Genomic DNA, 112,638 nt, shown 5'->3' with positions numbered 1-112,638 from the left:
AATTTTGTTTATTTGATGGTTAAAAGCATAAATAGCTCTAATATTATTAAAAGTTTCATCAATATCCGATGCTAAAAGTGACTTAGATTCTAGAGCTTTTTTAGATAAAACCTTAACATGCTTGCCGAATTTAATTAAAGGAATTAATAAGATAGGAATGGTAATAATTACTATAGAAGCGAGTTTAAAGCTTTCAAAAAACATTAATGTAATGCCGCCAATTAGCATCACCGAATTGCGAATAAAAAAAGATAAGAAATTAACGATGAGAGTAGATATTTGATCTATATCATTTGTTAGGCGTGAAATTATATCGCCGATTTTGAGTTCTTCAAACTCTTCAATTTCATAATTAATTAAATTACTATAAGCTTCTTTTCTTATTTGAGTAACTGCCTTTTCAGCGACATTATTGATAAAATATGAACGAAAAAAACTAGCAATACTTAAGATGATAATTAATAAACAAATATATAATATAGATTTATCAACCGATAAAATATGGTCTTTGCTCAAGCCTTTATCAACTAAATTTCTAAAAACACTACCGATTAGTAATAATGAAGCTGATACGCTAAGTAAAGAGATCATCACAATGATCAAATCTTTTTTATAGAACCTTAGATATTTAGCTAGTCTATATAAAAGTTTGATATCCATAAGAAAAAAATGTCATTGCGAGGAGCGAAGCGACGTGGTAATCCAGAAAAATAATAAAAAAGTACTAATTTTAGCATTTTTTTACTGGCTTGCTTCGTCAATTACTTTGTAATTTTCTTTGCAATGATGATTTGGTAACCACACAACAATTCCAAAATATGGGGCGAGTGACGGGATTCGAACCCGCGACCCTCAGAACCACAACCTGATGCTCTAACCAACTGAGCTACACCCGCCATAAATTAACAACGTAAATTTAGATTATCAGAGGGAGTTAGTCAAGAATATTTATTCCATTAACATATATTATTTGACTTAATATATTATAACTATATATAGTTATAACATGAATCAGTATATATAAATAAAGCTAAACAAAATCCTCAAGGATTAAGTTTCGCTGATTCATACTTTAATGACTAAGTGCGGTTGGGTTAAAGATAGGCAAAAAGGTAGCCATAAGATTTGGTACTAGCCCAAAGGAAATAGGTTATCTATTCACACTTTTGGAAATATGGCAGAAGAATATCAAGTTCGACAATTTTTAAACTTTGCAAAAGGAAATGAAGATGAAAACAAATGATACATTTTACGGGTTTACTTATAGAACTTTTTAAAGATACGGATGGAGATTGGCTAGCAAGATTTGAAGAGCTACCGAATGTATCAGCTTTTGGCAATTCGCCTGAAAAAGCACTGCAAGAATTACAACAAGCTTGGACTTTAATGAAAGAAAGTTATATAAGTCATAATCAATCTATTCCCTTAGCTCCGTCTAGGAAAGAGTATAGTGGACAGTTTAATGTTAGAGTAGATAAACGTGTGCATCGAGCTTTAGTACTTGAAGCACTTAGAGCAAAAATTAGTTTAAATGCTTTAGTATCTCAAAAATTAACTTTAGCGGTAAAACAATGAAAAAAAAAGCAGTTATTTTGTTAAGCGGTGGACCTGATTCTACTACGGTTCTTGAGATAGTTAGCAAAATGGATTATGAAATTTATGCTCTAAGTTTTAATTATCATAGACGCAATAGTCCGGAAGTCCAAAAAATCCAAGGATTAATTAAAGATTATAATGTAAAACAACATAGGGTTATTAATATTGATTTGCAGTCATTTATCGGTTCTGCATTGACTGATGATAATATAGATGTACCAAAATTTAAACACACAGATCAATTACCAAGTGACATACCGGTTACTTATGTACCAGCACGTAATACAATATTTTTAAGCTACGCACTAGGAGTTGCTGAGGTTATAGGAGCTAGAGATATTTTTATTGGGGTACACACTAATGATTATACTAACTATCCTGATTGTCGTCCTGAATATATAAAATCTTTTGAAGCAATGGCAAATTTAGCAACTAGGGTAGGAGTAAATGGAGAAAAAATTACTATCCATGCTCCTTTAATAAATATGACCAAAGAGCAAATAATTAAAAAAGGGCTTGAGCTTGGAGTAGATTATAGTAAAACAATATCATGTTATGATCCAACAGAAGCCGGTTTATCTTGTGGTCAATGTCTATCATGCATTGCACGACTTGATGCTTTTAAAAAGAATAATGTACAAGATCCGATTAAGTATGTATAATTATAGAGATATATACTCATAAGTAAAATTAATAATAAAATAATATGCAGTAAATTTGTATACAAGGTGGAAACTGTTTTTCACCTTGTATACTCATTATTTAAAAATCTTCTGTATAATATGAATATGCAATATTTATATTATACAGAAAAATAGTTAGTATATATGATAAATAGAGGACATTTATATGCCCCTTTTCCTGTGCTTGATTTAAACGATATAGTTTTACGAGAGTTAGCCGCGGAGGATACACAAGATTATTTTAATTATATGAGTAAGCCGGAAATGGCTATTTATATAACTGATAGCAATAGGCCTAAAGACGTAGAAGAAGCCGGAGAGGAAATACGTTATTGGTCTAGTTTATATAAAAATCATAGAAGTTTTTATTGGGGAATTGCCATTAAAGACGATAATAAATTAATAGGTACTGCCGGTTTTAATATAATAAATCTAGAGCATCATAGAGCAGAAATAAGTTATGATCTAGATCCTAATTTTTGGGGTCAAGGTATGATGTTAAAATCTATAAAGAATATTTTAAAATTTGCTGATTATATTGGTATTATAAGAGTACAAGCAACAGTAATTACTGATAATTTTCGTTCGATTAATCTTCTTGAGAGATGCGGTTTTGCTAGGGAAGGAATTCTTAAAAAATACGAAATAGTTGCAAATGAGCATAAAGATTATTATATGTACGCAAGAGTATTATAGTAAGAATTGTTAAAATGAACATAAAAAAGAAAGTTAATGGTAGTAGAAACTGATAAAAAAGAATTGATTTGTTCGTTTTGTAGTAAAAAACAACATGAAGTCAAAAAACTGATAGCAGGTCCTGCAGTATTTATTTGTGATGAATGTATAGATTTATGTACAGATATTATGAAAGAAGAAAGTAAAGTGGCTTTAAAGCAAATTACTTCTTCAATTCCAACGCCGCAAAAAATATGTGGAATTCTAAATGATTATGTAGTTGGGCAAGATCAAGCGAAAAAGATTTTAGCAGTCGCGGTTTATAACCATTATAAGAGGCTTGAATATGTACAATCTGGCAATAATGACGTTGAGCTTAATAAGTCGAATATCTTACTGATCGGTCCTACCGGTTCAGGAAAAACTTTACTTGCTCAAACGCTTGCTAAAATTTTAGACGTACCTTTTACTATGGCGGATGCTACTTCTTTAACGGAAGCCGGGTATGTCGGTGAAGATGTTGAGAATATATTACTACGTTTATTGATAGCAGCTGAGTTTAATATAGCAAAAGCACAAAAAGGTATAATTTATATTGACGAGGTTGATAAAATTGCCCGTAAATCAGAGAATCCTTCTATTACACGGGATGTATCGGGTGAAGGAGTACAGCAGGCATTACTTAAAATTATGGAAGGAACAGTTGCTTCCGTGCCTCCTCAAGGCGGTAGGAAACACCCACAACAAGATTTCGTACAGTTAGATACTTCAAATATCTTGTTTATTTGCGGTGGTGCTTTTATGGGGATTGATAGCATTATAACCTCAAGAACTAATCATAGTTCTATAGGCTTTGCAGCTAACGTAAATATAGATAAAGAGAAAAATAATAGTGAGATTCTTAAATCCCTAGAGATTGAGGATTTAACTAAATTCGGTTTAATTCCTGAATTTATTGGTAGATTACCCATCGTTACTACTTTAGATGAGTTAGACAACGAAGCTTTAATTACAATTTTAACTAAGCCTAAGAACGCCATAGTAAAGCAATATCAGAAACAATTTGAGCTTGATGATGCTGAGCTTGTAATTGACGATTCAGCCTTAGAAGCTATTGCCGAAAAAGCTCTAGCTAAAAAGACGGGAGCAAGAGGACTGCGTTCAATACTTGAGCATCTTTTGCTTGATAGTATGTATAAAGTTGCCGAGCTAAAAAAACAGCGTGTTATTATTACACAAGAGGTAGTTAACGGCTTAGTCGAACCGATAATGACCTCTCTCATTTCTACAAAATCAAACAAAAAACAACCGATTATTGAAGATATACCGGCGTAAATATTATTTCTTCTCTATGTCATTCCCGCGTAGGCGGGAATGACATAAACGAGCCTGCAACAAGACCTACGACTGCTCGCAATGATGGGTTGGTATCCACACAACAATGCCGGCTTGACCACGGGACAATACTAATTTAGTATAAAATTTATCCTAAACTAGTATTATAGCGGTTTAAATACCATTAAGAAAAAAATAATACTCAAACTGATAAATACCGGCCAGTTCTAGGTAGCACCATAATTTAAATAATTTATAATATTTTCCGGTAGGGGAATTCACTGTTTTAATGCTTCAAGTGCCATATTTCGTAGTTGAATTTGAATCCATACCACCAGAAGCCAACCACTACTGGTGATTATGTATCCGATATAAGTTAAGGTAAGCCATAAATCAGAATAATTATAGCCAAGCATATTTACTAATATTATGCCGCTAACCGGTTGAATTATCACAGTTGGAGTATCAGCTATAACTGTAGTGCGAGCTGTATATGCCGTTGCATTCAAATCACCGGTTTTATTTGCCCACCACATAAAAAAAGCAGTACCAATGCCAGTACCAAATAAAATAGTAGAGCTAATAATATGAATAGTTTTTATAAAAAGATAATCCATTATTTATCTTGTTCTATCGCCATGAATACTAAAGTAAGTAATATTATTGGAATATTTTTAAATATCGGACCAAGCGGATCTAGCTACAATATTGGCTTAAGATATGTTAATAGTAGAGTATAAGCTAGTATTAATAAAATTTGTAAACTACATATCCTATTTATTTTATTTTTGATAATTAGTAGAATTCCAAGAATAATATCTGTAAAGCAGCTTCCATATAAATAGTCCTAAGACAATTTTTATTATAGGTTTTAAAAAATAAAGCCTAGCGTGCCATATGGATTGTACGGTTAAAGGTTCGGTTGCAAAACCTTGTTGCAAGTTTCTAGGGATTATAGAAGTAAAATCGATAAAATCTTTTTTATCAGCAATATTAGGTTGAAGTAACATATTATACGCAGTAGAATTAATGGGTCCTATTTTTAGAAAATCCCCTAATTTAGCTGCTATTTTAATGAATATTAAAAGAATTTTTATTAGTCTTCCAGGATTGACGCCAAGCCATCTTCTAAAGCCAAGCAAGATATTCTTCATGGTCACTATGTCTGGTCCAACTATTTTTAATAATGTGTGGATTTTTCCTTCCCTTTCTATACGGTGAATAATTACTTTCGTTAAATCATCAATATGAATAGGTTGAAATTGTTGTAAACCATCACCTATTAAAGGAATAAAATACGGTAATGTTGCAAGAGCCCTAAATAGCGAGGTACCACCATAACAACCGCTTGCGTAAACAAGAGACGGTTGTAAAATTACCCAGTCTATATTTTCTAATTTTTGTAAATATTCTTCAGCTGCTTTTTTAGTTAAAGCATAAGCAGTGTTTTTTTCATCATCTATTCCAAGAGCTGAAATATGAATAATGCTTTGTACGTTAGTAAGGGTGCAAGCCTTAAATAGAGCCTTTGGACCATTGACATGAACATTGTCAATATTATTAGCATGACTAGACGTTAACACACCTGATACATTATTAATAACTAGTATCTATGTTATTTAATCTATTTATCCAGCTTTGTGGTGTTAGGTCTATATTAAAATCACAGTATATCACTTCTGCAGTAGGGAATTTTTCCTGGTCGATTCAACATCTCTAACACAGTATATTACTTTATAATTATTCTTTAATAATTCAGCTGTAATATATGATCCAATACATTTTTTATATCATTAATCAGATCCTGTTGCAAATAGAAGATGAAAAAGGATATGTTATGTCCACAACTATTGTTTTTTTGGTTAAAAACTTTTATAACCCAATACTCTTCTCTCTTATTATAAACTGGGGTTGCTCGTGTATAGTGACTTTAATGTTATCTCATAATAAAATAATTAAAGATTATAAAAGATTAAATATTAAGAAATGTTTATATTTTTAATATTTATTTAATTGAAATTATGAGTAATAAACTAGAAGTAATAATAAAATATTATAATGATATATCAAATTTAGGCGTAAGTTTATGGAAACTACAGCACTTGCTAGTTTTAATTTAGGTGAGGTATGGAAAATATGGTTCTGTGATAAAAATTTTAAAGATCTACCGACACTAGATCAAAGTTTGATTTATACTCAATATTTAGAAACAATGTTAAGTAAAGTAGCTGCTACCGGAAAGTATCAAGATAATAATATTGATCATTCTCAATGGAGCAATTGTTTTGAAGAGCTAAATAATCGAGATCATTTTTTATGTATAAAGCTACAGAAGTTAATAGGAGTAGAAAACAAGAATATCATTGATGCTATGCTAGATGATATAGGGGATATAAATTCATTAGAGTTTAGTACCCTAGTTACTAAAGTCCAAGTGTTTTTAAAAAATAATTTAGATCAATCTGAACACTTGATTAAAGCAGCCAAAGAAATCGATGCTATGGCATATCCTCTGACGAGAGAGTATTTTTTATATCGTTATATAGCTAAAGCAATATTACTTACAAACACTTTAAATGTGCCTTCCTCTTATGAAAACGAGTTTAATATAGTAAAAAAAGCTCATTTAAATTTTGTAAATTATCTTAATTCATTAGAGCAAAGTCTTACTAGAATAGAAAAAGCTACTGATAAGTATAATGAAGATCATAAAATTGCTTCTTGGTTAACCGAAAAATCAGCTTTAGTTAGTAATCATTCAGGTAAAATAGCAATTACTTATGTTTCTCTTATAGTGGGTGTAATTGCTTTACGTTCATATGTAATTGACGAAAAGGATCCTTGGTATGAATTATGTGTTTTACCGACCACTAGCCTTGCGATGCTACAAATTTTATGCAAAATAAATTAATTAAATTTTTGCATGATAAAATTGTACCGGCTTTAATTGAGAATAAGCAATTTACAACTGAATTATTAAACCATATTTTCAGTTACTATATAAACATTCCAAACAAGATAAGAATACGCAAATAAAACTTCAGGCAATATATAATAAACTGACCAATCAAGATATAGATTTTAACAATATTGAATCAGACATTATTAGTACCTATCATGGATGGAAGAGTACTGCTATATGTTCGGCAATAGCCACACTGATTTTGGATTATATCTGTTTTTATTTTCGTAATCCAGCATTAGAATTTTATGAAGATCCAATGTTTTATGCATCAACTTCTGTTAAATTCATGCGTCTTGCTTCTTTATTAGTATCAACATATTGCGGCAATAAAGTTATAGAAAATATCACCAGCGCAAAATTAACTAATGATGTGTTTTTTCAAAAGTTTTACTATAATGATGCGGCAAGATTGACCGTAGCGATAGTACCTTTAGTCTATTAAAGATTTAAACTTCTTAAGTCTTGCAACTTTAATAGATGTTTTAACAACTGCTATATCGGATTTAAATGTCGGCAAGGCAATTAGTAGTGCAAAGAATATTGCCGAGAAAACCACTACTACCATTACTTGGCTTAATAAGGTTGCCTCAGGCACAAACGATTATACAGTTATTGATATATTGATCCTACAGAAGAGAAGTACCATGCTTAGGTTTTGTGGACACTGACTGCTCTAATTGATTTGCTATTTTGCAGCAAAAAATAGCCAAAATTAAATCTTTTTAGAAATGTCCACAAAACCTAGATTAAGGTTGTAAAATTTACGTTATTTAATGTGCTCTTCCCATTTCAAATATAATTGAATCTTCAGAATTAAGTGTTGCATGTATTAAAAAAGGCGAGGTGACACATAGGACTGCACTTCGCTATGCATAAAAGCTTGGTACATTACATTATCAATCTCTAAAGTAAAGTTTTTGCTATATTCAAGAAGTTTTTGAGCAGCTTTTAAGTGTATAATAATCTGTAGTTGTATTAAAGTAACCACCATGACCTATCTTCTTTAAATACGGATTATTGTAAATATTATAAAATATTTTGTTTTTAGAATGTGACAAATAAATTAAATCCCAGTCGGTAGGTAAATGCTTAAGCATTGTTAAAAATTTATTACGGAAATCGTCATTTAGTATAGCATATAGCATCATCTTCTATTATTAGGGCATAAAGTATATTGTCTTTAACCATTTTAAGCCAAATTTCTCTATGGCTACAATAACAACCGAGTTCACCTGCCGTTAAATATTTTGCTATCGGAATAATAATTTATATTTTCCGAAGGACAAAGTACAGTATAACCGTTATCAAGGGATAAAAGAGCAGGGTTATTTTTACATCTAAGCCGGTAAATCTTTTTCCCCCTGCATCTGTTATAGATAAATTATAACCGTCTACTGCACTAAACCTTTCATAGAATAAATTATTATTGTCGAATTGTTTACTAATATTGTTATATCTATCAGTGCTGCGATCTAGGTTTACTATAAAAATTTTAATATCTTTTTCTTCAAGTGGAGCAGAACCTATTTGATAAGTTTTTAAAAATATAAAAAGCAATGATAAACAAATAATTATAATTGATATTATAAAAATAGTTTTTAATTTGTCGCATTATAGGTTATTTAATAAAGGTAATTTTTTTCTTAATTTTTCTTTTACTGCGATGTAATTATTTTCTGAAGTCGGTACAATCTTATTATTATATATCTTATAATATTTTTCATCATCTTTATCAACAGAAATAATATAATTATATAAATCTTCTTCTGAATAATCTTTAGCAAATATTACTGCATTAGGGTTTACATCTTTTATATAATTTTTATCTGCATAATATATAATAGGTACTGCTCCTGCTAAATAAGCTTGAAAAGGTTTTTCAGTAACATATCCCTCATATGTTTTATTTTCAAAAGCAATAACAAATTTACATTTAGATAACCATGCACGAGTTTTGTCTTTTGGTATAATTGTAGATTCAGTATTTAAATATTTACCGCTGCTTACTACTTTTTTTATACAGCGACAATTTATGAAAAAATCGATTTCTTGCTATGCAGCCGTCGTTTTCAGGATCTTCTATACCGTTAGAGACTAAGAAACAAGCAAAATACGTTTTGTTCGGATTATATTTTGAGCGTTTATATTCAGTACTGACGTCATTAGTACAATACATATAATATAAAGGTATTCTTATATAATTTGGATGCTCTATATAATCAAAACCTATAGATATATCATAATTTTCTAGCTTTGGTCTAACGGATTCACCGGTAAAAAATATCTTTATTACTAATAGTTCTTTGACCAAAAACACTATCAATAATAAGGTCATAATTGTTATGATCTATAACAATTGTTCGTCCGTTTTCTTCAATGATTTCTTTTATCATCGGTAGTTCGTCTATTGTAAAGCCCGGCCACATATTAATAAAGCTCACTCTTATAGCATGTTTGTTTTCTTTTTTGGGAGCTTTAATTTTATATGCTTACACAACATAGTAACAATATGGCTATACAAATTATGGAAAGTTTTTTTAACATTTAAATTACCTATTACGAGAAAAATTTATTTATAATTTTTCTGCTATTTGTGGTGGATTTTCTGCTTCCACTTCAATAATCTCAGATTTAGAGGAAACGATTTGATAACGCTCTAAGGTAGCCGGCATGGCTTTATTCCCTGAATCAATACCGAGTTTTTGAATATTCTTTACTCTTGACATAAAATTACGATTAAACGAGGCAGCAAATTTATCGTAATTAGTAACCATATTATGCAGGTTATTACCGATCTTTTGAGAATAATCTGCCAAAGTACCGATGGAGCTTAATAGCTTTCTCACTTCTTCAATGATTACCTTATAATTTTCCGAGCGGCGATGATCGGTAATTTGAAATTTTGCAAATGATAGCATATTCATAAGTCCGCTAGGTCCTACCGGAAAGATATTACAGCCCCAAGCTTTTTGTAAAAAATCAGGGTCGGCTGCAATAACTTTCTCAACCGCTTGTTCAGTTGGCAAAAACATTAAAGTAATAACATTGTTAAAGCTCTGATCCTTTTTGTTTAGATTAGTTAAAATATTTGCGGCATAGTCTTTATTCGCCAAAGATTTTAAATGGTAATTCATAGTTTTATTAAGACTCATGTTATTATCTTGCTCGTCTACAAGAAACTTTGAAGCTTTAGAATCAATAACCATTAAATTACCGGAAGGAAGAAAAATGAGCGCATCAGGTCTTAGCTTGCCGCTATCTGATATAGTTAGACCGTATTGCATAATGAAATCTAAATTAGGACGTAAGCCCGAAGATTTTAAGATATTCTCAAGGGTAATCTCAGCAAGTAGCCCTGCCCCGATCGGAGAAAGCAGAGACTGTTTTATCAAATCAACCGTACCTTTTGATTGCTCTATATCTTTATTTAATGCTCCCACCATCGTAATTAACCGCTCAAACTCACTATTAAATTTTCCTGAAGCAGTAGCGATATTTTTCTCGGCTAGCTCTCTTGCCGCCGTGTTTTCCATTTTGTGTATCGCTATTAATTGCTTAGACAAATCTTGACCTAAATCAAATAACGCAGCTTTAGCCGATGAAAATGACTCTTCTCTTATTTTTTCTGAATCCTTAATAGTCTGTTCTTGATATTCTATTTTACACTTCAATTGCTCAATTTTCTGTAAATATCCTATCTTTTCTTGATTTAATAATTGGTTGTTATTGCTAATTTCTAGATTCTGCTCTGATAAAAATTGTAGCTGTGTCCTTAAGGTTTTAGTTTTTACATAAAACCAAATTATTAGCGCTAATAAAATAAGTAGCGTAGTTATAATAGTTGGTAATAAATAATGCATAGAATGAAGCAAAGTTTAATGTTAAATAATACTAAAGTACCGGCATAATTTGCACTAATTATTTTGGCATTGCCTAGAAAAGGTTGATATAGTCATTGCGAGTTACTGCAGGTGTTGTTGCATGGCGCGTTTTATGTCATGCCTGCGCAGGTCGTGTTGTGTGGACTGCAAAACCCGTTCGGTGTTATGCCGTGGCTTGACCACGATATAAAAACAACTTAAAATACTAAAATTTTAATGTTTTAAACTGGATCCCGCGATCAAGTCACGGGATGACAATTAGGAAACGGGTCCACGCAACAAAGCATTCCCGCTTTCGTGGGAATGACATCGGAAGGCTAAACTATAAAACAACTTTTTCTAGGCAATGCTTAATTTCAATACGACAAGTAAGACTATTTCGATATTAGCCTATTATTTTTTTATAAACTTATAGAAATATTATAATGGATAGGTTATATAAAAAGCAAGTTGAAGAATATCTAACAAATTACGGTAAGCTTGTATTTATAAGCGGAGCAAGGCAAGTAGGAAAAACTACAATATTAAAACAAGTAATTAAGCCTAATCCTAATTCAATTTACCTAAATTGGGATTATCTAGAAGATAGAAATAAAATCTTACACAAACACACCGAACTTTTTAAAAATCTACGTTCTACTATATCCGATAAGAAACCGTGCTTAATATTAGATGAAATTCATAAATATAAAGATTGGAAAAATCTTGTAAAAGGATTTTATGATAAATTCGGAGAAAATATTGAATTTATTATAACAGGTAGTGCCAAATTAAATATATATAAAAAAGGCAGCGATAGCCTAATGGGACGTTATATAAGTTTAACCGTGCATCCGTTATCGGTATCTTGAAATAGCTAAAAATTTTGATAATGACATTGATTATATAAAAAGCCCACAAAATATCACTATAGATGAATTTGAAGCTTTAATAAATTTTGGAGGATTTGCGGAAAGTTATTTAAAAGCAACTGCTCAATTTCATAGAATATGGAGTAATCAAAGATTCGAGCAATTATTTAGAGAAGATGTAAGAAATACTGAAGATATCAACAATATTTATGCGTTAGAATTACTTGCTAGCATTATAAATGAGCAAGCAGGCTCATTAATAAGCTATACAAACCTTGCTAACAAAGTTAGAGTTTCAGACCAAACAATAAGAAGATGGCTCTCTTTGCTAGAAAAGCATTATTATTGTTTTGCTATCAAACCTTGGTCTAAAAATGTTGTAAAAAGTTTGATAAAAGAGCCCAAAATTTACCTTTGGGATTGGTCGCAAATAAAAGATATAGGAGCGAGATTTGAAAATCTTATAGCTTCTCACCTTTTAAAAGCCGTATATTTTTAGAATGAAACAGGGCTTGGTGATTTTTGGTTTATACTATCTTCGTGATAAACAAAAACGTGAAGTCGATTTAGTAATAACAAAAGATAACCAACCGTGGATTTTAGTGGAAGCAAAAGTAAGTGACTCAACCGTTTCTTCAAGCTTAAAATATTTTCATGAATTACTTAAACCTGAGTTTAGTTTTCAAGTAATTCAAAATAAACAAGCTATTTCGGGCTCTTGCTTTGATAAACCGGGTTTATGGATAGTACCGGCTATTACTTTCTTATCTCAACTTGTTTGATATGAATTTTTGCAAAAAAGGTAATCTAGGCAAATGTAAATCATATGACTATTTCGTTGCTTATATCGAAAGAGTCATTACCAATTCGACATTTAATTATAAGCTGTATCCTTGCACATACCACTAAATGTAGCTGAATTGACTATATTCACTTTATCTTCTAGCGGGCCGAGTGGCTGAGCCGGTTTTAACAATTCCGGCGTTAATATAAATTTAGTTTTTTTCTCAATATTCGATAAAAAAGGTAAATGTACGCTATGAGGGCTGTATATTATTGCATATTTATCCCATTCTAGATATTGTCTATTCAAATTCTCTTTATATTCAGATGGACCATATACTTCTATACTACCAAATTTATATTTTTTTAAAGGATATAGCTCATAATCATAAAAAAAATCATTTGGATATTTATTACGCATACTTTGATTAAAATGAACAAATTTATCATTTTCTTTATGAAATACGAAAATATCTAAGCATCTTTCCCCGCAAATTACATAAATTTTATTATGTTTAACACGATATCCTAATTGTTCAAATTGCGGTAATATTTGTTGCAAACGTATTTCGTCTTCATGCATAATGCCGATATCTAAATCATCGTCAAAAGGAATTATGCCTTGATGTCTAACGGCTCCAAGCAGAGTGCCGCCGTCTATCCAATAATTAATATTATTCTTACCAAGTAGCTCATGAGTGTCTTTCATTAACTGATAAAGGGCAATAGCTTTTTGCTTGCTAATCCTGTATTTTTTTACTTGTTCATCACTTAAGGTGACATATCGCCAATTATGTTCTAGTAGATAAGCATAACACAATATACCGACGCAAATAGTAAGCATTAAGCGTACAATATTTTTAAAGGATAATATCGCCTTTAATTTTATCACCTTGAACCTTAAATTACATTTTGGATATAATATTTTTTTTAATCTATATAAAACAACCGGTTATGACTTTTTTATCTCAATTTGTTTAAAAGCTTATTCTATCCTCTAAAGGACTAAAAGGCTGAGCCGGTTTTAACAATTCCGACGTTAATATAAATTTAGTTTTTTTCTCGATATTCGATAAAAAAGGTAAATGTAAGCTATGGGACTGCTCTATCACTGCATACTTATCCCATTCTGGATATTGCCTATTTAGATTTCCTATAGGATCAGCGGGACCGTAAACCTCTATACTACCGAATTTATATTTTTTTAAAGGATATAATTCATTATCATAAAATGAACTCTTCGGATACTTATTTCGAACCGCTAAATTAGTATATATAAATTTGTTTTGTTCTTTATGAAAAATGAAAATATCTAAACAAGCTTTTTTGCATATATTATAAGCTCTCTCATAGGAAACAGTATAACCGAGTTGCTCAAATTGCGGTAATGTTTGTTGCAAACGTATTTCGTCTTCATGCATAATACCGATATCTAAATCATCGTCAAAAGGAATTATGCCTTGATGTCTAACGGCTCCAAGCAGAGTGCCGCCGTCTATCCAATAATTAATATTATTCTTACCAAGTAGCTCATGAGTGTCTTTCATTAACTGATAAAGGGCAATAGCTTTTTGCTCGCTAATCCTGTATTTTTTTACTTGTTCATCACTTAAGGTGACATATCGCCAGTCATGTTCTAATATATACGCATAAAAAAATATCCCGGCAAATATAATTAATATTAAACCTATAATATTTTTAAAGCATAATATTGACTTTAATTTTATCATCTTTCATCTCAAATTGTATTTCTTCCGCCGATGTGACGTTTTTTAAATCTTCTGCTAATTCTGCAGATAATACTATGCCGCTAACTTCAAGCAATTTTATTGGAGCTTTTATAGATAGATTCTTCTCAGCTTTGAATTTTCTGACGATATCTAGTATTTCAAGCAGCCCTTCTGCTCCTTTTGCATCGATTGCATAATTTAAGTCACTGTAATTAACCCAGCTACCTTTAACATGAATAGAATTTTTACTATATAATATTTGGTATAATTCTTCGGTAATATGTGGCATGAAAGGTGCAAATAGTTTCAGTAACGTTTGCATAACATGATATAAAGTTAATATGCTACTATATTGTCCTTGTGGATTTTTGTTTTCCTCATCATAGCTTCTGGTTTTGCTTATTTCTAAATAATTATCACAAAATACCACCCAAAAGAATTTTTCCGTCAGATGCATAGCATTTGCATATTCGTAGTTTTGTAACTCATTTGTAGCTAGCTTAACTAATTCCACTAGCTTATTAACCATCCATTTATCAAACTCGTTAGTGATTTTTTCTTTAATATCGAGCAAACTTGCTTTTTTATCTTCACCTTTCAGTTTATCAAAATGTATAGAAACAAATTTAGCGGCATTCCATAGCTTGTTAACAAGCCTTTTGCCGTTTTTCATAATGTCTTCAGAATAGGCGGTATCAGCACCTAGTTTTGAATTTGCCGACCAATAACGTATCACGTCGGAACCATATTGTTCTAGCAGCTTTTCAGGCACTAAAACATTGCCCTTAGATTTTGACATTTTACTTCGATCTTCAGCTAAACACCAACCGCTTACCATGATGTTTTTCCACGGCAAAGTATTTTGGTGTAAATGAGCTTTTAAAATAGTATAGAACGCCCAAGTTCTGATAATTTCATGTGCTTGAGGTCTTAAATGCATCGGAAATAATTTATCGTGCCTATCTTTATTAATAGCGAAATCGTCAGAAATCCCATGAGTAGAAAGTTGAGGCGAAACGGAACTTGTTGCCCAAGTATCCATTACTTCATAATCAGGTTCTACTTCCTCTTTACTATAACCCATAGGTAAATCTTTTAACGGATCGATAGGCAACTGCGTAACATCGGCATATAAGATTTTTCCTTCCTCACCTACTCTTTTAGAGTACCAAACAGGGAAAGGTACACCAAAATAACGCTGCCTACTTATACACCAATCCCAACTAATGGCATTAATCCAATTCTCTAAACGAATCTTCATATTTTTAGGATGCCAATTTAACTCATTTGCTCTTTTAAGCAATTCTTCTTTATGTGATATAGTTTTAACGAACCATTGCGGTACAGTTAGTATCTCAAGAGGAGCACCTGACCTCTCAGCACATTTAACGGTATGAGTGATGTCTTCTTGTTTAATAAGCAACTCTTGTTTTTTTAAAATATCTATTATTTTTGTTCGAGCTTCTTTAATTTTCAATCCATCTATAGAAGTTTCATGTTGGAAGTCTATTGTACCTTTTTTAGTGATAATAGTTTTTAAAGGTAGATTATGCGTCTTCCACCAAGTAATATCCGTTTGATCACCAAACGTACAGCACATTACCAGCCCTGTACCTTTATCTTGTTGTACTAAAGGGTCAGCAAGCAGTGGAACTTTCTCATTAAAAAGTGGGGTTATAGCTGATTTACCTGCTAGATGCTTATAACGTCCATCGTTAGGGTGATAAAATACGGCTACGCAAGCCGGTAATAACTCAGGTCTGGTAGTGGCTATAGTAAGTGGGTCTCCTTGCTCGGTTTTAAACGTAATATAATTCATGAAAGAGGTTTTTTGCTTATCCTCAATATCGGCTTGGGCAAGAGCTGTACCATCTACCGGATCCCATAAAATCGGTTGATTAGCACGATAAATTTCCTTTTTTTGTACTAAATCAAGAAAAGACATTTGTGATATTTTGCGTGATAACGGACTAATAGTTTGGTACTCTAAACTCCAATCAACCGATACAGCTATTTGGTTAAATAGACTTCTAAACTTTTCTTCTTCACTTTCTACTACCTCTGCGCAAATTTTTATAAATTCAGATCGCTCCATATTATAAGCTTTGATCTGTTTCTGCTTTTCAACAAGTCTCTCGGTCGGTAGCCCGTTATCGTCAAAACCCATAGGATAAAAGATGTTTTTACCCATCATACGCTGAAAACGTACAATAAAGTCGGTTTGCGTATAGCTATAAACATGACCGATATGTAACTGCCCTGAAACTGTCGGAGGCGGAGTATCGATTACATAGGTTTCTTCTTTTGCAACGTTTGGATTATAAGCATAAATTTGTTTCTCTTGCCAAATTTGCTGCCACTTTTTTTCATTTGCGGTAAAATTATAATTTTTTGGAAATTCTTTCATAGATTTTGTAGTTGATTCAAGAATATTATTATAAAGGTTATCTGTGATTATGACAATAGATGCTTTTCTTTGGGAGGATATGGATATTTAGGATTTGTGTAAGTGGTGCTTGCATGATTAATTACTTATTTACAATTGAGCGAACAAAAGTTTCTTGAAGACCTGTAATTTTGGCAATAACAGGAATTTTAAAGCCCTGACTGAACATTTTCTTCGTTATAATTACTGCCTTATTATGTTCGCCCTCAGCTTTGCCTATCTCACAATACCCTGCACCTTTCCTTCATCTCTCTCTATATGTATCAGCGATAGTTTTCATAATAGTATCCTTATCTTGCGGTAATAGATGTGTATCCAATACTTCTACTAATTCCGGTTGTTTTTGTTTTGATAATTTTGCGTCAGTATACCATAAGAACGATCTTAGGTAAATATAACCTTTATCCAATATTATAATATGCTTAAACTCTGTAAAAACTTCTCCCATAGTTTTATCATATCCTGCATATAGATATGCTGCATCATATATTCTAGCATACCTAAATGTTTTTTCTTGACGATTTCATCATCTGTCATAGTTTGCAAATCTACTAATTGATAATCTTCCGCCATGAATTTCTTTGCCATCACACTATCAGTAAATAAACTCCACAGATTTCTTGGAGCATTATAAATTTCTTTACCGTTGTAAATAACTAAATTATAAACTAGCGGCAATTTATCCTTTCCTTGCTTATATCTTTCACATAATATATAGTATATATTTCCGTAACCGTAAAGCCGTCCAATAATCAATTGTTGATTGAGCCTCTACTAATACATAAACAAATGCTTCTTCTTTATTATTGGTGCTAATTTTATATGTTATATTACTATATTTCTTATTTAAAGATTCCTCAATGTAGCTTTCTTGTTCTACCGTTATTTTTGATAAATCTACTAAACTCTTAAAATCATCGGGTAAATAATATTCCAAAAATTCTTGTGTTGTTACCGGGTCGTTCATTATTATTTGTACTAATGAATCATGTTTTAATTTTTTAGCCATAAAAATCTAGTAGCTTTATTTCGTGGCGTATTTTATCTTAAATTATCTATAATATCCATATTTATTTAAATTTAACGTTTAATATGCTAATTCTAAACAAACTTTTACTTACTTTAAAATTAATGCGTGCAGATAAGTTGGTAGCTTATTTGCTGGTTTTTTTTCCTGCTTTATTTGGGTTACTGCTTGCAAACCCTTCAAGAATGGAGTTAATACATTTATTACCATTATTTATTTTAGGTAGTATAACAGCTAGAAGTAGCGGGTGTATTATTAACGATATATTTGATAGAAAATTTGATAAGCATGTCGCAAGGACTAAAGAGCGACCTTTAGCTAGCAAGGCTTTATCTGTTTCTTATGCTATTTTGATACTCTTTATTCTTAGCGTTATCTCACTTTGTATTTTGCTACTTTTAAACAAAACAGCCATATATACAGGTTTTTTTGCGGTAATAATGATTAGCCTATACCCGTTAATGAAACGTATTACTTATTTCCCGCAAATCTTTTTGGGATTTACCTTTAAGCTAGGGGCCTTAATAGCTTATGCGGCAGTTCAGGATACACTTGATATAGCAGCGATTATTATGTATTTAGCATGTTGTTTTTGGGCCATCGGTTATGATACGATTTACGGATATATGGATATAAAAGATGATAAGAAAATAGGAGTGAAATCGTTAAGTATATATTTAGAGAACAAGCATTCTAAGCTTTGGCTTTATATATGTTATATAGGTTTTATATTGTTATTTATTCTAGCAACAAAAATGGCTAACCATAATATCGACTATTTACCTATTTTAGCTGCTTTAATTTTACTGATATTGCAAGTAGCAACTCTTGATATTGAAAATCCTGCCAATTGTATGACAAGATTCAGAGCTAATAATTATATCGGATTAGTTTTGAGTATGGTGTTTTATTAAATTCTTTTCCTAATAACAGTCTTGTTAGGGATTAGATAATGTTCTTGATGTCATTCCTGCGAAAGCAGGAATCCATAAAAATAACATTAATATTGCTGTAAGTATTACATTTCTAGTAAAAAACATATAAGAATTTAATTTTTATATGTTTTACTGGATTTATGCTTTCGCAGGAATGACATTGACCCGTGCAACAACTCCTCTAACAGCCCATAAAGTTACCATCGATATTGCGGTTATATAAACCGCAATTGATAAAGAGTTGCCGGTTACATACCATAGCATTAGGCAGATTGACGGAGTAAGACGTCCGATTAATGAAGCACCTATACTACTGCCGATACCGACTAACATATATTTATCGGCAGTTTTAAATAAATCATTTAGCCAGCAGTTCAAAGGTGCCAAGAACCCGACACCGAGTATTATAATCCAAATACGTACAAAATTAACATACCATATAGATGAATTATTCAAGCAGAGCCATAAAGGAATTATGCTTAAACTCATTAAAATAAGAGTACCGTTTAGTATTTTAAGGTAATGTAGCTTTTTTGTTAGATGCCCTATTATCGGAATCATAATCATATCAAAAATCAGAAACTCAGTATTAAATTTCATCATTATTTCAAGTGATATATCAGTGATAAGCGGAATAAAACTATTCATAAAGACGAAAGGCACTATATAAGTCATATATGAGAAACCTATGGCAAAACTAATGCGTAAGATACTTAGTTTACAGTTCCAAATTGTAGTTAAGTCTTGTAATAGTGATGATACTACGTCATTGTGAGGAGAGGCCCCAGGTGTCATACCGTGGCTTGACCACAGTATCCAAAAATTACGTAAAGTAATTTTATCTTTTTTATTGGATCCCGCGGTCAAGCCGCGGGATGACAATGAGGGCTTTACCTTTACTACAATATCCTTGCTCTTTCTTAAAAAATAACCTATCAGTGCTGTAAGCCCGCCAAATATGAAACATAAACGCCAATATGTATTATACTCTACATTTAAAACTATAGTACTGATAAATGAAGCAAGAATAATACCGACCATAGTAGATGTTTGATAAAGGTAAGAAGCTTTAAACGCTTTTGTTTCTTCTTTATTCTCTAAAATAAATAATTTAGCAATGGCACATTCACCCTCGGAATATACTCCTTGCAACGTTCTAAGCAACACTAATAATAGCGGTGCAAGCCAGCCTATTTGAGCATGTGAAGGTATTAAACCGATTAGGCTAGTTGTTAAAGCAACGCCGATTAAAGAGTAAGATAAAGCAAAAACACCGCCGTATTTTTTAGCAATTACGCCAAAAAAATAAGAGCCTATGGGACGTGTCAATAAAGACGTAACAAGAACACTATAGGTAAGTATTAAAGCAACGACTTTATCATGATTCGGAAAAAAAATACCAGCAAGTAGCGGAGCAAGAAACCCATAAAGTGCAGTATCGAAATGATCCATCGCATTACCGATTAGGATCGAAAAATCCCTTTTACTTAATGAATTATTCATATATTAATAATTTAAAATTTATAATGGATTATACTCGATGAACTTGGAACATTGGTGACAATGTCTTTGTAAGTCCTCGGATGCTGAACGTTTAATATACGCTCCGCTCCTCGGCTTACAGACCGATTACTCTTTCCCAAGTTGATCTTCGTATAACAGCTCTTCATTTTGTAGGAGTATATAAGTATGTAATCTTCCTTGTAAATATTTTTTTAAGAGATATGATTATAAAGTCATAGCTTAAAGTAATTGTAATGAATGAATAATTTGAAACAAGGAAAGTTTATTACATTTGAGGGAGGGGAAGGGATAGGCAAATCTACTCAATCTCAAATGCTCTATGAATATTTACAATCTCAAAATACTCCCGTTATTTTAACTCGTGAAGTCGGTGGTACTATTGTAGCCGAAAAAATGCGTGAAATTCTAGTACATGAAGAATTACTACCCATGTCCGAGCTATTACAAGCTATAGCAGCACGTTATGATCATATGGCACGGAAAATTATACCAGCTCTACAAGAGGGACATATTGTAATATGTGATAGGTTTATTGACTCAACTGCATGTTATCAAGGATTAGAGCTAGAAAACGGCATAGATTTAGTTTATAATCTGCACAAAACTTTAATGCCTTCTCTTATGCCGGATATTACGTTTTTTATTGACGTAGAGCCGGATACTGCTATTAAGAGAGTCAATTCACGAAATATGAGCAATAAATTTGATATAAGAGGTATAGATTTTTATAAAAAAATCTATGATTGCTTTAAAGAATTAAGTAATAGATTTCCTGAGAGAATAAAAACAATTAAAGCTTCAGATTTAAGTCCACTTGAAGTACATGAGTTAATAAAAAAGCATTTATGAACAATACTTACTACATTACTACCCCTATATATTACGTTAACGATGTGCCCCATATCGGTCATGCTTATACTAGCGTTGCAAGTGACGTAATCGCTCGTTTCATGCGACTTCGAGGTTTCGATGTAATGTTTTTAACAGGTACTGACGAACATGGGCAGAAAGTAGAAAAAGCAGCTATTAATAAAAATATTGACCCACAACAATTTACCGATCAAACATCCGAGATTTTTCGTCATCTGATGACTGCTATGCATATTTCCAATGATGATTTTATCAGAACAACGGAACACAGGCATAAAGAAGCTGTAGCTGTTTTTTGGCAGAAATTACTAGAAAACGGCACTATTTATGAAGGTTTTTATGAAGGGTGGTATGCAGTGCGAGATGAGGCTTTTTTTGATGAGTCGGAACTTACGAGTGACGGTTTAGCACCGACGGGTGCTCCAGTTGAATGGGTTAAAGAGCCTAGCTATTTCTTTAATCTTTCAAAATGGCAGGATAAATTGCTTGAGTTTTATGAAGCAAACCCTGATTTTATCAGACCTATATCAAGGCGTAACGAAGTAATTAGCTTTGTTAAATCGGGTTTAAAAGATTTATCGGTATCGCGTACTACTTTTAACTGGGGAATAAAAGTGTCAAATAATGAAAAACATGTAATTTATGTTTGGCTTGATGCATTGGCTAATTATATTTCAGCACTCGGTTATCCTGACAAACAAAGTAATTACGGTAAGTTTTGGCCGGCTGATTTACATGTAGTCGGTAAAGATATCTTGCGTTTTCATGCCGTCTATTGGCCTGCTTTCTTAATGGCTGCAGAAGTTCCGTTGCCGAAAACAATTATGGTTCATGGCTGGTGGACGAATGAGGGGCAGAAAATCTCTAAATCTCTTGGTAATACCATTGATCCGATTAAGTTAATTGATGAATTCGGTGTTGATCAAGTTAGGTATTTTCTGATGCGTGAAGTAACTTTTGGTGCGGACGGCAATTTTGCTCGTAGTAATTTAATTACCCGTATTAATAGCGAGTTGTCAAACAAAATAGGTAATTTATTACAGCGTACTACATCTTTTGTTTATAAGAATAATGACGCCAAAGTGCCTTTGCTTACGCAAGGTGTTATAGATAAAATATATGAGCTACCGATTTTAAAAACTGCAAGTAAATTTGTCGAGCAGAATATTTTATTGATGGACAAAACAGAGATTAATAAAATTCTTGAAAATATTATTAATTTGGCCGAAGAGGCAAATATCTATATTGATAGCGAAGCACCCTGGAATTTGAAAAAAACCGATCCAGATAAAACGTTAGAAGTGTTATACGCTTTACTAGAAGTTTTACGCTATATTGCGATAATGCTTCTGCCTTTTATACCGAGTTCAGCAAATAAAATGCTTGATCAGTTAGGGGTAAATAAAGAAGAACGTCTATTTAAGCATTTAATACGTGATTATACTTTAACAGCGGGTAGCAATATTTTAGAACCTACCATAATATTTCCAAAATTTGAATAGTGTGTCATACCGTGGCGAGACCGCAGTATGACACACCTACTAAGAGTATAATATGTTAATAGATTCACATTGTCATCTTAATTTACGTAGTAACTTGTCATCCCGCGACGCGATCGCGGGATCTAGTGAGGGTATTAAAACAACTAATATTAGTTGTTTTCTAGATACCGTAGTCAAGCCATGGTATGACGCAGTGCTTTTAGATTCTGTCATTCAAAGAGCATTAGAAAATAATGTGCAGTATATGCAAACTATCTGCACTAAAATTGAAGATTTACCTATTATTTTAGAGATAGCTGAAAAATATGAAAATGTTTTTGCGAGTGTTGGGGTGCATCCGTGTGAAGTGAATTCTTTTATTAGTCATTGCGAAGCACTGCAAGTGCTGTGGCAATCTCAGGAAGCTTGGACAAGATTGCTACGTCAAGACTACGTCTTTCCGAACTCAGATGCTGAGGCAATTATTATGCTAACCCAGCATCCGAAAATTATCGGAATCGGTGAAACGGGGCTTGATTATTATCATCAGCCTTACGATCACAAATTACAAAAAGATTCGTTTGTAGCACATATACATGCGGCGTCTAGTACACGTCTGCCTGTTATTGTTCATACAAGAGAAGCAGACGAAGATACTATTGATATTTTAACCTCAGAAATGCATAACAGCAAATTTCCAGGTTTAATACATTGCTTTACCTCTTCAAAAAATCTAGCGGCAAAAATGCTAGATATCGGTTTATATATTTCAATTTCAGGGATTATAACTTTCAAGAATGCTACTGATTTACAAGAAATAGTCAAATATATACCGCTTGATAGGTTATTAATAGAAACCGACACTCCTTACTTAGCTCCTACGCCTATGCGCGGCAAACAAAACGAACCGGCATTTGTTAGGTATGTCGCTGAAAAAGTTGCTGAACTCAAAAATATAACATCACAAGAAGTAGCAAATGTGACTACTCATAACTTCAAAACATTATTTTCTAAATTTGAAAAATATATAAATAATACTTTATAAAAACATCAAGTTTGATAGTTTAAAGTTGCAATTTTTAAAATAATATGTATATTTCATAGTATTTCAGTTATTAGTATATTTGATATGGAATTTAATCGCAAAAATACCATCATTGGTTTTTTAAAAGCACATGAAGATCAGAAATTTACCTCTTGTGGCATAGCTGAATGGCTTGTAGAAAATCACATTGACGAAGCAAGACTCAAAGCAAATGCAAGTACAAATAAGAGATTGTTAGAAGCAAAGACTCAAGAAGAAAAAGATAAGGAAATTATAGGAATTGATGTAGGTGAAATTAGCAGTAGTAAGCTTTCTGCTGAACGAAGACAAGAACCTAATAGAATAGAGCTAAAACCTAAGCTAAAGTTTTATTATTCGCAAAACCCTGATTACTATGTCAATAATGAACAAGCCACAGAACCTAAAATAAATGCAAATAAAGAAGATAAAATAATCGCAGTGCAAATATGTGATGCACTTGCATTATATCTTCAAAACAAATTGAAGATTCATAATATACCTATTAAGCATAATTGTTCTTCAAATAAACAAGGAACTAAAAAAGGTAATAATAAATGGTTACACCCAGATTGGGTAGGTATGGGGCAGTTCTTAATGACAAGTGGAGTTCACTAATTAAAGATTGTGCTAAATATTATGCAGGAAAACAAGCAAGGCTTTGGTCTTTTGAAGCAAAAAAAATTATCAATCGTAATTTACGAGAATCTTTTTTTCAGGCTTTATCACATTCCTCATGGGCACATTATGGTTATTTAGTTGCTGCTGATTTAATTGAAAGTAGATAAAATGATACTAGGCATGGTATAGGATTTATTTTAGTAGATATAGAAAATCCTGAAGATAGTAAAATATCAAGTCCTGCTAGAGAAAGACCGGAAATAGATTGGAATATGGCTAATAGGTTAGCAGAAGAGAATAAAGATTTTGAAAATTATATAAATAATATTGATACATTCTATAAAAAACAGAAAGTAAATGATAGTACTTGGTTTAATATTAATGACCACGTAAATAAAATTCCTAAGCAAAATAAGAAGAAAAAATAAACATATTTATATATAGACCATTATTATCACGCATTTATAAAAATTTAAACCGTGAATCCTAAAATTAATGTACTGAGTTTTAGTGTTAAACTAAATTTATATTAATTATTTTTAAATTTGTGGATAAGTTATGATTAACTGTGATTTAAGTACTAATTATACATATTATATGTTAGAGGGGCTGAGAGCACAAATTGCTCCAATGCATTTAGGTATAAACATTCTAAAAGAAGCATATGAACATGAGTCATTAGAAGATAACGGTTTTGCAAGAATTATGCATGCTTATTTAACGCTTTGTGAATGTATGACTAGAAAATATGAAAAACCCGAATTTAATATCCTTGAAACAATTATTGATGATAAAACCTATAACATTAATGAAAAAGTTATACTAAAAAAGTCTTTTTGTGAACTAAGGCATTTTCAGAAAATAGGTTTTAAACAAGAATTACCTCAATTATTAATAGTAGCACCCATGGCGGGACATCACGCTACTTTACTTAGAACAACAGTACAAGAATTATTACCGTATACCGATATTTATATTACAGATTGGACGGAAGCCAGTTATGTGCCGCTTGAAGCAGGGCATTTTGATATGGATGATTATATTGATTACGTAATGGAGTTTATCAATTTTATAGGACCGAATGTGCACACTATGGCAGTTTGCCAACCTACTGTTCCACTGCTTGCCGCCATTAGCTTAATGTTGGAGAGTAATAGTCCAAATGTGCCGAGTTCGATGATTTTGATGGGCGGCCCTATAGATGCTAGAAAAAATCCCACGGCAGTTAATGAATTCGCTCAAAGTAAAAGTTTAGAATGGTTCTGCCAAATGGTTACAATGCAGGTGCCGCTAAACTATCCCGGACATGGTAGAAAAGTATATCCCAGCTTCCTCCAACTTGCTGGCTTTATGAGTTTAAACTTATTTCGTCATATAGATTCACATTTAGAATTATGGCAAAGTTTATTAAATTCTGATTATAAAAAAGCCGATCATACTATTAAATTTTATGATGAGTATTTAGCAGGTATGGATATGCCGGCAGCGTTTTACTTACAAACTATAGATGAAGTATTCCAACAATTTTCGTTAGTAAGAGGTAAATTAGTTTCTGAGAAGTGTCCGATCGATTTAAAACATATTACTAAATGTGCTTTACTCGGTATTGAAGGGGAATTAGATGATATTGCAGCGGTAGGGCAAACAAAAGCTGCTTTAAAACTTTGTTCAAATATACCTGACTCAATGAAAAGATACCATTTACAAAAAGGGGCAGGGTATTACGGGGTATTTAGCGGAAGTAAATTTAAACAGTTTATAGTGCCTATTATCAAAGATTTTATCTATGATTTTGTGATAAAACTAATTTCAAGCAATCTAAACTTAAGGCAGTATAAAAATAGTCATTACGAGCGGGCATTGCCTGCGTGGATTGTCACGCTCCTTTCAGTCGCTCGCAATGACGGGGTGGTATCTATGCAACAATGCCTTGTTGGAATGATATCGCAGCCATACAACAAGATCATAATTAAAGGAGAAGTGTGGTAATCTAATATTCAACTCTTATTAGTTTTTTGAATTTCTTGTTGTTGCTGTTGTTTGTATTCTGCCGCTTTTTCTTCTATGTAATTAAAAAAGAAATAAGTAAAAGTTAAAAAACCGGTCAAAATAATACTAAATGTTATGAGTATTGCTTTAAGTTGCTTGCGTGAGTCTTCTGCTTTTAACCTTTTCTCTTCTTCATCTATGTCTTCATTATTTTTGACTTCAGATGTTATTGTTTGTTCTTCTGTAGTATTTTCCATGTTGTAACTCAACTAAAATGAACCGCTTTATTACTAAGTTGTTCCTATAACTTACAGATTTTTGAAGTTTATAAGATTAGCTATATTTGAATGATGAGGTTTTAAACTCATCAAAATAGGATATATAAGCAATAACGCTATGTCAATAGTCTTGAATATTAGCTGTGTTTCAACCAAGGTTATACATATTATTATAATTTGAGTCTCCTAACATTGAAGTATTTAAAGTATCGGAGTAAGAAGCTGATAATATAGCATCATCAAAAGTGATATTAAGCTGTCCTATATAGTCTTGAATAAAATTGTTAACAGTAGATTCAAAGCTTGTATATTTTTAGGATATGAATAAACAAGCTGTGTACATTCTGTATTTCCTAATTTACTTCCAATCCATGTTAATATAACATAGAGAGTTATATTCATCTTGGGAGTTACGATTAATTATTTCGTAAGTTTTAGCAAGAATATAACAAGCTTCGTTATTTCCCTTCATAGTTTCTAATTTTATTTCTTCAGAAGATAAAATTTTATTTAGAAAAGCTTTTTCATATATTTCATAATTCGGTGATGAATCAGATTTTCCGTTAAAAAGAGCAGTAAATAGGATTTTAGCTTTCTCTAGATCATTCATTTTAATTTTGCTCTATTTTCATTACTAATTCTTTGATTTCATTCATTTTTGATTATCCAGCTGATGGTTCAAACCTCCACCTTCAGGTGGAGAAACTTTAGTTTGAATAAGTCATAGTCGTCTTATATAAAATAAGTAAGTAGGACTTATTTTATAGGATGACTATGACAGAATATGAAAAAGGGAAACATACGGTATATTATCACAGGTATCACATAGTATGGATAACAAAATACCGTTATAAAGTATTAACCCAAGTTATCAAAGAAAGGATTAGGGAAATCATAGCTCAAGTTTCAGAGGAAATGAATATTAGGATAGTAAATGGGGTGATATCATCTGATCATTTACATATTTTAGTATCGATACCTCCTAATATAGCAGTAAGTGAATTTGTACAAAGAGCAAAAGGTAGAACTGCACGTAGAATACAACAAGAATTCCCAGAATTAAAAAAGAGATATTGGGGGAAGCATTTTTGGGGAAGAGGTTATTTTAGTACAACAAGTGGTCATATCACAGATGAAGTAATTAATGAGTATATAAATAACCATACAGAAGCTCATAAACCAACTTCTATTTCTAACATTAGATTGGAATAAGCTTTAGCTTAAACTCTACGGCACTTCTAGTGCCTATCATCAACCTACCGGCTCTCAGCCGGTAGTGGTTGAGTTATTGGCAACCAAAAGACCGTTCATAGTATCGATAATTATGACATTGTCAAGACCTACTACGGTAGTTAATTTATTATTAGAACTAATGAAAGAGTTTGTAGTATTGCTTGTTACTACGTTTCCCTCGCAATAATTATCGTTTATATTCCGGTGTTTTACCTGTAATAAGGAATGCCAAGTACCAAGATCGTTCCAAGCAAAATCGGCTTTTATCATGACCATTCCCGAAATATATGTCATTATGGCATTGTCTATAGAAATTGCTGCGATTTCATTATAAGCCTCATTGTCTATTGCCAAACTATTCTCATTTTTTACGGCAGTATTAAATGCTTTTTCTGCAATACAGAATAAATCAGGTTGAAGGTTCATTGCTAAGTTTAAGAAGAAGTTAACATCGTATACACAAGTTCCTGAATTTCAAAAATATTCATTACTTTGAAAATGTTTGCTTGCTCTAATATAGGGTTTTCAATGAAATGATCAACTAGATAAACATTTTCTGCAATTGATAAGCCTGTGTTTATATAGTCATACTCGGCACTTATAACATGAATACCTATAGTGCACAAATGCCGAATTCATTAACATAATGTAAAGCTTTATTTATATAGTATTAAGATAATTTATATCATCCGCTATATGATGGTCTGAAGGTAGTAACACTACAATATCAAATCCTTGTGCTTTAGCCTATAATGCCGTAATAATGGCACAAACGGCAGTATTTTTTTTGTAAAGGCTCGGTAATTAATGCTATTTCTACATCTATTTCTGCTGCTTGTTCTTTAGTGATTGATTCATATTTTTTGGAAGTAATAATAGTAGGTTGTCCTAAAAATTTATTTCGGTTTATCCTTAGATGACAAAGGCCATAGTCTTTTACCGTTACCTCCTGCCATAATCACCGGCTTTATTAGACTCCTTGCCATAACCTCCTTCTAAAGGTAATTTGTATACCTTTGATACTTCAAGATTTGGTAAGTTAAGTTTTGGGATTTGCCTGTGCTCACGTATTTTTATACGCTGTGCAGGTTCACCACTTATTTGACTTCCAACTTTTGAAGTATCTGCGATATACGTCGATCCAATACTCGCATCCTCACGTACCTTTTTGTACGCTGCGGTGCTGCGTTTCGTGTCTCCTTCAAACTCCTCTTTATAAGATAGGTTATGCAAGGAGTCTACTTCATATATTTTACAACTACTAATTAAATAATAAAGAGCTTTATCTTTATAAATAGTTTTAAAAAATGTGTCAAGTAAATTAAATTGTAAAACTTGCCAATCTATATTGGCAAGTTTTACAATAAAAAGTACTTCTGCCTGAATGTTTTGTCTTGATAATAGTGCTAGAGCAGCTTAAACAACTTTGTCCCTCTTTACCGTAAACCGTAAGTTGCTGAGTAAAATAACCAGGTTTGTTATCGCCGTTTACAAAATCTTTAAGAGTAGTACCGCCGGCAGTTATAGCTTTAGTTAACACATCTCTAATTGATTTAATTAAATTTTCTATTTCATCATCCCTTAAATCGCTACCTGATTTATCCGGATGAATTCTAGCTAAATGAAGACTTTCGGAAGCATAGATATTACCGACTCCGACTATAACTCTATTATCCATAATCAAGTTTTTTATCGGTCTTTTTCTAGTTTGTAGCTTATCTTTTAGATATTCTAACGTCAATAAATCAGAAAAAGGCTCTATGCCTAAATCATTAAAAAATTCTTGTTCTAAGAGATCAGTCTTAAAACTATAAATCATACCGAAGCGTCTAGTATCGTTGAAAATTAACTTTTCGCCGTTACTTAAATCAAAAATCACATGATCGTGTTTTTGAGTTTTATAATTAGCAGATTGCAGAGTAAATCTACCGCTCATGCCTAGATGAACTATTAAAGAATAATCATTATTAAAATCTATAATTAAATATTTTGCACGACGCCTAACATCCAGTATATTAGTATTTAAGATTTCTGTAGCTAAAAGCGGGGATAGCTTATAACGTAAATTATCTCTTTTTAACTCTACATTTTCTACAATAAGCCCGATTAGCTTATCTTTTAGAGAGTTTTTAAGAGTTTCTACTTCAGGAAGTTCCGGCATTTGATACTAATATTTATAATAAAAAACTATGAACCAAACAAATTTTGGCCTTAAAAAAGTAGACTACACTAAAAAACAAGGTTTAGTAAATAACGTTTTTTCTAATGTCGCTGATAAGTATGATTTAATGAATGACTTAATGAGTTTGGGATTACATCGCTTATGGAAAGATGAATTTATTAGGCAAATTCCAAATCTTAACTCTCATATATTAGATGTTGCTAGTGGTAGCGGTGATATTGCTTTAAAACTTGCTAAAAAAGCAAGAGATAGAGTTAATAATATCTCTTTAACTTTAAGTGATATTAATGAAGAAATGTTAAAGCAAGCTAAGAAAAAAGCAATAGATCTGAATTTATTTCAAAATCTTAAATTTACTGTAGCAAGTGCTGAAGAACTACCGTTTCCGGATGATAGTTTTGATTATTATACTATAGCATTCGGTATTAGAAACGTACCTGATATAAATAAGGCTTTAAAGGAAGCATGTAGGGTTTTAAAGCCAATGGGCAAGTTTATATGTCTTGAGTTTTCAAAAGTAAAGGAAGGGTACATAAAAGATTTCTATAAATTCTACTCATTTAATATTATACCGAGTATTGGTCAAATGATAGTGGGTAATAAAGAGGCATATGAATATTTGGTCGAAAGTATAGAGTTATTCCCCTCACAAGACGAGTTTAGAATAATGATTAAAGACGCCGGTTTTGAGGAAGTCGGTTATAAAAATCTAAGTGGCGGAATAGTTGCTATCCACAGTGCGTATACTCGATGAACTTCAAAAATGGGCTACGTCGTTCTACAAGATCTGCGGTACTCACGTATTAAGTATACGCTCCGCTCCTCGACTTGTGAACTCCTTGCTCTTTTTGAAGTTGATCTTCGTATACTACTCTTTATTTTACTTCGGAGTATATAATAGATGATAAGTAATTTTTTTAATTTAATACGTATTTTTCGTATTATCAGTAAAAAGCAAATCTTAATTGATTCAAGAAGCCCTAAATATTTCAGGTTTATCGGTTATATATTAGCCTTATTTTTTGCTCCGGTCTCGTTAATAAAAAAATCACGGGAAGATTACGGCAAACGCTTAATAGATTGTTTAAGTGATCTTGGACCTATTTATATAAAATTTGGACAAACTCTTTCGACAAGGGCCGATTTAGTAGGAGCAGAGATAGCAGGTTATTTAAGGTTACTGCAAGATAAGCTACCTCCGTTTGATGGTGGGGTGGCTAGAAGGTTGATAACGTCATTGCGAGGAGACATTTATGTCGACGAAGCAATCTCAGCAAGCAAACAAAAGATTGCCACGCAGTCTACGACTGTGAGCCATGACGCCCTCCCTTTCTTACACCTCGATGATACCCCCATCGCTGCCGCATCAATTTCGCAGGTACATAAAGCACAACTTATAACCGGTGAATATGTTGCGGTAAAAATTTTGCGTCCGGGTATTCATAAAAAATATAACAGAGATATTAAGCTGCTATATTTTCTTGCAAAAATTATCTCAAAATTTTCTAAAGCAAAAAGGCTCAAACTGATTAAAGTAGTCGATAAATTTCATGAAACTATGAAATTTGAGCTTGATTTACGTTTAGAGGCGGCAGCAGCTTCTGAGCTTACGGATAATATGCGAAATGATATTAACGTGATAATCCCTAAAATATATTGGGATTTAACATCAGAAAATATACTAACCACCGAGTGGTTAGACGGCACTTCTATATATGATACTTTGCTACTAAAGGAAATGGGGTTAGAGCCTGCAAAAATATCTCAGGATTTTGCGGTAATGTTTTTCAATCAAGCCTATAGAGACGGATTTTTTCATGCTGATTTACATGCAGGGAATATTTTAGTGAATAAGCAAGGTAAGATAATTTTACTTGATTTCGGTATTATGGGCAGACTTAAAGAAAAAGATCGTTTAGCCGTTGCCGAAAGTCTATTTGGCTTTTTAAGGCGTGATTATAAATTAGTTGCTAAAGTACATTTAAGAGCCGGCTACATCCCATCAAATACTGATTTAGATTTATTCGCTCAAAGTTGTAGAGCAGTTACCGAGCCTATAGTAGGGACGCCCATAAAAAATATTTCCATAGGTAAGCTGCTTGCACATTTATTTAAAATCACGGAAGATTTCGGCATGGAAGTACAACCGGAGTTGTTGCTATTGCAAAAGACTTTAATAATGGTGGAAGGGATAGGCAGACAGTTAGACGGTAATGTTAATATGTGGCAGCTCGCCGAACCTTGGATTAAAAAATGGGCCGTGAAAAATCTAAGTCCTGAAGCGAAGTTGTTACGATTGGTAAAGCATGACCTAGATAGTCTAGAGGATATTATTTGACATATAAAAAATTATTAATATTATAGCCTTATATATTAAGAAATTTATTATTATGAAACTAAAAGATTTATTTATTAAATATCCTATTACTACTCCTTTTTTGGTTGATTGTAAAAATGATAAATTAGTATTTCCTTCAGATAAAGAACAAAAATATAAAAGAGACCTAAAAGAAACAATAGGAGAGGAAGAGTTTGAAAAATTAACGGCTTTAGATAAAATTGTTCAATGCCCCGAAAACTTAGAAAATATAGCTTTAGTAAGTATAGCAAAACATCTCGATAAACCACTGATAGTAGCGAAATTGTTTAATGATGTACAACGTGAATATTATAAATCCATATAGATCCCGATAATAATAATATTAAATCGATTTTGCATTTCTCAGAAATATATTTTATCGGTGATGTAGGGTGAATATGCCGGCTGAAGTTTTAAAACGCGAGTATAATGTCGGTACTATACAGCAAAAATCTTTACCGAAAATCATGGCATTATGGCCTGACCCTTACTATTACAACTGGATTCAGAAAAATAAAGAGTATAACAACCCGGATATAGATCCTCAGGTAATGGAGAATATCGTTTTATTGTGTGGAGAGGTTAGTATGGATTTACCGGTAAATGAAAAATTATAGTAAAAAACCATTGCAAGATAACCATGACTTTTAAAATTAACAAAAATTAAAAAGTAAAATTTTATAAACCTTTAAATTATATAAAGGTATTTAAATGTCTAAAAGCCAAGAACAAGAGCAGGAATCCATTGATAATATAAGGCAACAGCTTGATGAAGAATATAAAAACCTTTCGTGGGTTCAAGTTGGATATTTAGCTCTTGGAGCTGAAACAGGTAACAAAAAATATGATGAGTTAAATAAACGATATCTAGATCTTAATAAAGATAATTTAGGTATAATACAAAGTGTTATCCAAGCAGTCGGGAATGTTCCTAGTACATTGCAGTTTACCTGGGAGGCTTCTCAAGTTTTACCTGATCTTGCACTGGAGTTTAATAACCTCAGAAAAGCGAAGAAGTGCTACCACTAGTGTAGGTTCTATTGAAGCTGGTTGCAAGATGATAGCAGATGCAGAATCGCTTATAAAAAAATGTGCTTCTGTTTTACATTCCGAAACTATATCCAATAGTTCAAAAGAAACTCTTTTACAGTCTAAAGTTATTCCATATCTTCTCGCGCCTATTTTAAATAAGAGGCTTAGCAAAATAACAAAAAACTTTCAAACTTCCGAAACAGAAAAAATAAATGTATTAGACAAAATAAGTCCTAAATTTATCAGAGAATTATCTACACTAGGAGTAGATTTAATATCTAAAGTACTAGAAAGCGATTTAAACCCAAAAGTACAAGAAATAAATATTAAACAAAAAAACGCGTCATCTCAAGGTGCTATATTAAAAATATACATGACATTATTACTTCAGACAAAGTAAAACCCCTTCTTAATCACGATTTAGTACAATTTTAAAAAATCCTGATAATCAAAAGGGGTTAGTTCAAATTACGGAAAATATAATAAATAATAAAGCACAAAAAATCGCTAAACCTGAATTAATTGCAAATACAGTAGCACTACCTGTAAATTCTAGCGAAAAAATAATTGAAAGTACTCCTTCAGTTATAAAAGCTTATAGTCAGCTTAAAGAAAATGAAAAGCGCTACTTTTTTGACCTTGAGGATCCGGCGCTCATTTAGATCAATTTAAGAATCTTAAAACAACTCTTGAGCCTTTAAACGGCTTAATAGTAATTGATGAAATTCAAAGACAACCTGAAATTTTTCCTTATTTAAGAGTTCTTGCTGACTATTCAAACAAAAAATTTTTAATATTAGGTAGTGCTTCTGGAGAATTATTGCGACAATCTTCAGAATCATTAGCCGGCCGTATTGAATATACGGAACTTACTCCGTTCAATTTAATAGAGATAAATGATTTTAGGAGTTATGGTTAAGAGGTGGTTTTCCTAAATCATATTTAGCAAAAAATTATGTCCAAAGTCTTAGATGGCGTAAATAGCTACATCACTAGTGTTATCGAGCGTGATTTGCCTAGTTTAGGAATATCTCTTAATGCACATGTAATGAGGCAGTTATGGATGATGCTTGCTCATAATCATGGGCAATTATTAAATTATAGCGAGCTTGGAAGGTCGCTCGGTTTAACGGATATGACTATCAAACGTTATACTGAAATATTAGAGCAAACTTTTATGATTCGGTTATTAAAGCCTTGGTATGAAAATATCTCAAAACGTCAAGTGAAAGTACCGAAAGTCTATATACGAGATAGCGGAATACTACATGCCTTATTAGGGATTCACGAACATGATTGGTATGTTCATCCAAAACGCGGTCTTTCATTTGAAGGGTTTGTAATAGAGGAGTTAATACGTAAATTTACGGATGCAGAGTATTTTTTTTGGCGCACGCAAACAGGAGCAGAATTAGATTGATTAATTATTAAGAATGGTAAGAAATACGGCTTTGAAGTAAAAAATGCTGATGCTCCTAGTATTACTAAATCAATGCATACCGTTCTTGCCGATTTGCAGTGAGAACATTTATATATTGTTACTGCCGGGAATAATACATATAAAAAAACAGAAAAAATAAGTGTAGTTGGAATAGCGAACTTATCTAATTTACAGCTTGGTTAAAGTATATAAGTTACCATATTTCATTACCTTTAGTCTTATCATTACTTAATAATTCATGATGACAATTAGAATCAGTAATATTATCTAGTAATATATCTAATTCAGATTTTTCGGTGCTAGTAACTAAATTGTTATTAATTAATTTTAAACTACACATACGGGTTTTTAGTTTTTACGTAAATGAATCTAATAGGAACGCCCGGCATGTCAAAAGCCTCACGCATATTGTTTACTAAATACCTAGTATAGCTATCGGTAATTTTTGCCGGATTATTGGAAAATAGCTTGAAAGTAGGGGGACGGGTTTTTGTTTGAGTCATATATTTTACACGCACTCTTCTGCCGCCTTTTTGTAAAGGCAGCGGATGTGCTTCCGTAGTAAAATTAAGCCATTCATTTAATTTGCTAGTAGTTATTTTCTTATTCCAAATTTTATAAATTTTAAGACAAGCATCTAGCACTTGTGCAATATTTTGTTTATTTATTGCTGAAATGAATAGAACGGGGATACCTTTAACCTGAGGCAGATGAGTATTGATCTGATAATAAAATTCTTCCTGAAATGCTTCTTTTTCGGATTCTTTAACTAAATCCCATTTATTCACTACTATAACTATACTTCTTCCTTCATTTACCACATGGCTTGCAATATTTAAATCTTGCTGTTTTAAAGGAGCTAAAGCATCAATCATTAAGATTACGGTATTAGCAAATTTAATACTGTTAATAGTATCCGATGCCGATAATTTTTCTAAAGACTCTGTAATAGTAGATTTCTTGCGGAGTCCTGCCGTATCAATCAATTTAATATGATTATTTTTATATTGCCAATCAATTTCAATTGATTCACGAGTAATGCCGGCTTCAGGACCGGTTAATAATCTTTCATCATTAATAAGAGCGTTTATAAAAGTAGATTTTCCGGCGTTAGGTCTGCCACTAACTACTATCTGCAAACAATCTCCTTTAATTGGATCGGCTATATTTGTCTCGATTGCTTCTTCTTCAGGTAACTTGGCAATAATTTCGTCATATAAATCAATTAAGCCTGTGCCATGCTCGGCAGAGATAGCAATCATACTATCAAACCCTAATTTGTAGTACTCTTTATCAAAATCAAAAGCTTTCTCGCATTTATTAACTACCAATATAGCAGGCTTATTATATTTTCTAACAAAACTACTAAGTAACTTATCATCAGGTAATATTCCGCTTCTACCGTCAACCATAAAGCAAATTAAATCTGCCTCTAAAATTGCTTTAGTAGTCTGCTCCATTAACCTCTCTCCCATACTATTAGGATTCTCGTCAAGTCCTGGGGTATCAATTAACAAAAATTCAAAAGAGCCGATTTTGCCGTCTGTATATTTTCTATCTCTGGTGACGCCTGGCAAGTCGTGAACGATAGCTTTTTTACGTATGCTTAATCTATTGAAAAGCGTTGATTTGCCTACATTCGGACGACCAACTAAAGTAATGATTTTCTTAGTCATTATTAATATATTATTATGGTTAAGAGAACTAATAATGCCCCGATAAAACCTACTATATTTGCTATTATAATAGGTGTATTTTTTATTAATATGCCGTATATAAGCCAACTACAAAGAGCAATAGCACTTATAGTAAAGGCGGGCATAGAAACAGAAGCTGAAGATTGGCAGGTGAAAATCTTATGAGCCTGTACATAAAACATAAAATTGCCGATTGTACCGACAATCGTCATATATTTTTCGTAAAATGTCATGAATTTTGGCGACATATATTTATTTTTAAAAAGTGGTCTATGTCATTCCCGCGTAGGCGGGAAGCCATTAAAATCATATAAAAACTTGTTTTTATATGGTTATTTTATCAAATTATGTAACTTCTATATCAATATTAAAGCTATTTTTTTGGACTCCCGCCTACGCGGGAATGACATACGGCATCCTAAGATAGCAACATTCCACATTGACTATCCCTTAAAACTCGCAATTACCGGTATATGATCTGAAGGTTTTTCTTGAGTCCTTAAATTATAATCCATATAGCAATTTTCTAAATAGTCAATAGTATTATTACAACCAAGAATCATATCAATCCTCATACCTTTATTTTGTTCAAAACATCCGGCTCTATAATCCCACCATGAAAATTCTTGTTTATTCGGATGCATTAATCTGTATAAATCCTCAAATCCGGAATTTAGAATAGTGCGTAATTTTTTTTGTTCAACCTCAGTAAAACAAGTAGTTTCCGCCAGTAGCTTAGGTGAATATACATCTATATCGAACGGTGCAATATTGAAATCACCGCCTATGATAGTTTTTTCGTCAAAAGATTTTTTAGTTGATAAATAATTGATAAAATTATCATAAAATGCTAGTTTTGCTACAAATTTATCGCTACCGACAAATGAACCGTTAGGAGCATAGAGCGAGATTATATTACAAAACCCTATAGGTAATGATAATTTTATTTCTAAGAATCTTGCTTGATCACTGCAGTAATTATTCGGAAAATCCTTAATTATTTCATCGGCAGGAAATTTTGAAATTATAGCAACGCCGTTATATGATTTTTGTCCGTGAACATAAGAATTATAAGGTAGGTCGGATAATGCATCAAAAGGAAATTTTGCGGTTTCGCATTTTATTTCTTGCAATAATAAAATATCTGGAGTTTCTTTAGATAAAAAATTACGCAATAAATTAAGTCTTGTTTTTATGGAATTAATATTCCAAGTAGCTATCTTCATGTTTGTTTTTCTATATCTTCTAATTTTTTATTACGGAATCGCCACTCAAGAAAACCAAAATGATAAACTAAGAGACTAGTAATAAATGCTCCAGAAATTACTATACTCATTGAATATTTTATTGTATGATAATTTGGATTACTACTGTACATATCTAATAATACGCTAAAAGCTATACCCCATAATACAGTGATTTCAATACTAACTCCTCTTGGTATCCTCTTAATTGCATTTTCTTTCATAATAAAATCTCGTAATATTGCACTGCAATTAGCCGTAATGAAAGCAAAAAACGGTCCCCAAAAACTATAGAGGCTCAATTTTGTGAATAATAATCATTGCAACTCCTATAATTATACAAGTTGCTTGTCCGAATGAATCGCAAATTGCTACTAATTGTTCTCAATAATTATCTTCAGCAATCTGTTTATTATAATAGCTGAATAATTTAATAATTGTAAAACCGAGTAAAACTACTACAAATATGTAATAGAAATAAAAAGGAGTAAAATAGAAGTTTAAATGTCTGGTATCAATCATGGTTTACTATTAAATCTAGCATTATACAGCTACTTAACAGACGGTAATACCGCAAATAAAAATGTACCAAATAAAGTACTATTTTTTCTGCTACTCAAAATAATTCCCGAAAAAGCAAAAGCAAGGCAACCAAGTAAACCTATATAACATGGCACCAACGAGAATCTATAGATTTAGGTAATAGAATATGATATATGTATGTCTTAATAATTTTTTTATACTCGTTACTTGCAAGAAAATCATCTATAGCAAAATTAAATTGTTCAACTTTTGGCAAGTGGTTCAATAATAAATAATGATAATTCTTCAACACGATAAGGCTTTAAAAAATAAGCGTAGTTACTGTTCTCAGTAGTATATAAGTAGCTCCTGCTGTCATGTCGGCATTGCCGCTTTGAATATCTAATTGATCTTGATACCAGCTATCTTGATTGTACTCAATATTGATACCTATTTTTGCAGCAATAGCGTTAATTAATTCTATATCCATACCGGAAACGGTAGTATGACCGTTTGAATCAGCAATTAAGTATTGATAAGGCTCATTTACATACCATGCATTTATCAAAGTTTTTTTATCAGCTGTCCCTTCGCATTCTAAAATTGCTTGTTGTTCGTTCGTGTCTATGCTTAAAGCATACAAATTTTTAGAAATGAGAAGTATAAAAATAAAAAGCTTTAAAATTTTCATGGTCTGTATTTTTTTAGAATTAAAATGTCATCCCGTAGCAATATTTTATCGTCATTGCGAGAAGAATTACGCAGTAATGCGACGAAGCAATCTCAGGAGCTTATCATTATTTCATGAGATTGCCACGCAGCCTACGGCTGCTCGCAATGACGATAAAAACCAAAGCCTCTAATCACGCACTACTTTAATTTCACCGTCAGAAAATTTAATATTAAAAATTTTTTCATTCGCAGCAGTAATTTTAGAAGATAAAAAATTACCCGTTTCTCCTTTAACTATAGCAAAACCTCGTTTTAATACGTTGTGATAATCAAGGCTTGCAAGTAACGTACTATTTAATTCTAATTTATACTCAAAGTTTTTCAAAGTATTATTTGCCGATTTTGATAGATAAGCTGTTTGATGTGTTAATTCTAATGTTTTGTAATTGATTATTTTAGCAGGGTTTACTCTTTCTTTAGAAAAAGATTTAATCTTTGTGTCTTGTAGTTCAATAAAGTACGGTAAAGCATCTAGTAAATTAAAACCGGTTTCGTCCAGTAATTGCTGCCTATTATTTATATAGTGAGAGAGATATCTGTGTATTTTATCGTAATTTACTATATTTTGTTCGTGATATTTAATTAACCGGCTAGTATTATTCAATAATATTTTTTCATAAGATTGTAGCGTATTATTTAAAATAGATCGTACCGGTACGGCAAATTCTGCGGCAGCAGTCGGTGTTGGAGCTCTTTTATCGGCTGCTAAATCTATTAAAGTATAATCCACTTCATGACCTACTGCGGAAATAATAGGAATTTTTGAGTTATAAGCAGCACGTACTAATATCTCATCGTTAAATGACCAAAGATCTTCTATAGAACCGCCACCTCTAGCAACGATTATAACACGTGGTTTATTTACCTCTTCTAAATTGTGAAATCCTTCAATTGCTTCAGCAATTTCATTGCCGGAATTTTCGCCTTGTACGCTAACCGGCCATATTATTATTCGAGTCGGAAAACGTTCGCGAATACGATGAATAATATCTTTAATAACAGCACCGGTTATTGAAGTGATAACGCCTATTTTATCAGGTAAAAAGGGTATAGGAATACGTATTTTATTAAATAAGCCTTCTTTCTCGAGCCTGGCTTTACGCTCATTTAGAATTTGCAGCATAGCTCCAAGTCCTGTGGGTTGCAAATTATCTACCGATAATTGATAACGTGAATTACCTGCATAACTTGAGAGTTTACCGCTAATTACTACTTCCATGCCGTCATTTAAAGGAAATTTGATTTTAGCAAGAATAGGACGCCAGCAAGTACAGGCTAAAATGGCGGTATTTTCTTTTAAGTTAAAATAAGCATGACCTGAGCTTGCTATTTTTAAGCCTGAAATTTCGCCTTTTACCTTAATATAGCCAAAATTATTTTCTAATAGCTCTTTGATTTTATTAGAAATTTCACTAACTGAAAACTCTTTGGTTGCTTGATGCGCAATGAAATTGTCTAGCATTTTATTAGTACTTGGTGTTTTGCGCTGAGGGTAGCACATTATTCGTCATTACGAGGAGAAACTATAAGTTTTGACGAAGCAATCTTAGGAGTTTATCCTACTTCATGAGATTGCCACGTCGATGCTATGCATCTCCTTGCGATGACCGGTTATCATCTCCATAGAATAACCTTGCACTACAAAAGAGCAAGCAAAATTTTTTATTATTTGATATATTGCTAATAGCTTGCTATTATTTTTTACTATTAAAATATATTTATTAATATAAATGCTACTGCGAATAATATGTTTGCTTATTATCATAATATTTTCTTTGGTAAGTTTTGCCGCTCTTTCTAAGAATGGTCAAAATATTAAAATAAGCAATATTATAGCTGACTTCGTAGAGTATAATGAAAATCAGGATTTGATATATGCTAAAGGTAATATAAGAATTATCACGGATGAGTATTTATTAATGGCAGATAATTTACTTTATGATATAGAAAACGATATTTTATGGGCAGAAGGTAATATCCGAATTAAGGATAAACAAAATCGGATAATAGAGGGAGGCAAAGTGGTTTTAAAAGATGAATTTAAGAAAGGTATCATATCGGAATTCATTTTGCTTTCCGGTGATAATAATCTTTTAATTGCTAAACTTGCTGAAAGAATAGATGAAAATAATCTTACGCTGCACCATGCTGAGTTTACCCCTTGTGATGTTACTTGTAATAGAAACCCTATTTGGCAAATTGCTGCTAAGGATACTTATATTCATTCCGCAGAGCATAGAGTAGTTTATAAAAACGTGTTTTTTGCAGTATACGGTGTACCGATTTTTTACTTACCGTATTTTTTCCATCCGACTCCTACGGCCCCTGCAACTTCCGGATTATTGGTACCTGACGTCAAAAATAAAGGGTTTGGCATCCCCCTATATCTACGTGCAAAACCTAATATGGATTTTACTCTCACTCCAAGAATTTTTAGTAAATATCAAACTTATGAGCTAGAAGCACGTTATCGCCTGAATGATACCGATAATATGAATTTTCAAGTTAGTTACGGTAAATTACCGTATTTTCTAGAAAAAGACGGAAGTGTAGTGCAAAATAAAAAAGTTTCTTCTTATCATTATATAGCAAGCGGTAATTTTATTAGTACCGATAAAGTTTATGATTACGGTTTCAGGGTGGAGCGTACATCGGATAAAGCTTATTTAAAAAATTATTATAATAACTACGCTTCATATTTAACTTCTAAAATATTCTTAAATAAAATTCATGAGGCTGATTATTTTTCGGCGGAAGGATTAAGTTTTCAAGGCTTAGGTAGTAATGATCGTAGATATACCGATCCTCTAGTATTACCAAAAATCAATACAAAAAACGTGATAAATTTGAATGATAATGACAACAGCCATATCGTTGTTGAAAATAATACGTTAATGTACAAAGAAAGAATAGGAAAACAAGTTGCTAGAACCTCTTTGCAACTATCCTTTATGTATAATGTGCTGACTGCTTCAGGACAAATTTTTGATTTTGCGGCTAAAGATAGAGGCGATTTTTATCTTGCTAGACAGGCTTATGTAGATAAGCCGAGAGAAAGTAAATCATTTCAAAGGAATATACCGGAATTGCAAACTTTATGGCGTTATCCGTTAGTAGGCAATATAACAAAAACGATAAATTTACTTATTGAGCCGGTAGTTTCTTTTACTATGGGACGTAAACTATCTAAGAAAGATAAAAAATTTGTTATAATTGATCCTGCTAAATATGAATTATCCGAAAAAAATATCTTTTTATCCAACCGTTATAGCGGTATTGATTGCCATGATTTTGGTAATAGATTAAGTTACGGCTTAAATACTAGTATTGCTAAAGAAGAAAATTATTTAAAATTATTTTTAGGACAATCCCGTAATACAAGATATAGTATAGATTTGCTGGCTGATGATACAGAAAATGTAGGGCAGATACTAGGTAATCTTTCTAATAATTTAGAAGTGTTTTATAGCTTTCGGAAAGATAGATATTTCAGACCTATTAGAGATGAAGTGGGAGGAAATTTTAACTATGATAAGATTAACTTTCTAGGTAGTTTTATTCAGCTTACCAATCTTAACAAATATTATTCCGTAGAAAGTATAAAGGTTTCAAATAATAGAGTACGACAATTTTATGGAGACATAAATTATCAGCTAGCGGAAAATTGGACTATAGGCTTTGGTGTACGCATTGATCTCTCGAGACGATCTCCAAATTTACTTACTCGAACTATTAGGATGACATATGCTAAAGATTGTGTTAGAATTACTGCAAAGATTTATTCCGATTATCTAGCCGATGGAAGTAGAGGAATCAAAAAGACTACCTCTTCGCCGACTATTTCTATCGGTTTAAAAGTTTTAAACATGTGAGTATGCTCGTTTTATTTGAAAAATTGGCTACGTCGTCTTATAAGTTCTGCGGTGCTCACGTACTAAATGTACGCTCCGCTCCTTGACTTATAGACTCCTTGCTCTTTTCCAAATAAAACTTCGTCTACTTACTGGTCACTTATTCAGAGTATCACATGAGAAAATTATTATTAATCATTACCGTTTTTTTTACTTTTAATGTAGCACAAGCATCATTACCGAATATAGTAGCATCCGTAAATGATGAACCTATTACTCTTAATGAGTTCCGTGCTAGAAAAAAAATGATTATGGCACTAAATAATGTTGAAAGTCTAACGCCTGCTCAAGATAAGCAGCTAAGTGACTTAGCACTCAAGAGCTTAATTGACGAATCTTTGCTTTTTCAATATGCAGGAGATAGAGAAATTCCGCAAGAAGAGATAGATAACGCTATTAAGTCTATTGAAGATCGTAATAAAATGCCTCACGGTTCTCTTCTGCAGTATCTAAAAAGCAGATCGGTTAATCCTGATAGTTTTATTTCCCAAATTAAATCCGAGTTGATTAAAATGAATATTTTATCAATTCTATCAAGATCGGTACAAGTAAGTAATAAAGAAATAGATGTCGCAATTTTATCTAGCGATCAAAAAGACGTAGAAATTTCAATGCAAGTATTTACATCTAAAGATGGTAGCAATAAAGCGTTTACGCAGATGAATAATTTAAAAAATCGACTAAAAAAATGTGCGGATGTTAAAAAATCGTTTTATGATAATTTTGCTACTATGCAAATTATTACCGATAAGCTTAGCAAGATAGAAGGCGTAAAACAAACTATTGTAAAGGACTTAACTCCTGATAAAGCAAGTAATGTTTTTGAAGTAAATAACAAATTTGAAATAACATTAGTGTGCAGCAAAAAAATCTTAAATGTTAATGAAGATGAAAATAATTATGTAGTAAATTTCCTAACCAATAAAAAGATTTCGCAAAAAGCACAAAAAATGTTTGAAAATATGCGTAAGAAAGCAGCTATAAAAATAATGCTGCCGTCTTAGTGTGTGTTATTCTATGTCATTCCCGCGTAGTCGGGAATCCAGAAAAATAACCTTGATTATTAATACAGAATTATATTTGATAAAAACAAACATATAAAAACAAGTTTTTATATGTTTTACTGGATTCCCGCTTTCACGGGAATGACATACCCTACTATGCTCCCTTCAATTGCAAAACATGCAGCTTTACATCAAGTTAATCCTCTTAAAAAGCACGGACAAAATTTTATTTTTGACAGTAGTCTATGTGATAAAATCGTACGTGCAAGTAACCTGGCAGAAAATAGCCGAGTATTAGAAATAGGGCCCGGCACAGGAGGGTTAACTAGGTCAATATTGCAGAAAAATCCTGAATCCTTAACTGTTATAGAAACAGATGAGAGATGCCTCCCGCTCCTTAATGAGATTAAAGAATGTTATCCTAATCTAAATATTATTAAACAAGATGCTCTTAAAATAAATTTAACCGATTTAAGCTATGATATAGTCAACTCAGTTGGATTTGCATACAAGAAGTTAGAGGTGAAGCCTATAACTAATAGGAGAGCGACGAGTAACGATATAGGCGAGTCCAAATCAATTGACTATAAAGTAACTATAATCTCTAATTTACCGTATCATATAGGTACTGAGTTAGTGATTAGATGGCTGAAAGAAGCACGACTAATTACTAGTATGACGCTAATGTTACAAAAGGAAGTAGTAGAACGTATTTGTGCTATGCCCTCAACTAAAGCATATGGCAGATTATCGGTAATATGTCAGCTAATAGCTAAAGTGGAAAAGTGCTTTGACGTAGAGCCAACTGCTTTCTATCCACCTCCTAAAGTATATTCTGCGATAGTTAAACTAATACCTTTAGAAAATCCGCCGTCTATTGCTCTGATAAATAAAGTTGAGCAAATAACAAAGCTTGCTTTTGCAGGACGACGGAAAATGATCAAATCATCACTGAAAAATCTTGTACCTAATATACATGAAGTATTAACGCAGTTGAAAATCAATGATAATTATCGCGCTGAAAATCTTGCCCCTCAAGATTATTTGAGAATTGCTGAAATATTATAGCCTGCATCATTCATCTTTATCTAACTTTTTTGCTTCTGCTTCTTGCTGTAGTTTATATTCTGCTGCTTTTTCTTCTATATAGTTAAAAAAGAAATCACAGAAAGTTAAAAAACTATTCCAAGAGTTATTAGTATTAACTTAAGCTCTTTCCTTGCATTTTGAGCTTTTAATTTCTTTGATTCCTCTTCATCAATATAAGAACTCAGAGGTTAAAATTTCTTCTTTTTTATATTTTAACTCTTTAAAATTAGCTTATATATTAATGATAGAGTTTAATTATCATGTGAGAGAAGTAATTTATAGGGGGGGGTAATAAGTCAATAATTATATATTTAATAAATCTATCTTACTCAAAAATACGGCTTTTTCTATTTACTAGGTAAATACAATTTAGTTCTTGAGTCTTATAATAAAGCAATTGAGCTTGATCCTACAAATTCTGAAGCACACTATAATAAACAACATTTATTAAAGCGTATGTATTATTAAGTAAAAAACGCTGAAAAGCTTTTACTTATTGCCTTTTCAATCTATTCTGTTTGCTAGATTTCTTTAGTCTAAAATAAGCGAGGCAGTGATGCTATTCGTCTATTGTAATTTGCTTGATTTCGACAATTGTCTTATGCAAATGTTCAGCTAAAGCAAACATATTAAATAGCATTGGCTTGGTGGTTAGTTTTTTGCGGCAATCTCTAAATCAGTTTCGCTCATAATATCTAGTTGCGATGCGAATTAATACATTAGGGGCACAGCTACGCATTAATTTCGGTTATCGCTACAGGTTTCCTTGATATCAACAGCCTCAAGTGTCTATAAGATATTTAAAAGTTCCAGCGTGAGCGCAAAAAGACGTTTAGTAAATTTAATATTTGGGAACTTAATATTGAAACCTGAAAAGCTTGATTTTATGCTGCGTTCGCCGTTTGATACATTGGTGAACTTGCCTAAAAATGGCGAATGGTACCCGCGGCCGGACTTGAACCGGCAAGAGCTTACGCTCCACGGATTTTAAGTCCGTTATGTCTACCATTCCATCACGCGGGCAGCTGTGGATATTAAGGTTGCATTTGCTAAGTGGACAGATTAATAAAAAAAATACAAAAAAGCAAGTACTTTTATCGTTAATATATTAGTCTGATATGAAAAAGTTATTAAACACCTTTAAAATAGTTAGTTTACTCATTAATTTATTAGATAATGAACTTAAATAGTGACAAAATAGTAATAATATGATAGATTAGTTTCAGAAAGTAATACTTTCTCTTGCATGTTATTGACATGTTTATTGACAAATGCCGCAAGGTAAGGTAGTTTTGCATAATGAGTTTTTATCGGCTCTTATATTTAAGTAAGGCTTAAAGTAAAATTTAAGTTTTAGTTATTATAAGCGTGTGTTAAGTTCAAATAAGTAATTTCTATCTAATAAAGGTTTTTATGGCTACAAATATAGTAGGTAAAGTTAAGTGGTATAATTCTACGAAGAATTTTGGATTTATTGAACAGGAAAATGGCGGCAAAGATGTGTTTGTACACAAATCAGCCGTAGACGCAGCAGGTTTACATAGCCTTGAAGAAGGACAAGATGTAATTTTTGATCTTGAAGAAAAGCAAGGAAAAGCCTATGCTGTTAACCTCAGAATGAAATAAATATATTTATAATACCAAAAGCAGCTATCCAAAATTGTTTATAATTTAGGGTAGCCTAGTCATCTTTATCAAAATAGTAAATATTTTGTTTTTGTCTTATAATAACCTATATAATTTTAAGTATAATAAATTATTTTTACTAAAGGGCATGAAAATGCCCTAAATCTAATAATATTATTCTGGCTTGAATAAGATTCTAAAATAGTTTCATTATTCATTATCGTTTTATATATTTAGTTGGTGTTTTGTAATCTAGCTTAAGCATATTTTTTGATTCAGGATAATTATATAAGTCGTTATTTTAATTTACTATAACTTATTTTTTATACAATAGACCTCTTGCATAACTTATCTTATAAAGGGAATAAGAACTGCTACTCTACGCAGTGTACATAGTTAAGTATGTAAGGATGAGAGAGCAGCGTCGATGTCTCATATATCTTTAAGAAATGAGTTATGTTAAGAGGTCTAATCAATAATGTGCATATTTTGATTTAAAACTATATTGGATTATATAATGAAAAATTTTAATTTATCTGAAGAATTAATTATTGCTCTCGAGACAATGAATATAACTGAGCCGACTGAAATACAAAAGCAATCGATTCCGGTTGCAATGGCGGGATCGGACATACTCGCTTCTAGCCAAACAGGTTCAGGCAAAACTCTTGCTTATTTATTGCCGTTAATTGATTCATTTATTAAAAATAAAACTACTGCTTTAATTCTTGTTCCGACTAGGGAATTAGCAACGCAAATACACAGTACTTTAAATAAAGTAACTATATCCTATAAAATTAATAGTGCAGTTTTGATAGGCGGTGAACCGATGCCTAAACAATTTATGCAATTAAAAAAGAATCCAAAAGTGATTATCGGTACGCCGGGGCGTATTATCGATCACTTAAATAGGGGAAGTCTAAAAATTGATCGTATAGGCATAACCGTACTTGACGAAATGGATAGAATGCTTGATATGGGGATGAAAGAACAATTAGAAGAAATCAATAAATTTTTACCGGAAAAAAGACAAGTTTTAATGTTTTCCGCTACTATGCCAAAACATATTATTGCTGTTTCTCAAAAATATCTAAACAATCCGGTACGTATTACGGTAGGTGCTACTAATAAAGCAGCTGCAGAAATAAAACAGGAATCAATGCATGTTTCTGATAAAGAAAAATTTAGTGAATTAACTAAACAACTTGGTAATAGGGAAGGATCGGTCATTATTTTTGTGAAAACTAAACGCTCTGCCGATCAATTAGCTAAAATGTTGAAATATGAAAATCATACAGCAGAAGCTATACACGGTGATTTAAGTCAGCGTCAACGTGAAAGAGTAATTTTATCATTTCGTAAGTCAAACCATAGAATAATGGTAGCAACTGATGTAGCGGCTCGTGGGCTTGATATTCCTCATACACAGCATGTTATTAATTATGATTTACCTATGTGTCCTGAAGATTATTTACATAGGATAGGTAGAACGGGTAGAGCAGGGGCTACCGGATATGCGTTGTCTTTTATTTCTCCTGATGATGTTATTAGATGGCATGCAATCGATCGTCTAGTAAATAAAGGAGAATCTACGCTACGTAGTGAGTTTAGAAGTGATAAAAATAATCGTAAAAGATCATTCGGTAAAAGAGCCGGCGGTGACGGTAAAAAGTTTAATTCTTTTGATAGTAGCCGTAAAAGAACCTTTGACGGTAACAGCTACGGTAATAAAAGAAAAAAAGTATCGTAGTTTAGATTTACGACATCATTTATATCATTGCGAGGAAATTACGTAAGTAATTGACGAAGCAATCTCAAGAGTTTATTATTATCTCATGAGATTGCCACGCAGTCTTATGGCTGCTCGCAATGACGATTAGATATCCATGCGGGCAATGCCTTCGCAGGAATGACATCCGTATATTTTAAAGGAGGATAAATTCATAAGTTTAAATTTTTCACGATTTCAATATATGTCTAATATTTTCTTTATATTAATAATTTCTTTTCCCGGAGGTTTAATTTATTTACTTACCGGTTCAACTCTTTCTTTTTGGCTTCGAGAATCCGGTTTTGATAAAATCACTATCGGGCTTTTTAGTTTAGTGAATTTTATTCATATATTTAAATTTTTATGGGGTCCTTTGCTTGAAAAAGTAAGTTTTGCTCCTTTAAGTAAGCGGGGATATAAATATTGTTTAATTATTGCTTTGGTTAGTTGTATTTTTTGTGTATATGTTCTAACAAATTTTAACCCTAACACTCATTTTATACCATTTGCTTTATGCTTAGTAGCTGTGGCATTTTTTTTTTCCATTTATGATATGTTACTTCAATCATCACAGATGTTACTGATTACAAATAAAAATTGGGGCATAAGTGAGGCAGCTTGTACTACAGGTTTTAGAATAGGTATACTTATAGCAGGTTCAGGAGCGTTATATTTATCTACTATCATATCCTGGCAAGATGTTTATCGTGCTATGGCAATTTTATGTATACCGTCATTACTATTAATTATAATCTATCCGCTTAAATTTAAAGATAAGATAATTATTAATGATTTTGATAGATTTTGGCATGCTTTTTATGATTTTGTCAAAAAACCTAAATGGCTAATAATTGTTAGTTTTATGCTTCTGTATCGTCTTCAAGATAATTTTCTGTCAATTATGCCGAATATGTTTTATCTCGATATTGGGTATACGAAGAAAGATTTAGCTCTTGGATATAAAGCTTTCGGTATGTGCGCTACAATCCTTGGCGGTTTTATAGGTGGGTTTTTATGCCGAAAATGTGAATATTCTTATTTGCTTAAAAGAGCATTAATATATCATGCTTTATCTAGCCTATCTTTTTTATTTCTCTATTTTTATAATCGAGATATTACAAGTTTGTATATAGCGGTCTTTTTTCAAGAATTTACCAAGGGCTTAACTATGTCGCCGTTTTTTTCTTACCAATTAAGATGCTGTAGTTCTAAATATTGTATAACCCAAATTGCTTTAATGACTTCTATTGCTTATATTAGTACCATATTGTTTGGTAGTATTTCAGGCTATGCAGCTACTTATTTAGGCTGGACTTATTTCTTTATTGTAGCGGGATTTTGTTTTATACCGGCTTATATATTAATTAGATATTTACCGCCTTATGTTATTCCTAGCTAAAAGCGGGAATCTAGCAAAATATTTATAATTGTCATTGCGAGGAGGCGTTGTTGTTGTGTGGATCAATTTCACCTCTGTCATCCCGTGGCTTGACCACGGGGTCCATAAAAACAATAAAAAATACTAATAATTTTAGTATTTTTAACTGGCTCCCGTGGTCAAGCCACGGGATGAGACACCGAGTGCTTTACCGGTCCCTGCAACAATGCCTTGCGAGGAGCGCAGCGACGTGGCAATCTCTCTTAAATTTCATGAGATTGCTTCGTCGGCATAAATGCCTTCTCGCAATGACGTGGATAGGGTAGTATTGGATTCCTGCTGCCGCAGGAATGACATATACGGTTTTTGAGAGCCATGCCAAAATGCCTAAATACAAATATATTGTAAAAGTAGTACTATCAATTTATAATAATCAATAAATTTATTAGTGTGCTTTAATTATGTTTATTCAAACTGCAGATACTCCAAATCCGGATGCAATAACATTTTTCCCGGGGCAGGAAATAAGTAGTGATCAGCCGGTATTTTTTAGTGAGCTTGCTGAAGTACAAGGAAGAAGCAAACTTGCAGAATCATTATTTCATATTAATAATGTAAAATCAGTGTTTTTCGGTAGTGATTTTATAACAGTAACTAAACAAGCTGAAGGTAATTGGCAAGTTATAAAGCCTGAAATTTTAATGGTTATTATGGATCATTTTGTTTCAGGCTTTCCTGTATTTGAAGAAAACACCAAAGCAGATAATGTAAATCATAACCTTGATGGGCTTTCGGAAATAGAGAAACAAATCGTAGAGATTATTGAAACTAGGGTGCGTCCATCTGTTGCACAAGACGGCGGCGACATAATATATAAAGGCTTTGAAAACGGTGTAGTTAAATTAGCACTTCGTGGTGCATGTCTTGGATGTCCTAGTTCCACCATCACCTTAAAAAACGGCATTGAGTCCATGCTTAAACATTTTGTACCGGAAGTGCAAGAAGTTGAAGCTGTAGAGGAAGATTTTGAGTAATTTAGTATGCTAACTGCGAGCGACTACGGACCTTGTTGTTGTATAGGTTTAGTCTTCGTCATTGCGAGCAGAAACTGCAAGTTTCGACGAAGCAATCTAGTAAAAAATTCTGATTTACAGAATTTTTGATTATTTTTTCTGGGTTGCCACGCAGTCTACGACTGCTCGCGATGACGTTAAATGTCATATAGTATATTAAATTTTTTTGAAGAATAGTATGGTTCTATTCTTCCTTTGCAGCATTGATTGTATCATTTTGATGCCAAATAACGTAATGTAGTTCAACATCTTTTGGAGCATATATACTACGATAGGTAGTTTGCTATTATATTTTAAAAATGTTTCATCGCCTAAAAATACACTAACCGGGTTGTATGGTTGCTTTTACGTTTGGGCATGCCATCATTGTACTAGCAGGGTGATCGCTAACTTGATCGATTATATAATAATTATATCCCCATCCTTCTAAAGTTTTTGTTTCCAGCTTACCACCAAACCAAACACGATTACACAATCTTGCATTGCATTTTTTGTTGCTTGCAATTCTACTTTTAGCTTTTCTTCATTGGACTCTGTAGGTAAATGAATTACATAACGCTTTTGATTTTCAAGTGGCGTAGAGATAGGGTGTAATATCTTTTAACCGCTTATCGGTATCGGCTAATAAATCAGTATTTAAAAAACATGATATAAGAAATAGTATAATTTTATTTGGCATATGATTATTTTTTAAATTAGAATTCATTATCTCGTCTAGAGGAGTTATATAAAAAGAATTTATTTTCTTTTAATATATGCTGATTATTTAAACTAAAAACTTTCATGGCAAGCCTTTCATTATTAGGTAATCTAAAATATATTTCTGATCCGTTATTGGATTCAAAAAAATTACATTTATTATAAGCACCTAATAATAATAAATGATTTAATATATCTCTATGGTAACTTGTTCTTCAAGGTTTATAATCTTAGGAAATAATATGTGATTATTGTGATTATTTTGTATATTTGAAATAAGAATATTTTGAGAGTTATATTGCTGTTTTTCCAAATATATTTTTGCAAAATTATTTTGTTTTAATTCTGTAAAGGTTAGTTTAGCCTTATATTTTTGTTTGTCACTAGAAAAGTTAGGTAGCGTTTCTATTAAATGAAAATCAAGGGAGGTTTCGCTAAATCTTGTATTTAGCATCTTATTTTGATTTAATTCGGTAAAATCTAATGCGGCATAGTGTGTTGCTCCGTCAATGTCTAAACTATATATACAGGCTTATCTTCTAATATCTCTTCAAATAAATCAGCCCATAGCTCGTGTAACTCTTGTAAAAAATTTTGAGCATGTTCTTTAGTTTTACAAACATCAATTTGATTTGCAAAGCTTTTTGCTATAAAAAACTTTAAATCTTTTTGATCCGATAAAGATAAAGCATGAATGTGACATTTAAATGTTTTATCTACATAATTTATTAGTGATGCAGTATCTGCAGGAAAATTTTTAGTTATTTCTATAATTCTTTTTTATGCTGTTCTGAAATTATATTCATTTTCTAATCTAATCCCGTTTCTTTCTTAAAAAAGCCGGTATGTCATGAATATCAGACTCTTTATTATCTTGATCTAGAGTACTAACAACAACGTTTTTGCGTTCTAAAGTTTGATGATTTGAAGCACGCAGAGAACCCCATATTTTTCCTAAAAATGATGGTTTGGGTGAGTCATCTTCAGATTTGTTGAAAGTATTTGCATGTAACCCTAGCTCTTTTTCATTTCTGATAAAATTTTGATTTATTGGAGAGTCGGTAATTTCAATATTTTCAGTACTGTAGCTGTTAAAATCAGGAATTTCTTCTATTTGTGTAGGTTGTGCTATAGCTTTATTATAAGTTTCCTCAGAAACTATATTGGTAGTTTCAGCTATTGCGGTTTTATATGTAGGTACTTTATCGGCATCAATACCGGTAGCAACAACTGATACTCTGATAATTCCTTTTAATTCCGGATTAAATGTTGAACCGAAAATAATATTAGCATCAAGGTTATCTACTTCTTCTCTAATTCTATTAGCAGCGTTGTCAACTTCAAATAAGGTCATGTCGGAACCGCCGGTAATATTGATTAATACACCTCTTGCACCGCACATTGAGCTATGATCTAGCAGTGGATTTGAAATTGCAGATTCTGCCGCTTTAATAGCTCTATCTTCGCCACTAGCTTCACCTGTACCCATCATTGCTTTACCCATTTCGCTCATTATTGCTTTAATATCGGCAAAATCAAGATTAATAAGTCCCGGCATAATCATTAAATCCGTTACTCCTCTAACGCCTGCATGTAATACGTCATCTGCCATTTTGAAAGCATCGGCAAACGTCGTTTGTTCATTAGCAATACGGAATAGATTTTGGTTCGGTATTACAATTAAAGTATCAACGAATTGCTGTAATTCAATAAGTCCTTTATCGGCAGTTTTCATACGATGACCGCCTTCAAAATGGAAAGGTTTAGTTACTACCCCAACCGTAAGGATGCCTAGTTCTTTAGCAATGCGTGCAATAACCGGTGCAGAACCGGTACCTGTACCACCGCCCATACCTGCCGTAATAAATACCATATTGCTATTTTCTAGGTAACTACGAATTTCGCTTTCTGATTCTTGAGCAGCAAGTGCTCCAACCTCAGGAGAAGCTCCTGCCCCAAGACCTCTAGTCGTAGAAACACCGAGTTGTATTTTGTTAGTGCATAAAGAATGTTCAAGCGATTGTGCATCAGTATTAGCTACTACAAAATTAGCACCTTGCAGATTAGCACTAATCATATTATTGACTGCATTACTACCTGCACCCCCAACGCCAAAAACTGTAATGGTCGGCTTTAATACTATATTTTCAGGAGCTTTGATATTTAAAACCATGATACTCTTTTATTTTATATAATTAATGTTTAAGTATAATAAAAGATTTAGAAATTTCCATAAACTTTTTATGAAAAATGTGGATTATTTTCTTTTATAGTGAATTAGCTTGAATTATGGATGATTTATAAGAAATATTTTATTTTTTTAAGGGCATAGCGAATACCGTTAATGCTAATCCATTTACGGTATGAGATATGTTCTTAAAAAATTAAAAGATGATATAGAAATTGTCCATAATTCAAGCTAATTCACTATGTAATAGTGGAATGCCGTTATTATGACATGCTTTGATTAATGCTTTATCGTTAGTGGTCGTAGGAAGTCCTTCATGCATGGCAGTTAATAAATAAGTTGTATCATATGCAGTAAGATTGTTGGCTCTTGCAGTTTGTATAATTTCATGTATGGAAAAATTAAAATTTGATATATTAAGGGGGAGAGAGTTTAAAAAATCTATAATTTTAATAACTTCTACTGATTTTATTCTAGCACGTTTTTCTGCTACTAATATTACATTAGTTACTTCAAGTCTCCAAAGAGGCGGTACTATCACTCTAAACTTATAACAATAATCTAATGTAAAATCTGAATATTTATCACGTTCATAATAAAAGAACCATGAGACAGTTATGGAGCAATCGGCTATAAACGGTTTAGAATTCACCATTTTCTACCTTCATCTCTAAGCTCTTTAATAGTATCAGGAGCTAATGTTTTGCCTTTGCTGAATTCTCTTATTTGCTCTACTATATTATCCATTTTAGGTTTTTGAGTTATAATTTTTGCAACCGACGTATTATGCTTACAAATGGTAATTTGCTCTCCGTCTTGTACACGCTGTGTTAGATCGGAAAAAGGAGTTTTTGCTTCGAGTAGGTTAATTTGATTAGATAAATTTTGTTTCACATAGGTAATATATATAATAAATAGACTAATTATAATATTATCCTATTTATAAGATTTTGTACAGAGTAATATTAATAGCTTAAATTAATATCTTTATATAAAATCTAAGATTGATCAACCATTTTTTCAGGTACTACTATTTTATCAAATTCTGCTTCCGATAGAAGATTGAGTTTTTTAGCTGCTTCTTTTAAAGTAATCCCGTGCTTATGTGCTTCTTTAGCAATTTTTGCAGCATTATCATAGCCTATATGCGGATTAAGAGCTGTAACAAGCATTAGAGATTTATCACGTAAATCATTAATGCGTGCTATATTGGGTTCTAATCCTTTAACACAGTGAGTAACAAAGCTATTTACGCTATCGGATAACAGCTCTATAGATTGTAGGATATTGTATATTATTACGGGTTTAAATACGTTAAGTTCAAGATGTCCGTTTGAGCCGGCAATAGTAACCGTAACATGATTTCCCATCACCTGACTGCACACCATTGTTAAAGCTTCGACTTGTGTAGGGTTTACTTTACCGGGCATAATAGAAGAACCAGGTTCATTTTCAGGTAAATGTAGCTCATCAAGACCGCATCTTGGACCGGAGCCGAGCAGTCTTATATCATTTGCTATTTTCATTAAGCTCACTGCTATAGTATTAAGAGTTCCTGAAAATTCTACTAGTGCGTCGTGAGCAGCTAGACTTTCAAATTTATTAGGAGCCGTCTTAAAGGGTTGTTTAGTAAACTCTGCCACTTTCTCGGCAAATTTTATATCAAAGCCTATTTTTGAGTTAATACCTGTACCGACTGCCGTTCCTCCTTGGGCAAGTAGATAAACTTTTTGTAGTGCATTTTCTATGCGTTCTAAAGCATACTCTATTTGTGTAATATATCCGGAGAATTCCTGTTTAAGAGTTAAAGGAGTGGCATCCTGCAAGTGAGTACGTCCTATTTTTATGATTTTGTCCCAATCTTTTGACTTATCCTGCAAAGAGGTAAGTATATTATTCAAAGCTGGTATCAGTTGCTGTTTAGTTGCAAGTACGGTTGCTATATGCATAGCGGTTGGAAAAGAGTCGTTGGATGATTGTCCTTTATTAACATGATCGTTAGGATGTACCGGAGATTTGCCGCCTTTTTTGCCTGTTAATTCTTCGTTGGCAATAGAGGCAATAACCTCGTTCATATTCATGTTTGTTTGTGTTCCTGAACCTGTTTGCCAAACTACTAAAGGAAAATTATCCTCAAATTCGCCTTCTAAGATTCTATCCGTGGCTTTATCTATACTTATAGCGATTTTAGCTTCTAAATCACCAAACTCATGATTAACCTGTGCTGCACATTTTTTTAAAATAGCAAGAGCACGAATTAAATTTTCAGGCATTTTTTGCTTGCCTATTTTAAAATTTTCTAAAGATCTTTGAGTTTGGGCCCCCCAATAAAATTGTTCTTCTATTTGAATTTCTCCAAAAGAATCACTTTCGGTTCTGTAATTTTTCATAAATTGTTAAATGTTATATAATTATCTATTTTTTTCATAAAATGGTCACTTACTGCATTCAAGTCTAATTGCTGGGCTAATTTAGCAAAGCTATAATATAATTTGTCTGTTAAAGAAGCGTTTTTTAGATTCTTAGCAATAAATATTAATGTGCTTTCTATCATAAGATTACGATTAAAACTATAAAATTTTTGCCAATGTTCGTTATATTTAGGTTCGGAAGATTCTATATAATCGGAATATATAGGTTTAGTAATTACTGCTTTACCTTGATATATATCAAATATAGTATCATTAATTAATCTTGCATTCTTGAGGTTATTGATCACTTTATCAAAAAAATTGTTTAATATAACTGTTGTTATCTCTTTTTCTGTCAGTGCATTTATCAATATGTCTAATTGTTTTTCAAAACTCTCGATAATTTGTTCATTTGGTCCCCTTTTCATGACTTTTCTCTCAAATTAATTGATATAATAAAAGTTTATGACTTTAATTTTAGTAGACTAAATATTTATATCGAAGTAAATAAAAAACAATATTTGATTTATTAAAAATTATGTAATGAATGAAAAATTATAGAAGCGGCATTTGATACATTAAGACTTTCTACTCTCTGAGAAATAGGGATTTTGGCTAAATAATCACATGTTTCTGCGACTAATCTTCGTATGCCTTTATCTTCTGAGCCAAATACCAATACTATTTTGTCGGAAATTAATTTATCGGTAAAGTAGTCATTTGCAGAACCTGTTAGACCTATAATCCAAAAGCCGTGTTTTTTAAGATAATTCATACATGAGCGTAAGTTAGTAACTTTAATTATAGGTATTAATTCTAAAGTACCGCAAGCCGCTTTAGCAATGCCGCCGCTTTCATTCGGAGAATTATCTTGAGGTAATATTATAGCATTTATATCAAAAGCAGCGGCACTACGAATAATGGCTCCAATATTTTGTGTGTCTGTTATTTGATCAAGAATCGCAATTTTACATTTTGGATTTGTTATATCTATGTCCTCTAAATTGTAAGAAAAAATTGGTCTAATTTTTGCAGCTATTCCTTGATGTGTGTGGTTTTCCAGTAATTTAGATAAAATATCGTTATTAACAATTTCATAAGATCTAGTACCTATTAATTTTTTGTTTGTATCAAAAATTTCCCTAGTGCATAAAATATTGTCAATTTGACGTTTTGGATTATTTAGAGCAGAAAATACCGGATGTTTCCCATACATATAATAACAATGTTTAGAATCAAGTTTTTTATTTTGCATCTTATTGAAAACCGTCAGTAATTTGTGCTTGACAGAAACTACTATTTATTATAGAAAGTTACAACTAAATAAATGTGCAAGCTGCTATTTGTTTATTTGATGATTCGGCAAGAAGTTTTATTAAGTCCTAATACTAAGTGTATATTGTATTTTACAGTGAATTAGTCTATTTAATACAGTAAAGTTCTTTAGGAGGGGTGGCCGAGTGGTCAATGGCAGCAGACTGTAAATCTGCCCGCGTAAGCGTTCGAAGGTTCGAATCCTTCTCCCTCCACCACTTAAATGGTTCAGGGAAGCATATCATTTTATTTTAAAAGATTTCATGTGTATATGTTTAATTTTATTTAAAAATAAAACATCATTGTGTATATTTATAAATCTGAATAAAATTGATATAGCACTGTTAACAAAATAACTTTGAAATTATTTTATTAATAGTGCCACAATGCGGGTGTAGCTCAATGGTAGAGTTCCAGCCTTCCAAGCTGGCTGTGTGGGTTCGATTCCCATCACCCGCTCCAGAGATAGTGGTAACAAATAAATTTAGCAAAAAAATGCACTTATAAAAAATTAACTTGTATTAAACCTAAAAAATTGTAGAGAGTAATAATATGGCAAAAGCAAAATTTGAACGAACTAAACCGCACGTTAATATAGGTACGATCGGTCACGTAGATCACGGTAAAACTTCCTTAACGGCAGCAATAACTATAGTACTTGCTAAGACAGGTGGAGCACAAGCTACAGCGTATGATCAAATTGATGCTGCTCCTGAAGAAAAAGAAAGAGGTATAACTATTTCTACTGCACACGTAGAATATGAGACTAAAAATAGACACTATGCACACGTAGATTGTCCGGGACACGCTGACTATGTAAAGAACATGATAACCGGTGCCGCTCAGATGGACGGTGCAATATTAGTAGTTTCTGCTGCTGATGGTCCTATGCCGCAAACTAGAGAGCATATATTACTAGCAAAACAGGTAGGTGTGCCTGCTATGGTAGTATTCTTAAATAAAGTAGATATGGTGGATGATCCTGATCTATTAGAACTAGTAGAGATGGAAGTAAGGGAATTATTATCAAAATATGGTTTTCCGGGTGATGAAATACCTATCATTAAAGGTTCTGCACTTCAAGCTTTAGAAGGAAAGCCTGAAGGTGAAGAAGCTATTAATGAGCTAATGGATGCAGTAGATAGCTATATACCGCAGCCTGTAAGAGCTACGGATAAACCTTTCTTAATGCCGATAGAAGATGTATTCTCTATTTCAGGAAGAGGTACTGTTGTAACTGGGAGAGTAGAGTCAGGAATAATTAAGGTAGGTGATGAAATTGAAATAGTCGGTCTAAAAGATACGCAAAAAACTACCTGTACCGGTGTAGAAATGTTCAGAAAATTACTTGATGAAGGACAAGCCGGAGATAATGTTGGTATATTACTACGCGGTACAAAAAGAGAAGAAGTTGAAAGAGGACAAGTTCTCGCAAAACCTGGTAGCATAAAACCGCATGATAAGTTTGAAGCTGAAGTATATGTGCTTAGTAAAGAAGAAGGTGGACGTCATACCCCATTTACTAATGACTATCGTCCGCAGTTCTATTTTAGAACAACAGACGTTACCGGTACAATAAAATTGCCTGCTGATAAGCAGATGGTTATGCCTGGAGATAATGCTACTTTTACAGTGGAATTAATTAAACCGATTGCGATGCAGGAAGGGTTGAAATTCTCTATACGTGAAGGTGGTAGAACAGTGGGTGCCGGCGTAGTAACTAAAATAAATAATTAATTGATTTTATAAATACCTATTATTAAAAAATAATAGGTATTTATGTTTTAAGATGTAATAAACATTTTTCCAAAACGGCTTCTTATAGAGAAGAATTTGAAGGAGGTACGGAACGCAGAACCGCAGCGTATAATATAACGTACGTGAGGATTCGAGTACCGGATCGACGTACAAATTACCTCTAGAAGTAAAGTTTGGAAAGGTGTCTAAAAAAACATCTTGCTGTTTAAATATTAGGTTTACTGAATGAAAAATAAAATCAAAATTCGTTTAAAATCATTTGATCACCGTAGTCTTGATCAAGCTACAAAAGAGATAGTTAGTGCTGTTAAAAGAACGTTTGCTAACATTAATGGTCCTATTCCTTTACCTAGAAAAATTGGAAGATTTACCGTAAATAGGTCTCCTCATGTACATAAGAAGTCAAGAGAGCAATTTGAAATTAGAAAGCATAAAAGATTATTAGTTATAGGTGATCCGAATCCGGCGGTTGTCGATGCTTTAAGTAAAGTTGATTTAGCAGCAGGTGTTGATGTAGTGATTGAATTAGAGAGTGGGGAATAAATGAGAACCGGTATAATTGCTCAAAAAGTTGGGATGACTAGTGTTTTTAATGATAAAGGCGAAAGAATTTCTTTAACATTAGTAAAAGTTGATGATTGTCAAGTAGTAGGACATAAAACTCTAGAAAAACATGGATATAATGCTTTGGTTATAGGTGTAAAAGATAAAAAAATATCTAGAGTAACCAAACCTATGAAACAAGTTTTTGCTAATGCTAAAATATCTCCTAAAACTAAATTAAAAGAATTTAGAATTTCTGAAGAGCATTTTATTGATATAGCAACAAGTCTAGAAGTAGACCATTTTACAGCAGGACAATTTGTGGATATAACGGCAACTACTATAGGTAAAGGATTTGCCGGTAGTATGAAAAGACATAATTTTAGAGGTCTTGAAGCTTCTCACGGTGTTTCGATATCCCATCGTTCGCATGGTTCTACAGGACAAAGACAAGATCCAGGAAAGGTTTTCAGAGGCAAAAAAATGGCCGGTCATATGGGATGTAACCAAGTGACTATTCAAAATTTGAAAATATTTGCCGTTGATAAAGAGCGTAAGCTTATTATGATTCAGGGCAGTATACCCGGTCACAAAAATTCGTATCTTTCAGTAAAAGATGCAATAAAAAAGATTTCAATAATTGTATAATAGATATTTAGACATGTTTGTTGAGGTTAAAGATTATCAAATTAACAAAACGCCATGCAATATTATTTATATAAAAGTTTTTTTATATAAGACTGTATAAGGTTAAATAAAGATGAAAACTAAAGTATTAAGTCTTGCTAATAAAGAAGTTGGTGAGATTAGCTTAAATGAAAATATATTTGCTGTTGAATTTATCAGAGATGATATAATAAAGCAGGTTATTGATTGGCAGAGAGCTAAGGCAATGTCCGGTAACCACAAAACTAAAACAGTATCAGAAGTATTAGGAACCACAAAAAAACCTTTTAAGCAAAAAGGTACAGGTAATGCAAGACAAGGTTCCCTGAGATCGGTACAGATGCGTGGTGGTGGTGTAGCTCATGGACCTAGAGTACGTAGTCATGCAACAAAATTACCTAAAAAAGTACGAAAACTTGGTTTAATTCATGCTTTATCCGAGAAATGCGCTGAAGGAAAATTATTAGTAATAGATTCTTTAAAGCTAGATAAGCCTAAAACTTCTGCTCTTGTAAATATATTAAACAAATTTCAAGGGAAAAGTTTCTGTGTAATAGACGGAAATGAAGTAGATATTAATTTTTCTTTAGCTGCAAAAAATATTTATAATACTGTGATTGTTCCACAAATAGGAGCAAATGTTTATGATATAATACGACATGAATATGTCCTATTATCACAAGAAGCAGTGAGCGTTTTAGAAGAGAGGTTAAGATGAGTTCTTATAAATACTACGATTTAATTAGAAAACCTATTATTACAGAAAAAACTACAACCCTTTCGGAACAAAATAAATACGCTTTTTATGTAGATAAATTTGCTGAAAAACTTACCGTTAAAAAGGCTATAGAAGAAATATTTACAGTAAAAGTAAAAAAAGTGAATATTTTAAACGTTAAAGGTAAGAAGAAAAGATTTAAAGGAGTTATAGGGACTCAAATCAATAGAAAGAAAGCTATTGTTACATTAGAAAAAGACCATAATATCGATTTTGCCGGAGGAATTAAATAAATGGCTTTAAAAAACTTTAATCCAATTACTCCTTCTCTTAGAGAGTTAGTTCAAGTTGATAAAACTAGTTTATGGAAAGGCAGACCTTTAAAATCTTTGACCAAAGGTATATCTAAAACCGGTGGACGAAATAATCAAGGTAGAATTACTTCTTGGCACAGAGGTGGAGGACACAAAAAATTATATCGTATTATTGATTTTAAAAGAAATAAAATCGATATTTCGGCTATTGTTGAAAGAATAGAGTATGACCCTAATAGAACTGCTTTTATTGCTTTAATAAAATATGAAGATGGGGAATATTCTTATATTCTAGCACCGCAAAAATTATCTGTAGGTAATAGAGTAATATCAAGTCAAGATGCTGATATAAAAATAGGAAATTGTTTACCTTTAAAATGCATTCCTATCGGTACTACTCTACATAATGTTGAAATGCAGGTCGGTAAGGGTGGTCAAATTGCAAGGTCTGCAGGTACTTCAGTAGATCTAGTGGGTAAAGATTCAGGATATGCTCAGATTAAATTAAGATCAGGTGAATTTAGGTTAGTACCTTTAGATTGTAAAGCTACTATAGGTAGTATATCTAACCCGGATCAAAAAAATATTAATTTAGGCAAAGCCGGTAGAAATAGATGGCTAGGTTGGAGACCGCATGTTAGAGGTGTAGCAATGAATCCTGTAGATCACCCTCATGGCGGTGGTGAAGGTAAAACTTCAGGAGGTCGCCATCCTGTTACTCCTTGGGGATTTCCAACAAAGGGTAAGAAGACACGTAAAAATAAACGTACTTCAAAATTTATCGTAAAGAAAAGAAAATAGATTTTAAATTAATTAGGTATTAGTATGGCACGTTCAATCTGGAAAGGGCCTTTTGTAGATGGTTATTTAATAAAGAAAGTTCAAAAATTAATGGAATCAGGTAAATCTGAAATGATTAAAACTTGGTCTAGAAGATCAACGATTTTACCTATTTTTGTAGGGTTTACCTTTTCTGTTCATAATGGAAATAAATTTATTCCGGTTTCTGTAAATGAAGAAATGGTTGGAAGAAAATTAGGTGAGTTTGCTCCTACTAGAACATTTCACGGTCATGGAGCAGATAAAAAAGTCAAAAGAAAGTAAAGATTTATATGGTACAGGAAAATAAAAATTTTGCTACGGCACAAGCTAAATCTATTAGAGTAAGTTCAAGGAAGCTCAATTTAGTTGCAGCCTTTATTAGAAATATGAAAGTATCTGAAGCCTTGGTACAATTAACTTTTTCTCCTAAAAGAATTGCAAAAGTTGTAAAAGATTGTTTACAATCTGCTGTTGCAAATGCTGAAAATAATTTAGGTCTAGATATAGATAGATTGGTTATTACTAAAGCGACTGTAGGTAAGGCTTTAGTAATGAAAAGAGTTATGCCAAGAGCAAAAGGAAGAGCAACTAGAATAAATAAGTTTTTTAGTAATCTTTATATAACTGTTACAGAAAAAGAGGATAATTAAAATGGGGCAGAAAGTTTGTGCACATGGTTTTAGAGTTGGACCGACTTTAATTAAAGGTTGGGATTCCGTATTATATGCAGAAAAACATTATAAAACTCTTTTTATACAAGATTTAAAAATTAGGGATGTAATAAATAAGGGTTTTAATCAAGCTCAAATTAGCAGAGTTTTAATTGAACGCCCTTCTAATAAAAGTATTATAATTAATATTAATGCCAAAAAACCAAATATCATTATCGGTAGAAACGGTAGTGAAATTGATAAGCTAAAAAAAGCTATCGAGAAAATGACTTCTTTAAAAGAAGTTTATATAAATATTCACGAAGTTAGAAAATTTAATATAGATGCTGCTATAGTAGCTCAAACTATAGCACTACAGCTTGAAAAAAGAGTTTCTTTTAGAAAAGCCATGAAAACAGCAATTCAGGCTTCATTTAAACAAGGTGGACAAGGTATCAGGGTTAGTTGTTCAGGACGACTTGGAGGTGCTGAAATTGCTAGGACCGAATGGTATATAGAAGGAAGAATGCCGTTACATACTTTAAGAGCTGATATTGATTATTCAACAGCTGAGGCTATAACTACTTATGGAGTTATAGGGGTTAAAGTGTGGATTTATAAAGGTGAATATACAGAAAATAAAAGATATAATTAATTTTAAGTATTAAAATGTTAGCTCCGAAAAAACAAAAATTTAGAAAAGCTCATAAGGGTAGAGTTGCTTCAAAAGCAAAAGCAGGTACGACGCTTGCTTTTGGATCATTTGGTCTAAAATCTATAGACGGTTGGCGTGTTACTGCAAGACAAATAGAAGCAGGAAGAAAAGCTGCTACTAGATGTATGAAAAGGCAAGGAAGATTATGGATTCGCATTTTTCCGGATGTTCCCGTTTCTCAAAAGCCTGCCGAAGTAAGAATGGGTAAAGGTAAAGGTTCTCCTGAATTTTTTGCAGTTAGAGTTTCGCCTGGAAGAATTATGTTTGAAATTGAAGGGGTAGAAGAAAATGTTGCACTTAGAGCTTTGGAGCTTGCAAGTGCAAAATTACCTGTTAGAACAAGGATAGTGAGACGTTATGAATGATTTAAAATTATTAAGAAGTAAGTTATCTACTGAAACAATAGAAGAGCTTTATAAAAATCTTAATCTTTTAAAAAAAGAATTGTTTAATTTAAGATTTCAACAAGCTTTAGGTGAGTTAAAAAATACTAGTAGGTTTTTGTTAGTCAAAAAGTCTATAGCACGTATTAAAACTGAATTAACAAAAAGATCTAATAGTGAGGAATATTAAAATGCCGCAAAGAGTGTTACAAGGCGTGGTTATAAGTTCAAAAGCTGATAAGACGGTTACAGTAAAAGTAGAAAGAAAGTTTAAGCATCCTATTTATAAAAAATTCGTGAAAGTATCTAAAAAATATGCTGCTCATGATTCAGAAAATAAATATCAAGAAGGAGATAAAGTTAGTATAATTGAAAGTCGTCCTATCTCAAAAACCAAAACATGGGTAGTGGTAAATGGGGAATAAAGTTTTTTAATCTTTGACTTTATAAGGTAGATTGTTTATTTTATTTCTCGTGTATAAAAAATTGGAAGTAGTTTATGATTCAAATGCAGAGCATGTTGGAAGTTGCAGATAATTCCGGTGCTAAAAAAGTGATGTGTATTAAAGTTTTAGGTGGCTCTCACCATATGGTGGCAAAGCTGGGTGATGTTATAGTTGTATCTGTTAAAGACGCTATACCCGGCGGTAAGGTTAAAAAGGGTGATGTTTATAAAGGCGTGATTGTTCGTACAAAGACTGGAGTAGTAAGACCTGACGGTAGTACAATAAAATTTGATAAAAACGCATTAGTGCTTTTGAATAAACAAGATGAACCTATCGGTACTAGAGTTTTTGGTCCTGTTACAAGAGAACTTAGAGCGAAAAAATATGTTAGAATAATGTCGCTTGCAGAGGAAGTGTTATAAATGATTAAATTAAAAGTAAAAAAAGGTGATGAAGTTGTTGTTATTACCGGAAAGCACAAAGGAAAAAAAGGTAAAATATTAAAAGTTTTCCCGGAGGACAGTAAAGTAATTGTTTTTGGAGTAAATTTAGTAAAAAAGCATACTAAATCTAATCAAATGAGTGAAGGCGGGATAATAACTAAAGAATTACCTATACATATCTCAAATATTGCACACATCGATCCAAAAACCGGTAACCCGACCAAGGTAGCTTTTAAATTCTTAGAAGACGGTTCTAAGGTTAGAGTAGCAAAGAAATCAGGGGAAATTATCGGTAAGGAAGGTAAATAATGTTAAGATTTAAAGAATTATATCAGCAACAAATTATTGAAAACTTACGAAAAAAATTTTCTTATAAAAATAAACACGAAATACCGCAAATTAAGAAAATTGTTATAAATATGGGAGTAGGGGAAGCAACAGCCGATTCCAAAGTAATTAATAATGCAGTAAATGATCTTACTTTGATTTCTGGTCAGAAGCCGGTTGTAACGTTAGCAAGAAAATCTATTGCAACTTTTAAGTTACGCGAAAATATGAAAATAGGCTGCAAGGTTACATTACGTAAAGATAGAATGTATGATTTTTTAGAGAGGTTAGTAATTGTTGCATTACCCCGTGTTAAGGAATTTCGCGGTTTTTCTTATAAAAGTTTTGATGGTAAAGGGAATTTTACTTTTGGATTAAAAGAGCAGATAGTTTTTCCTGAAATTAATTACGATAAAATCGATACAATAAGGGGTATGGATATTACAATCGTTACATCTGCTAAAACAGATCAAGAAAGTAAATTTTTGTTATCAGGGTTTAATTTACCTTTTTATAATTAATTTTTAGGATATATATAATGGCAAAAGTAAGTTCTATAAAAAAGAACGAAAGTAGGAAAAAAAAATCACAAAGTTTACATAATAAACGTTTAGCACTAAAAAGTAAAATTTATGATAAAAATATTTCATTAGAAGAGCGTTTTTCTTTGGTGATGTCACTTGCACAATTACCTAGAAATTCATCATCTACTAGAATAAGAAATAGATGTGAACTTACAGGTAGACCAAGAGGTGTTACAAGAAAGTTTGGTATATCGAGGAATAAGCTTAGAGAATTAATAGGCAGAGGTTTAGTTCCCGGTGTAGTTAAGTCAAGTTGGTAAAAGTCGATAGGTAAATCATATGTCAATGACGGATAATGTAGCAGATATGTTAACTAGAATTAGAAATGCTTATAAAAGCAAATTGATAAATGTTTCTTTTCCTAGTTCTAAAATTAAAATTTCAATTTTAGATGTTTTGCAAAAAGAAGGTTATATAAAGGATTATATAACTACTCAAAAAAATAATATTAGTTATACTGAGGTAGCTTTAAAATACTCTGTTAATGGCGATGCTTCTATATGCGAAATTCATAGAGTATCAAAGCCTGGAAAAAGAGTATATTCTCCTATTAAAGATTTGAAAGGATATTATAATAATATGGGTATATATATTCTTTCTACTCCTTACGGTGTTATGTCTGATAGAGAAGCTCATATTAAAAATGTTGGCGGCGAAGTAATTTGTAAAGTATTTTAAGGTACAAAAATGTCACGTGTTGGAAAATTGCCGATTACTATACCTGAAGGTGTAAAAATTGGTTTAAATGATTTAGAAGTAAAAATATCCGGACCTAAAGGCGAATTATCAAAAACTTTTAAAGGTAATATAGCAATTTCATTGGTAGAAAATAAGCTTTTAGTAAAACCTTTAGCCGCAAATAAAAATGCACGTGCTATGTGGGGTACTGCAAGAAGCATAATATCAAATATGGTTACCGGCGTTAAAGAAGGTTTTAAGCTTAAACTTGAAATTAACGGAGTCGGTTACAGGGCAATGGTAAAAGGTAAATACTTAAATTTAATGCTTGCTAAAAGCCATAATACAAAAATTGAAATACCTTCAGATATTAAAATAGAGATGCCTAAGCAAAATATTATTATTCTTGAGGGCACAGATAAAGAAAAATTAGGACAATTTGCTTCAATTATTATAAAACAGAGACCACCTGAGCCTTATAAAGGAAAAGGAATTAAATTTGAAAATCAATTTATACCGCGTAAAGAAGGTAAGAAAAATTAAATTTAAGAGTTAAATATGCGTAGTAGTGCTAAGCTAAAATTTGAAAAAAGAAGAAGTAGAATAAGACATAAAATATCTAAAACATCTAATAGAGTTAGATTATCAATATTTAAGTCAGGTAGACATATATATGCACAAATTATTGATGATTCTAAGTCTATAACGATTGCTTCTGCTTCAACTTTAGATGAGAAAATAAAAAAATTAAAAAAATCTCATTGTAATATTGAAAATGCGATCAAAGTAGGTGAAGAAATAGCAAAAAAAGCTGATTCTGCAGGGATAAAAGACGTAGTGTTTGATAGAGGCGGATATAAGTATCACGGTATTGTAAAAGCTCTAGCTGATGCAGCTAGAGAGAAAATAAAATTTTAGGTTATAAGGTTGTAGTAATGTCTAAAGTTAAAAAAAATGACGAGACTTTAAGTGAAGTTTTAGTTGATGTAAATAGAGTTACAAAAGTAGTAAAAGGCGGTAGAAGATTTGCTTTTTCTGCTTATGTAGTTGTCGGTGATAAAGCCGGCAGAGTCGGAGCGGGACACGGAAAAGCTAAAGAAGTAAATGAAGCTCGAGGAAAGGCAAAACAAGCCGCTAAAAAGAGAATGATGAAAGTGCCGTTATATCAAAATAGGACTATTCACCATGACGTTGTCGGTAAAAGTGGAGCTGCTAAAGTGATTTTAAGAAGAGCTAAAGCAGGTACAGGCATTATAGCCGGAGGATCTATGAGAGCAATTTTTGACTCTTTAGGCGTTCATGATATTGTTGCTAAATCAATAGGTTCAACGAATGTTTACGCAATGATTTCTGCAACATTTGATGCATTAAATAAACTTGCATCACCCAAATCTATTGCTATGAGAAGAGATAAAAAAGTAAATGAAATATTTGTAAAATCTTCTGACATTCAAGTTAATGAATAATGTTGCGTAAGTAAGGTGCAGTTATGAATAATAAGATCAATAATATAAAAATTACTCAAGTTCAAAGTGCTATAGGTCGTAAGTATGATCAAAGATTGATATTAGTTGGGCTTGGTTTAAACAAAATTAATAAGAGCGTTATTCTTGCAAATACTAATTCAATCAAAGGGATGGTTGAAAAAGTAAAGCATTTGTTAAAAATAGAAAATATGTAATTAGAGTTTTTAAATGAAATTAAATGAATTATATAATAATATAGGTGCTAAAAAAAATAAGAAAAGAATAGCACGCGGTATTGGTAGTGGTAAAGGAAAAACCGGCGGTAGAGGAATTAAAGGTCAAAAATCTAGGTCCGGCGTTGCAATAAAAGGTTTTGAAGGTGGTCAAACACCTATGATCAAAAGACTACCTAAAAGAGGGTTTAATTGTATTTCAACTAAAAAATACAATATAATAAATATTTATAATATTGAAGAAGCATTAGCCGATGGGCGTTTAAGTGCTGATGATACTATTACGAAAGAAAAATTGGTAGAAGCCGGAGTAGTTAATAATAAAAATAATAAGAAATTAGTGAAATTATTATCTATTTGTAGTGATGATTTCACTTCGCCTCTATCATTAAAATTAGATGCTTATTCTGCTAAAGCTAAGGATTTAATCGAGAAAGCAGGTGGAAAATTATTATAGTATATGGGGCAGAATTTTTCTAAAAAATCCGGTAATGATTTAGTTAGTCGCATTGTTTTTACTATTCTCATTCTTATAGTATGTAGATTTGGGTCTTTTATACCTATACCTGGTATAGATTCAATTGCTTTAAGTAGTGTGGCTGCAAAGAATCAATCCGGAATACTCGGAATGTTTAATATGCTATCCGGAGGATCGCTAGGTAGAATGTCCATTTTTGCTTTAGCAATTATGCCGTATATTACCGCCTCAATTATTATCCAATTAATGTCAGTTGCATATAAACCTTTGGAAAATTTAAAAAAAGAAGGGGAAGTCGGCAAAAGAAAAGTAAATCAGCTATCGAGATATTTAACGGTTCTGCTTGCTTCTTTTCAGGCTTATGGAGTTGCTCTAAGTTTAGAGTCGATTGTAACAAATACCGGTCCTGTAGTAATTTTAGCGGGTTTTTTCTTTAGAGTTACAACCGTAATTACTTTGGTTGTAGGCACGATGCTATTAATGTGGTTAGGAGAACAAATTACACAACGCGGAATAGGTAATGGTACGTCTTTAATTATATTTATAGGTATAATTTCGGGGGTACCTGGTGCTATTATTAGTATGTTTGAATTATCAAGAAAAGGAGCATTATCGCCTTTAATAGCGATAGCTGTTTGTATTGGAGTAGTTGTATTAATAGCTATAATTATATTTTTTGAAAAAGCCCAAAGAAAATTATTGGTGCAGTATCCTAAAAGACAAGTAGGAAATAAAATTTATGGAGGCGAAGCAACCCATATGCCTCTCAAGTTAAATACTTCTGGTGTAATACCTCCAATATTTGCTAGTTCAATTTTACTATTTCCTGCTACGCTTGCTAATTTTTCTAATAGTAATTCAGAAACTATGGGAATGCTTACTTATTACTTAGGGCATGGAAAACCCGTATATATTTTATTATATGTAGCATTAATTATGTTTTTTAGTTTTTTTTATACTGCAATAGTATTTAATTCTGAAGAAACTGCTAATAATTTAAGAAAATACGGTGCTTATATTCCAGGTAAAAGACCAGGAAAAAATACGTCTGATTATTTTGATTATATACTTACAAGGCTTACGGTTATAGGTGGGATATATTTAAGTGTAATATGTGTAATTCCGGAGCTATTAATGAATAAATATGTAATCTCTCTTTCTTTAGGAGGTACGAGTTTTTTAATTGTAGTGAACGTGGTACTTGATACTATGACTCAGATTCAAACTTACTTATTTAGTAGTAAGTATGAAGGTTTAATGAAGAAAGTAAAATTAAAAAATTAAAAATGAGCTTAAATAGTGATAGTAATTTTTTTAGGTCCTCCAGGAGCGGGCAAGGGAACACAAGGAAAAAAGATAGCTAAAAAAATTGATTTACCACATATAGCAATCGGTGATATATTTAGAACAATTATTAAAACATCAACTAGTGAAGCAGAGTTAATTAATAATTATGTTAAGCAAGGGAAGCTTATCCCTAATGAAATAGTTAATCAAGTAATCAAAAATTTTTTATTATCCTCTGAATATAAAAACGGCTACATATTAGATGGATATCCGCGTAATTTAGAGCAAACGAAATTTTTTGAAGCATTTATTAAAGAAAAAATTAAAATAATATATTTGGATGTTTCAGATGAATTATTAATTAAAAGAATTTTAGGAAGATATAGTTGTAAAAATTGCGGTAAAATATATAATAGTTACTTCTTGCAGCCTAAAACTGATAATGTATGTGATGTTTGCGGTTCAAGTACATTTGATTATAGAAAAGACGATAATGAAGAAGTAATAAAAAAAAGAATTGAAGTATATAAAACAGAAACATATCCGTTAATAGATTATTATAAAAATAGTGGTAATTTTTATATAGTTAATGGAAGTAAAAATGAACAAGAAATAGAAATTGATATACAGAAAATACTAAAAATAAATTGACTTTATCAAAGATTTTTTTATATTATTTTCTAGTTACCAGTAAAATTTTGGAGATTATTTGTGGCAAGAATTGCAAGTGTTAATATTCCTGATAGTAAACGTTTAGTTGTGAGTTTAACTTACATTTACGGTCTTGGGCCTACTATGGCAGCAGAGATCTGTAATAAAGCAAAAATATCGAAAGATAAAAAAGTGAAAGAACTGACAGATCAAGAGTTAATAAGCTTACGTAATATTATTGAAAGTGAGTATAAAGTTGAGGGGGATTTAAGACGAGAAGTTACGCTTAATATTAAGAAAAAGAAAGATATAAGATGTTATCAAGGACTTAGACATATACGTAAGTTGCCGGTGAGAGGACAGAACACGCATTCTAATGCTCGAACTAGAAAAGGTAAAGCTATTGCGATAGCCGGAAAGAAAAAAACTGTAAAATAATAGTTTAAGTATAGAGTATAAATAATGAATCAAACGGTTAAAGTTAAGAAAAAGAAAAAAACTATCACTCTTGGTGTTGTGCATATCCGAGCATCATTTAATAATACTATAGTAACATTTACTGATATCCAAGGTAATACTATTTCTTCTGCATCGGCAGGAGGTAATGGGTTTAAAGGGGCAAGAAAAGCAACACCTTATGCAGCTCAAGTAACAATTGATAGAGCATCGGAAAAAGCAAAAGAATATGGTCTAAAAACTATTTCTATTAGGATTGGAGGACCGGGGGCTCAGCGTGAATCAGCAATGAGAGCTTTATTCGGACAAAATTTTGTGGTTACATCAATTGTAGATGTATCGTCAATTGCTCATAATGGAGTAAGACCGCCAAAAAGAAGAAGAGTATAAGAGAATCATAGGTATTAAATGTTATCGTTAAGTAAAAATTGGAATGCTTTAATAAAGCCGAATAAAGTCGCTTATGAAAATTTTCCAGAAACCAATAATAAAGCTAAAATTGTAGTTGAACCTTTAGAAAGAGGTTTTGGTTTAACACTCGGTAATGCTATGAGAAGAGTATTACTTTCTTCTTTACAAGGAGCAGCTATCACCTCTATAAAGATCCCTGCTATAGAACATGAATTTTCTTCTATACCCGGTGTAAAAGAAGATGTATCGGAAGTGATTTTAAACATTAAAGGTATTGAAGTAAAAATGCATGTTGCAGAAAAACGTATCATGAAATTAAAGGTAACAGGACCTTGTGTTGTAACGGCCGGTATGATTGACACAGGTCATGATGTAGAAATACTGAATCCGGATCATGTAATTTGTGATCTAGCTAAGGACAAGCAGCTTGAAATGGCATTAACTTGCAAGGTTGGTAAAGGATATGTACTTAGCACAAATAGTTATGAGGATAATTTACCTATTGGTGAAATAGCTATAGATGCTTTATTTAATCCGGTAAAGAGTGTTACTTATAAGGTAGAAAATACTAGGGTAGGTCAGGTTACCGATTATGATAAATTAATTATGTTTGTAGAAACTAACGGTGATTTATTACCTGAAATGGCTGTAGGTTTAGCTGCACGTATTTTACAGGAGCAATTACAATTATTTATTTCTTTTGAAGAACAGGAAGAAGATAAGCAAGTTAAAACTGATGCTTTACCATTTTCACCTTATTTACTTAAGAGAGTCGATGAATTGGAATTATCGGTTAGATCGGCAAATTGTTTGAAAAATGATAATATAATATATATAGGGGATCTAGTAAAAAGAACGGAATCCGATATGCTGAGAACTCCAAATTTCGGTAGAAAATCTTTAAATGAGATTAAAGAAATATTGGCAAAATTTAATTTAAGATTCGGTATGGATGTACCGGATTGGCCACCGGAAAATATTCAGGAATTATCTAAACGTTATGAAGATTCTTATAATTAAGGACTAAAAAATGCGACATAAAATTAAAGGCAGAAAGTTAAATGTAACAAGTAGTCATAGGCAAGCAATGCTCGCTAATATGGTTGTAGCACTTGTAACCCATGAACAAATTAAAACTACTTTACCAAAAGCTAAGGAATTAAGACCTTACATTGAAACTCTAATTACTAAAGCTAAAAAAGCTGATTTAACGGTAAGAAGAAGCGTTTTATCAAAAATAAAAGATAAAAAAGCAGTAGAAAAGCTTATAAATATTTTAGGTACCAGATATAAAGATAGACCTGGCGGTTATACTAGAATAATAAAAGCCGGATTCCGTTATGGTGATTTAGCACCGATAGCATATATTGAATTTGTAGATAGAGATATTAATGCTAAAGGAAATATACAGCAAGATGCTAATGAAGAAATTAAAAATTAAGATATAAGGGACTCGGTGATGGCTAATCATTCTTCAGCAAAAAAAGCTGCTAGACAAACAGTAAAAAGAACTCTAATCAATAAAAAACGATCTAGTGCAATAAAAACTTTTATAAAGAAAGTTGTACATGAAATCAGTCTTGGTAATAAAGAAAATGCTAACTTAGCTTTATCTGTTGCTCAGTCTAAGATAATGCAAGGTGTGAAAAAAAATATAATTAAATTAAATACCGCCTCAAGAAAAATCAGCAGATTATCAAGGCAAATAAAAAGTTTGAACGAAAGTAAATAACACTTTATAGTAATTTAAAAGCAAAAACTAATAAAATTTTGCTAAATTATTTATTTTACTAATTAATAAAAAATATGGGCGATTAGCTCAGCTGGTAGAGTATCTCGTTTACACCGAGAGTGTCGGCGGTTCGAGTCCGTCATCGCCCACCAATCAAAAGTTTTTAGTATTTCAACGAAAATATCAAACAATGAATGAAGCTTAAACTCAAGCTTTTCAGTTTTAAATGTTACAATAGTTAAATCTATCAAGAAAAACAGTATCTTTGTGAAATGGCATTTCTAACTAAGTATATATTAGTTAATAATTTAATGCCATTGCAAGAAAATTACAAAGTAATTGACGAAATAATCCAGTACAAAAATACTAAATTTTAGTACTTTTTCTAAATTCCCAGGTTCTTTATAGTTATAGTTTTTTATTGTGTAAATCAGGAAACACGTTCAGTGTCATACAATAGACCTCTTCGGAAACTCTACTTCTAGAGGTAATTTGTACGTCGATCCTTACCGCTCATCCTCACATACTAGTAGTATGTACGCTCTCCGGTTCAAAGTGAAGTGTCTCTTTCAAATTCCTCTCTCAATCCTTATTTCTGAAGAAGTCTAATAAAGTTTACAATTCGTTGACAAGAAGCAAACGAGAAGAGATTGTCTATTTAGAGATTGATATAGCTAGGGTTAAATAAAAATGGTATGCTATTAATTTGTCATCCCGTGGCTTGACCACGGGATCCAAAACTTTTTAAGGTTTTCTGGATACCGGGAACAAGTCCCGGTATGACAGTTTATATCTTTTTTATCTCGCTTTAGCCATAGTTATGTATTTCATTATAATATTACATTACTTGGCTATTGTTTTTGGAACCTGCGGTCAAGCGAACTAGGATGATATGGGCGGAATCGTATATCGTGGTCAACAAGCCATGGTATGACACTGAATAATTTTTCTGATCCATACGAGTTTTTAGAATCTTGCATATACAGCATAATTCATAAAGCTTGATACAAGCGAATTTTGTACTATCGCCTTTGCTCACATATTAATATACGCCTAGCTCGCTCGCCTTTAAATTTATCTTGTCGGAGAACCTTTCTGAATTCTACTGTAATTCTTTTCCGCATTATTTATTACTGTTGCTGTTATTTTGACTAGATTTTCAAAAAAAATAGCAAAGTATAAATTGCACGAGGAAGTGGCAGTTAAAGCAGCTAATAAAGTAAAATGATAGTTGTTAAAATACAAAATAACCAAAGGTTGCTAATAATATATTTAAAGTTAAAATATTATTATAATTTTTTAATTTTTGCTTTAATTGTAATCAACTATTATTAACAAAAAATAAAAAATAACTTTTATGGAAAATATAGGCTCTGGGAAAAAAAGTTTGAAGTATACGTTGACGCTAAAAAATTACTTGATACACTAGAAAATTTAAACACTAAAGTAAAAAATCCTATTGATATAGAGGAGGTTAAAAAAGGCATTTACTACGCTCGTAAATATCACGGTTCTCAAATGCGTCAATCAGGTGATCCTTATTACTCCCATCCGATTGAGGTGACGATTATACTTGCAGAATTTATAGCTGAAGAAGTTCCTAAGCTTTTTACTTCTAATATGATAAAGGCTGCTCTACTTCACTATACTATTGAGGATACAGAATTTAACTGAAGAAATGATTAACGGCCTTTTTGGAGCAGAGGTAGCAAAACATGTAGAAGGCATAACTAGAATTAAACTTTACGGGAAAATCACTGCTGAAGAAAGCTTAAATCTATTAATTAAACAGAAAAGATATATAATACGGCATTTATAAAACTTTTTGATAGAGTCCATAATATACAGAGACTTTAGGAGCTAAATCACCTGAGAAAGCTAAAAAAATTATTGAAGAGACTTTAATAAATTTTGTAAATTCATTACCTATAGCTGCATACTTTAAAATTCCAGTAATAAAAGAAAGGCTCTTATTTTTATGCTATCAGTATCTATATCCTAAAGATTATCAGCTGGAACGGTCACTAACGAAGTTTGAAGATAACTTTCAACTACTTTATCCAGCTTTTCACAATATAATATTCCCCATGTAAACCTATACTTACTGTAATGAATATAAACAATACTCCCCAATTATCAAAATATTTAACTAAAAAAACTAGTCCAAAAGAGGTGATAATATACATTAAGGCTTGTGATAAAGCAAATAACCAACTTGGATAGGTAGGTAAAACGTTTAAAAATTGGAAAATGTTTTATATATATAATAGGTACAGCAGGAAAAGCATCAGGTCTAAAGATAATAAAAAATGATTGTATAAAAAGAACTGCAAAAGGACTGGCTACAGTTGATAATAAATAAGGATATATAAAAGCAAATAACCAAAATATTAATAACCTAAATTTTATAAGAATTAATGGATATATTTTATAGCATAGATAAGTGCATATTATATATGAACCTAAATTTACTACCTTGAGACAATAAAATTATTATGTATGATCTGTTTACTGGTGTAACCAAAGGTATTTTTTAATATATTACTACAATGTGAGTAGGTAAAATAAAATGATACAGGCCATGCGCACATTCAATTAAAAAATAAGCCAAACAGGTTTTTTTATTGACCTTTTCTTGTAGCAGAAAATGGTTTTTTAATATTTACATCTCCTTTTTCAATAGCATCAGCTAAGCTTTCTTGAAGTTGGTGTTTTGCATCTGCAAATACAGGAGTTTCCCGTAAAGTAGTTCGTGCAGTTAGTCCAATCACGGCAATAACTGCTCCCATCCAAAAGGCTATACGCCAACTAAACTATAGCTGGTAACTATAGATGCTATACCGAGTGCTTCAACGCCTCCTATAGTAGATGCTGTGACAATCATAGCCACGCTTGAATATTGAGTAGGAGGTTTTGTGATTTCGGTTAAGTAAATTTGAGCCCCTATAATCTCGCCCATTGATGAGATCCCTTGAGCAACTCTACATAATGTTATAACTATAGTCGTAGCTATACCTATTTCTGAGTAAGGAGAAAGAGTCGCTGTAATAATGCAGGTAATTGCCATAATAGCTGTGGTGATAATAACAGTTGCTTTTCTGCCTATATTGTCACCAATCCAACCAAATATATAGCCCCTACCGGTCTAAAAATGAAAGTAGAACAAAACGCAAAAGCATTAAGAAGTGAATTAACAAAAGGATCATACTGAGGAAAAAATAAATCATTTAAAAGTACTGCCATATGAACATATAGTATAAGATCAAAATATTCTAAAAAAGTACCTATAGATAGTAAGCCTATAGCCCGTTTTTGTTCTCTGTTAAACTTTTTTGTTTTTTTTCGTATCCCACAACACAATTTTTTCTAAAAAGTTAATTTATAGAAAGGTTATATTGAGAAGATTTCAAGTCAAGGAAAAAGTTACAATGTTTTATGATTATACTTATTTAAAACTTCTTTGACTAATGAAGTTGTTATTTTTCTTTTGGAAATTAAAGCAAAATAGTTAATATTGTCTAATATTTCTATAATTTTAGAATATTCCCTAGGCAAATTTACTAAAAGAAAATCTATTATTTGTCCGGATATTGTTACCGAAGAAATAGCAAAATGCTTAAATATTAGAATTTTGATTAATTCATCGTCAGGTGAGTTTAATAGCATACTAAGTACTGATTTAATCCGTGAAGATAAATCGGGTAAAGTAAAATTTCTGCTTTTATCAGATGCGGTAAGTAAAAGATATTTTTGTTTTTCGTTAATAATATTAAATATATGAAGTAATGTCGGCTCTTGCCAGTTTTCAATATCTTCAATGATGAAAGCATTATATTTTTCTAAAATTTCTTCATTAAAAAAAATATCTTTAATAATATAGGCATTGCTTAAATTTTGCCATATTTTGGTTAAATAAGTTTTGCCTGACGAAGAAGGTCCTTTAATTAATAAAGTAAATTTATAAGGGTTAACGCCAAAGCCGCACTGCCAATTTTTTATAATATTATAAGCTTGATCGTTAGAACTAGAAACAATAAATTCATCAGGATGATATTTATTAGAAGTAGTAAAACGAAATATATATTGCTGCACCACTGTTATAAGAATTTTTTAGCCGTCTATTCGATAGAATTTGCTAGATTTATAAAATTTAATTAGATTCAAAAGTAAAATTTTTGTAATCCCTGCAATCGGTATAGCAAAAAATATTCCAATAATGCCAAATAAACTGCCGCAGGCAAAAATTGAGAATATAATCCAAAGAGGATGCAACCCTATTTTATCACCGATAATTTTAGGGGTGAAAATATAAGACTCGCAAATATTTCCAACTAGATAAATTATCATTATATATAGTAATTTGGTAGTTACCCCAAAAGTTAAATAGCCGATAATTAGAGTTAAAAGAAACGATATAAAAGTACCAAGGAAAGGAATAATAACTAAAAATCCTGTTAAAATGCCAAGTAAAAGAGCGAGATCAATACCTATTACGGTAAATGCAATACTATAATAAGTAGATAATAATAAGCAAATATTTAGCTGTCCTCTTATGTAAGCAGATAACAGATTATTAATTGCCGATAATATTTTAAGGATTTTCGGTCGGGTTTTTATAGGTAATAATGATTGCATGTTTGCAATAATTTTAGCCCAATCACGTAGGAAATAGAATAATATTATAGGTATAAGTAAAAATAAAACAAATATGTTAATAGTTATAATAGTATAACGCCAAAAATTATTAGCAATACTGCCAAGTATAGTAAATATACTATTTATAAAATTGCTTAAAGAATTCTTGATTTTATCGGCAATATCAGGTTCTATCGAATAAATTTTTGCCATTATAGGCGGTAATATTTCTGCCTGTAAATAATTGTTATATTTTGGAATATTATTTATAAAAGTAAAAATTTGTCCATAAATTATCGGCACTAAAATAGTTAAGCTTAAAAAAAATATGCTCAAAAATATCAGATAAATTATGCTTGATGCAAATTTATTTGATATTTTAAATTTTGATGCGATAAAACCTATAGCAGGTTGTAGTAAGTAAGATAGTATAAATGCGATAAAAAATGGTTTTACTGCGTCTGACATTAGCATAAAACCGCTTATAAAAAACCCTAAAAAAACTAGCCAAAATATAACGGTTCTATTCATATTATTTTTCCCATTTTCTACACGAAGATCAACTTCAAAAAGAGCAAGGAGTTTACAAGTCGAGGAGCGGAGCGTGTACTTAATACGTGAGAACCGAAGCTCTTGTAAAACGACGACGCCAATTTTTGAAGTTCATCGAGTATTAAGGTTTTTTAACTACTTGTACGGTAGCAGGACGAAGTAGTCTATCTCTAATTTTATATCCTGATTGCATTAAAGTAATAATACTATTCGGTGCATGATCAGGATGTTCTACCTGCGCAATTGCATTATGTAAATTATAGTTGAACATTGATCCTATTTCCGGCTTTATTTCTTCAATATGATGTTTATGAAAGATTTTGTCTAGCTCGTCTTTAGTCATCTGAACGCCTGCAATAATATTTGTGACTTCTACATCAGAATTTGCCGGTTTATGTGCTAATGCTCTTGAAAGATTATCACTAACATTTAGTAGTTCTTTAGCAAATGTAGCAATTGCATAATCTTTTGCTTCGTCACGTGCTTTTTCTAAACGCTTTCTTGTATTGTCTATTTCGGCAGTAGTTCTTATTAGCTTATCTTTTAGCTCTTCAATCTCGGCTTTTAACGCTGTTATCTCCGGATTTGTCGTTTCAACTATCTCTTCAGCAATATCAGTTATTATTGTTTGTTCATCATTTTCTATATTATCGTCTATCATATTATTTACTTTATATTTATGTTCTTTTTTGAGATATATATAGATATAATAAAAATTTTTTCAATGGTATACTCGTTTAATTTGAAAAATTGGCCTCGTTGTTTCGTATTTTTTTATCCTCGCGTACTAGTACGCTGCGGTCAAAAAATATGAAACGCCTTACTCTTTTCCACATTAAACTTCGTCTACTATTTATTTTTACTTATGGAGTACAAATTGTATTATGAGACAGTCAGGAAGAAAAAGCAACCAATTACGTCCTATTTCATTAGAATTATCCCCGCTTATTAATGCGGAAGGTTCATGTCTTATTAAAATAGGTAATACACATGTCATGTGTAGTGCTACTTGTGAAACTACCGTACCGCCATTCTTGAGGGGACAAAATCAAGGCTGGATTACTGCCGAGTACGGTATGCTTCCCGGTTCTACATCACAGCGTATTAAAAGAGAAGCGGCACTCGGAAAACAAGGCGGAAGAACGCAAGAGATACAGCGTTTAATAGGTAGGGCGATGCGATGTGTAATTGATGTGAAGAAACTCGGCGAGAGGCAAATTATCATAGATTGTGATGTTATTAATGCTGACGGCGGTACTAGAACTGCAGCAATAACAGGGAGCTACGTAGCATTGCACCTAGCGATTAGGTCCTTGATGAAAAAGAGAGTTTTAAAGGTGAACCCGTTAATTAGTCAAATTGCAGCTATTTCTTGCGGTATATATAAAGGTGAGGCGATACTAGATTTGGATTATTTAGAAGATAGTGATGCGGACGTGGATAGTAATTTTGTGTTTGCAGGTAACGGTAATTTAATCGAAGTACAAGGCACGGCAGAGAAAAATCCTTTTTCCGAAGGGCAGTTTTTAGCAATGTTAAAACTTGCTAAAGGCGGAGCTGCGGAATTATTTAAACTACAAAATCAGGTACTGCTTGAGTCTTAGAAAGTTGCTCAGTGGATCAGTTTTCCCGTCATTGCAAAAAATGCTAATTTATAGCATTTTTTTATTATTTCTCTGGATTGCCGCATCGTTTTGCTCCTCGCAATGACGGTGCATGATCCACGTAACCAATCTTCCACGAGAATAACGTCTTTATTAAGCGTATGGATTATCATCAAAAGCAATATGTTCACCTGATAATATAATTATCTTATCTCGATTGGTATTATTTATAAATACCTTATGATTAAGATCTGTTACTTTAACACTACTATGTGGCCCTAAGATTAATTCCGCAACATTGCCTAGGCTTTCAAACGTAACACGCTGATTAGCTCCAATTGTTATTTTATCGGGGGATATATTAATATTGGCTGTTCTACTTTCTTCGGTAAAAGTAATAGTTCTATATTTTGGATCGTTCATATTTTCCTCTTTGAATGAATTTTAAGTTATAAAATAATTACTACAATATTCCATATACTACTTCAATTAAAAATTTTTTAACCTAGCTCTTTACTCAATTTATAATTGCTATTATAGTGTGTTTTTTAAATTTAAGCGACTATGGTATTAAGATTATATTATTGTCTATAGTATGCCTTATAATTATTTTTGATATTAATAAGGTACATGCTTCGGCATGGTTGTTAGAGCAGGGAAGATATAGATATATTGTGGGGGGTATAATAAAGTTAATAAGATATCAAAAAACGAGAAAAAGCAAAGAGAAGAAGCCGTTTTTATACATAAGAGAAAGAGTAGCTTATCTATGGGAATACCTCAAAAAGTAAGCGATCAGCTGAGTCTTCATGCAAAAATCTTACGACAAATAAAAAGATTAGAGCAGAAGATAGTAGAATTATCCTCTGATCAATATGAGCACTTTGTAAGTAGTACTGTAGAATACGGTATTACCGATAATCAAAATATTGGAGTACATTTTTTGTACAAAGAAGATAAATTTTTGAATAAAAAAAACATAAGCACGGATGCTTCTATTTACTATAAATTGAAGCTATTTGAAGATAAAGATTTTGTTATTTTGGCTCAGCCTCAAATTTTAATGAGTAAGAGTAAAAAACTTAAAGAAGATTTTTTAGGCGAGATATCTTTACTAGTGGGAATGTCTAAAAATATCCGCCCTGTTACTATTTTAAAATATATTTAGCTTTGGACATTCAATTAATATTGGTTCTAAGAAGATGTATTATAATTTTTCTACTTGTGAAGGGATTAAATTTAAAAACGGCATAATGCTTACAAATTTTACAAAATACCATACTCGGCAAAATTACGGCTATGTATATGATAGTTCAGTTTATGAGCAGCTAGAATTGCAAAGATAATTAATTTTGGTAAAGAGAATAGAAACTTGTTAACTGCTCAAATCGGTTATTTTTGGGATCGCAGTCTTTCAAATAAGAAATATAAAATATCAGGTATAAGTTTTTCAGCATGGTTAGATGTATAAATGAAGATATAATATTACAGATAATCAGAGATAAAAACTTATTAGGTAAAAAACAAGCTACTAGTTTAAAAGCTATGATCGAAGAAGCCATTATCGATAATGAGATAATGATTGATATATTATATGAAAATAGAATATTGCCGCTAATAAGCAATATTTCTTATATTAAAATTTATCATTATTCTTATATACAAGCCTATGTAGTGAATGGTTATTGTATATATGAAGATGTTCAGGTAATACAATAACTGCTATAAATGATCTAAAAATATTATTTTTATAAATTATTAGAAAAAAATTTCGCCCATTTAACTAGTATCAAAGCAAAATATGCTCTTGAATTTAAAGTCGGACCGATTATTGCTAAGAATATTAATTATACCAATAAAATAATAATATTTTTCGTCGTGTTTATAGCAACATTGATTTATCTGCCGGTTTTATTTCATGTTGCTAATAATATAAGCTATTGTTTGCAAAATATTTTAAAAGCTCTGTTATTTATAAGGGCAGTAAGAGAATCGCCTTCGGTAGGGTTGCATGGATTGAAAAGCGTATTCGGTGTCATACCGTGGTTTGACTACGGTATCCAGAAAATAATTAAAAATACTAATATTAGTATTTTTAACTGGATCCCGCGATCAAGTCGCGGGATGACAGAGGTGGAATCGCTTCACAAAACAAGGAGTACTAAAAATCATTCGCTGGAATCACAAATTTTTCACAATGAGGAGAAAGCTTTACCGGTTTATACAGTTTTAGTACTGTTATATAAAGAATTAAGTAAGTTAAGGTCAATAATTAAAAATATTTCATTAATTAATTATCCAAAAGATAAGTTAGGCGTTAAAATTATTACCGAAGATGACGATTATCTAATGATTAAAGAAATAGTGTTATATAATTTACCGTCTTATTTTCATGTTATATCTGTTCCGAAAAGTCTACCAAGAACTAAAAGCCGAAAGCCCTTAATTATGCTCTAGAATATTCACGTGGCGAGTATCTAGTAGTATATGATGCTGAAGATAAACCTGAACAGCCACTTAAAGCTCTAGCAATGTTGAAAAACTTGCCTCTAGAATATGCTTGTCTTTAAGCTAAGCTTAATTTTTATAATAAAAATGAGAATATTTTAACCAAAATAATGGTATGGACCTACCCTATATACAGAATGAGAAGCAGAAGCTAATCTTCTAGGATAGGAAATGAATCCTAAACAACAATAAGGAGGTCCATATGGAAGTTACCACAATTGGTATAGATATTGCAAAAAGAATTTTTCAAATTCACGGTGTAGATAAAAATGGTAAGACAATATTAAAGAAAAAATTAATGAGAGAGCAGGTTATAACTTTTATGGCTAATTTACCAAGAAGATGTCTAGTAGGCATGGAAGCTTGCGGTGGTTCTAGCTATTGGGCAAGAGAATTAACAAAATTAGGTCATAATGTAAAACTAATGGCTCCACAATTTGTTAAGCCTTATGTTAAAACTAATAAAAATGATCAAGCTTGATGCAGAAGCAATATGTGAGGCAGTAGCAAGACCTAATATGAGGTTTGTGCCTATCAAAACTGTAGAGCAACAAGATATTTTATTTATTCATAGGGTAAGACAGAGATTGGTAAAAAATCGTACAGCTCTTGCTAATGAGATCAGGGGATTATTACATGAATTTGGTTTTGTTATTCCGCAAGGAATCAATAAGATTATGACAAAATTAACCGAAATTTTAGATGAAGGGGATTTAAGTCAGCTAAGCTATCGAACGTTTAGTGAGTTAAAAGCAGAATTTCTAGAGAATGATAAAAAAATAAAAGAATTAAAACAAAGATTAAAAATTATAGCTAGCCAGTATAGTAATCACCAACAACTAATGACGATACCAGGTATAGATTTAATAACTGCTACAGCCTTAATAGCATCAATAGGTAATGCTAGTTGTTTTAAAAATGGCAGGCAATTATCAGCATGGCTAGGATTAGTGCCAAGGCAACATTCTAGTGGTGGCAAAGATAAGTTGCTTGGTATTAGTAAAAGAGGTGATATCTATTTACGCACTTTGTTGATTCAAGGAGCAAGAGCAGTACTGAATAGTAAGATAAGATTTACCACGGAAGAGCAAAAATCTAAAAAAGATTATAGCAAGTTTACCAAGTGGATGTTTAATTTATCTGAACGAAATGGGCATAATAAAACAACTGTTGCAGTAGCTAATAAACTAGCAAGAGTGGTGTTTACAGTACACAGTTCAGGTAATGATTATACTGAGAGTAAAGTTTGTAGCTAAAGAATTGGTACAAATAGTTGACGAGATAATATTATAGGTAAGTAGAAATTTAATAGATTCTAATCCGGAATATGCGAAAGAATGATAATATTGATGGTAAATAAGACGAACCTTAGCTTACAAAAAAACTGAACTGGACAATGACTCTTTAGAAGTCGACAAAATGATAAGTAATATAGTTTGTAAGCCAGCGAATTCCATCAGGGCTATAGGGTAAATTTAAAGTGATTTATTAACTATAAGCCGGATACATGACTGCATTCGATTTTTTTGCTGTTATATATTATTTTTTTCTTGCATTATCGGGTAGGTCCATACATGTTTAATATAGAATATAGTTTATGGTTTGAATATATCTTGAAAGGATTAAGTTTGCTAAAACTTCCTACACCTCTTGGGGGTACACTAGTAATCATTTTAAAACGGATATATTTAAGCTTGGCGGATGGGATGCTTATAATGTACCAGAAGATGCCGAGCTTGGTATAAGAATTTACTCACAGAACTATAAAGTAGCTATTCTTGATGCCTATACTCTAGAAGAAGCTCCGAATAGTTTAGGTAATTGGCGAAATCAAAGATCACGTTGGATTCAAGGCTTTTTGCAAACATTTTTGGTATTTAAAGCACAAAAAGATAAATGCCAAAAGTTTACTTTATTGTAAGTAATAACAATTTATATTTTCATCGGCTTATCTACATAAATTGTTATTACTTTTATAATTTTTGGCATTTACCCTTTATAATATTTTCTATTGTTATAAATAAAAATTCTATAATTAATCATTTATGGCTTATTAATAGTATTTTTTCGCTTTTATATCTATATGGTACAGCTCTGTATATATTAAAAAATTCTTTAAAAAGCGGAAAAGTAAAATTTCAGGATATATAGTAGCTTTGATCTTATAGGCTAGTTATTTTATATTACATACTGTAGCTTCATATAAAGCAGTATTTGAAATAATTTTCTGCCCTTTGAATTTGAAATGGAGTAAAACTAAACACGGCACTAGTTTAGAGGATTTTGAGAAAGAATAGACCTCTAATAAAAAAAATTTTATTCTTGCCCCTTGAACTAACAAAAATAAAATATATATAGTATGTACATTTAAAGATTAATTGGAGGTTAAAATGTCTTTTAAACCATTACATGATAGAATTGCAATAAAGCCTATCGAACAAGAAGAAAAAACTAAAGGTGGAATTATTATTCCGGATACTGTAAAAGAAAAGCCGATGCAAGGTGAAATAGTAGCCGTAGGTGACGGTATTCGTAATAAAAAAGGCGAAATTCATCCTTTAGAGCTAAAAGTAGGCGATAAAGTTTTATACGGTAAATGGGCAGGCACCGAAATTGAAATTAAAGGCACAAAACTGATCGTTATGAAAGAAAGCGACGTATTTGGTATTATTAATTAATAATTTGTTTTAAGGAGAAATTAAATATGGCAACAAAACTTATTAAACACGGCTCAAAAGCTCGTGAGCAAATGCTAGAAGGCATTGATATACTTGCAGATGCAGTAAAAGTTACTTTAGGTCCAAAAGGCAGAAATGTACTTATCGAGCAATCATTCGGTTCACCGAAAATTACCAAAGACGGTGTGACGGTTGCAAAATCGATCGCGTTAAAAGATAAAATTAGAAATGCAGGAGCTCAGCTATTAAAATCCGCTGCTACAAAAGCTGCAGAAGTAGCCGGTGATGGTACTACTACAGCTACGGTCCTTGCTAGAGCTTTGGCTCGTGAGGGTAATAAGCTAGTAGCTGCCGGTTATAATCCTATGGATTTAAAGCGTGGTATGGATTTAGCGGTAAACGCAGTAGTAGAAGAAATTAAAAAGTCCAGTAAAAAAATCAATAGCCAAGAGGAAATCGCACAAGTCGGTACTATCTCTTCAAACGGTGATAAGGAAATCGGTGAGAAAATTGCTAAGGCCATGGAGGAAGTCGGTAAAGAAGGCGTGATAACCGTTGAAGAAGCAAAGAATTTTAGCTTCGATGTTGAAGTAGTTAAAGGTATGATGTTTGATAGAGGTTATCTATCACCGTATTTTGTAACGAATTCCGAGAAAATGGTTGCTGAGCTTGAAAATCCTTTCATCTTACTATTTGAGAAAAAATTATCAAATTTACAACCGATGTTACCTATACTTGAGGCTGTAGTACAATCACAACGCCCGCTATTAATTATTGCTGAGGATGTTGAGGGCGAAGCTCTTGCAACGCTTGTAGTCAATAGATTACGTGGTGGTTTAAAAGTTGCGGCAGTAAAAGCTCCTGGTTTTGGCGATAGAAGAAAAGCAATGATGGAAGATATTGCTATCCTAACTAAAGGTGAGCTTATTACTGAAGATTTAGGTATGAAGCTTGAAAATGTGAGTATTAAGAGTCTAGGGACAGCAAAAAGAGTAACAATTTCTAAAGAAAATACCGTAATTGTTGACGGTAACGGTGATAAGAAAAATATTGAAGATAGAGTATTACAAATTAAATCTCAAATAGCTGAAACTACTTCTGATTATGATAAAGAAAAACTACAAGAGCGTTTAGCTAAACTTTCCGGCGGTGTTGCCGTATTAAAGGTTGGCGGTGCTACGGAAGTTGAAGTGAAAGAGCGTAAAGATCGTGTTGAAGATGCACTTGCTGCTACAAGAGCGGCAGTTGAGGAAGGTGTTGTTGCCGGTGGCGGTGTAACATTACTTCATGCATCACAACCTTTAACAAAGCTTAAAGTAGAGAATAAGGATCAACAAGCAGGTATTGAAATAGTAATAGAAGCTTTAAAGGATCCGCTAAAACAGATTGTTGAAAATGCCGGTGAAAACGGTGGCGTAGTAGTTGGTAAATTACTAGAACATAAGGATAAAAATTATGGCTTTAATGCTCAAGATATGCAATATGTCGATATGATTAAAGCAGGAATTATTGATCCGGCTAAAGTAGTGCGTACTGCACTTCAAGATGCTGCTTCCGTTGCTTCGTTAATTATTACCACGGAAACTTTAATTGTTGACGAATCTTCTGATAAGGAAGAGCCAATGCCAATGCGTGGCGGTATGGGAGGCATGGGCGGTATGGATTTCTAAGTCTATATCTCTCTATAAGATAGGTTATGCAATAGATCTAATAAACCCGTTTTGTTGTATTGCTCGTTCCCCGCGGCATTGTTGCGTGGACCGCAAAACCTGTTCAATGTCATATCGTGGCTTGACGGACCACGGCAACTAAAAATACTAATATTGTCAGTATTTTTAAACTGGGTCCTGCTACAAGCTTACAGGATGACAATTAAGAAACTGGTCCACGCAGGCAATGCCTGCTGCTCCGCAATGACGATTTTAACAACGTGCCGTACAACACATTATTAAGTCGCAGTAGGGACACTGAAGAACTGATGTATGCAACAAATGGGTTTTAAAAAGCGATTCTTTGCTTAATTTGAAAATAAACTCTTTAATAAAACTCTTTCTCAAAAAATAAAATATATAAATGATTGCAAATATTTTTTAATTAATTATAATAGCTCAACCTTTGGTATTTATCCTATGAGGCTGTTAACAAAATAATTTTAAAGCTAATTAAATTCTTTTTAACTGCAAATTATAAAATTTTTTTGAAATAGGGATATTTATTACTGTAAAAATCTCTTTAATTATCAATTAAAGTGATTTTGTTAACAGCCTCATAGGATAATCAAAAGGTTTAAAGCGGTTTTACGCTTTAATTATTAAGAATAGAGTTCGTGTTGAAGCTATAGGCAAGGTTAATCTATAATGTATATATTCGTTTAATTTAAAAAATTATTAATAGTTTCTGGCTTTTGGTCGGTTAAACTATGCTAACTAAAATTAGTAAGGTTTTAAAAAAATCTTATAATTTATACAGTTAAGAAAGACTAAAATAAGATAATTTAAATAGCTGGGTTTTATTAATATTTACTAAAAATAGCAAATTAATTAGAAATATTAATAAAACTTAATCAAGTTTATTGCTTTAATTGGTGTTTAGTTATTCGTAAGTATAACTATTAATTGCATTAGTATAAATTAAAGAGGTAGTTTTGCTTCAAAGGGTTATTAAACATTTAAATCATAATTTATCTAAACATGATATTGCTGCTCAAATAACAGGTAGGATCAAACATCCAATATCAATTTTATATAAATTATATCGTAAGGGTATAAAGTTAGAAGAATTAACAGATATTTTTGTGATAAGCATAGTGGTAATAGATGAAGAGAAATGTTATAAAGCTTTAAAAGTAGTTCATGATCTTTATGAGTATGAAAAGGATAAATTTAAAAATTATATTCTTAATCCTAAACCAAACGGCTATCAATCTTTGCATACTATTATCACAACTGAGGATAATTATAAAATGGAGATACAAATACGTGATCATAAGATGCATTATCATGCAGAGAGCGGTGAAGCTGCACACTGGAAATATAAAAATAGTTTTTAGCTGATATATATACACTTCTTTTTTTTCTAAAATATATGCCTACTCCTTTAGGAAGAAGTTGGAAATAATGAATCTCCAAGATGAAAGACGGCTTCTATCTTGGACACAAATTTAATTTATTTTTTTATTTTGTATTATTTTGAAGTTTAAAAAAGAAATTGCGTAAACCGACTTTTTGAAATATTTCTTTTTGTTCTGAAGGGAAATGTTGCTTGATAAAATTAGTACAAACATTTAATAGTTGTGGTTCTACGGTTCGTATTCCTAAATAAGCTGCTATGAGTAAGAAGCTTTCTATAGTTTCTTTTACTGTTTCTAAAGCCTTGTCCGTAGATTTAGCATTTATAGTTTGTAAATTATGTAGGCGATCAAATACTTTAATAAGTGCGATATCATATCTTTGTTCTTGGATTAGTAAATTTAACATTTCACCGGAGCTAATTTTACCGTACGGCTTAATTCTTGTTAAACGTTCTACGCTATCGGCAATATTCTTATCAAAAATTTTGCTAATATCAGCATGTGTAAGTATTGTATCCTCTATAGTATCATGAAGAAGGGCAACATTTATCATATATGATTTGTAAAGTTTAGGCGCTTCAAGAGCTGTAAAATCTGCAAGCATGATTGCAACTTCTATAGGATGAGAATAATAAGGATCACCTGATTGACGCATTTGAGAAGCATGATATTTACGAGTATAATAAAGACCTTTTTCAATTTCTGTTATATCTATAGGTGAGTCTACTATAGTATTCAAATATTTAATTCGATCAATTAATTTTTTACTATAATCACAAACCTCAAATTGATTTTTAAATAGGATTATATTTTTGTGATTTTTTTACACAGTTACATTACATTAATTAATTTTTGTTAACATGATAAATTGAATATATTACATAATAATAGCTAGTATCTTAAGTAAAAATATAAAAATAGTTAATAAAACTTAATAAAAAGAAAAGCATTTTTTTATTTATTCTCAAATATTTTTTCACTTTAGTGGTTTATAACTTCTTGCAATATATTAAAAATTTAGTAAGCATTGTTAATTGTAAAGATAGATTATTATTCAATCTATTTTTATATATATCGAAATACAATTTAAATTAAAGGTAAATTATGACTAAAAAACTAGTTGATAACAAAATAGCTTCTAATAAAGCAGAGTACGATAAGAAATTTTTGCATATCTTAGGTGTTACCCCATATCATGGGGCAGTAACCTTACCGAAGACAATGGCTTGAGTTTGCGAAGAATTAAGGTTGTTAAAGGATAGCTCACAGAAAAATGAGATGGAAGGAGGAAAAAATCCTTTCCTGGTGATGTTGACTTTCCTGATGATACTCTAAGTGCACCGGCAATTAAAGAGGGACATCTTCTTAGCGGTGGAAAAGAAGATGCGAGAGATTCTGTTAATTATACTAATGCAGAAATGCGACAATTTGCATCTGGCAAAACATTTGATTGGAGAGATGGAAGCAAGTACCATCATGTTCATAAAGTAAAAGCCGGTGACAAGTTTGATTATCCAGCTGATGGTTCAAACCTCCACCTTCAGGTGGAGAAACTTTAGTTTGAATAAGTCATAGTCGTCTTATATAAAATAAGTAAGTAGGACTTATTTTATAGGATGACTATGACAGAATATGAAAAAGGGAAACATACGGTATATTATCACAGGTATCACATAGTATGGATAACAAAATACCGTTATAAAGTATTAACCCAAGTTATCAAAGAAAGGATTAGGGAAATCATAGCTCAAGTTTCAGAGGAAATGAATATTAGGATAGTAAATGGGGTGATATCATCTGATCATTTACATATTTTAGTATCGATACCTCCTAATATAGCAGTAAGTGAATTTGTACAAAGAGCAAAAGGTAGAACTGCACGTAGAATACAACAAGAATTCCCAGAATTAAAAAAGAGATATTGGGGGAAGCATTTTTGGGGAAGAGGTTATTTTAGTACAACAAGTGGTCATATCACAGATGAAGTAATTAATGAGTATATAAATAACCATACAGAAGCTCATAAACCAACTTCTATTTCTAACATTAGATTGGAATAAGCTTTAGCTTAAACTCTACGGCACTTCTAGTGCCTATCATCAACCTACCGGCTCTCAGCCGGTAGTGGTTGAGATAAATTGGGATTATACCATGGCACATAAAACACGTGGTTATACATATGCAATCACTGATCATCCTACTGACTCTTTTCTCAAAGACTAACTTTTAATGAGCTTAAGACAATGTTGTGAAAATATAAGCCAAGAAAAACCATTTTGGAGCCATCCATTACCTGCTTCTACGGATCACTCAATAATTCTTCCGGAAAGAGAAGCAGGATTGCGTGTTCTTTTAGCAAGATGGATAGTCGCTGATACCGGCATGGCATTTCATCAATCATGGGTTCTTGAATATGAAGCAAGTTTAGGCGGTGAAGGCCCCCCTCTGGACATGGACACCATCATCACGATGCTTAATTAAGCTTTAAAGCAACTTAATAGCGAGTAGTTATGCGCTAAGCGACTCAAAGCATTGTTGTGCGTATACCCAAGTCGTCATTGCGAGGAAAAATTGAAAATTTTGACAAAGCAATCTCGGACCAAAATCTTGAGATTGCCACGCTCCTTTCAGTCGCTCGCAATGACGGTTTAGTATCCACGCAACAATGCTTAAATTCTTGCGTTACTATCTACTCAAAGCTTTTAGGCCTTCCTTTAAGCCGTCTTTTATAAATGAAATTTTAGCTTGTTTGCCGTCTGCGGTAATTAGTTCTATATAATTGTCGTTTGATAAAATCATGTCTAGATCGTCTTTTGTAATAATAGCTAAAGCCTGACAGCCGTTTACTGTACAATTTACGTATTTTCCGGCTGCTATTCGTTTGTCACCGCTATTAATAACTGTACCTGCCGGAATTTGAACATTTGACGGGACTATTTCTATTATTTTTAATTCCTGTTCTTCTTGCTCCCCATTGAAATAACCTATGTGATAAATGGCTAATATTTCCTTTTCTTTATCTTTCTCTAGATTATTAATTTGTTGTGATAAGAAGCAAAGTTGTTTTTTCTCATTATTAAGAGTACAATTTAAAGTCCAAGCTCCGTACTTTTTTGGTGCTGTTGATGCGTTGACGTTTCCTATGCTATACAAAACAAAAGTGCCGGTTATTATAAATAATCCACTAAAAACAAAAGCAATTTTTTTTATACAATCTTTCATATAATTTTTAACCTTTTTAAAATATTTTCTTTTCCTAAAATTTCTGCAATCTCAAATACGCTAGGTGATGCAGTCATACCTGTTATTAAAGCTCTTACCGGTGGCATAATGTCATTCAGCTTTAAGTCGTTTGCTGCTGCTATTTCTTTAAATTTATTCTGTACGGATTCCTTATCAAACTGCTCAAGTTCGCTTAAGTTTTCTATAACTTGTTTGATTAAATTCTTATCGCAATTTTCTATAATTTTTTTTGCATCTTGGTTGTAGATGATAGGCGAATCTACTAGATAAATTTGAGCAAGGCGTGTTAGTTCTAGTAATGTTGCACTTCTAACTAACAAGCTTGGCATTGCTTGTTTGATATAGCCTATTTCCTGCTCACTAACCTTAAACTTCTTCGGCAATTCTACTGTTAGGGGTAATTTGTACGTCAATCCGGTACTCGCATCCTCACGTATGTCTATATACGCTGCGGTGCTGCGTTCCGTGTTTCCTTCAAATTCCTTCCTATAAGCGAGCTTCCGAAGAAGTTTATTATAATTTTGTTCCAATATCTCTACAGTCTTTGAAGTTAAGCTATCATTGTCAAGCATTCTTAAGTAATGAGCGTTAAGGCTATTCATCTTAGCAAAATCAAGCTTAGAAGGTGATTTACCGAGTGAATCAAGATTAAACCAGTCTATAGCCTGAGTCATTGAGATAATTTCATCATCGCCGTGACTCCATCCAAGACGCAGTAAATAATTACACAAACTTTCCGGTAAATACCCCATATCCTTATAAGTTTCAACGCCTAATGCTCCATGCCTTTTGGATAATTTTGCTCCGTCTGCTCCATGAATTAACGGTATATGAGTCATGCTCGGTACTTCATATCCGAAAGCCTGATAAATAGCGAGTTGCCTTGCTGCATTGGTTAAATGATCGTCACCTCTAATAATATGAGTTATACCCATATCATGATCGTCTACTACAACGGCTAGCATGTAAGTAGCAGTGCCGTCTGCTCTTAATAGTACCATATCGTCTATATGAGAGTTTTCAATTACTACCTCACCTTGTAAGGTGTCATGAATTGTTATGCTACCCTCTCTTGGAGTTTTTAGACGTATTACCGGCTTAATATCAGTAGGATAGATAGATGGATCTTTGTCACGCCACTCGCTATTAAAAATAAAATGCTGTTTATTTTCTAAAGCTTGTTGTCGCTGTCTTTCTATTTCTTCTTGGCTAGTAAAACAATAATATGCTTTACCGTTTTGCAGTAATTTTAGTGCAGCTTCTTTGTAAAGATTATTACGTTTAGACTGGAATATAACCTCACCGTTCCAATCAAGCCCTAGCCATTTTAGACCTGAGAATATAGTTTCTACCGCTTCTTTAGTTGACCTTTCTTTATCCGTGTCTTCAATGCGAAGCAAGAACTTACCGTTATGATGCCTTGCGAACAAATAATTAAAAAGGGCGGTTCTTGCTGAACCTATATGTAAAAACCCCGACGGTGACGGAGCAAATCTAGTAATTACGTTATTAGTCATTTATTATCTTTTTTAAATATATACTAAGCACTGTGTCATACCGTGGCTTGACCACGGTATCCAGAAAACAACTAAACATACTAATAATATTAGTATATTTAACTGGATCCCGCGATCAAGTCGGCTTTGTTGCATGGATCAGTTTTTGCGTCATTGCCACGTTTCCTTACAGTCGCTCGCAATGACGACGGTATTCATGCAATAAGGCTGATCAAGTTAGCTAGGATAACACATACTCTTTCTCCCCAAACACATAAAATAATTTACGTCTATATCATCGCTTAATTTCCACTCATTTTTAGCCGGATCATATACCAAGCCTTTCAGCTCTTTAATTTCAATTTCAGTATCCGTAAGCATTTCGTAAATTTCCAACGGTTTTAGGAATTTGCTATAATCATGAGTGTTTTTTTGTACCCAACCTAAAATATATTCGGCAACTATTATTCCAAGTATATAAGCTTTTTTAGTACGGTTAATCGTAGAAATTATTGCCATACCGTTTGGCTTAATATGCTTCACCAAATTTAGTATAAATTGTTGTACGTTTTCTACATGTTCAATAACCTCAAGACAAAGTACCACATCATATAGCTTGTCACTTTCTAATTCTTCTATAGTAGATTGTAAATAATTTATCTTTACGCCGTTTTCCTTAGCATAAGCAGTTGCCGTTTCAATATTACTTTGCAGTGCATCAATGGCTGTAACGTTAAAACCTTGAGCCGCTAAAGGCGTTGCAATTAACCCTCCACCGCAACCGACGTCTAATATTTCTAATTTAGAAATATCGTTAGACATCTTCTCAAACTCTACTGCTAGAGGTAATTTGTGCGTCAATCCGCTGCTCGCATCCTCACGTACTTCTATGTACGCTGCGGTGCTGTGCTGCGTGTTTCCTACAAATTCCTTTCTATAAGCGAGTTTGGAAAGGTGTCTATTGTAATGCGTAGTTATTTTCTCTATTATATATTCAAGGCGAATAGGGTTTATTCGGTGTAAGATACCGAATTCTCCGTCCTTATTCCACCAATTATGAGAAATTTTCTCAAATTTTTCTAATTCTTTTTTATCGATTGAAGACATAGTCTATGATTCTTTCCAATGTCATCCCGTGGCTTGACCACGAGCATAAATACAGCCTCAGAACTTTAGTGGATCCCGTGGTCAAGCCACGGGATAACAAGAGGTCATACAACAAACATATATAATATACTCAGATGACTTTAATAATACTAGCCTTAATTTTAATTAGCTGCATATTTGCCCCGCTTGGCTGTATTGCCCTATGGAAGAGATATATTTATTTCGGTGACGGGCTTGCTCATAGTAGTTTTTTAGTGGCTAGCATCAGTATTATAGCACATGTTCCATTAATATATTCAGGCATAATAGTTGCAATTCTTTTTTCGTTTTTTGTGTTTATTTTTAAAAATAATTCTGAAAAAAACGCAGTTATTAATTTGATTTCTAGCTTTATGCTAGCTGTTGCTTTAGTTATTAATTATTTTACTTCTTTGCAGAATAATATAGTGAATTTGTTGTTTGGGGATATTTTATCCGTATCTTTTAATGATTTGATGATACTTGCAATAGTGCTAATAACTATTATAGGCTTTATAGTATATTTTTATAATCAAATTCTTCTTATCATTATCAATAGAGATATTGCCGTCATAAAAGGCTTAAAGGTTAATATTATTGAGCTAATATTTTTACTTCTTCTCTCATTATCGGTATTTTCTGCTATAAAGATTGTCGGAGTACTTATGGTAACTGCTGTTTTACTTATTCCTGCAATGATTGCACGGTTTGTAGCATATAGTCCCTCCCAGATGATTATAATATCAATTCTTATATCTTTATTTATTAATTTTTGTGCCGCATTTAGCTCTTTCTACTTTGATTTACCTTTAACTCCATTGTTTATTATATTAGGTACGTTTATTTATGGTTTGTTGTATTTAAAGCGATTATTATGAACAAAAATGAATTTACTGAATATGTCAAAGAATTGTTAGAACCATATGGTTCAGTAGCTGTTTGTGCAATGTTTGGTGGATATGGTATATATAATGGTGGTGTTATAATAGGAATTATTAAGAGCAATGAATTATATTTTAAGTTAGACCTAAGCACTTTTATGCATATTTTCAATCTTTCGGTTCTGAGTCATTTGTATATCAAAGTAAAGGTAAACTTGTAACTCTATCATATCGGAAGGTGTTACCTGAAATTATGGAGGATCAAGAGTGATTAGGTAAGTGGTTTAAATTAGTTTTGAATGCTGCTATTAATAGTCAAAAGCAAAAATAAATGTCGTCCCGTGGCTTGACCAGCGTTGTTGTGTGTGGCATTTTTTTTCGTCATTGCGAGAAGACGCCATAGGCGTCGACGAAGAAATCTCAGGCACGATTCCTGAGATTGCCACGCTCCTTACAGTTACTCGCAATGATGTTAGAATCTATCCACGTTTTTCATAATCTCAAGATAATCAATTTTGCCGCTTGTAAGTAGAGGTATTCCTGAATCGGTAATAATTACTTTCGGTAAATGTAGTAAAGAAATTTGAGCTTTAGATACAGCATCTGCAAAGTTCTCTCTATTTATATCGGAACCGGTAGTAAGTAAAATAATCTTTTCTCCGTGCGTTTTATCGGGAATAGAAATAGCAGCGTGCAAGGAATCAGGATCAATTTCGCTTGCAAGTTCTTCAATTTTTGTAAGAGATATCATTTCCTCTGCTATTTTAGCAAAGCGTTTTAAACGTCCTAAAATTGTTATATACCCTTCAGAATCGATTTTGACTATATCGCCTGTGTCGTACCATTCTTTATAAGTAAGGTGACCTTCTAAGTCCAAGTAACCAAGCATGATGTTAGGACCCTTAATGAATAAACGTCCCACTTCATTTATTCCCTCTACTTTCTCGAGCTTATAATCAATTTTTGGTAATAATCTTCCTACCGTGCCTGCTTTATTATGCATAGGGGTATTGCAAGCTATAATAGGTGAGGCTTCTGTAATCCCATATCCTTCAAAAATACGTATGCCGTACTTATTAAGCCAAAATTGTCTTGTAGATTCTTTTAATTTCTCGCTACCGGCAAATATATAGCGTAATGAGTAAAAATCATATGGGTGAGCGTAATTAGCATAACCGTTTAAAAAAGTATCGGTAGAAATTAATATAGTTGCTCCAATATCGTATATAACTTCAGGAATGCTACGATAATTTAGTGGAGAAGGATATAGAAACAGCTTAATACCGTTTAAAGTTGTAATAATTGCACCACTAAGACCAAAACAATGAAATAGCGGTAGCGCATTAAATACTATATCTTCAGGGCTAAAAGGTACTTTAGCAGTTATTTGATATCTATTAGTTTGTAAATTTCTGTGAGATAATAATACGGCTTTAGGTTCACCTTCAGTACCCGAAGTAAAAATTATCACTGCCGCTTTTTCGTCATCACGATTACGACAAAAATAATTGTAATAAGTTTGGGCACAATAACTTCCTATTTTTGCTTTTAGTTTTAGAGCTGTACCAATCTGATTTTTAAAATCTTCTAAATATATTATTTTAATACCGAAATCTAATAAGTTAGTTATTAATTCATGTAAATTTGCTTTCTCAATAAATTGTTTTGAAGTGTAAACTACTTTAATTTGTGCAAGTTTACAGGAGTTAATAATAGTACTTATGCCGTTGCTCCAGTTAATTATAGCAGGAACATAACCGCTAGATTGCATAGCGTAAAAAGTCATTAACATATTCGTGGTATTAGGCAACATTAAGCCTAAATTTCTGCCAAAGATATTATTCTTTTTGATTAAATCACCTAGGATAAAAGATTTTAATATTAAATCTCGATAAGTAACCGCATTATTTTCAAAATCATCAACTATTTTTTTCTTAAATCCATGAATTTTAGCAGCTTCTATAAGAGATGAGAATACAGTATTTTTATAGTCTGAACTCTCAAACATCATGTCAGCCATGATATCATAAAGAGTCCTAGATATATAACTGCGTCGTGCTTGATTGTTTGTAGCATCCATATTAGCGAATTTTACCGGCGGTAAAACGGTTATAGTAATTTTAGGAAATATTTTTCTTTTTAATATGTTTTTTAATTTTGATAAATGAGTAAATTGAGTACCATCTATTCTAACCGGTAAGATGGTAGCACCGGCTTTATCGGCAATCATTCCCGGTCCTTCGTATATTTTCATTAAAGAGCCGGTAACGCTTATTCTACCTTCAGGGAAAATTGCTACTTTCTGATCCTTTTGTATTTCTTTTACTAAAGTCTTTATTGCCATTGGGTTACTTGGATCAACCGGCAAAGTTCTTGCCATACGTAAAAACGGTTTAATCCACCATATTTTTTGTATATCGGGACTAATTGCAAAAGTCATTTCTTCTCGTAAGTAAGTAGCAATTAGCGGCGGATCTAGATATGAAATATGGTTAGCAACCACTACTACTTTTTTACCTGCTTTTTGAAAATTTTCAAATCCTTTAACTTCAACCTTATACATAAGATCAAAACAGATTTGGAATATTCTTCGCAATAGCTTAAACGGAATAATTTTAACTTCAGGTATTAAACGGTAAATATGTATAGTAACGATTATATTAGCTAGGCTAATAAATAATATAATCCAGGGTATAGTGAAATTTAGGTAAAATAATAAAGATAGAATTATTGTTGATCCCACCATGAAAATGGAATTGATAAGATTGTTAACGGCAATAATTCGACTACGATGAGCAGGGTTTGCGTAATGCTGTAATATCGCAAAAAGAGGAACGATATATAATCCGCCTATTGCCGCTAAGAACAATAAATCTATAACTATTCGCCAATTATGTCTTTTCGATAAAAATACTAAAATACTTTTTAGCTGAGTAGGTTCGTAGTTAACTGAGCTAATTCTACTTGCAAAGAATAAATCAATACCGAAAATACTAATGCCTAGGGCTGAAATAAATAGATATTTAACGGTAATCTCATCTTCAAATATTTTGCTACATAAAAACGAACCGACCCCAACACCAAGCGAGAAAACCGCCAAAAATAAATTAGCAACATTCTCATCAGCTTTAAAAGTTATCTTAGCAAGTAAAGGTATTTGAGAAATTATAGCAGCTCCGATAAACCAAAACCATGAAATACCAAGTATCGCTAAATATATCTGTTTTTTTGCTTTGGCATATTTAATCATATTTATGCTTTCATCTATAATATTAAAATTTATTTTAATATCACGATTTGCGTTTTTAGATTTTGGGGAAAAAAGGCTTGTAATAAAGCCAAGAAAAGCGATGGTAATTAAGGAATAAATTATAAAATTATTGCTGATTGTATAATAGCTGCCGATTATAGTACCGATAAAAATACCGATAAAAGTTCCGGCTTCAACAAAGCCGTTAGCTCCAAGTAGTTCGTCTTTATTTAGGTGATCAGGTAATACGCTATATTTGATTGGACCGAAAAAAGTAGAATGTATACCCATTAAGCAAATAGAACAAAACAGGATTAACAGATTATTATGATGAAATCCGTAAATTGCAAAGGCAATTATACCGATTTCACAAATCTTAATAATTTTAATAAGATTTGCACGCTCGTATTTATCAGCAATTTGTCCTGCTATGCTTGCGAATATTATAAAAGGTAATACAAAAGTAGCATTAGCAATTAAAACAAGTAGATTATTATATTTACTTAAAGCTCCTGAAATACCATAAGTTATAAGGATTACCAGAGCATTTTTTAATATATTATCATTAAGACAACCGCATAACTGCACTATAAAATTCGGTAAAAATCGTCTATCTTTGAAAAGATATAATTTGTTTGTGTCCATGATATAAAATATTTTAAATGCCAATTTTGTTGGGTGACTCTTATGTCATTCCCGTGAAAACAGGAATCCAGTAATTAAAAAATATAAATACAGTAAGTTTTTAAAACTAAAAACTCGATTTATCTCGCTTGACCCTGGATTCCCGCCTATGCAGGAATGACATAAGCGAGCTATGCAACAAAACCTAAACTCCCCAAATATTAGCAATTTATATTAATATGTCAAATGTGGTGCTTATTTACTTTCTGTTTCTAAGCGTCTTGATTATCCAGCTGATGGTTCAAACCTCCACCTTCAGGTGGAGAAACTTTAGTTTGAATAAGTCATAGTCGTCTTATATAAAATAAGTAAGTAGGACTTATTTTATAGGATGACTATGACAGAATATGAAAAAGGGAAACATACGGTATATTATCACAGGTATCACATAGTATGGATAACAAAATACCGTTATAAAGTATTAACCCAAGTTATCAAAGAAAGGATTAGGGAAATCATAGCTCAAGTTTCAGAGGAAATGAATATTAGGATAGTAAATGGGGTGATATCATCTGATCATTTACATATTTTAGTATCGATACCTCCTAATATAGCAGTAAGTGAATTTGTACAAAGAGCAAAAGGTAGAACTGCACGTAGAATACAACAAGAATTCCCAGAATTAAAAAAGAGATATTGGGGGAAGCATTTTTGGGGAAGAGGTTATTTTAGTACAACAAGTGGTCATATCACAGATGAAGTAATTAATGAGTATATAAATAACCATACAGAAGCTCATAAACCAACTTCTATTTCTAACATTAGATTGGAATAAGCTTTAGCTTAAACTCTACGGCACTTCTAGTGCCTATCATCAACCTACCGGCTCTCAGCCGGTAGTGGTTGAGTTTATTAATTCATCTACAAGAGAAATTTTTTCGTCCGTAGAATCAGTGTAATTTTTTACTATTGTTTGTAATGCAGATAAAGCTTGGCTTGTAGTATCTTTCGTTTTAACTTTCTTTCTTCTTTGTAAATTCTTTTTTAAGGCAGTTGATAAATTATCAAATTTAGCCGGTGATTTGGCTTTTTTCGGTGCTTCTTTGATATCTTTGGTAGACGACATAAATAATTATCTTTTCACATTAGCATTATTATATTATATTATGGATATTGTGGAAAATAAAACTATAAATAATCTATGAATCAAAGTAATATAATCTCTCTTGAGTTACTGGATGAGAGAAGAAATATTGCAAGGCAAGGGGGCGGTGAAGCTAGGATCAACGCACAACATCAAAAAGGTAAGTTAACTGCACGAGAACGCATAGAAGTATTATTAGATCCGAATAGCTTTACTGAAACAGGTATGTTTGTATCCCATAGATGCGATAATTTTGGGATGCAGGATAAAAAGTTTTTAGGTGACGGCGTTGTAACGGGACACGGTACGATAAACGGTAGGTTGGTATTTATTTATAGCCAAGATTTTACCGTACTCGGCGGCTCTCTCGGCGAATATCATGCTAAGAAAATCTGCGATATTATCGATCAAGCTATAGAAACCGGTGCTCCCGTAATCGGTATTAACGACTCAGGGGGAGCAAGAATTCAAGAAGGGGTTGATGCTCTGGCCGGATACGGTGAATTATTTCAGCGTAATGTTTTAGCGTCGGGTGTCATCCCTCAAATTACCCTAATTATGGGACCTTGTGCCGGTGGTGCGGTATATTCTCCTGCCTTAACCGATTTTATATTTATGGTTAAGAATAGTTCTTATATGTTCGTAACCGGTCCCGATGTAGTAAAAACCGTTACGGGTGAAGAAGTAAGCCAAGAAAAGCTCGGCGGTGCTAGGATGCATACCACTAAAAGCGGCGTTGCCGATCTTGCATTCAACAATGATATAGAAGCATTGCTTGAAATTCGTAAATTCTTTAATTTCCTTCCGTCATCCAATCGTAGTCCTCTTCCTGTTCGTTCGACTGTTGATCCTGCCGATAGAGTTGATATGTCTCTTAGCACGTTAATACCTAACACTCCTAATAAGCCTTATGATATGAAAGAGCTTGTTGAGCGTATAGTTGATGAGGGAGAATTTTTTGAACTACAACCTGATTTTGCTAAGAATATCATTATTGGCTTTGGTTATATGGAAGGTTATCCGGTAGGATTTGTGGCTAATCAGCCTTTGCATTTAGCAGGATGTTTAGATATAAACGCCTCAAGAAAAGCAGCAAGATTTATTAGATTTTGTGATGCTTTCAATATTCCTATAGTAAGCCTTGTGGATGTGCCTGGATTTTTGCCTGGTACATCCCAAGAGCATGACGGTATTATTAAACACGGGGCTAAGCTGTTATACGCGTATGCGGAAGCTACAGTGCCGAAGATTACTGTAATTACCCGTAAGGCTTATGGAGGTGCTTATATAGTTATGAACTCCAAGCATCTTAGAGGCGATATAAACTATGCTTGGTTTAATTCGGAAATCGCCGTTATGGGGGCAGAGGGAGCGGCCGAGATAATATTTAAGGAAGAATGTAAAAACCCTGAAGCTAAAAAACAAAAAATCGATGAATATAGGAAAGTAGTAACTTCGCCTTTTGTTGCGGCATCTAGGGGATATTTGGATGATATTATAAGACCGCAAAATACCAGATGGCGAATATGTAAGGCGTTAAATTTCCTGCGTACTAAAAAAGTAGAACTGCCTTGGAAGAAGCATGATAATTTGCCGCTTTAGCTGTCATCCCGTGGCTTGACCACGAGATCTCAGAATACAGTCTGTGACACAAGACCCCGTGGTCAAGCCACGGGGTGACATTAGGATACAAAAAACTATGAATAAACCATTGTTTGATAAAATTTTAATTGCTAATCGTAGCGAGATCGCCGTTAGAATAATACGTACCTTAAAAAAGATGGGAATCAAGTCGGTTGCAGTATATTCTGAAGCAGATACAAACTCAATGTATGTGCAGCATGCAGATGAGGCTTATTATATAGGTGATTCCCCTGCAACGGAAAGTTATTTATCTATTAAAAATATTATTTCGGCGATTCGTGAAAGTGGCGCAAGTGCAGTACATCCAGGTTACGGTTTTTTATCAGAAAATCCAAATTTTGCCAATATTCTTAAAAGAGAAGGTGTGGTTTTAATAGGACCGAGTGCCGGAACTATTAAAAAAATGGGCGATAAAATCGAAGCAAAAAAGATAGCGATAGAAGCCGGAGTTAGCACCGTTCCGGGTTATATGGGAACTATAAACGATGTTAAACAAGCTATAGATATTGCTAAAGAGATTGGTTTTCCGGTAATAGTAAAAGCGGCTGCCGGTGGCGGTGGGCGTGGTATGAGAGTAGTGAATAATCCCGCTGAAATGGCCAATGCTTTTGAGTCGGCAAAGCTTGAAGCAGCCAATAGTTTTAGTGATGATAGATTATTTATTGAGAAGTTAATTCAAACTCCCCGTCATATCGAAATTCAGCTAATTGCCGATCAATACGGCAATAGTGTATGTCTCGGAGAGCGGGAATGTTCAATACAGCGTCACCATCAAAAAGTAATCGAAGAAGCACCCAGTTCTTTTATTACTGAAGATATAAGGCAAGAAATGTATCGGCAGGTAATATCCTTATCTCAAAAAGTGGGATATTATTCGGCCGGTACCGTTGAGTTTATAGTAGATAGCAATAAAAATTTCTATTTTTTAGAGATGAATACTAGGTTGCAAGTCGAGCATCCTGTTACTGAGCTAATTACCGGTATAGATATCGTTGAAGAGATGATACAAATCGCAGCCGGCGAGAAATTATCATTTACGCAAGATGACGTAAAATTAAAAGGTTGGGCATTTGAATCACGAATTTGTGCCGAAAACCCAAGCCGAGGTTTCTTACCTTCTAGCGGTAGAATTATAGCTTATTCCGAACCTGCAAAGAGTCCTAATATCCGTATAGATACAGGGATTGGGCTGGGTGGCGAAGTAAGTATGTTTTATGACTCAATGATTGCAAAATTATGTACTTACGGTGAAACAAGAGAACAGGCAATTGAGCTCATGCGTTCTGCTTTGAGTTCTTATATAATTAACGGTATTGCTCATAATATCAGTTTCTTAGAAGCGGTAATGCTACATCCACGCCTTGTTAGTGGCGATATTTCTACTGCCTTTATTCAAGAAGAATATCCTGACGGTTTTTCCGGCGCTAGTCTAACTTCAGAAGTAACTACCGTATTTTTAGCAACGGCTATTTTTATTTATATATCGGAGCAAAGACGTGTTTCTTTAATTTCCGGCAATATTAACAATCAGGCTAACAAAATAGGTACAAGGTGGGTAGTAACTATCGATGATAAACTATTTCCCGTATTAATTACACCTGTTGAAAACGGCTATAATATACGTCACGAAAGCGATAGAATATATATTCGTAGTAACTGGAATTTAGGTAATGAACTTTTTACGGCTATAATTAACGGTAAAAAGACAAATGTGAAAATTGAGAATATCAGAACCGGTTATTTATTATCGCATGCCGGTATTAGCGTAAAAGCCTTTGTACGCTCTCCTCGTATATCAGAACTTGAAGCGTTGATGGTCTCAAAAGTAGTGGTGGAAGAAAGCTCCGAACTACAAGCTCCTCTAAGCGGTCAGATTGCTGCGATAAAGGTGAAAGAAGAGCAGGAAGTGACGGCAGGACAAGAAATTATGATTTTAACTGCTATGAAAATGGAAAACCTGATTCTTGCCGAAAGAGACGGAAAAATAGCTAAAATTTTTGTTAATGAAAAGGATAATGTTGTAAGAGGGCAGGTATTATTAGAATTTGCTTGATATATTAGGTTCTGTAAAGGATAATTCAATTATTTATATTTTCAGATATTTTTTAGCGAAAATTAATAAGATGTTTGCAGTAATAGTTGTTCCTATTTCAAAACAATCTTATAATTTGCAGCAAAGAAGAGCAAAAATAGATTAATTTAATTTTCCTTTACAGAACCTAATAATATATTGCCTTTCGCTTATAATTCTATAATTCGCTACTATAGTAAACTCAGCTCCATTTTATGACAAGCGTAAGGGTGGAGCCTATATATTATTCATAGGCAAGACAACGAACAACGAAGTACAAAATGGAGGTCAGTTTACTATATTCATTTATTTAGAATATATCCATATTAATTAAGTCAAAATTTTTCTCAATAACTGAAATATTTAAGCTAGCTATTTTCAAATAGATAATGATTTTTGTTTACCTTATTATATGTCTCTACAGCTTCTATAAATTCTTCTTGATTAAGGTAACACTCTCCTAAATAATATTGTGCTTCTTGATAAGAATTAGAGCTTTTGTGTATTTTACTATACATGTCTATAGCTTCTTTATATTTCTCATTGGTTCCTCCGTATTTTAATTAGATTTTTTTATAGAAAAGTATATATTACCATGAAACATGATTCTCATGTTTCATGGTAATATATGTATCTAATAAATGTGCAAGAGGTTTTGTCGTCATTGCGAGGAAAAATTGTAAGTTTTGATGAAGCAATCTAGTTAAAAATACTAATAATATTAGTATTTTTAACTAGACCCCATGGACAAGCCACAGGGTAACAATTAGGAAACTGGCCCACGCAACAACGCCTATGCGGGAATGACATAAGAGCAGGCAATGAAGCAATCTTATCGTAGGAATGACATTATTAAAGCTCAGAATCAAATATTTTTATATCACCGCCTAAAGACGTTTCTTCATCAAGTCCCTCAAGGGCAAAAGTGCTAAATATACCTGATTTAGAAGGAATATGTTTTAACCTAGAGCCTGTGTTAGGTTTTTCAGTTTCAACCTTAAAATCAGAAACATAGCCCTCGTCTTCTACTACAGTATTTGTATTTATTGGAATTTTCTTCCCGCTAGAATAATCTTCTAACAGTGCTTTAATTTCTGCGAAATTTTGTAAATCTTTAGATAGTTGTTGTTTGAATTTAGAAAATTTTTGCTTTATTTGTTCTGAATTGATAAATTCTTATATCCGTCATAATGTGGTGATATACTTGTTTTTAATATCCTCTCTAATATATATTTGTGGTTAGGATTATTAGCTTTTTCACACAATATAGAAATTTCAGTGATTTGAGTTAGTTGACACGATACATCGCTATGTAAGTAAGTTATCTTTTTCCCATCCTTTAACATTATAGTTAGCACCGTGTTTAAGTAAATATTTTACTATTGTGACCTGCCCATGCTCTGATGCAAGTATTAAAAATGTTTTTACCGCATTTAAATTACCGTATATTATTGCTATTTCTAGAGCTACATCTAAATTAGCATTTTTAGATAAAAGATACTTTGCAATTTCTTTTCTATTTTTTAAATTTGCAGTACTTAATGGTGTGTTAAAACGATATTCAGTATTAACATCAAAACCGTATATTTCAACAAATTTTTTAATTACTTCAAGCTTATTTTCGTTTATTGCTTTAAAAAAGATTTGCTTATGAAGATCGTTTACATTTTGACCACCTTGTGCTGCTTCTTCTAAGGTTGTATTTAAATAAGTTGCTCCTTTTATTAAAAGATCACATGTAATGTCTGTGTTGTAAGGTTCTTTCCAAACCGGCAGTAGTAACATTTAGTGTATTAGAATCATAATGACTAAAATTTACATTCGCTGGTTTTTCTTCTACAAAATACTTTACTAAAATTAAACTTTTATTGTGTATTGCTTGTATTAGGCTGGGATTAGGTTCAAACGTAAGATGATTAAGTAAATATTCAGCTTGTGCATTATTGTTTTTAAGTGCAAATTCTAATGCTTTGTATTTATTTGCACCTTGCGATATAAGGCCTTCCATGAGATTTATTTTATTTAAATTCAGATCATCTAAGCTAGCTATAATATTTAATGCTGTCCCGTCTTTAGGATGAAACGCATCAAAATATTGTTTTAAATACCCTAGAGTTATTACATTTTCTGTTTTAGTAGTTTCTCCGGCTTAGTAGTGCTTTTAATTTTAGAACCCCCGGAGGGAGCTGTGGAGGAGTTATGCATGATAATTTACCTTAAATTAATTTATAGCGTGCGTACTATAGATTAATCTAAGTAAATTATCAATATCTTAATTGATAGTAAAATAATTTACAATTTCTTAACTTTAAGTTGTATTTGATGGTTCTCTAATTCTACTTTACTGACATAATCAGGCGTGAAATTTTTAGCAAACTCGCCTAAAGTTTGTTCTTTAATAAAGTCTCCATAATTATCAATTATCTTAGATAACTCAAACTCGCTTATTATCTCAATTAAAATCCTATCAGTGATAGAGAAATCGGCAGCTTTTCGAGCCTGTTGTATAAAGCGTACAATGTCTCTTGCGTATCCTTCTTCTATTAACTCAGGTGTTAGCTCTAAATCAAGTATTAACAAGCTACTATTATTCTCAAAACTTGCTGCTCCTTTGATATGTGAATACGGCTCTAAAACTAGCTTATATTCGTCACTATTTAAGGTTTCACCGCATATAGCTAAACCGCCTGCGATAGCTTCCCACTCACCTTTTTTAGAAGCGGCTATAATCTCTTTCATTTTATGCGACAAACGTTTACCAAGCATTGGGAAATTAATCGATAGTTTTTTGCTTGCGTAATTCTCTAGATCGTCACGGTAAATTACCACCTTAACATTAATTTCGTCTTTAATTAAATCTTCAAAATCTTTGAGGTTGTTATTATGTTTACTGATAATAGCTATGCTAGCAAGTGGCTGCCTTACCCTGATATTTTCAGTGCTTCGGATAAATAGGCTATTACTGCAAATATCAAGCACGTTATCCATAGTAGTAACCAGCTTGTGATTTATTTCAAAGTCTGAGAGAGTAGGGTAGTTGCAGAGATGTACGCTAATCTCGTCATTGTAAGGCACTGAAAGTGTTGTGGCAATCTTGTGAGATACTCCTGAGATTGCTTCGTCAAGACTTGTGTCTTTCCTCGCAATGACGTTTGATTTTCCTGAAAGTGCCGTGTCGTTACGCTCCTCACAATGACGTAATCCCTTATATATCGCTTCCGAAATCATAGGCACTAGTGCCGACATCGCAATAGCCATGGTTTCTAAACATGAATATAGAGTATTATAAGCATTTTGCTTATCTGTATCTTTTTCGCTTTTCCAAAATCTAGCTCGGCTTCGTCTTATATACCAGTTATTCAACACTTCAAAAAATTCTGAAACTGTATGATAAGCTGTTTGCGTATCGAAATTATCTAAGCTCTCTTCAATTTTTTGTACGGCTATTTTAAGCTTAGATAATATATAAACATCAAGTACGTTTTTAGAGCTAAAATTAAGCTCGCCTTTAAGCGAATCGGCGTTAGCATACATCGTAAAGAAATGGTAAGCATTCCATATAGGTTTGATAAATAGACGAAGCGTATCAAATACCATTTTGCCGTCTTTATCAATTAATAGCTCCTGACCTTTAACAACGTTTGAAGATAACATCGTAACTCTTAAAGCGTCAGAGCCGTATTTATCAAATAGCTCCAGCGGATCGGCGTAGTTATTAAGACGCTTTGAAAGTTTTTGACCTGTAGAGTCTAAAATTACGCCGTGGCATATACAATTGAAAAACGGTGGGCGATCAAATAAAGCGGTAGATAGCACCATTAAAGTATAAAACCATCCACGTGTTTGAGCTGAATACTCAACTATAAAATCAGCCGGAAAATGATCCTCAAACCACTCTTTATTTTCAAAAGGGTAATGGGCTTGCCCATATGGCATTGAACCGCTTTCAAACCAGCAATCAAATACGTCTTCTATTCTACGCATTGTTGATTTACCGGTTGGATCGTCGGGATTTGGTCTGGTCAGTTCATCGATAAATGGACGATGTAAATCAGTAACTTTAACACCAAAATCTTTCTCTAATTCCTCTATAGAGCCGTAAACGTCTATGCGTGGATATTTTGGATCATCGGACTTCCATACAGGCAGCGGCGTTCCCCAGAATCTATTACGGCTTATCGACCAATCACGAGCATTTTCAAGCCACTTACCAAATAAATTATCTTTAACATGGAAAGGTATCCAGTTAATTTGCTGATTTAACTCTACCATTCTATCTTTAAACTGCGTAACCTTTACATACCATGACGGCACAGCCTTATATATAAGAGGCGTATCTGTTCGCCAGCAATGAGGATAATTATGAATATACTGCTCGGTTTTTAGCCAATTTCCTTGCTCTTTCAGTTTGATTATTATTTTGTCATTTGCATCAAATACTTGTAAACCCTCTAAATCAGGAATTTCTTTAGTGAATTTACCGCTATTATCAACAGGACAAACAAGCTCAATACCTTTCGATTCACAAAGTATTTGGTCATCTTCACCAAAGCCTGGAGCCATATGTACGACTCCCGTGCCGTCACCTTCAACCACGAAATCGCCTGCAAATATCTTGAAGCTGTTTGGATGATTCTCGAAATAGTCGAATAAAGATTTATAGCTCAATCCTTGAAGTTCTGAGCCTTTAATTATCTCAAAATTTTCTTCACCGGTAAGTCCTAATTCTTTAGCATATTTAGAGACGGAAGAGGCAGCTATTATATAACAAACATCATTTTTAGGGACTAATGCATAATCTATATCACTACCGACTGCTAAGGCTAAATTTGACGGCAATGTCCAAGGTGTCGTCGTCCAAGCGAGTATACGGTATTCTTTAAAAGATCCTGTGGTCGTAGCCACGGGATGACATAGTACAAAACTCACCGTTACAGCTTTATCGGCTCGCTCACGATAAGAATTATCAAGTCTTGTTTCAAAATTAGAAAGCGGTGTTTCGCATGCCCAAGAATAAGGCATTACCCGCATAGATTCATACAATAACCCCTTATTATATAACTCCTTAAATGCCCAAAGTACGGATTCCATAAAATTCTTATCCATCGTTTTATAAGAATTTTTAAAATCCACCCATCTTGCTTGACGAGTTACATATTCTTCCCAATCATTAGCATATTGCATTACCGAAGCTCTGCAATGTGCATTAAACTTCTCTATACCAAAATTAGCTATTGTAAGACGCCCTGAAATGCCAAGTTCTTTCTCTGATTGCATTTCAGCAGGAAGACCGTGACAGTCCCAGCCAAAGCGACGCTCGACTTTCTTACCTTTTACGGTTTGGTATCTAGCATATACGTCTTTAATAAAGCCGGTAAGCAAATGACCGTAATGCGGCAAACCGTTTGCAAAAGGCGGGCCGTCATAAAAAATAAATTCTGACTCTCCGTTCCTATCATCAATAGATTTTTGGAATATATTATTGTCTTGCCAAAATTTTAGTATCTCTCGCTCTAAGCCTGCAAAATCAGCATTCGAGCTAACTTCAGGATAATATTTAGTATTTGTCATTATTTTAGAAATTATTTTTAAAAATATCTTAATTATATGCAAGAGAGGTCATAATACAAGAATTTTTAAGGTATTTAAGAAAGTAATAAGGTGTATTACAGATTAAAAGATGATATAGAAATTTTGTCTAACTCAATTCATTTCACTATTAGTTATTACTACCTATCGTTTCAGCTTCATAAGCCGATAATATTTGTGCTTCGTATTCTAAATATTTCACTCTTCATTTAAATATTTAAACATTACTGCAACTCCAGTATATTTTGTTAAATCGCTAAGGCGCTGTGCTTTAGCATCACTTTCTACTTTATGCCTTAAATTTAGTGGGAGCTTTTGTTTTTGCTCTAAATGAATAGTTTTCATAAGAGCTAGAAAATCACAAATTTTAAATATTAAATTCTTTATTGTTATCTTTATACTATTAATATCTTCATTATATTTCACTTCGTTAAATTTTTTCACTTGAATCTCTTTATACTCAGGTACATTCTTATATTTAGTAACAACAGTACGGCGCTTTATCGTCTCTTTCTCTATCCGTGCTTTTTTATAAATTGGCTCATAGCACTTAATTTGCCTTATACATACGTTATAATTTAATAGTTGGATATATAAATTGGTTTTGCTAAAGAAATGTCATCATAAGTTTTTAATTTTTTCCTAGGTGGATAAGTATATATTGGCTTCGGCTCGATTTGTTTAGTTTCTTCTATAAGCTCTTTGTCTAAATATTGTTGTTCTTCGGTATAGGCGATTTCTTTTAAACCTACATATTTCTTTTCTGTTTTATAAGAATAATATTTGTCATCATTTATCTTCTCTTGAAGCTCTAAATTATTTTTATACGCTTTAGCAAGTTCAGAGAAAAGTATCTTCAGTGTTTTTGAATTTTCACCGAAATAACTTATAGGGATAACTTGATTATTAACTAATGTTCTATCATGTTCTTTATTAGAACATTCTTTTTTAAATTGAGTTTTCATATTATGTGAATTAGCGAATCAAAACAATATTACAACTTAATTGTAAGCTAGCCCACGCTTTGTCTGCTGTATATATCATCGGATAATTTTTTCCTGTCCTTTTTCTTCTGCAAGTAAAGCCATCAAGGAAGAAGAATTATTGTTATGAGAAGACATTATTGGGTTACAAGTTAAAATTTAGAATTTTCTTTATTTGCTTCTTGATATTGCTGTTTTAAAAATTCATCAACAAATGATTCTGATTTAGAACCATGTTGTTTAAACAATGCTTGAGTTTCTTTTACAGCCTTATGACAAGTGATTAAATGTAATTCATTATTAACTTTATTTATAAGTTTCATGGCATTTTTATATTTGATATGGAGTTAATATTACCCATTAAGCATATCTACGTAAACATTCTAAATATGGGGATATTTGAAGGGGCAAGTAATTTTTTCATCTGTGAGAAAGTTTTTACTATATTTTCTACGGCAGTCTCAATAAATTTATCGGTTTCAATATAATTTTCCGATTCGTCTTGGATATAAAAAAGAATAGATGAAACATAAACCGAGAGCAATAAGCTTCTTTTGGTATAATAGTTAAAATCAAGAGATTTATCACCGGCATAACGCCAAATAGCATCACAACTACGGAATGCAACTTTAGTTCCTTGTATTGGGTTTAATGCAAAATAAGCGGCATTCTTACTATAAATAATAGGAAGTACGGTTTTGACCCTAATCTTTACGGCTAAAGATATTTTTTCTCTTATTTTTGATGGTTCTGCTATTATCTTTAAGCTTTCTAGCATAATATTATCTAAATACTCTTCCAAGAATCCTACTATTTCGGATAAACCTTCTGGAAAAACTATTAAGCTATAGCCTTTTGCAAAACCGCATTTTTCTTCTACTTCTTCGAGTAGTTTATTATGCCATTCATTAAACGGTAATAATTCTAATAAAGATTGTACGAAGCTTATTTTTTTGATATGATGTTCTTCTTGAATGCTCATATTTTTAACCTTGACATATAACTTAATTATAGGGTATAGTTCAATAAACTACAATATCTTTTAAGGAGAGTAATTTTAGTGATACTAGTAAATGTGCACGCCGGTAATTGTGATAATACGCTTAAGAATTTTAAGAAAAAGCTACAAAGAGAGCTTTATTTTCGTAAGATGAAAGAACAGCGTTATTATGAAACACCTTCAGCAAAGCGTGTTCGTAAAGCACAAGAAGCAGCGAGAAGACAGAGAAAATTTGCTCGTAAAAAAATGTTTGATGAATAAAATTTCAAACAATTTTCATACTAAATATAAAGCTAGAAATATTAATATTTCTAGCTTTTTTTATTGTCATCTAGTTGCTTGACCATGTGTTGTACGAACGTTCAAGATGTCATTCCTGCGAAAGCAGGAATCCAAAAAAATAGCCATACAAAATTACGTATTTGACGAAATAAATATAATAAAAAACAAGTTTTTATATGTTTGACTGGATGCCCGCTTCCGCGGGAATGACATAAAAACAATCAATGCAACAACACTCCGCTTTTGTAGAAATGACAATAAGGTACTTAAAACTTGAAATATTTCCAATTAGCGTTTTTTATGTTATAAAGAACTGTTATAAGTCATATAAACAGTAGCTATGCTTAGTTATCTTAAACAAAATTTACGTTCTTATTTTTCTAGTAGAGTACTAATTTTTACTTTAGCAACAGCAGCTATTATTTTTGCTTGTGCTACTTTTTATGTGATATCTTTAGAATCAAAGAATTTTAGTACGATTATTGGATTTTTATTAGTTGATTTAGCAATTTTTTTAATTTTAGGTGTTTTACTAACTCAAAAATTTTTTACTAAAAATAATAATAACGATAGTTCTAAATTACAAAATCGTATTGTAATTGCCTTTAGTTTAGTTGCAGCTATTCCAACTATAATTGTTTCGGTATTTTCTGTTTATTTTTTTAATCTTAGTGTTCAAGCTTGGTTTGATAAGAAGATTTCTACGGTTCTTGATCAATCCGTGATAGTTGCAGAATCTTATATTGCCGAGCATAAATTACAGCTAAAAGAAACGGCTTTAGCCGTTGCTGAAGATTTAAGCGATATGTATTACGATTTAATTCACAATCCCGCTTTATTTACTAAAACACTTAATACT

128 protein-coding genes, 5 tRNA genes and 16 pseudogenes (2 of these 149 running past the window's edge) are annotated in these 112,638 nt (G+C 32.3%); 88 read left to right on the top strand and 61 right to left on the bottom strand.

Annotation, left to right across the window (positions count from 1 at the left end; all coding sequences use genetic code 11):
* On the bottom strand, positions 1-660 hold the 5' end (the start) of the coding sequence (locus RMA_RS05950; protein ID WP_012153088.1) for an ABC transporter ATP-binding protein. 1,071 nt of this gene lie to the left of the window's left edge; only the first 660 of its 1,731 coding nucleotides appear in the window; the start codon lies at positions 658-660; its stop codon lies beyond the left edge, outside the window.
* Positions 661-819: 159 nt separating this feature from the next.
* Positions 820-896, bottom strand: a tRNA-His gene (locus tag RMA_RS05945).
* Positions 897-1,075: 179 nt separating this feature from the next.
* Here RMA_RS05945 and RMA_RS12105 point away from each other — a divergent pair.
* The 5 genes and pseudogenes from RMA_RS12105 to clpX all read left to right on the top strand — a co-directional run bounded on the left by RMA_RS12105 (position 1,076) and on the right by clpX (position 4,289).
* Positions 1,076-1,243: pseudogene (locus tag RMA_RS12105) on the top strand (type II toxin-antitoxin system HicA family toxin).
* Positions 1,230-1,575, top strand: a pseudogene (locus RMA_RS05940) (toxin-antitoxin system HicB family antitoxin). Before RMA_RS12105 ends, RMA_RS05940 begins: the two co-directional pseudogenes overlap by 14 nt.
* Positions 1,572-2,258, top strand: coding sequence for a 7-cyano-7-deazaguanine synthase QueC (gene queC / locus RMA_RS05935; protein WP_041404833.1), 687 nt, complete (start codon positions 1,572-1,574; stop codon positions 2,256-2,258). Before RMA_RS05940 ends, queC begins: the two are co-directional and overlap by 4 nt.
* Positions 2,259-2,423: 165 nt before the next feature.
* Positions 2,424-2,975: a GNAT family N-acetyltransferase gene (locus RMA_RS05930; protein WP_012153085.1), complete on the top strand. Its 552-nt coding sequence runs from the start codon at positions 2,424-2,426 to the stop codon at positions 2,973-2,975.
* 36 nt (positions 2,976-3,011) lie between these two features.
* Positions 3,012-4,289: an ATP-dependent Clp protease ATP-binding subunit ClpX gene (gene clpX / locus RMA_RS05925; RefSeq protein WP_012153084.1), complete on the top strand. Its 1,278-nt coding sequence runs from the start codon at positions 3,012-3,014 to the stop codon at positions 4,287-4,289.
* A 278-nt stretch (positions 4,290-4,567) separates the two neighbouring features.
* Here the strand turns inward: clpX and RMA_RS05920 are convergent, their stop codons facing one another.
* The 3 genes from RMA_RS05920 to RMA_RS11305 form a co-directional block, all read right to left on the bottom strand.
* Complete coding sequence (locus tag RMA_RS05920) at positions 4,568-4,906, bottom strand: DUF2269 family protein (protein WP_041404832.1); 339 nt, start codon at positions 4,904-4,906, stop codon at positions 4,568-4,570.
* Positions 4,907-4,989: 83 nt separating this feature from the next.
* A complete protein-coding gene (locus RMA_RS11310) occupies positions 4,990-5,070 on the bottom strand; it encodes a hypothetical protein (protein ID WP_231288601.1) in 81 nt (26 codons plus the stop codon).
* A gap of 1 nt (position 5,071) precedes the next feature.
* On the bottom strand, positions 5,072-5,872 hold the full coding sequence (locus RMA_RS11305) for an oxidoreductase (protein WP_238375436.1): 801 nt from the start codon (positions 5,870-5,872) through the stop codon (positions 5,072-5,074).
* A gap of 503 nt (positions 5,873-6,375) precedes the next feature.
* Here RMA_RS11305 and RMA_RS11300 point away from each other — a divergent pair.
* Positions 6,376-7,200, top strand: a complete 825-nt coding sequence (locus RMA_RS11300; RefSeq protein ID WP_238375435.1) for a hypothetical protein — start codon at positions 6,376-6,378, stop codon at positions 7,198-7,200.
* 253 nt (positions 7,201-7,453) lie between these two features.
* The gene (locus RMA_RS11295; RefSeq protein WP_238375434.1) at positions 7,454-7,696 is read left to right on the top strand and encodes a hypothetical protein; all 243 of its coding nucleotides are present in this window, start codon (positions 7,454-7,456) and stop codon (positions 7,694-7,696) included.
* Here RMA_RS11295 and RMA_RS11290 read toward each other — a convergent pair.
* From RMA_RS11290 to RMA_RS05880, 5 genes and pseudogenes are all read right to left on the bottom strand, one after another.
* The gene (locus RMA_RS11290) at positions 7,685-7,849 is read right to left on the bottom strand and encodes a hypothetical protein (RefSeq protein ID WP_238375433.1); all 165 of its coding nucleotides are present in this window, start codon (positions 7,847-7,849) and stop codon (positions 7,685-7,687) included. The genes RMA_RS11295 and RMA_RS11290 overlap by 12 nt on opposite strands.
* 527 nt (positions 7,850-8,376) lie before the next feature.
* Positions 8,377-8,811 (bottom strand): annotated as a pseudogene (locus RMA_RS11285) (glycosyltransferase family 25 protein).
* A gap of 54 nt (positions 8,812-8,865) precedes the next feature.
* Positions 8,866-9,174 carry a glycosyltransferase family 10 domain-containing protein gene (locus RMA_RS11280; RefSeq protein WP_238375591.1) on the bottom strand — a complete coding sequence of 103 codons (309 nt, stop codon included), beginning with the start codon at positions 9,172-9,174 and terminating at the stop codon, positions 8,866-8,868.
* 73 nt (positions 9,175-9,247) lie between these two features.
* Positions 9,248-9,589, bottom strand: a complete 342-nt coding sequence (locus RMA_RS11275; protein ID WP_238375432.1) for a hypothetical protein — start codon at positions 9,587-9,589, stop codon at positions 9,248-9,250.
* 238 nt (positions 9,590-9,827) lie between these two features.
* On the bottom strand, positions 9,828-11,114 hold the full coding sequence (locus RMA_RS05880) for a DNA recombination protein RmuC (RefSeq protein WP_041404831.1): 1,287 nt from the start codon (positions 11,112-11,114) through the stop codon (positions 9,828-9,830).
* A 446-nt stretch (positions 11,115-11,560) separates the two neighbouring features.
* Here RMA_RS05880 and RMA_RS11270 point away from each other — a divergent pair, with 446 nt between their 5' ends.
* The 3 genes from RMA_RS11270 to RMA_RS11265 are packed head-to-tail and all read left to right on the top strand — an operon-like array spanning position 11,561 to position 12,768.
* Positions 11,561-11,986 (top strand): ATP-binding protein, encoded by a 426-nt coding sequence (locus RMA_RS11270; RefSeq protein ID WP_238375431.1) that lies wholly within the window; start codon positions 11,561-11,563, stop codon positions 11,984-11,986.
* On the top strand, positions 11,967-12,485 hold the full coding sequence (locus RMA_RS12320; protein ID WP_410526299.1) for a DUF4143 domain-containing protein: 519 nt from the start codon (positions 11,967-11,969) through the stop codon (positions 12,483-12,485). Before RMA_RS11270 ends, RMA_RS12320 begins: the two co-directional genes overlap by 20 nt.
* 1 nt (position 12,486) lies before the next feature.
* Positions 12,487-12,768, top strand: coding sequence for a DUF4143 domain-containing protein (locus tag RMA_RS11265; protein ID WP_238375430.1), 282 nt, complete (start codon positions 12,487-12,489; stop codon positions 12,766-12,768).
* Between the two features lie 92 nt (positions 12,769-12,860).
* Here RMA_RS11265 and RMA_RS05865 read toward each other — a convergent pair whose 3' ends face one another.
* The 5 genes and pseudogenes from RMA_RS05865 to RMA_RS11255 all read right to left on the bottom strand — a co-directional run bounded on the left by RMA_RS05865 (position 12,861) and on the right by RMA_RS11255 (position 17,912).
* On the bottom strand, positions 12,861-13,661 hold the full coding sequence (locus RMA_RS05865; protein WP_041404830.1) for a LicD family protein: 801 nt from the start codon (positions 13,659-13,661) through the stop codon (positions 12,861-12,863).
* Positions 13,662-13,746: 85 nt separating this feature from the next.
* Complete coding sequence (locus RMA_RS05860) at positions 13,747-14,499, bottom strand: LicD family protein (protein WP_012153080.1); 753 nt, start codon at positions 14,497-14,499, stop codon at positions 13,747-13,749.
* Positions 14,468-16,906 (bottom strand): valine--tRNA ligase, encoded by a 2,439-nt coding sequence (locus RMA_RS05855; RefSeq protein WP_041404829.1) that lies wholly within the window; start codon positions 16,904-16,906, stop codon positions 14,468-14,470. The genes RMA_RS05860 and RMA_RS05855 overlap by 32 nt, the downstream gene beginning before the upstream one ends.
* A 283-nt stretch (positions 16,907-17,189) precedes the next feature.
* Positions 17,190-17,393: a hypothetical protein gene (locus tag RMA_RS11260; protein ID WP_238375429.1), complete on the bottom strand. Its 204-nt coding sequence runs from the start codon at positions 17,391-17,393 to the stop codon at positions 17,190-17,192.
* A pseudogene (locus tag RMA_RS11255) lies at positions 17,357-17,912 on the bottom strand (Rpn family recombination-promoting nuclease/putative transposase). The gene RMA_RS11260 and the pseudogene RMA_RS11255 overlap by 37 nt, the downstream one beginning before the upstream one ends.
* Before the next feature lie 125 nt (positions 17,913-18,037).
* On the opposite strand from RMA_RS11255, the gene ubiA reads away from it, so the two are divergent.
* The gene (gene ubiA, locus RMA_RS05845) at positions 18,038-18,886 is read left to right on the top strand and encodes a 4-hydroxybenzoate octaprenyltransferase (RefSeq protein WP_014365503.1); all 849 of its coding nucleotides are present in this window, start codon (positions 18,038-18,040) and stop codon (positions 18,884-18,886) included.
* Between the two features lie 159 nt (positions 18,887-19,045).
* On the opposite strand, the gene RMA_RS05840 is transcribed toward ubiA, so the two are convergent.
* The gene (locus RMA_RS05840; RefSeq protein ID WP_012153077.1) at positions 19,046-20,410 is read right to left on the bottom strand and encodes an MFS transporter; all 1,365 of its coding nucleotides are present in this window, start codon (positions 20,408-20,410) and stop codon (positions 19,046-19,048) included.
* Between the two features lie 258 nt (positions 20,411-20,668).
* Between RMA_RS05840 and tmk the strand changes: the two genes are divergently transcribed.
* From tmk to phaZ, 7 genes and pseudogenes are all read left to right on the top strand, one after another.
* Positions 20,669-21,280, top strand: a complete 612-nt coding sequence (gene tmk / locus RMA_RS05835; RefSeq protein WP_012153076.1) for a dTMP kinase — start codon at positions 20,669-20,671, stop codon at positions 21,278-21,280.
* Complete coding sequence (gene metG / locus RMA_RS05830; RefSeq protein ID WP_012153075.1) at positions 21,277-22,803, top strand: methionine--tRNA ligase; 1,527 nt, start codon at positions 21,277-21,279, stop codon at positions 22,801-22,803. The genes tmk and metG overlap by 4 nt, the downstream gene beginning before the upstream one ends.
* Positions 22,804-22,855: 52 nt before the next feature.
* Positions 22,856-23,827, top strand: coding sequence for a TatD family hydrolase (locus RMA_RS05825; RefSeq protein WP_012153074.1), 972 nt, complete (start codon positions 22,856-22,858; stop codon positions 23,825-23,827).
* Between the two features lie 84 nt (positions 23,828-23,911).
* Positions 23,912-24,463 (top strand): hypothetical protein, encoded by a 552-nt coding sequence (locus tag RMA_RS10010; protein WP_187145912.1) that lies wholly within the window; start codon positions 23,912-23,914, stop codon positions 24,461-24,463.
* On the top strand, positions 24,403-24,633 hold the full coding sequence (locus RMA_RS09540; protein ID WP_148194421.1) for a hypothetical protein: 231 nt from the start codon (positions 24,403-24,405) through the stop codon (positions 24,631-24,633). Before RMA_RS10010 ends, RMA_RS09540 begins: the two co-directional genes overlap by 61 nt.
* Positions 24,634-24,738: 105 nt before the next feature.
* Positions 24,739-24,894, top strand: coding sequence for a hypothetical protein (locus RMA_RS10005; RefSeq protein WP_187145883.1), 156 nt, complete (start codon positions 24,739-24,741; stop codon positions 24,892-24,894).
* Positions 24,895-25,024: 130 nt separating this feature from the next.
* Positions 25,025-26,304, top strand: a pseudogene (gene phaZ / locus RMA_RS05815) (polyhydroxyalkanoate depolymerase).
* A 159-nt stretch (positions 26,305-26,463) separates the two neighbouring features.
* Here the strand turns inward: phaZ and RMA_RS05810 are convergent.
* Entirely contained in the window at positions 26,464-26,712 is a 249-nt protein-coding gene (locus tag RMA_RS05810) for a hypothetical protein (protein ID WP_041404828.1), read from the bottom strand.
* 379 nt (positions 26,713-27,091) lie between these two features.
* Entirely contained in the window at positions 27,092-27,343 is a 252-nt protein-coding gene (locus tag RMA_RS09535; protein ID WP_148194420.1) for a hypothetical protein, read from the bottom strand.
* Between the two features lie 164 nt (positions 27,344-27,507).
* Between RMA_RS09535 and tnpA (RMA_RS05800) the strand changes: the two genes are divergently transcribed.
* Complete coding sequence (gene tnpA / locus RMA_RS05800) at positions 27,508-27,945, top strand: IS200/IS605 family transposase (protein ID WP_041404948.1); 438 nt, start codon at positions 27,508-27,510, stop codon at positions 27,943-27,945.
* Positions 27,946-27,999: 54 nt separating this feature from the next.
* Here tnpA (RMA_RS05800) and RMA_RS11250 read toward each other — a convergent pair whose 3' ends face one another.
* The 4 genes and pseudogenes from RMA_RS11250 to mutM form a co-directional block, all read right to left on the bottom strand.
* On the bottom strand, positions 28,000-28,392 hold the full coding sequence (locus tag RMA_RS11250; protein ID WP_238375428.1) for a hypothetical protein: 393 nt from the start codon (positions 28,390-28,392) through the stop codon (positions 28,000-28,002).
* Between the two features lie 8 nt (positions 28,393-28,400).
* Positions 28,401-28,592, bottom strand: coding sequence for a hypothetical protein (locus RMA_RS09530; protein WP_148194419.1), 192 nt, complete (start codon positions 28,590-28,592; stop codon positions 28,401-28,403).
* A pseudogene (locus tag RMA_RS12100) lies at positions 28,580-29,217 on the bottom strand (palindromic element RPE1 domain-containing protein). The gene RMA_RS09530 and the pseudogene RMA_RS12100 overlap by 13 nt, the downstream one beginning before the upstream one ends.
* Before the next feature lie 70 nt (positions 29,218-29,287).
* Positions 29,288-30,127 (bottom strand): bifunctional DNA-formamidopyrimidine glycosylase/DNA-(apurinic or apyrimidinic site) lyase, encoded by an 840-nt coding sequence (gene mutM / locus RMA_RS05785; protein WP_012153072.1) that lies wholly within the window; start codon positions 30,125-30,127, stop codon positions 29,288-29,290.
* 28 nt (positions 30,128-30,155) lie between these two features.
* Between mutM and ubiE the strand changes: the two genes are divergently transcribed.
* The 7 genes and pseudogenes from ubiE to RMA_RS12090 all read left to right on the top strand — a co-directional run.
* Complete coding sequence (ubiE, locus tag RMA_RS05780) at positions 30,156-30,902, top strand: bifunctional demethylmenaquinone methyltransferase/2-methoxy-6-polyprenyl-1,4-benzoquinol methylase UbiE (RefSeq protein WP_012153071.1); 747 nt, start codon at positions 30,156-30,158, stop codon at positions 30,900-30,902.
* A 147-nt stretch (positions 30,903-31,049) separates the two neighbouring features.
* Positions 31,050-32,486, top strand: a complete 1,437-nt coding sequence (gene ubiB / locus RMA_RS05775; RefSeq protein WP_012153070.1) for a 2-polyprenylphenol 6-hydroxylase — start codon at positions 31,050-31,052, stop codon at positions 32,484-32,486.
* Positions 32,487-32,538: 52 nt separating this feature from the next.
* Positions 32,539-32,832 (top strand): hypothetical protein, encoded by a 294-nt coding sequence (locus RMA_RS05770; protein WP_049749375.1) that lies wholly within the window; start codon positions 32,539-32,541, stop codon positions 32,830-32,832.
* A gap of 73 nt (positions 32,833-32,905) precedes the next feature.
* Positions 32,906-33,124, top strand: coding sequence for a hypothetical protein (locus tag RMA_RS05765; protein WP_014365515.1), 219 nt, complete (start codon positions 32,906-32,908; stop codon positions 33,122-33,124).
* Positions 33,125-33,218: 94 nt separating this feature from the next.
* A complete protein-coding gene (locus RMA_RS05760) occupies positions 33,219-33,536 on the top strand; it encodes a hypothetical protein (protein ID WP_238375427.1) in 318 nt (105 codons plus the stop codon).
* Positions 33,537-33,564: 28 nt separating this feature from the next.
* Positions 33,565-33,939, top strand: a complete 375-nt coding sequence (locus tag RMA_RS11240) for a hypothetical protein (protein WP_238375426.1) — start codon at positions 33,565-33,567, stop codon at positions 33,937-33,939.
* A gap of 202 nt (positions 33,940-34,141) precedes the next feature.
* Positions 34,142-35,163, top strand: a pseudogene (locus RMA_RS12090) (ATP-binding protein); the annotation flags it as partial.
* 10 nt (positions 35,164-35,173) lie between these two features.
* Here RMA_RS12090 and RMA_RS09990 read toward each other — a convergent pair.
* The 5 genes from RMA_RS09990 to RMA_RS11225 all read right to left on the bottom strand — a co-directional run bounded on the left by RMA_RS09990 (position 35,174) and on the right by RMA_RS11225 (position 38,145).
* Positions 35,174-35,320, bottom strand: a complete 147-nt coding sequence (locus RMA_RS09990; protein WP_187145881.1) for a hypothetical protein — start codon at positions 35,318-35,320, stop codon at positions 35,174-35,176.
* Positions 35,313-36,656: a ribosome biogenesis GTPase Der gene (gene der / locus RMA_RS05750; protein ID WP_041404826.1), complete on the bottom strand. Its 1,344-nt coding sequence runs from the start codon at positions 36,654-36,656 to the stop codon at positions 35,313-35,315. The genes RMA_RS09990 and der overlap by 8 nt, the downstream gene beginning before the upstream one ends.
* Before the next feature lie 2 nt (positions 36,657-36,658).
* Positions 36,659-36,925 (bottom strand): SemiSWEET family sugar transporter, encoded by a 267-nt coding sequence (locus RMA_RS08770; RefSeq protein WP_010977607.1) that lies wholly within the window; start codon positions 36,923-36,925, stop codon positions 36,659-36,661.
* A gap of 195 nt (positions 36,926-37,120) precedes the next feature.
* A complete protein-coding gene (gene xth / locus RMA_RS05740) occupies positions 37,121-37,903 on the bottom strand; it encodes an exodeoxyribonuclease III (protein ID WP_014365519.1) in 783 nt (260 codons plus the stop codon).
* The gene (locus RMA_RS11225; RefSeq protein ID WP_014408943.1) at positions 37,900-38,145 is read right to left on the bottom strand and encodes a hypothetical protein; all 246 of its coding nucleotides are present in this window, start codon (positions 38,143-38,145) and stop codon (positions 37,900-37,902) included. Before RMA_RS11225 ends, xth begins: the two co-directional genes overlap by 4 nt.
* Positions 38,146-38,425: 280 nt before the next feature.
* On the opposite strand from RMA_RS11225, the gene RMA_RS11220 reads away from it, so the two are divergent.
* Positions 38,426-38,590, top strand: a complete 165-nt coding sequence (locus RMA_RS11220; RefSeq protein WP_155815114.1) for a hypothetical protein — start codon at positions 38,426-38,428, stop codon at positions 38,588-38,590.
* Between the two features lie 175 nt (positions 38,591-38,765).
* Here the strand turns inward: RMA_RS11220 and RMA_RS11215 are convergent, their stop codons facing one another.
* Together RMA_RS11215 and xseA are read right to left on the bottom strand one after the other, a co-directional pair.
* Positions 38,766-39,134: a transporter substrate-binding domain-containing protein gene (locus RMA_RS11215; protein WP_238375425.1), complete on the bottom strand. Its 369-nt coding sequence runs from the start codon at positions 39,132-39,134 to the stop codon at positions 38,766-38,768.
* 168 nt (positions 39,135-39,302) lie between these two features.
* Positions 39,303-40,637 (bottom strand): exodeoxyribonuclease VII large subunit, encoded by a 1,335-nt coding sequence (gene xseA / locus RMA_RS05725; RefSeq protein ID WP_041404825.1) that lies wholly within the window; start codon positions 40,635-40,637, stop codon positions 39,303-39,305.
* Positions 40,638-40,905: 268 nt separating this feature from the next.
* Here xseA and RMA_RS05715 point away from each other — a divergent pair, with 268 nt between their 5' ends.
* From RMA_RS05715 to rsmA, 3 genes are all read left to right on the top strand, one after another.
* A complete protein-coding gene (locus tag RMA_RS05715; protein WP_012153065.1) occupies positions 40,906-43,047 on the top strand; it encodes an LPS-assembly protein LptD in 2,142 nt (713 codons plus the stop codon).
* Positions 43,048-43,202: 155 nt separating this feature from the next.
* Entirely contained in the window at positions 43,203-44,090 is an 888-nt protein-coding gene (locus tag RMA_RS05710) for a SurA N-terminal domain-containing protein (protein WP_041404824.1), read from the top strand.
* A gap of 156 nt (positions 44,091-44,246) precedes the next feature.
* Positions 44,247-45,158, top strand: coding sequence for a 16S rRNA (adenine(1518)-N(6)/adenine(1519)-N(6))-dimethyltransferase RsmA (rsmA, locus tag RMA_RS05705; RefSeq protein ID WP_041404823.1), 912 nt, complete (start codon positions 44,247-44,249; stop codon positions 45,156-45,158).
* Positions 45,159-45,164: 6 nt separating this feature from the next.
* Here the strand turns inward: rsmA and RMA_RS12315 are convergent.
* Positions 45,165-45,374, bottom strand: a pseudogene (locus RMA_RS12315) (hypothetical protein).
* A 123-nt stretch (positions 45,375-45,497) separates the two neighbouring features.
* Here RMA_RS12315 and RMA_RS08760 point away from each other — a divergent pair.
* Positions 45,498-45,647: a tetratricopeptide repeat protein gene (locus RMA_RS08760; RefSeq protein WP_081427938.1), complete on the top strand. Its 150-nt coding sequence runs from the start codon at positions 45,498-45,500 to the stop codon at positions 45,645-45,647.
* Between the two features lie 469 nt (positions 45,648-46,116).
* On the opposite strand, the gene RMA_RS05700 is transcribed toward RMA_RS08760, so the two are convergent.
* Positions 46,117-46,202 (bottom strand) — tRNA-Leu (locus RMA_RS05700).
* Between the two features lie 390 nt (positions 46,203-46,592).
* Between RMA_RS05700 and RMA_RS05695 the strand changes: the two genes are divergently transcribed.
* The 4 genes from RMA_RS05695 (at position 46,593) to RMA_RS05680 (ending at position 50,988) form a co-directional block, all read left to right on the top strand.
* Entirely contained in the window at positions 46,593-46,805 is a 213-nt protein-coding gene (locus RMA_RS05695; protein WP_014408935.1) for a cold-shock protein, read from the top strand.
* A 517-nt stretch (positions 46,806-47,322) separates the two neighbouring features.
* On the top strand, positions 47,323-48,555 hold the full coding sequence (locus RMA_RS05690; protein WP_014365527.1) for a DEAD/DEAH box helicase: 1,233 nt from the start codon (positions 47,323-47,325) through the stop codon (positions 48,553-48,555).
* A gap of 223 nt (positions 48,556-48,778) precedes the next feature.
* Positions 48,779-49,975, top strand: coding sequence for an MFS transporter (locus tag RMA_RS05685; RefSeq protein ID WP_049749374.1), 1,197 nt, complete (start codon positions 48,779-48,781; stop codon positions 49,973-49,975).
* Positions 49,976-50,415: 440 nt separating this feature from the next.
* The gene (locus RMA_RS05680) at positions 50,416-50,988 is read left to right on the top strand and encodes a NifU family protein (protein ID WP_014365529.1); all 573 of its coding nucleotides are present in this window, start codon (positions 50,416-50,418) and stop codon (positions 50,986-50,988) included.
* Between the two features lie 361 nt (positions 50,989-51,349).
* Here the strand turns inward: RMA_RS05680 and RMA_RS11205 are convergent.
* From RMA_RS11205 to rlmB, 8 genes and pseudogenes are all read right to left on the bottom strand, one after another.
* Positions 51,350-51,576, bottom strand: a pseudogene (locus tag RMA_RS11205) (ecotin family protein).
* Between the two features lie 185 nt (positions 51,577-51,761).
* A pseudogene (locus RMA_RS12310) lies at positions 51,762-52,180 on the bottom strand (hypothetical protein); the annotation flags it as partial.
* Positions 52,181-52,540: 360 nt separating this feature from the next.
* The gene (ftsZ, locus tag RMA_RS05660; RefSeq protein ID WP_041404822.1) at positions 52,541-53,899 is read right to left on the bottom strand and encodes a cell division protein FtsZ; all 1,359 of its coding nucleotides are present in this window, start codon (positions 53,897-53,899) and stop codon (positions 52,541-52,543) included.
* Positions 53,900-54,140: 241 nt separating this feature from the next.
* Positions 54,141-54,569 carry a type II toxin-antitoxin system VapC family toxin gene (locus RMA_RS05655; RefSeq protein ID WP_012153056.1) on the bottom strand — a complete coding sequence of 143 codons (429 nt, stop codon included), beginning with the start codon at positions 54,567-54,569 and terminating at the stop codon, positions 54,141-54,143.
* A complete protein-coding gene (locus tag RMA_RS05650; protein WP_041404821.1) occupies positions 54,563-54,808 on the bottom strand; it encodes a type II toxin-antitoxin system Phd/YefM family antitoxin in 246 nt (81 codons plus the stop codon). Before RMA_RS05650 ends, RMA_RS05655 begins: the two co-directional genes overlap by 7 nt.
* Before the next feature lie 104 nt (positions 54,809-54,912).
* The gene (gene fumC / locus RMA_RS05645) at positions 54,913-56,304 is read right to left on the bottom strand and encodes a class II fumarate hydratase (protein ID WP_012153054.1); all 1,392 of its coding nucleotides are present in this window, start codon (positions 56,302-56,304) and stop codon (positions 54,913-54,915) included.
* Positions 56,301-56,753, bottom strand: coding sequence for a hypothetical protein (locus RMA_RS05640; RefSeq protein WP_012153053.1), 453 nt, complete (start codon positions 56,751-56,753; stop codon positions 56,301-56,303). The genes fumC and RMA_RS05640 overlap by 4 nt, the downstream gene beginning before the upstream one ends.
* A 101-nt stretch (positions 56,754-56,854) precedes the next feature.
* Positions 56,855-57,580 carry a 23S rRNA (guanosine(2251)-2'-O)-methyltransferase RlmB gene (rlmB, locus tag RMA_RS05635; protein ID WP_041404820.1) on the bottom strand — a complete coding sequence of 242 codons (726 nt, stop codon included), beginning with the start codon at positions 57,578-57,580 and terminating at the stop codon, positions 56,855-56,857.
* A 191-nt stretch (positions 57,581-57,771) separates the two neighbouring features.
* On the opposite strand from rlmB, the gene RMA_RS05630 reads away from it, so the two are divergent.
* The 34 genes and pseudogenes from RMA_RS05630 to RMA_RS05470 all read left to right on the top strand — a co-directional run bounded on the left by RMA_RS05630 (position 57,772) and on the right by RMA_RS05470 (position 75,493).
* Positions 57,772-57,857 (top strand) — tRNA-Tyr (locus tag RMA_RS05630).
* 170 nt (positions 57,858-58,027) lie between these two features.
* Positions 58,028-58,101, top strand: a tRNA-Gly gene (locus RMA_RS05625).
* Between the two features lie 90 nt (positions 58,102-58,191).
* Positions 58,192-59,376 (top strand): elongation factor Tu, encoded by a 1,185-nt coding sequence (gene tuf, locus RMA_RS05620; RefSeq protein WP_041404819.1) that lies wholly within the window; start codon positions 58,192-58,194, stop codon positions 59,374-59,376.
* Between the two features lie 56 nt (positions 59,377-59,432).
* Positions 59,433-59,626: pseudogene (locus RMA_RS12080) on the top strand (palindromic element RPE1 domain-containing protein); the annotation flags it as partial.
* The gene (gene rpsJ / locus RMA_RS05615; protein WP_012153050.1) at positions 59,623-59,940 is read left to right on the top strand and encodes a 30S ribosomal protein S10; all 318 of its coding nucleotides are present in this window, start codon (positions 59,623-59,625) and stop codon (positions 59,938-59,940) included. The pseudogene RMA_RS12080 and the gene rpsJ, both read left to right, overlap by 4 nt.
* Complete coding sequence (rplC, locus tag RMA_RS05610) at positions 59,941-60,588, top strand: 50S ribosomal protein L3 (protein ID WP_012153049.1); 648 nt, start codon at positions 59,941-59,943, stop codon at positions 60,586-60,588.
* A gap of 112 nt (positions 60,589-60,700) precedes the next feature.
* Entirely contained in the window at positions 60,701-61,324 is a 624-nt protein-coding gene (rplD, locus tag RMA_RS05605) for a 50S ribosomal protein L4 (RefSeq protein ID WP_041404818.1), read from the top strand.
* On the top strand, positions 61,321-61,617 hold the full coding sequence (gene rplW / locus RMA_RS05600; protein ID WP_041404817.1) for a 50S ribosomal protein L23: 297 nt from the start codon (positions 61,321-61,323) through the stop codon (positions 61,615-61,617). The genes rplD and rplW overlap by 4 nt, the downstream gene beginning before the upstream one ends.
* Positions 61,618-62,439: a 50S ribosomal protein L2 gene (gene rplB, locus RMA_RS05595; RefSeq protein ID WP_012153046.1), complete on the top strand. Its 822-nt coding sequence runs from the start codon at positions 61,618-61,620 to the stop codon at positions 62,437-62,439. It begins immediately after the preceding gene.
* Between the two features lie 24 nt (positions 62,440-62,463).
* On the top strand, positions 62,464-62,742 hold the full coding sequence (gene rpsS, locus RMA_RS05590; protein ID WP_008580964.1) for a 30S ribosomal protein S19: 279 nt from the start codon (positions 62,464-62,466) through the stop codon (positions 62,740-62,742).
* An 8-nt stretch (positions 62,743-62,750) separates the two neighbouring features.
* Entirely contained in the window at positions 62,751-63,110 is a 360-nt protein-coding gene (gene rplV / locus RMA_RS05585; protein WP_004997796.1) for a 50S ribosomal protein L22, read from the top strand.
* Between the two features lies 1 nt (position 63,111).
* The gene (rpsC, locus tag RMA_RS05580; protein WP_041404816.1) at positions 63,112-63,765 is read left to right on the top strand and encodes a 30S ribosomal protein S3; all 654 of its coding nucleotides are present in this window, start codon (positions 63,112-63,114) and stop codon (positions 63,763-63,765) included.
* A gap of 14 nt (positions 63,766-63,779) precedes the next feature.
* The gene (gene rplP, locus RMA_RS05575; RefSeq protein ID WP_014365544.1) at positions 63,780-64,190 is read left to right on the top strand and encodes a 50S ribosomal protein L16; all 411 of its coding nucleotides are present in this window, start codon (positions 63,780-63,782) and stop codon (positions 64,188-64,190) included.
* The gene (gene rpmC, locus RMA_RS05570) at positions 64,183-64,398 is read left to right on the top strand and encodes a 50S ribosomal protein L29 (RefSeq protein WP_012153041.1); all 216 of its coding nucleotides are present in this window, start codon (positions 64,183-64,185) and stop codon (positions 64,396-64,398) included. The genes rplP and rpmC overlap by 8 nt, the downstream gene beginning before the upstream one ends.
* A gap of 1 nt (position 64,399) precedes the next feature.
* A complete protein-coding gene (gene rpsQ, locus RMA_RS05565; protein ID WP_014365545.1) occupies positions 64,400-64,633 on the top strand; it encodes a 30S ribosomal protein S17 in 234 nt (77 codons plus the stop codon).
* A gap of 74 nt (positions 64,634-64,707) precedes the next feature.
* A complete protein-coding gene (rplN, locus tag RMA_RS05560) occupies positions 64,708-65,076 on the top strand; it encodes a 50S ribosomal protein L14 (RefSeq protein WP_012153039.1) in 369 nt (122 codons plus the stop codon).
* The gene (rplX, locus tag RMA_RS05555; protein WP_012153038.1) at positions 65,077-65,406 is read left to right on the top strand and encodes a 50S ribosomal protein L24; all 330 of its coding nucleotides are present in this window, start codon (positions 65,077-65,079) and stop codon (positions 65,404-65,406) included.
* Positions 65,406-65,945 (top strand): 50S ribosomal protein L5, encoded by a 540-nt coding sequence (gene rplE / locus RMA_RS05550; protein WP_041404815.1) that lies wholly within the window; start codon positions 65,406-65,408, stop codon positions 65,943-65,945. The genes rplX and rplE overlap by 1 nt, the downstream gene beginning before the upstream one ends.
* Before the next feature lie 17 nt (positions 65,946-65,962).
* On the top strand, positions 65,963-66,268 hold the full coding sequence (rpsN, locus tag RMA_RS05545) for a 30S ribosomal protein S14 (RefSeq protein WP_008580947.1): 306 nt from the start codon (positions 65,963-65,965) through the stop codon (positions 66,266-66,268).
* A gap of 19 nt (positions 66,269-66,287) precedes the next feature.
* Entirely contained in the window at positions 66,288-66,686 is a 399-nt protein-coding gene (gene rpsH, locus RMA_RS05540; RefSeq protein ID WP_012153035.1) for a 30S ribosomal protein S8, read from the top strand.
* Between the two features lie 9 nt (positions 66,687-66,695).
* Positions 66,696-67,229, top strand: coding sequence for a 50S ribosomal protein L6 (gene rplF, locus RMA_RS05535; RefSeq protein WP_012153034.1), 534 nt, complete (start codon positions 66,696-66,698; stop codon positions 67,227-67,229).
* A gap of 15 nt (positions 67,230-67,244) precedes the next feature.
* A complete protein-coding gene (gene rplR, locus RMA_RS05530; protein WP_012153033.1) occupies positions 67,245-67,604 on the top strand; it encodes a 50S ribosomal protein L18 in 360 nt (119 codons plus the stop codon).
* A 17-nt stretch (positions 67,605-67,621) separates the two neighbouring features.
* Positions 67,622-68,152 (top strand): 30S ribosomal protein S5, encoded by a 531-nt coding sequence (gene rpsE / locus RMA_RS05525; RefSeq protein WP_014365550.1) that lies wholly within the window; start codon positions 67,622-67,624, stop codon positions 68,150-68,152.
* A gap of 23 nt (positions 68,153-68,175) precedes the next feature.
* Positions 68,176-68,367, top strand: coding sequence for a 50S ribosomal protein L30 (gene rpmD / locus RMA_RS05520; protein ID WP_012153031.1), 192 nt, complete (start codon positions 68,176-68,178; stop codon positions 68,365-68,367).
* A gap of 13 nt (positions 68,368-68,380) precedes the next feature.
* A complete protein-coding gene (gene rplO, locus RMA_RS05515; protein WP_012153030.1) occupies positions 68,381-68,842 on the top strand; it encodes a 50S ribosomal protein L15 in 462 nt (153 codons plus the stop codon).
* Positions 68,843-68,845: 3 nt separating this feature from the next.
* Entirely contained in the window at positions 68,846-70,147 is a 1,302-nt protein-coding gene (gene secY / locus RMA_RS05510) for a preprotein translocase subunit SecY (protein ID WP_012153029.1), read from the top strand.
* A 15-nt stretch (positions 70,148-70,162) separates the two neighbouring features.
* Entirely contained in the window at positions 70,163-70,801 is a 639-nt protein-coding gene (locus RMA_RS05505; RefSeq protein WP_041404814.1) for an adenylate kinase, read from the top strand.
* A 60-nt stretch (positions 70,802-70,861) separates the two neighbouring features.
* Entirely contained in the window at positions 70,862-71,239 is a 378-nt protein-coding gene (rpsM, locus tag RMA_RS05500; RefSeq protein ID WP_012153027.1) for a 30S ribosomal protein S13, read from the top strand.
* A gap of 24 nt (positions 71,240-71,263) precedes the next feature.
* Positions 71,264-71,647 (top strand): 30S ribosomal protein S11, encoded by a 384-nt coding sequence (rpsK, locus tag RMA_RS05495; protein ID WP_014365555.1) that lies wholly within the window; start codon positions 71,264-71,266, stop codon positions 71,645-71,647.
* Positions 71,648-71,665: 18 nt separating this feature from the next.
* Positions 71,666-72,688: a DNA-directed RNA polymerase subunit alpha gene (locus RMA_RS05490; protein ID WP_012153025.1), complete on the top strand. Its 1,023-nt coding sequence runs from the start codon at positions 71,666-71,668 to the stop codon at positions 72,686-72,688.
* A gap of 10 nt (positions 72,689-72,698) precedes the next feature.
* Positions 72,699-73,109: a 50S ribosomal protein L17 gene (gene rplQ, locus RMA_RS05485; protein ID WP_012153024.1), complete on the top strand. Its 411-nt coding sequence runs from the start codon at positions 72,699-72,701 to the stop codon at positions 73,107-73,109.
* An 18-nt stretch (positions 73,110-73,127) separates the two neighbouring features.
* Positions 73,128-73,400, top strand: a complete 273-nt coding sequence (gene rpsT, locus RMA_RS05480; RefSeq protein ID WP_014365557.1) for a 30S ribosomal protein S20 — start codon at positions 73,128-73,130, stop codon at positions 73,398-73,400.
* Between the two features lie 76 nt (positions 73,401-73,476).
* A tRNA-Val gene (locus RMA_RS05475) sits at positions 73,477-73,552 on the top strand.
* 1,189 nt (positions 73,553-74,741) lie between these two features.
* Positions 74,742-75,493 (top strand): annotated as a pseudogene (locus RMA_RS05470) (HD domain-containing protein).
* Positions 75,494-76,021: 528 nt separating this feature from the next.
* Here RMA_RS05470 and RMA_RS11190 read toward each other — a convergent pair.
* From RMA_RS11190 to grpE, 6 genes are all read right to left on the bottom strand, one after another.
* A complete protein-coding gene (locus tag RMA_RS11190; protein ID WP_014365559.1) occupies positions 76,022-76,189 on the bottom strand; it encodes a hypothetical protein in 168 nt (55 codons plus the stop codon).
* An 8-nt stretch (positions 76,190-76,197) separates the two neighbouring features.
* Positions 76,198-76,482 carry a proline/betaine transporter gene (locus RMA_RS11185; RefSeq protein ID WP_238375587.1) on the bottom strand — a complete coding sequence of 95 codons (285 nt, stop codon included), beginning with the start codon at positions 76,480-76,482 and terminating at the stop codon, positions 76,198-76,200.
* Positions 76,483-76,502: 20 nt separating this feature from the next.
* Positions 76,503-76,643 (bottom strand): hypothetical protein, encoded by a 141-nt coding sequence (locus tag RMA_RS11180; protein ID WP_238375423.1) that lies wholly within the window; start codon positions 76,641-76,643, stop codon positions 76,503-76,505.
* A gap of 180 nt (positions 76,644-76,823) precedes the next feature.
* Positions 76,824-77,492 carry an HdaA/DnaA family protein gene (locus RMA_RS05450; RefSeq protein WP_041405032.1) on the bottom strand — a complete coding sequence of 223 codons (669 nt, stop codon included), beginning with the start codon at positions 77,490-77,492 and terminating at the stop codon, positions 76,824-76,826.
* Between the two features lie 18 nt (positions 77,493-77,510).
* A complete protein-coding gene (locus tag RMA_RS05445) occupies positions 77,511-78,566 on the bottom strand; it encodes an AI-2E family transporter (protein ID WP_041404813.1) in 1,056 nt (351 codons plus the stop codon).
* Between the two features lie 142 nt (positions 78,567-78,708).
* Positions 78,709-79,248, bottom strand: coding sequence for a nucleotide exchange factor GrpE (gene grpE / locus RMA_RS05440; RefSeq protein WP_014365563.1), 540 nt, complete (start codon positions 79,246-79,248; stop codon positions 78,709-78,711).
* 223 nt (positions 79,249-79,471) lie between these two features.
* Here grpE and rph point away from each other — a divergent pair, with 223 nt between their 5' ends.
* Positions 79,472-80,191, top strand: a complete 720-nt coding sequence (gene rph / locus RMA_RS05435) for a ribonuclease PH (RefSeq protein WP_014408896.1) — start codon at positions 79,472-79,474, stop codon at positions 80,189-80,191.
* 153 nt (positions 80,192-80,344) lie between these two features.
* On the opposite strand, the gene RMA_RS05430 is transcribed toward rph, so the two are convergent.
* Positions 80,345-80,614: a hypothetical protein gene (locus RMA_RS05430; protein WP_041404812.1), complete on the bottom strand. Its 270-nt coding sequence runs from the start codon at positions 80,612-80,614 to the stop codon at positions 80,345-80,347.
* A 520-nt stretch (positions 80,615-81,134) separates the two neighbouring features.
* Here RMA_RS05430 and RMA_RS05425 point away from each other — a divergent pair.
* The 8 genes and pseudogenes from RMA_RS05425 to RMA_RS05390 all read left to right on the top strand — a co-directional run bounded on the left by RMA_RS05425 (position 81,135) and on the right by RMA_RS05390 (position 88,426).
* Positions 81,135-81,662, top strand: a pseudogene (locus RMA_RS05425) (hypothetical protein).
* On the top strand, positions 81,647-81,910 hold the full coding sequence (locus tag RMA_RS09980; protein ID WP_155813867.1) for a hypothetical protein: 264 nt from the start codon (positions 81,647-81,649) through the stop codon (positions 81,908-81,910). Before RMA_RS05425 ends, RMA_RS09980 begins: the two are co-directional and overlap by 16 nt.
* Positions 81,911-82,135: 225 nt before the next feature.
* Entirely contained in the window at positions 82,136-82,648 is a 513-nt protein-coding gene (locus tag RMA_RS11175) for a hypothetical protein (RefSeq protein WP_238375422.1), read from the top strand.
* A gap of 253 nt (positions 82,649-82,901) precedes the next feature.
* Positions 82,902-83,955: pseudogene (locus RMA_RS05410) on the top strand (IS110 family transposase).
* Between the two features lie 350 nt (positions 83,956-84,305).
* Positions 84,306-84,620, top strand: a complete 315-nt coding sequence (locus RMA_RS12075) for a glycosyltransferase family 2 protein (RefSeq protein ID WP_337998659.1) — start codon at positions 84,306-84,308, stop codon at positions 84,618-84,620.
* Positions 84,621-85,089: 469 nt separating this feature from the next.
* Positions 85,090-85,377, top strand: a complete 288-nt coding sequence (locus RMA_RS05400) for a co-chaperone GroES (RefSeq protein WP_014365566.1) — start codon at positions 85,090-85,092, stop codon at positions 85,375-85,377.
* A 26-nt stretch (positions 85,378-85,403) separates the two neighbouring features.
* On the top strand, positions 85,404-87,047 hold the full coding sequence (gene groL / locus RMA_RS05395) for a chaperonin GroEL (RefSeq protein WP_041404810.1): 1,644 nt from the start codon (positions 85,404-85,406) through the stop codon (positions 87,045-87,047).
* A gap of 974 nt (positions 87,048-88,021) precedes the next feature.
* Entirely contained in the window at positions 88,022-88,426 is a 405-nt protein-coding gene (locus tag RMA_RS05390) for a bifunctional (p)ppGpp synthetase/guanosine-3',5'-bis(diphosphate) 3'-pyrophosphohydrolase (RefSeq protein ID WP_014365568.1), read from the top strand.
* 124 nt (positions 88,427-88,550) lie between these two features.
* Here the strand turns inward: RMA_RS05390 and RMA_RS05385 are convergent, their stop codons facing one another.
* Positions 88,551-89,255 (bottom strand): HD domain-containing protein, encoded by a 705-nt coding sequence (locus RMA_RS05385; protein WP_012153015.1) that lies wholly within the window; start codon positions 89,253-89,255, stop codon positions 88,551-88,553.
* Between the two features lie 296 nt (positions 89,256-89,551).
* Here RMA_RS05385 and RMA_RS11800 point away from each other — a divergent pair, with 296 nt between their 5' ends.
* From RMA_RS11800 to RMA_RS05375, 3 genes are all read left to right on the top strand, one after another.
* On the top strand, positions 89,552-89,677 hold the full coding sequence (locus RMA_RS11800; protein ID WP_274377908.1) for a hypothetical protein: 126 nt from the start codon (positions 89,552-89,554) through the stop codon (positions 89,675-89,677).
* Between the two features lie 392 nt (positions 89,678-90,069).
* A complete protein-coding gene (gene tnpA / locus RMA_RS05380; RefSeq protein WP_041404948.1) occupies positions 90,070-90,507 on the top strand; it encodes an IS200/IS605 family transposase in 438 nt (145 codons plus the stop codon).
* 169 nt (positions 90,508-90,676) lie between these two features.
* Positions 90,677-90,928 carry a lytic polysaccharide monooxygenase gene (locus tag RMA_RS05375; RefSeq protein ID WP_238375420.1) on the top strand — a complete coding sequence of 84 codons (252 nt, stop codon included), beginning with the start codon at positions 90,677-90,679 and terminating at the stop codon, positions 90,926-90,928.
* Positions 90,929-91,132: 204 nt separating this feature from the next.
* Here the strand turns inward: RMA_RS05375 and RMA_RS05370 are convergent, their stop codons facing one another.
* The 3 genes from RMA_RS05370 to ubiG form a co-directional block, all read right to left on the bottom strand.
* Positions 91,133-91,669 carry an invasion associated locus B family protein gene (locus tag RMA_RS05370; protein ID WP_012153014.1) on the bottom strand — a complete coding sequence of 179 codons (537 nt, stop codon included), beginning with the start codon at positions 91,667-91,669 and terminating at the stop codon, positions 91,133-91,135.
* A complete protein-coding gene (gltX, locus tag RMA_RS05365) occupies positions 91,666-93,207 on the bottom strand; it encodes a glutamate--tRNA ligase (protein ID WP_012153013.1) in 1,542 nt (513 codons plus the stop codon). The genes RMA_RS05370 and gltX overlap by 4 nt, the downstream gene beginning before the upstream one ends.
* 216 nt (positions 93,208-93,423) lie before the next feature.
* Positions 93,424-94,293 (bottom strand): bifunctional 2-polyprenyl-6-hydroxyphenol methylase/3-demethylubiquinol 3-O-methyltransferase UbiG, encoded by an 870-nt coding sequence (gene ubiG / locus RMA_RS05360; protein WP_012153012.1) that lies wholly within the window; start codon positions 94,291-94,293, stop codon positions 93,424-93,426.
* A 134-nt stretch (positions 94,294-94,427) separates the two neighbouring features.
* On the opposite strand from ubiG, the gene RMA_RS05355 reads away from it, so the two are divergent.
* Both RMA_RS05355 and RMA_RS05350 read left to right on the top strand, forming a co-directional pair.
* Complete coding sequence (locus RMA_RS05355) at positions 94,428-95,189, top strand: metal ABC transporter permease (protein WP_012153011.1); 762 nt, start codon at positions 94,428-94,430, stop codon at positions 95,187-95,189.
* Entirely contained in the window at positions 95,186-95,413 is a 228-nt protein-coding gene (locus RMA_RS05350; RefSeq protein WP_049749373.1) for a TfoX/Sxy family protein, read from the top strand. The genes RMA_RS05355 and RMA_RS05350 overlap by 4 nt, the downstream gene beginning before the upstream one ends.
* A 251-nt stretch (positions 95,414-95,664) precedes the next feature.
* Here the strand turns inward: RMA_RS05350 and RMA_RS05345 are convergent, their stop codons facing one another.
* A complete protein-coding gene (locus RMA_RS05345; protein ID WP_041404809.1) occupies positions 95,665-99,087 on the bottom strand; it encodes an acyl-[ACP]--phospholipid O-acyltransferase in 3,423 nt (1,140 codons plus the stop codon).
* Positions 99,088-99,463: 376 nt separating this feature from the next.
* Here RMA_RS05345 and tnpA (RMA_RS05340) point away from each other — a divergent pair, with 376 nt between their 5' ends.
* Positions 99,464-99,901: an IS200/IS605 family transposase gene (gene tnpA / locus RMA_RS05340; RefSeq protein ID WP_041404948.1), complete on the top strand. Its 438-nt coding sequence runs from the start codon at positions 99,464-99,466 to the stop codon at positions 99,899-99,901.
* Between the two features lie 54 nt (positions 99,902-99,955).
* Here tnpA (RMA_RS05340) and RMA_RS05335 read toward each other — a convergent pair whose 3' ends face one another.
* Positions 99,956-100,192, bottom strand: coding sequence for a hypothetical protein (locus tag RMA_RS05335; RefSeq protein WP_041404808.1), 237 nt, complete (start codon positions 100,190-100,192; stop codon positions 99,956-99,958).
* A 75-nt stretch (positions 100,193-100,267) separates the two neighbouring features.
* Between RMA_RS05335 and RMA_RS05330 the strand changes: the two genes are divergently transcribed.
* The gene (locus tag RMA_RS05330) at positions 100,268-101,812 is read left to right on the top strand and encodes an acyl-CoA carboxylase subunit beta (protein WP_012153008.1); all 1,545 of its coding nucleotides are present in this window, start codon (positions 100,268-100,270) and stop codon (positions 101,810-101,812) included.
* 97 nt (positions 101,813-101,909) lie between these two features.
* On the top strand, positions 101,910-103,907 hold the full coding sequence (locus tag RMA_RS05325; RefSeq protein ID WP_041404807.1) for an acetyl/propionyl/methylcrotonyl-CoA carboxylase subunit alpha: 1,998 nt from the start codon (positions 101,910-101,912) through the stop codon (positions 103,905-103,907).
* A 386-nt stretch (positions 103,908-104,293) separates the two neighbouring features.
* On the opposite strand, the gene RMA_RS05320 is transcribed toward RMA_RS05325, so the two are convergent.
* From RMA_RS05320 to RMA_RS05290, 9 genes and pseudogenes are all read right to left on the bottom strand, one after another.
* Positions 104,294-104,443, bottom strand: a complete 150-nt coding sequence (locus tag RMA_RS05320; protein WP_238375419.1) for a hypothetical protein — start codon at positions 104,441-104,443, stop codon at positions 104,294-104,296.
* 696 nt (positions 104,444-105,139) lie between these two features.
* A pseudogene (locus RMA_RS11165) lies at positions 105,140-105,710 on the bottom strand (ankyrin repeat domain-containing protein); the annotation flags it as partial.
* Complete coding sequence (locus tag RMA_RS12070) at positions 105,658-105,933, bottom strand: hypothetical protein (RefSeq protein ID WP_041404806.1); 276 nt, start codon at positions 105,931-105,933, stop codon at positions 105,658-105,660. The gene RMA_RS12070 and the pseudogene RMA_RS11165, both read right to left, overlap by 53 nt.
* Positions 105,910-106,130, bottom strand: a pseudogene (locus tag RMA_RS12065) (hypothetical protein); the annotation flags it as partial. The pseudogene RMA_RS12065 and the gene RMA_RS12070, both read right to left, overlap by 24 nt.
* An 87-nt stretch (positions 106,131-106,217) precedes the next feature.
* On the bottom strand, positions 106,218-109,496 hold the full coding sequence (gene ileS / locus RMA_RS05305; protein WP_041404805.1) for an isoleucine--tRNA ligase: 3,279 nt from the start codon (positions 109,494-109,496) through the stop codon (positions 106,218-106,220).
* A 216-nt stretch (positions 109,497-109,712) separates the two neighbouring features.
* Positions 109,713-109,958, bottom strand: coding sequence for a hypothetical protein (locus RMA_RS05300; RefSeq protein WP_041404804.1), 246 nt, complete (start codon positions 109,956-109,958; stop codon positions 109,713-109,715).
* A gap of 134 nt (positions 109,959-110,092) precedes the next feature.
* The gene (locus RMA_RS11160; protein ID WP_231288590.1) at positions 110,093-110,479 is read right to left on the bottom strand and encodes a hypothetical protein; all 387 of its coding nucleotides are present in this window, start codon (positions 110,477-110,479) and stop codon (positions 110,093-110,095) included.
* A 170-nt stretch (positions 110,480-110,649) separates the two neighbouring features.
* Positions 110,650-110,820 (bottom strand): hypothetical protein, encoded by a 171-nt coding sequence (locus RMA_RS09970; protein ID WP_014365581.1) that lies wholly within the window; start codon positions 110,818-110,820, stop codon positions 110,650-110,652.
* A gap of 47 nt (positions 110,821-110,867) precedes the next feature.
* On the bottom strand, positions 110,868-111,479 hold the full coding sequence (locus RMA_RS05290) for a COQ9 family protein (protein WP_041404803.1): 612 nt from the start codon (positions 111,477-111,479) through the stop codon (positions 110,868-110,870).
* A gap of 78 nt (positions 111,480-111,557) precedes the next feature.
* Between RMA_RS05290 and rpsU the strand changes: the two genes are divergently transcribed.
* A complete protein-coding gene (gene rpsU, locus RMA_RS05285; protein WP_012148483.1) occupies positions 111,558-111,758 on the top strand; it encodes a 30S ribosomal protein S21 in 201 nt (66 codons plus the stop codon).
* Positions 111,759-112,119: 361 nt separating this feature from the next.
* Positions 112,120-112,638: the start of a sensor histidine kinase NtrY-like gene (locus RMA_RS05280; protein WP_012153003.1), read on the top strand. The gene runs 1,281 nt beyond the window's last position; only the first 519 of its 1,800 coding nucleotides appear in the window; its start codon is at positions 112,120-112,122; its stop codon lies off the right edge, out of view.

It is taken from the genome of Rickettsia massiliae MTU5 (assembly GCF_000016625.1).
GTDB lineage: Bacteria > Pseudomonadota > Alphaproteobacteria > Rickettsiales > Rickettsiaceae > Rickettsia > Rickettsia rickettsii.
This window is presented reverse-complemented; position numbering and strand designations above follow the sequence as displayed.

What these genes read in the sequence shown, in the direction of transcription:
- RMA_RS11260 (WP_238375429.1), bottom strand. Translation starts at nt 17,393, where the DNA reads ATGGGAGAAGTTTTTACAGAGTTTAAGCATATTATAATATTGGATAAA.
- rplW (WP_041404817.1), top strand. Translation starts at nt 61,321, where the DNA reads ATGAGTTCTTATAAATACTACGATTTAATTAGAAAACCTATTATTACA.
- rpsT (WP_014365557.1), top strand. Translation starts at nt 73,128, where the DNA reads ATGGCTAATCATTCTTCAGCAAAAAAAGCTGCTAGACAAACAGTAAAA.
- ftsZ (WP_041404822.1), bottom strand. Translation starts at nt 53,899, where the DNA reads ATGGTTTTAAATATCAAAGCTCCTGAAAATATAGTATTAAAGCCGACC.
- RMA_RS12070 (WP_041404806.1), bottom strand. Translation starts at nt 105,933, where the DNA reads ATGGAAGGCCTTATATCGCAAGGTGCAAATAAATACAAAGCATTAGAA.
- gltX (WP_012153013.1), bottom strand. Translation starts at nt 93,207, where the DNA reads ATGACTAATAACGTAATTACTAGATTTGCTCCGTCACCGTCGGGGTTT.
- RMA_RS10010 (WP_187145912.1), top strand. Translation starts at nt 23,912, where the DNA reads ATGGAATTTAATCGCAAAAATACCATCATTGGTTTTTTAAAAGCACAT.
- rpsS (WP_008580964.1), top strand. Translation starts at nt 62,464, where the DNA reads ATGGCACGTTCAATCTGGAAAGGGCCTTTTGTAGATGGTTATTTAATA.
- RMA_RS05930 (WP_012153085.1), top strand. Translation starts at nt 2,424, where the DNA reads ATGATAAATAGAGGACATTTATATGCCCCTTTTCCTGTGCTTGATTTA.
- rplE (WP_041404815.1), top strand. Translation starts at nt 65,406, where the DNA reads ATGTTAAGATTTAAAGAATTATATCAGCAACAAATTATTGAAAACTTA.
- RMA_RS09970 (WP_014365581.1), bottom strand. Translation starts at nt 110,820, where the DNA reads ATGAAACTTATAAATAAAGTTAATAATGAATTACATTTAATCACTTGT.
- ileS (WP_041404805.1), bottom strand. Translation starts at nt 109,496, where the DNA reads ATGACAAATACTAAATATTATCCTGAAGTTAGCTCGAATGCTGATTTT.
- rpsE (WP_014365550.1), top strand. Translation starts at nt 67,622, where the DNA reads ATGTCTAAAGTTAAAAAAAATGACGAGACTTTAAGTGAAGTTTTAGTT.
- RMA_RS05430 (WP_041404812.1), bottom strand. Translation starts at nt 80,614, where the DNA reads ATGAACGATCCAAAATATAGAACTATTACTTTTACCGAAGAAAGTAGA.
- RMA_RS11220 (WP_155815114.1), top strand. Translation starts at nt 38,426, where the DNA reads ATGTCTGGTATCAATCATGGTTTACTATTAAATCTAGCATTATACAGC.
- RMA_RS10005 (WP_187145883.1), top strand. Translation starts at nt 24,739, where the DNA reads ATGGCTAATAGGTTAGCAGAAGAGAATAAAGATTTTGAAAATTATATA.
- RMA_RS11180 (WP_238375423.1), bottom strand. Translation starts at nt 76,643, where the DNA reads ATGGCAGTACTTTTAAATGATTTATTTTTTCCTCAGTATGATCCTTTT.
- RMA_RS05375 (WP_238375420.1), top strand. Translation starts at nt 90,677, where the DNA reads ATGAGCTTAAGACAATGTTGTGAAAATATAAGCCAAGAAAAACCATTT.
- RMA_RS05880 (WP_041404831.1), bottom strand. Translation starts at nt 11,114, where the DNA reads ATGCATTATTTATTACCAACTATTATAACTACGCTACTTATTTTATTA.
- RMA_RS11275 (WP_238375432.1), bottom strand. Translation starts at nt 9,589, where the DNA reads ATGACCTTATTATTGATAGTGTTTTTGGTCAAAGAACTATTAGTAATA.
- RMA_RS05335 (WP_041404808.1), bottom strand. Translation starts at nt 100,192, where the DNA reads ATGTCGTCTACCAAAGATATCAAAGAAGCACCGAAAAAAGCCAAATCA.
- ubiB (WP_012153070.1), top strand. Translation starts at nt 31,050, where the DNA reads ATGATAAGTAATTTTTTTAATTTAATACGTATTTTTCGTATTATCAGT.
- RMA_RS11250 (WP_238375428.1), bottom strand. Translation starts at nt 28,392, where the DNA reads ATGAACCTTCAACCTGATTTATTCTGTATTGCAGAAAAAGCATTTAAT.
- RMA_RS11240 (WP_238375426.1), top strand. Translation starts at nt 33,565, where the DNA reads ATGATAGCAGATGCAGAATCGCTTATAAAAAAATGTGCTTCTGTTTTA.
- metG (WP_012153075.1), top strand. Translation starts at nt 21,277, where the DNA reads ATGAACAATACTTACTACATTACTACCCCTATATATTACGTTAACGAT.
- rplP (WP_014365544.1), top strand. Translation starts at nt 63,780, where the DNA reads ATGTTAGCTCCGAAAAAACAAAAATTTAGAAAAGCTCATAAGGGTAGA.
- RMA_RS05680 (WP_014365529.1), top strand. Translation starts at nt 50,416, where the DNA reads ATGTTTATTCAAACTGCAGATACTCCAAATCCGGATGCAATAACATTT.
- tnpA (WP_041404948.1), top strand. Translation starts at nt 27,508, where the DNA reads ATGACAGAATATGAAAAAGGGAAACATACGGTATATTATCACAGGTAT.
- RMA_RS11265 (WP_238375430.1), top strand. Translation starts at nt 12,487, where the DNA reads ATGAAACAGGGCTTGGTGATTTTTGGTTTATACTATCTTCGTGATAAA.
- der (WP_041404826.1), bottom strand. Translation starts at nt 36,656, where the DNA reads ATGACTAAGAAAATCATTACTTTAGTTGGTCGTCCGAATGTAGGCAAA.
- RMA_RS05765 (WP_014365515.1), top strand. Translation starts at nt 32,906, where the DNA reads ATGCCGGCTGAAGTTTTAAAACGCGAGTATAATGTCGGTACTATACAG.
- RMA_RS05690 (WP_014365527.1), top strand. Translation starts at nt 47,323, where the DNA reads ATGAAAAATTTTAATTTATCTGAAGAATTAATTATTGCTCTCGAGACA.
- tnpA (WP_041404948.1), top strand. Translation starts at nt 90,070, where the DNA reads ATGACAGAATATGAAAAAGGGAAACATACGGTATATTATCACAGGTAT.
- rplN (WP_012153039.1), top strand. Translation starts at nt 64,708, where the DNA reads ATGATTCAAATGCAGAGCATGTTGGAAGTTGCAGATAATTCCGGTGCT.
- rplQ (WP_012153024.1), top strand. Translation starts at nt 72,699, where the DNA reads ATGCGACATAAAATTAAAGGCAGAAAGTTAAATGTAACAAGTAGTCAT.
- RMA_RS09980 (WP_155813867.1), top strand. Translation starts at nt 81,647, where the DNA reads ATGGTTAGATGTATAAATGAAGATATAATATTACAGATAATCAGAGAT.
- rplF (WP_012153034.1), top strand. Translation starts at nt 66,696, where the DNA reads ATGTCACGTGTTGGAAAATTGCCGATTACTATACCTGAAGGTGTAAAA.
- RMA_RS05715 (WP_012153065.1), top strand. Translation starts at nt 40,906, where the DNA reads ATGCTACTGCGAATAATATGTTTGCTTATTATCATAATATTTTCTTTG.
- RMA_RS05825 (WP_012153074.1), top strand. Translation starts at nt 22,856, where the DNA reads ATGTTAATAGATTCACATTGTCATCTTAATTTACGTAGTAACTTGTCA.
- rpsK (WP_014365555.1), top strand. Translation starts at nt 71,264, where the DNA reads ATGAATCAAACGGTTAAAGTTAAGAAAAAGAAAAAAACTATCACTCTT.
- grpE (WP_014365563.1), bottom strand. Translation starts at nt 79,248, where the DNA reads ATGATAGACGATAATATAGAAAATGATGAACAAACAATAATAACTGAT.
- RMA_RS05330 (WP_012153008.1), top strand. Translation starts at nt 100,268, where the DNA reads ATGAATCAAAGTAATATAATCTCTCTTGAGTTACTGGATGAGAGAAGA.
- RMA_RS11160 (WP_231288590.1), bottom strand. Translation starts at nt 110,479, where the DNA reads ATGAAAACTCAATTTAAAAAAGAATGTTCTAATAAAGAACATGATAGA.
- RMA_RS05695 (WP_014408935.1), top strand. Translation starts at nt 46,593, where the DNA reads ATGGCTACAAATATAGTAGGTAAAGTTAAGTGGTATAATTCTACGAAG.
- RMA_RS11225 (WP_014408943.1), bottom strand. Translation starts at nt 38,145, where the DNA reads ATGAAAGAAAATGCAATTAAGAGGATACCAAGAGGAGTTAGTATTGAA.
- RMA_RS11215 (WP_238375425.1), bottom strand. Translation starts at nt 39,134, where the DNA reads ATGAAAATTTTAAAGCTTTTTATTTTTATACTTCTCATTTCTAAAAAT.
- rpsQ (WP_014365545.1), top strand. Translation starts at nt 64,400, where the DNA reads ATGCCGCAAAGAGTGTTACAAGGCGTGGTTATAAGTTCAAAAGCTGAT.
- secY (WP_012153029.1), top strand. Translation starts at nt 68,846, where the DNA reads ATGGGGCAGAATTTTTCTAAAAAATCCGGTAATGATTTAGTTAGTCGC.
- rplR (WP_012153033.1), top strand. Translation starts at nt 67,245, where the DNA reads ATGCGTAGTAGTGCTAAGCTAAAATTTGAAAAAAGAAGAAGTAGAATA.
- rplV (WP_004997796.1), top strand. Translation starts at nt 62,751, where the DNA reads ATGGTACAGGAAAATAAAAATTTTGCTACGGCACAAGCTAAATCTATT.
- RMA_RS05490 (WP_012153025.1), top strand. Translation starts at nt 71,666, where the DNA reads ATGTTATCGTTAAGTAAAAATTGGAATGCTTTAATAAAGCCGAATAAA.
- RMA_RS05655 (WP_012153056.1), bottom strand. Translation starts at nt 54,569, where the DNA reads ATGGTGAATTCTAAACCGTTTATAGCCGATTGCTCCATAACTGTCTCA.
- rpsH (WP_012153035.1), top strand. Translation starts at nt 66,288, where the DNA reads ATGTCAATGACGGATAATGTAGCAGATATGTTAACTAGAATTAGAAAT.
- rpsJ (WP_012153050.1), top strand. Translation starts at nt 59,623, where the DNA reads ATGAAAAATAAAATCAAAATTCGTTTAAAATCATTTGATCACCGTAGT.
- RMA_RS05710 (WP_041404824.1), top strand. Translation starts at nt 43,203, where the DNA reads ATGAGAAAATTATTATTAATCATTACCGTTTTTTTTACTTTTAATGTA.
- tmk (WP_012153076.1), top strand. Translation starts at nt 20,669, where the DNA reads ATGAATAATTTGAAACAAGGAAAGTTTATTACATTTGAGGGAGGGGAA.
- RMA_RS05320 (WP_238375419.1), bottom strand. Translation starts at nt 104,443, where the DNA reads ATGTATAGTAAAATACACAAAAGCTCTAATTCTTATCAAGAAGCACAA.
- RMA_RS09990 (WP_187145881.1), bottom strand. Translation starts at nt 35,320, where the DNA reads ATGTGTAGTTTAAAATTAATTAATAACAATTTAGTTACTAGCACCGAA.
- RMA_RS11300 (WP_238375435.1), top strand. Translation starts at nt 6,376, where the DNA reads ATGGAAACTACAGCACTTGCTAGTTTTAATTTAGGTGAGGTATGGAAA.
- RMA_RS05400 (WP_014365566.1), top strand. Translation starts at nt 85,090, where the DNA reads ATGTCTTTTAAACCATTACATGATAGAATTGCAATAAAGCCTATCGAA.
- rplC (WP_012153049.1), top strand. Translation starts at nt 59,941, where the DNA reads ATGAGAACCGGTATAATTGCTCAAAAAGTTGGGATGACTAGTGTTTTT.
- RMA_RS11270 (WP_238375431.1), top strand. Translation starts at nt 11,561, where the DNA reads ATGGATAGGTTATATAAAAAGCAAGTTGAAGAATATCTAACAAATTAC.
- rplB (WP_012153046.1), top strand. Translation starts at nt 61,618, where the DNA reads ATGGCTTTAAAAAACTTTAATCCAATTACTCCTTCTCTTAGAGAGTTA.
- RMA_RS05445 (WP_041404813.1), bottom strand. Translation starts at nt 78,566, where the DNA reads ATGAATAGAACCGTTATATTTTGGCTAGTTTTTTTAGGGTTTTTTATA.
- xth (WP_014365519.1), bottom strand. Translation starts at nt 37,903, where the DNA reads ATGAAGATAGCTACTTGGAATATTAATTCCATAAAAACAAGACTTAAT.
- RMA_RS05640 (WP_012153053.1), bottom strand. Translation starts at nt 56,753, where the DNA reads ATGAAAAGGGGACCAAATGAACAAATTATCGAGAGTTTTGAAAAACAA.
- RMA_RS05370 (WP_012153014.1), bottom strand. Translation starts at nt 91,669, where the DNA reads ATGAAAGATTGTATAAAAAAAATTGCTTTTGTTTTTAGTGGATTATTT.
- RMA_RS05920 (WP_041404832.1), bottom strand. Translation starts at nt 4,906, where the DNA reads ATGGATTATCTTTTTATAAAAACTATTCATATTATTAGCTCTACTATT.
- fumC (WP_012153054.1), bottom strand. Translation starts at nt 56,304, where the DNA reads ATGAAAAATTACAGAACCGAAAGTGATTCTTTTGGAGAAATTCAAATA.
- ubiE (WP_012153071.1), top strand. Translation starts at nt 30,156, where the DNA reads ATGAACCAAACAAATTTTGGCCTTAAAAAAGTAGACTACACTAAAAAA.
- RMA_RS05860 (WP_012153080.1), bottom strand. Translation starts at nt 14,499, where the DNA reads ATGATAAAATTAAAGTCAATATTATGCTTTAAAAATATTATAGGTTTA.
- tnpA (WP_041404948.1), top strand. Translation starts at nt 99,464, where the DNA reads ATGACAGAATATGAAAAAGGGAAACATACGGTATATTATCACAGGTAT.
- RMA_RS11190 (WP_014365559.1), bottom strand. Translation starts at nt 76,189, where the DNA reads ATGGGAGCAGTTATTGCCGTGATTGGACTAACTGCACGAACTACTTTA.
- RMA_RS05350 (WP_049749373.1), top strand. Translation starts at nt 95,186, where the DNA reads ATGAACAAAAATGAATTTACTGAATATGTCAAAGAATTGTTAGAACCA.
- RMA_RS05355 (WP_012153011.1), top strand. Translation starts at nt 94,428, where the DNA reads ATGACTTTAATAATACTAGCCTTAATTTTAATTAGCTGCATATTTGCC.
- RMA_RS05770 (WP_049749375.1), top strand. Translation starts at nt 32,539, where the DNA reads ATGAAACTAAAAGATTTATTTATTAAATATCCTATTACTACTCCTTTT.
- RMA_RS05325 (WP_041404807.1), top strand. Translation starts at nt 101,910, where the DNA reads ATGAATAAACCATTGTTTGATAAAATTTTAATTGCTAATCGTAGCGAG.
- mutM (WP_012153072.1), bottom strand. Translation starts at nt 30,127, where the DNA reads ATGCCGGAACTTCCTGAAGTAGAAACTCTTAAAAACTCTCTAAAAGAT.
- RMA_RS05810 (WP_041404828.1), bottom strand. Translation starts at nt 26,712, where the DNA reads ATGGAAAATACTACAGAAGAACAAACAATAACATCTGAAGTCAAAAAT.
- RMA_RS11800 (WP_274377908.1), top strand. Translation starts at nt 89,552, where the DNA reads ATGACTAAAAAACTAGTTGATAACAAAATAGCTTCTAATAAAGCAGAG.
- rpsC (WP_041404816.1), top strand. Translation starts at nt 63,112, where the DNA reads ATGGGGCAGAAAGTTTGTGCACATGGTTTTAGAGTTGGACCGACTTTA.
- RMA_RS05760 (WP_238375427.1), top strand. Translation starts at nt 33,219, where the DNA reads ATGTCTAAAAGCCAAGAACAAGAGCAGGAATCCATTGATAATATAAGG.
- rpmD (WP_012153031.1), top strand. Translation starts at nt 68,176, where the DNA reads ATGAATAATAAGATCAATAATATAAAAATTACTCAAGTTCAAAGTGCT.
- RMA_RS05840 (WP_012153077.1), bottom strand. Translation starts at nt 20,410, where the DNA reads ATGAATAATTCATTAAGTAAAAGGGATTTTTCGATCCTAATCGGTAAT.
- RMA_RS05290 (WP_041404803.1), bottom strand. Translation starts at nt 111,479, where the DNA reads ATGAGCATTCAAGAAGAACATCATATCAAAAAAATAAGCTTCGTACAA.
- rph (WP_014408896.1), top strand. Translation starts at nt 79,472, where the DNA reads ATGAGACAGTCAGGAAGAAAAAGCAACCAATTACGTCCTATTTCATTA.
- rplD (WP_041404818.1), top strand. Translation starts at nt 60,701, where the DNA reads ATGAAAACTAAAGTATTAAGTCTTGCTAATAAAGAAGTTGGTGAGATT.
- groL (WP_041404810.1), top strand. Translation starts at nt 85,404, where the DNA reads ATGGCAACAAAACTTATTAAACACGGCTCAAAAGCTCGTGAGCAAATG.
- rsmA (WP_041404823.1), top strand. Translation starts at nt 44,247, where the DNA reads ATGCTCCCTTCAATTGCAAAACATGCAGCTTTACATCAAGTTAATCCT.
- RMA_RS08770 (WP_010977607.1), bottom strand. Translation starts at nt 36,925, where the DNA reads ATGTCGCCAAAATTCATGACATTTTACGAAAAATATATGACGATTGTC.
- RMA_RS05855 (WP_041404829.1), bottom strand. Translation starts at nt 16,906, where the DNA reads ATGAAAGAATTTCCAAAAAATTATAATTTTACCGCAAATGAAAAAAAG.
- rpmC (WP_012153041.1), top strand. Translation starts at nt 64,183, where the DNA reads ATGAATGATTTAAAATTATTAAGAAGTAAGTTATCTACTGAAACAATA.
- rplO (WP_012153030.1), top strand. Translation starts at nt 68,381, where the DNA reads ATGAAATTAAATGAATTATATAATAATATAGGTGCTAAAAAAAATAAG.
- ubiG (WP_012153012.1), bottom strand. Translation starts at nt 94,293, where the DNA reads ATGTCTTCAATCGATAAAAAAGAATTAGAAAAATTTGAGAAAATTTCT.
- xseA (WP_041404825.1), bottom strand. Translation starts at nt 40,637, where the DNA reads ATGCTAGACAATTTCATTGCGCATCAAGCAACCAAAGAGTTTTCAGTT.
- queC (WP_041404833.1), top strand. Translation starts at nt 1,572, where the DNA reads ATGAAAAAAAAAGCAGTTATTTTGTTAAGCGGTGGACCTGATTCTACT.
- rpsN (WP_008580947.1), top strand. Translation starts at nt 65,963, where the DNA reads ATGGCAAAAGTAAGTTCTATAAAAAAGAACGAAAGTAGGAAAAAAAAA.
- rplX (WP_012153038.1), top strand. Translation starts at nt 65,077, where the DNA reads ATGATTAAATTAAAAGTAAAAAAAGGTGATGAAGTTGTTGTTATTACC.
- rlmB (WP_041404820.1), bottom strand. Translation starts at nt 57,580, where the DNA reads ATGCAAAATAAAAAACTTGATTCTAAACATTGTTATTATATGTATGGG.
- RMA_RS05685 (WP_049749374.1), top strand. Translation starts at nt 48,779, where the DNA reads ATGTCTAATATTTTCTTTATATTAATAATTTCTTTTCCCGGAGGTTTA.
- clpX (WP_012153084.1), top strand. Translation starts at nt 3,012, where the DNA reads ATGGTAGTAGAAACTGATAAAAAAGAATTGATTTGTTCGTTTTGTAGT.
- ubiA (WP_014365503.1), top strand. Translation starts at nt 18,038, where the DNA reads ATGCTAATTCTAAACAAACTTTTACTTACTTTAAAATTAATGCGTGCA.
- RMA_RS09540 (WP_148194421.1), top strand. Translation starts at nt 24,403, where the DNA reads ATGGTTACACCCAGATTGGGTAGGTATGGGGCAGTTCTTAATGACAAG.
- RMA_RS05345 (WP_041404809.1), bottom strand. Translation starts at nt 99,087, where the DNA reads ATGGACACAAACAAATTATATCTTTTCAAAGATAGACGATTTTTACCG.
- tuf (WP_041404819.1), top strand. Translation starts at nt 58,192, where the DNA reads ATGGCAAAAGCAAAATTTGAACGAACTAAACCGCACGTTAATATAGGT.
- RMA_RS09535 (WP_148194420.1), bottom strand. Translation starts at nt 27,343, where the DNA reads ATGAATGATCTAGAGAAAGCTAAAATCCTATTTACTGCTCTTTTTAAC.